The sequence below is a fragment of the Agromyces sp. Y182 genome (assembly GCF_059445385.1).
On the sequence record NZ_JCAIUF010000002.1, the window covers coordinates 339,716 to 454,499 of the forward strand.

The 114,784-nt window shown below is 66.9% G+C and carries 101 protein-coding genes, 1 tRNA gene and 3 pseudogenes (2 of these 105 cut by a window edge); 46 read left to right on the forward strand and 59 right to left on the reverse strand.

The annotated features are described in order from the left end of the window. Positions 1–159, reverse strand: partial view of a type I methionyl aminopeptidase gene (gene map, locus AC1C2R_RS16155; RefSeq protein ID WP_495380623.1) — the beginning only. 705 nt of this gene lie to the left of the window's left edge; 159 of the gene's 864 nt are visible here — the first part of the coding sequence; its start codon is at positions 157–159; its stop codon lies off the left edge, out of view. Between the two features lie 11 nt (positions 160–170). Here map and AC1C2R_RS16160 point away from each other — a divergent pair, with 11 nt between their 5' ends. Then, on the forward strand, positions 171–356 hold the full coding sequence (locus AC1C2R_RS16160; RefSeq protein ID WP_022894454.1) for an SPOR domain-containing protein: 186 nt from the start codon (positions 171–173) through the stop codon (positions 354–356). Positions 357–359: 3 nt separating this feature from the next. On the opposite strand, the gene panB is transcribed toward AC1C2R_RS16160, so the two are convergent. After that, complete coding sequence (panB, locus tag AC1C2R_RS16165) at positions 360–1,244, reverse strand: 3-methyl-2-oxobutanoate hydroxymethyltransferase (protein WP_495354084.1); 885 nt, start codon at positions 1,242–1,244, stop codon at positions 360–362. Between the two features lie 87 nt (positions 1,245–1,331). Here panB and AC1C2R_RS16170 point away from each other — a divergent pair, with 87 nt between their 5' ends. Further along, on the forward strand, positions 1,332–2,669 hold the full coding sequence (locus tag AC1C2R_RS16170; RefSeq protein WP_495354083.1) for a glutamine synthetase family protein: 1,338 nt from the start codon (positions 1,332–1,334) through the stop codon (positions 2,667–2,669). Positions 2,670–2,680: 11 nt separating this feature from the next. Further along, positions 2,681–5,695, forward strand: a complete 3,015-nt coding sequence (locus AC1C2R_RS16175) for a bifunctional [glutamine synthetase] adenylyltransferase/[glutamine synthetase]-adenylyl-L-tyrosine phosphorylase (RefSeq protein ID WP_495380624.1) — start codon at positions 2,681–2,683, stop codon at positions 5,693–5,695. Between the two features lie 128 nt (positions 5,696–5,823). On the opposite strand, the gene glnA is transcribed toward AC1C2R_RS16175, so the two are convergent. Continuing rightward, a complete protein-coding gene (gene glnA, locus AC1C2R_RS16180; protein WP_495354076.1) occupies positions 5,824–7,248 on the reverse strand; it encodes a type I glutamate--ammonia ligase in 1,425 nt (474 codons plus the stop codon). A 149-nt stretch (positions 7,249–7,397) separates the two neighbouring features. Here glnA and AC1C2R_RS16185 point away from each other — a divergent pair, with 149 nt between their 5' ends. Further along, the gene (locus AC1C2R_RS16185) at positions 7,398–7,832 is read left to right on the forward strand and encodes an RDD family protein (protein ID WP_495380625.1); all 435 of its coding nucleotides are present in this window, start codon (positions 7,398–7,400) and stop codon (positions 7,830–7,832) included. Positions 7,833–7,892: 60 nt separating this feature from the next. Here AC1C2R_RS16185 and AC1C2R_RS16190 read toward each other — a convergent pair whose 3' ends face one another. The 3 genes from AC1C2R_RS16190 to lipB form a co-directional block, all read right to left on the reverse strand. Next, a complete protein-coding gene (locus AC1C2R_RS16190) occupies positions 7,893–8,606 on the reverse strand; it encodes a DUF4191 domain-containing protein (RefSeq protein WP_495354074.1) in 714 nt (237 codons plus the stop codon). 72 nt (positions 8,607–8,678) lie between these two features. Beyond that, positions 8,679–9,668, reverse strand: a complete 990-nt coding sequence (lipA, locus tag AC1C2R_RS16195; protein ID WP_495380626.1) for a lipoyl synthase — start codon at positions 9,666–9,668, stop codon at positions 8,679–8,681. Further along, positions 9,665–10,300: a lipoyl(octanoyl) transferase LipB gene (gene lipB / locus AC1C2R_RS16200; RefSeq protein ID WP_495380627.1), complete on the reverse strand. Its 636-nt coding sequence runs from the start codon at positions 10,298–10,300 to the stop codon at positions 9,665–9,667. The genes lipA and lipB overlap by 4 nt, the downstream gene beginning before the upstream one ends. A gap of 108 nt (positions 10,301–10,408) precedes the next feature. Between lipB and AC1C2R_RS16205 the strand changes: the two genes are divergently transcribed. Continuing rightward, the gene (locus AC1C2R_RS16205; protein WP_495380628.1) at positions 10,409–11,974 is read left to right on the forward strand and encodes a serine/threonine-protein kinase; all 1,566 of its coding nucleotides are present in this window, start codon (positions 10,409–10,411) and stop codon (positions 11,972–11,974) included. Here the strand turns inward: AC1C2R_RS16205 and AC1C2R_RS16210 are convergent. From AC1C2R_RS16210 to AC1C2R_RS16220, 3 genes are all read right to left on the reverse strand, one after another. Continuing rightward, a complete protein-coding gene (locus tag AC1C2R_RS16210; RefSeq protein ID WP_495380629.1) occupies positions 11,971–13,488 on the reverse strand; it encodes a 2-oxo acid dehydrogenase subunit E2 in 1,518 nt (505 codons plus the stop codon). The genes AC1C2R_RS16205 and AC1C2R_RS16210 overlap by 4 nt on opposite strands. A gap of 69 nt (positions 13,489–13,557) precedes the next feature. Beyond that, positions 13,558–14,931, reverse strand: a complete 1,374-nt coding sequence (gene lpdA, locus AC1C2R_RS16215; protein ID WP_495380630.1) for a dihydrolipoyl dehydrogenase — start codon at positions 14,929–14,931, stop codon at positions 13,558–13,560. Positions 14,932–15,029: 98 nt separating this feature from the next. Then, complete coding sequence (locus AC1C2R_RS16220; RefSeq protein ID WP_495380631.1) at positions 15,030–16,502, reverse strand: leucyl aminopeptidase; 1,473 nt, start codon at positions 16,500–16,502, stop codon at positions 15,030–15,032. An 87-nt stretch (positions 16,503–16,589) separates the two neighbouring features. On the opposite strand from AC1C2R_RS16220, the gene AC1C2R_RS16225 reads away from it, so the two are divergent. From AC1C2R_RS16225 to AC1C2R_RS16240, 4 genes are all read left to right on the forward strand, one after another. Beyond that, positions 16,590–17,516 carry a proteasome assembly chaperone family protein gene (locus AC1C2R_RS16225; protein WP_495354067.1) on the forward strand — a complete coding sequence of 309 codons (927 nt, stop codon included), beginning with the start codon at positions 16,590–16,592 and terminating at the stop codon, positions 17,514–17,516. A gap of 187 nt (positions 17,517–17,703) precedes the next feature. Next, the gene (locus AC1C2R_RS16230; protein ID WP_495381106.1) at positions 17,704–19,056 is read left to right on the forward strand and encodes an RNA polymerase sigma factor; all 1,353 of its coding nucleotides are present in this window, start codon (positions 17,704–17,706) and stop codon (positions 19,054–19,056) included. A 7-nt stretch (positions 19,057–19,063) separates the two neighbouring features. Then, positions 19,064–20,320 (forward strand): Mur ligase family protein, encoded by a 1,257-nt coding sequence (locus AC1C2R_RS16235; protein ID WP_495380632.1) that lies wholly within the window; start codon positions 19,064–19,066, stop codon positions 20,318–20,320. Beyond that, a complete protein-coding gene (locus AC1C2R_RS16240; RefSeq protein WP_495380633.1) occupies positions 20,317–21,054 on the forward strand; it encodes a type 1 glutamine amidotransferase in 738 nt (245 codons plus the stop codon). Before AC1C2R_RS16235 ends, AC1C2R_RS16240 begins: the two co-directional genes overlap by 4 nt. A 115-nt stretch (positions 21,055–21,169) precedes the next feature. On the opposite strand, the gene AC1C2R_RS16245 is transcribed toward AC1C2R_RS16240, so the two are convergent. Continuing rightward, the gene (locus tag AC1C2R_RS16245; protein WP_495354063.1) at positions 21,170–21,406 is read right to left on the reverse strand and encodes a DUF7455 domain-containing protein; all 237 of its coding nucleotides are present in this window, start codon (positions 21,404–21,406) and stop codon (positions 21,170–21,172) included. 113 nt (positions 21,407–21,519) lie between these two features. Between AC1C2R_RS16245 and AC1C2R_RS16250 the strand changes: the two genes are divergently transcribed. After that, positions 21,520–23,631, forward strand: a complete 2,112-nt coding sequence (locus AC1C2R_RS16250) for a DNA gyrase/topoisomerase IV subunit B (protein WP_495380634.1) — start codon at positions 21,520–21,522, stop codon at positions 23,629–23,631. 66 nt (positions 23,632–23,697) lie between these two features. Here the strand turns inward: AC1C2R_RS16250 and AC1C2R_RS16255 are convergent. Together AC1C2R_RS16255 and AC1C2R_RS16260 are read right to left on the reverse strand one after the other, a co-directional pair. After that, positions 23,698–23,898 (reverse strand): annotated as a pseudogene (locus tag AC1C2R_RS16255) (NAD(P)H-binding protein); the annotation flags it as partial. A 35-nt stretch (positions 23,899–23,933) separates the two neighbouring features. Continuing rightward, positions 23,934–26,408 carry a DNA gyrase/topoisomerase IV subunit A gene (locus tag AC1C2R_RS16260; RefSeq protein ID WP_495380635.1) on the reverse strand — a complete coding sequence of 825 codons (2,475 nt, stop codon included), beginning with the start codon at positions 26,406–26,408 and terminating at the stop codon, positions 23,934–23,936. A 72-nt stretch (positions 26,409–26,480) separates the two neighbouring features. On the opposite strand from AC1C2R_RS16260, the gene AC1C2R_RS16265 reads away from it, so the two are divergent. Then, entirely contained in the window at positions 26,481–27,629 is a 1,149-nt protein-coding gene (locus AC1C2R_RS16265) for an alkaline phosphatase family protein (protein ID WP_495354060.1), read from the forward strand. Between the two features lie 75 nt (positions 27,630–27,704). On the opposite strand, the gene AC1C2R_RS16270 is transcribed toward AC1C2R_RS16265, so the two are convergent. Further along, the gene (locus tag AC1C2R_RS16270) at positions 27,705–28,286 is read right to left on the reverse strand and encodes a DUF3043 domain-containing protein (RefSeq protein ID WP_495354059.1); all 582 of its coding nucleotides are present in this window, start codon (positions 28,284–28,286) and stop codon (positions 27,705–27,707) included. 37 nt (positions 28,287–28,323) lie between these two features. On the opposite strand from AC1C2R_RS16270, the gene AC1C2R_RS16275 reads away from it, so the two are divergent. The 5 genes from AC1C2R_RS16275 (at position 28,324) to AC1C2R_RS16295 (ending at position 33,457) form a co-directional block, all read left to right on the forward strand. Next, positions 28,324–29,766, forward strand: coding sequence for a dipeptidase (locus AC1C2R_RS16275; protein ID WP_495380636.1), 1,443 nt, complete (start codon positions 28,324–28,326; stop codon positions 29,764–29,766). A gap of 74 nt (positions 29,767–29,840) precedes the next feature. Further along, positions 29,841–30,191 (forward strand): iron-sulfur cluster insertion protein ErpA, encoded by a 351-nt coding sequence (gene erpA / locus AC1C2R_RS16280; RefSeq protein ID WP_495354057.1) that lies wholly within the window; start codon positions 29,841–29,843, stop codon positions 30,189–30,191. A gap of 198 nt (positions 30,192–30,389) precedes the next feature. Then, positions 30,390–31,283: an aa3-type cytochrome oxidase subunit II gene (gene ctaC / locus AC1C2R_RS16285; RefSeq protein ID WP_495354056.1), complete on the forward strand. Its 894-nt coding sequence runs from the start codon at positions 30,390–30,392 to the stop codon at positions 31,281–31,283. A 6-nt stretch (positions 31,284–31,289) separates the two neighbouring features. Further along, positions 31,290–33,026 (forward strand): aa3-type cytochrome oxidase subunit I, encoded by a 1,737-nt coding sequence (ctaD, locus tag AC1C2R_RS16290; protein ID WP_495354055.1) that lies wholly within the window; start codon positions 31,290–31,292, stop codon positions 33,024–33,026. After that, positions 33,026–33,457, forward strand: a complete 432-nt coding sequence (locus AC1C2R_RS16295) for a cytochrome c oxidase subunit 4 (RefSeq protein ID WP_495354054.1) — start codon at positions 33,026–33,028, stop codon at positions 33,455–33,457. Before ctaD ends, AC1C2R_RS16295 begins: the two co-directional genes overlap by 1 nt. A 72-nt stretch (positions 33,458–33,529) precedes the next feature. On the opposite strand, the gene AC1C2R_RS16300 is transcribed toward AC1C2R_RS16295, so the two are convergent. From AC1C2R_RS16300 to ctaE, 5 genes are all read right to left on the reverse strand, one after another. Further along, positions 33,530–34,402, reverse strand: a complete 873-nt coding sequence (locus tag AC1C2R_RS16300; protein ID WP_495380637.1) for a methyltransferase domain-containing protein — start codon at positions 34,400–34,402, stop codon at positions 33,530–33,532. Between the two features lie 71 nt (positions 34,403–34,473). Continuing rightward, positions 34,474–36,090, reverse strand: a complete 1,617-nt coding sequence (qcrB, locus tag AC1C2R_RS16305; protein WP_495354053.1) for a cytochrome bc1 complex cytochrome b subunit — start codon at positions 36,088–36,090, stop codon at positions 34,474–34,476. Further along, the gene (gene qcrA, locus AC1C2R_RS16310; protein ID WP_495380638.1) at positions 36,087–37,163 is read right to left on the reverse strand and encodes a cytochrome bc1 complex Rieske iron-sulfur subunit; all 1,077 of its coding nucleotides are present in this window, start codon (positions 37,161–37,163) and stop codon (positions 36,087–36,089) included. The genes qcrB and qcrA overlap by 4 nt, the downstream gene beginning before the upstream one ends. Positions 37,164–37,201: 38 nt before the next feature. Next, positions 37,202–37,996 (reverse strand): cytochrome bc1 complex diheme cytochrome c subunit, encoded by a 795-nt coding sequence (gene qcrC, locus AC1C2R_RS16315; protein ID WP_495380639.1) that lies wholly within the window; start codon positions 37,994–37,996, stop codon positions 37,202–37,204. A gap of 49 nt (positions 37,997–38,045) precedes the next feature. After that, a complete protein-coding gene (gene ctaE / locus AC1C2R_RS16320) occupies positions 38,046–38,678 on the reverse strand; it encodes an aa3-type cytochrome oxidase subunit III (protein ID WP_495380640.1) in 633 nt (210 codons plus the stop codon). Between the two features lie 133 nt (positions 38,679–38,811). On the opposite strand from ctaE, the gene trpD reads away from it, so the two are divergent. Next, the gene (gene trpD, locus AC1C2R_RS16325; RefSeq protein ID WP_495354049.1) at positions 38,812–39,864 is read left to right on the forward strand and encodes an anthranilate phosphoribosyltransferase; all 1,053 of its coding nucleotides are present in this window, start codon (positions 38,812–38,814) and stop codon (positions 39,862–39,864) included. A 25-nt stretch (positions 39,865–39,889) separates the two neighbouring features. On the opposite strand, the gene glpK is transcribed toward trpD, so the two are convergent. Further along, positions 39,890–41,404 carry a glycerol kinase GlpK gene (glpK, locus tag AC1C2R_RS16330; RefSeq protein WP_495380641.1) on the reverse strand — a complete coding sequence of 505 codons (1,515 nt, stop codon included), beginning with the start codon at positions 41,402–41,404 and terminating at the stop codon, positions 39,890–39,892. Positions 41,405–41,497: 93 nt separating this feature from the next. After that, entirely contained in the window at positions 41,498–42,274 is a 777-nt protein-coding gene (locus AC1C2R_RS16335; RefSeq protein WP_495354047.1) for an MIP/aquaporin family protein, read from the reverse strand. Between the two features lie 217 nt (positions 42,275–42,491). Here AC1C2R_RS16335 and dhaK point away from each other — a divergent pair, with 217 nt between their 5' ends. From dhaK to dhaM, 3 genes are read left to right on the forward strand one after another with little or no spacing between them, the layout of a single operon-like run. After that, positions 42,492–43,493 (forward strand): dihydroxyacetone kinase subunit DhaK, encoded by a 1,002-nt coding sequence (dhaK, locus tag AC1C2R_RS16340; protein ID WP_495380642.1) that lies wholly within the window; start codon positions 42,492–42,494, stop codon positions 43,491–43,493. Positions 43,494–43,517: 24 nt separating this feature from the next. After that, a complete protein-coding gene (gene dhaL / locus AC1C2R_RS16345; RefSeq protein ID WP_495354045.1) occupies positions 43,518–44,165 on the forward strand; it encodes a dihydroxyacetone kinase subunit DhaL in 648 nt (215 codons plus the stop codon). A gap of 1 nt (position 44,166) precedes the next feature. Beyond that, positions 44,167–44,901: a dihydroxyacetone kinase phosphoryl donor subunit DhaM gene (gene dhaM, locus AC1C2R_RS16350; RefSeq protein ID WP_495380643.1), complete on the forward strand. Its 735-nt coding sequence runs from the start codon at positions 44,167–44,169 to the stop codon at positions 44,899–44,901. An 18-nt stretch (positions 44,902–44,919) separates the two neighbouring features. Here dhaM and AC1C2R_RS16355 read toward each other — a convergent pair whose 3' ends face one another. Beyond that, positions 44,920–45,684, reverse strand: coding sequence for an SDR family NAD(P)-dependent oxidoreductase (locus AC1C2R_RS16355; protein ID WP_495354043.1), 765 nt, complete (start codon positions 45,682–45,684; stop codon positions 44,920–44,922). 89 nt (positions 45,685–45,773) lie between these two features. Between AC1C2R_RS16355 and AC1C2R_RS16360 the strand changes: the two genes are divergently transcribed. Further along, positions 45,774–46,106: a hypothetical protein gene (locus tag AC1C2R_RS16360; RefSeq protein ID WP_495354042.1), complete on the forward strand. Its 333-nt coding sequence runs from the start codon at positions 45,774–45,776 to the stop codon at positions 46,104–46,106. 13 nt (positions 46,107–46,119) lie between these two features. Here the strand turns inward: AC1C2R_RS16360 and AC1C2R_RS16365 are convergent, their stop codons facing one another. Next, positions 46,120–46,329, reverse strand: coding sequence for a hypothetical protein (locus tag AC1C2R_RS16365; RefSeq protein WP_495354041.1), 210 nt, complete (start codon positions 46,327–46,329; stop codon positions 46,120–46,122). 3 nt (positions 46,330–46,332) lie between these two features. After that, entirely contained in the window at positions 46,333–46,764 is a 432-nt protein-coding gene (locus AC1C2R_RS16370) for a winged helix-turn-helix transcriptional regulator (protein WP_495354040.1), read from the reverse strand. 85 nt (positions 46,765–46,849) lie between these two features. Here AC1C2R_RS16370 and AC1C2R_RS16375 point away from each other — a divergent pair, with 85 nt between their 5' ends. Both AC1C2R_RS16375 and helR read left to right on the forward strand, forming a co-directional pair. Beyond that, positions 46,850–47,638, forward strand: a complete 789-nt coding sequence (locus AC1C2R_RS16375; protein ID WP_495380644.1) for an SDR family NAD(P)-dependent oxidoreductase — start codon at positions 46,850–46,852, stop codon at positions 47,636–47,638. Between the two features lie 324 nt (positions 47,639–47,962). Next, on the forward strand, positions 47,963–50,128 hold the full coding sequence (gene helR / locus AC1C2R_RS16380; RefSeq protein WP_495380645.1) for an RNA polymerase recycling motor ATPase HelR: 2,166 nt from the start codon (positions 47,963–47,965) through the stop codon (positions 50,126–50,128). Between the two features lie 140 nt (positions 50,129–50,268). Here the strand turns inward: helR and AC1C2R_RS16385 are convergent, their stop codons facing one another. Beyond that, positions 50,269–50,790: a DUF1269 domain-containing protein gene (locus AC1C2R_RS16385; RefSeq protein ID WP_495354037.1), complete on the reverse strand. Its 522-nt coding sequence runs from the start codon at positions 50,788–50,790 to the stop codon at positions 50,269–50,271. 205 nt (positions 50,791–50,995) lie between these two features. Beyond that, positions 50,996–51,340, reverse strand: coding sequence for a VOC family protein (locus AC1C2R_RS16390; protein WP_495354036.1), 345 nt, complete (start codon positions 51,338–51,340; stop codon positions 50,996–50,998). Positions 51,341–51,399: 59 nt separating this feature from the next. Between AC1C2R_RS16390 and AC1C2R_RS16395 the strand changes: the two genes are divergently transcribed. Further along, positions 51,400–51,963, forward strand: a complete 564-nt coding sequence (locus tag AC1C2R_RS16395; RefSeq protein WP_495354035.1) for a TetR/AcrR family transcriptional regulator — start codon at positions 51,400–51,402, stop codon at positions 51,961–51,963. 18 nt (positions 51,964–51,981) lie between these two features. Here AC1C2R_RS16395 and AC1C2R_RS16400 read toward each other — a convergent pair whose 3' ends face one another. After that, positions 51,982–52,860, reverse strand: a complete 879-nt coding sequence (locus tag AC1C2R_RS16400; RefSeq protein WP_495354034.1) for an alpha/beta fold hydrolase — start codon at positions 52,858–52,860, stop codon at positions 51,982–51,984. A 124-nt stretch (positions 52,861–52,984) separates the two neighbouring features. Further along, on the reverse strand, positions 52,985–53,380 hold the full coding sequence (locus tag AC1C2R_RS16405; RefSeq protein ID WP_495380646.1) for a winged helix-turn-helix transcriptional regulator: 396 nt from the start codon (positions 53,378–53,380) through the stop codon (positions 52,985–52,987). A 130-nt stretch (positions 53,381–53,510) separates the two neighbouring features. Between AC1C2R_RS16405 and AC1C2R_RS16410 the strand changes: the two genes are divergently transcribed. Continuing rightward, positions 53,511–54,050 carry an SRPBCC domain-containing protein gene (locus tag AC1C2R_RS16410; RefSeq protein ID WP_495380647.1) on the forward strand — a complete coding sequence of 180 codons (540 nt, stop codon included), beginning with the start codon at positions 53,511–53,513 and terminating at the stop codon, positions 54,048–54,050. A gap of 96 nt (positions 54,051–54,146) precedes the next feature. Here the strand turns inward: AC1C2R_RS16410 and AC1C2R_RS16415 are convergent, their stop codons facing one another. Next, positions 54,147–54,716 carry a dihydrofolate reductase family protein gene (locus AC1C2R_RS16415; RefSeq protein WP_495380648.1) on the reverse strand — a complete coding sequence of 190 codons (570 nt, stop codon included), beginning with the start codon at positions 54,714–54,716 and terminating at the stop codon, positions 54,147–54,149. A 217-nt stretch (positions 54,717–54,933) separates the two neighbouring features. On the opposite strand from AC1C2R_RS16415, the gene AC1C2R_RS16420 reads away from it, so the two are divergent. Together AC1C2R_RS16420 and AC1C2R_RS16425 are read left to right on the forward strand one after the other, a co-directional pair. Next, on the forward strand, positions 54,934–55,077 hold the full coding sequence (locus AC1C2R_RS16420; protein WP_495380649.1) for a hypothetical protein: 144 nt from the start codon (positions 54,934–54,936) through the stop codon (positions 55,075–55,077). Between the two features lie 97 nt (positions 55,078–55,174). Then, on the forward strand, positions 55,175–55,891 hold the full coding sequence (locus AC1C2R_RS16425) for an NADPH-dependent F420 reductase (protein ID WP_495380650.1): 717 nt from the start codon (positions 55,175–55,177) through the stop codon (positions 55,889–55,891). 219 nt (positions 55,892–56,110) lie between these two features. Here AC1C2R_RS16425 and AC1C2R_RS16430 read toward each other — a convergent pair whose 3' ends face one another. Further along, complete coding sequence (locus AC1C2R_RS16430) at positions 56,111–56,506, reverse strand: hypothetical protein (protein WP_495360021.1); 396 nt, start codon at positions 56,504–56,506, stop codon at positions 56,111–56,113. Between the two features lie 669 nt (positions 56,507–57,175). Here AC1C2R_RS16430 and AC1C2R_RS16435 point away from each other — a divergent pair. Continuing rightward, positions 57,176–58,624: a threonine/serine exporter family protein gene (locus AC1C2R_RS16435; protein ID WP_495380651.1), complete on the forward strand. Its 1,449-nt coding sequence runs from the start codon at positions 57,176–57,178 to the stop codon at positions 58,622–58,624. A gap of 89 nt (positions 58,625–58,713) precedes the next feature. Then, entirely contained in the window at positions 58,714–58,860 is a 147-nt protein-coding gene (locus AC1C2R_RS16440; protein ID WP_495380652.1) for a hypothetical protein, read from the forward strand. Positions 58,861–59,944: 1,084 nt separating this feature from the next. On the opposite strand, the gene AC1C2R_RS16445 is transcribed toward AC1C2R_RS16440, so the two are convergent. From AC1C2R_RS16445 to AC1C2R_RS16480, 8 genes and pseudogenes are all read right to left on the reverse strand, one after another. After that, positions 59,945–60,886, reverse strand: coding sequence for a hypothetical protein (locus tag AC1C2R_RS16445; RefSeq protein WP_495380653.1), 942 nt, complete (start codon positions 60,884–60,886; stop codon positions 59,945–59,947). Between the two features lie 13 nt (positions 60,887–60,899). Continuing rightward, a complete protein-coding gene (locus AC1C2R_RS16450) occupies positions 60,900–61,370 on the reverse strand; it encodes a hypothetical protein (RefSeq protein WP_495380654.1) in 471 nt (156 codons plus the stop codon). Between the two features lie 304 nt (positions 61,371–61,674). Continuing rightward, positions 61,675–61,884, reverse strand: coding sequence for a hypothetical protein (locus tag AC1C2R_RS16455; RefSeq protein WP_495380655.1), 210 nt, complete (start codon positions 61,882–61,884; stop codon positions 61,675–61,677). Positions 61,885–61,999: 115 nt separating this feature from the next. Then, positions 62,000–62,536 (reverse strand): 2'-5' RNA ligase family protein, encoded by a 537-nt coding sequence (locus tag AC1C2R_RS16460; RefSeq protein ID WP_495380656.1) that lies wholly within the window; start codon positions 62,534–62,536, stop codon positions 62,000–62,002. Between the two features lie 93 nt (positions 62,537–62,629). Beyond that, the gene (locus tag AC1C2R_RS16465; RefSeq protein ID WP_495381115.1) at positions 62,630–63,073 is read right to left on the reverse strand and encodes a hypothetical protein; all 444 of its coding nucleotides are present in this window, start codon (positions 63,071–63,073) and stop codon (positions 62,630–62,632) included. 15 nt (positions 63,074–63,088) lie between these two features. Beyond that, positions 63,089–63,373: pseudogene (locus AC1C2R_RS16470) on the reverse strand (nucleotidyltransferase domain-containing protein); the annotation flags it as partial. Positions 63,374–63,382: 9 nt separating this feature from the next. Further along, complete coding sequence (locus AC1C2R_RS16475; RefSeq protein WP_495380657.1) at positions 63,383–64,876, reverse strand: hypothetical protein; 1,494 nt, start codon at positions 64,874–64,876, stop codon at positions 63,383–63,385. Next, positions 64,873–65,454 (reverse strand): annotated as a pseudogene (locus tag AC1C2R_RS16480) (ABC transporter ATP-binding protein); the annotation flags it as partial. The gene AC1C2R_RS16475 and the pseudogene AC1C2R_RS16480, both read right to left, overlap by 4 nt. Before the next feature lie 221 nt (positions 65,455–65,675). Here AC1C2R_RS16480 and AC1C2R_RS16485 point away from each other — a divergent pair. Then, positions 65,676–66,830: an epoxide hydrolase family protein gene (locus tag AC1C2R_RS16485; RefSeq protein ID WP_495380658.1), complete on the forward strand. Its 1,155-nt coding sequence runs from the start codon at positions 65,676–65,678 to the stop codon at positions 66,828–66,830. Between the two features lie 30 nt (positions 66,831–66,860). Here the strand turns inward: AC1C2R_RS16485 and AC1C2R_RS16490 are convergent, their stop codons facing one another. Both AC1C2R_RS16490 and AC1C2R_RS16495 read right to left on the reverse strand, forming a co-directional pair. Next, positions 66,861–67,271 carry a VOC family protein gene (locus AC1C2R_RS16490; protein ID WP_495354014.1) on the reverse strand — a complete coding sequence of 137 codons (411 nt, stop codon included), beginning with the start codon at positions 67,269–67,271 and terminating at the stop codon, positions 66,861–66,863. 4 nt (positions 67,272–67,275) lie between these two features. Beyond that, the gene (locus tag AC1C2R_RS16495; protein ID WP_495380659.1) at positions 67,276–67,911 is read right to left on the reverse strand and encodes a M23 family metallopeptidase; all 636 of its coding nucleotides are present in this window, start codon (positions 67,909–67,911) and stop codon (positions 67,276–67,278) included. A 242-nt stretch (positions 67,912–68,153) separates the two neighbouring features. Between AC1C2R_RS16495 and AC1C2R_RS16500 the strand changes: the two genes are divergently transcribed. The 3 genes from AC1C2R_RS16500 (at position 68,154) to AC1C2R_RS16510 (ending at position 71,319) form a co-directional block, all read left to right on the forward strand. Further along, entirely contained in the window at positions 68,154–69,404 is a 1,251-nt protein-coding gene (locus AC1C2R_RS16500; protein ID WP_495354012.1) for an amidohydrolase, read from the forward strand. A gap of 426 nt (positions 69,405–69,830) precedes the next feature. Further along, entirely contained in the window at positions 69,831–70,349 is a 519-nt protein-coding gene (locus AC1C2R_RS16505) for an FBP domain-containing protein (protein WP_495354011.1), read from the forward strand. A 361-nt stretch (positions 70,350–70,710) separates the two neighbouring features. Then, positions 70,711–71,319, forward strand: coding sequence for an HdeD family acid-resistance protein (locus tag AC1C2R_RS16510; protein ID WP_495354008.1), 609 nt, complete (start codon positions 70,711–70,713; stop codon positions 71,317–71,319). Between the two features lie 83 nt (positions 71,320–71,402). On the opposite strand, the gene AC1C2R_RS16515 is transcribed toward AC1C2R_RS16510, so the two are convergent. Then, on the reverse strand, positions 71,403–72,176 hold the full coding sequence (locus tag AC1C2R_RS16515; protein ID WP_495354007.1) for an SDR family oxidoreductase: 774 nt from the start codon (positions 72,174–72,176) through the stop codon (positions 71,403–71,405). A 137-nt stretch (positions 72,177–72,313) separates the two neighbouring features. Here AC1C2R_RS16515 and AC1C2R_RS16520 point away from each other — a divergent pair, with 137 nt between their 5' ends. The 4 genes from AC1C2R_RS16520 (at position 72,314) to AC1C2R_RS16535 (ending at position 74,944) form a co-directional block, all read left to right on the forward strand. Beyond that, on the forward strand, positions 72,314–72,787 hold the full coding sequence (locus AC1C2R_RS16520) for an NfeD family protein (RefSeq protein WP_495354006.1): 474 nt from the start codon (positions 72,314–72,316) through the stop codon (positions 72,785–72,787). Beyond that, on the forward strand, positions 72,788–73,729 hold the full coding sequence (locus AC1C2R_RS16525) for an SPFH domain-containing protein (RefSeq protein WP_495380660.1): 942 nt from the start codon (positions 72,788–72,790) through the stop codon (positions 73,727–73,729). Positions 73,730–73,774: 45 nt separating this feature from the next. Continuing rightward, entirely contained in the window at positions 73,775–74,494 is a 720-nt protein-coding gene (locus AC1C2R_RS16530; RefSeq protein WP_495380661.1) for a glycerophosphodiester phosphodiesterase family protein, read from the forward strand. A gap of 84 nt (positions 74,495–74,578) precedes the next feature. Next, positions 74,579–74,944, forward strand: coding sequence for an RNA polymerase-binding protein RbpA (locus tag AC1C2R_RS16535; RefSeq protein WP_495354003.1), 366 nt, complete (start codon positions 74,579–74,581; stop codon positions 74,942–74,944). On the opposite strand, the gene lnt is transcribed toward AC1C2R_RS16535, so the two are convergent. The 9 genes from lnt to AC1C2R_RS16580 are packed head-to-tail and all read right to left on the reverse strand — an operon-like array spanning position 74,941 to position 84,873. Next, positions 74,941–76,503, reverse strand: a complete 1,563-nt coding sequence (gene lnt / locus AC1C2R_RS16540) for an apolipoprotein N-acyltransferase (RefSeq protein ID WP_495380662.1) — start codon at positions 76,501–76,503, stop codon at positions 74,941–74,943. The two genes, AC1C2R_RS16535 and lnt, sit on opposite strands and share 4 nt — an antisense overlap. A gap of 30 nt (positions 76,504–76,533) precedes the next feature. Then, positions 76,534–78,963: a DEAD/DEAH box helicase gene (locus tag AC1C2R_RS16545; protein ID WP_495354001.1), complete on the reverse strand. Its 2,430-nt coding sequence runs from the start codon at positions 78,961–78,963 to the stop codon at positions 76,534–76,536. Between the two features lie 12 nt (positions 78,964–78,975). After that, positions 78,976–79,773, reverse strand: coding sequence for a twin-arginine translocase subunit TatC (gene tatC / locus AC1C2R_RS16550; protein WP_495354000.1), 798 nt, complete (start codon positions 79,771–79,773; stop codon positions 78,976–78,978). Between the two features lie 5 nt (positions 79,774–79,778). Next, the gene (gene tatA, locus AC1C2R_RS16555) at positions 79,779–79,991 is read right to left on the reverse strand and encodes a twin-arginine translocase TatA/TatE family subunit (protein WP_495353999.1); all 213 of its coding nucleotides are present in this window, start codon (positions 79,989–79,991) and stop codon (positions 79,779–79,781) included. 37 nt (positions 79,992–80,028) lie between these two features. Then, the gene (locus AC1C2R_RS16560; protein WP_495353998.1) at positions 80,029–81,048 is read right to left on the reverse strand and encodes a helix-turn-helix transcriptional regulator; all 1,020 of its coding nucleotides are present in this window, start codon (positions 81,046–81,048) and stop codon (positions 80,029–80,031) included. After that, positions 81,048–82,109, reverse strand: coding sequence for a helix-turn-helix transcriptional regulator (locus AC1C2R_RS16565; protein WP_495380663.1), 1,062 nt, complete (start codon positions 82,107–82,109; stop codon positions 81,048–81,050). Before AC1C2R_RS16565 ends, AC1C2R_RS16560 begins: the two co-directional genes overlap by 1 nt. Before the next feature lie 50 nt (positions 82,110–82,159). Then, complete coding sequence (locus AC1C2R_RS16570; RefSeq protein ID WP_495380664.1) at positions 82,160–83,107, reverse strand: FKBP-type peptidyl-prolyl cis-trans isomerase; 948 nt, start codon at positions 83,105–83,107, stop codon at positions 82,160–82,162. A gap of 42 nt (positions 83,108–83,149) precedes the next feature. Continuing rightward, positions 83,150–84,202, reverse strand: coding sequence for a tRNA (adenine-N1)-methyltransferase (locus tag AC1C2R_RS16575; protein WP_495380665.1), 1,053 nt, complete (start codon positions 84,200–84,202; stop codon positions 83,150–83,152). Then, positions 84,199–84,873 (reverse strand): HAD family hydrolase, encoded by a 675-nt coding sequence (locus tag AC1C2R_RS16580; RefSeq protein ID WP_495353994.1) that lies wholly within the window; start codon positions 84,871–84,873, stop codon positions 84,199–84,201. The genes AC1C2R_RS16575 and AC1C2R_RS16580 overlap by 4 nt, the downstream gene beginning before the upstream one ends. A 74-nt stretch (positions 84,874–84,947) precedes the next feature. On the opposite strand from AC1C2R_RS16580, the gene AC1C2R_RS16585 reads away from it, so the two are divergent. Beyond that, positions 84,948–85,868, forward strand: a complete 921-nt coding sequence (locus AC1C2R_RS16585) for a PAC2 family protein (RefSeq protein ID WP_495353993.1) — start codon at positions 84,948–84,950, stop codon at positions 85,866–85,868. Positions 85,869–85,894: 26 nt separating this feature from the next. Here AC1C2R_RS16585 and AC1C2R_RS16590 read toward each other — a convergent pair whose 3' ends face one another. Together AC1C2R_RS16590 and AC1C2R_RS16595 are read right to left on the reverse strand one after the other, a co-directional pair. Beyond that, positions 85,895–86,722: an undecaprenyl-diphosphate phosphatase gene (locus tag AC1C2R_RS16590; protein WP_495353992.1), complete on the reverse strand. Its 828-nt coding sequence runs from the start codon at positions 86,720–86,722 to the stop codon at positions 85,895–85,897. A gap of 168 nt (positions 86,723–86,890) precedes the next feature. Beyond that, positions 86,891–88,216, reverse strand: a complete 1,326-nt coding sequence (locus AC1C2R_RS16595) for a M20/M25/M40 family metallo-hydrolase (RefSeq protein WP_495380666.1) — start codon at positions 88,214–88,216, stop codon at positions 86,891–86,893. Between the two features lie 111 nt (positions 88,217–88,327). Between AC1C2R_RS16595 and AC1C2R_RS16600 the strand changes: the two genes are divergently transcribed. Beyond that, positions 88,328–88,411: transfer RNA gene (locus AC1C2R_RS16600), tRNA-Leu, on the forward strand. Between the two features lie 165 nt (positions 88,412–88,576). Here the strand turns inward: AC1C2R_RS16600 and AC1C2R_RS16605 are convergent. Further along, positions 88,577–89,020, reverse strand: coding sequence for a MarR family winged helix-turn-helix transcriptional regulator (locus AC1C2R_RS16605; RefSeq protein ID WP_495380667.1), 444 nt, complete (start codon positions 89,018–89,020; stop codon positions 88,577–88,579). A gap of 102 nt (positions 89,021–89,122) precedes the next feature. Between AC1C2R_RS16605 and AC1C2R_RS16610 the strand changes: the two genes are divergently transcribed. Then, positions 89,123–89,950, forward strand: a complete 828-nt coding sequence (locus AC1C2R_RS16610) for an SDR family NAD(P)-dependent oxidoreductase (protein WP_495353989.1) — start codon at positions 89,123–89,125, stop codon at positions 89,948–89,950. Positions 89,951–90,002: 52 nt separating this feature from the next. On the opposite strand, the gene AC1C2R_RS16615 is transcribed toward AC1C2R_RS16610, so the two are convergent. Further along, on the reverse strand, positions 90,003–94,247 hold the full coding sequence (locus AC1C2R_RS16615) for a family 78 glycoside hydrolase catalytic domain (protein ID WP_495380668.1): 4,245 nt from the start codon (positions 94,245–94,247) through the stop codon (positions 90,003–90,005). A 1-nt stretch (position 94,248) separates the two neighbouring features. Next, positions 94,249–100,299 (reverse strand): family 78 glycoside hydrolase catalytic domain, encoded by a 6,051-nt coding sequence (locus tag AC1C2R_RS16620; protein WP_495380669.1) that lies wholly within the window; start codon positions 100,297–100,299, stop codon positions 94,249–94,251. A gap of 467 nt (positions 100,300–100,766) precedes the next feature. Between AC1C2R_RS16620 and imuA' the strand changes: the two genes are divergently transcribed. The 4 genes from imuA' to AC1C2R_RS16640 are packed head-to-tail and all read left to right on the forward strand — an operon-like array spanning position 100,767 to position 107,405. Further along, positions 100,767–101,498 (forward strand): DnaE2-dependent mutagenesis accessory factor ImuA', encoded by a 732-nt coding sequence (gene imuA' / locus AC1C2R_RS16625; protein ID WP_495380670.1) that lies wholly within the window; start codon positions 100,767–100,769, stop codon positions 101,496–101,498. Next, positions 101,498–103,051, forward strand: a complete 1,554-nt coding sequence (locus tag AC1C2R_RS16630) for a DNA polymerase Y family protein (RefSeq protein WP_495380671.1) — start codon at positions 101,498–101,500, stop codon at positions 103,049–103,051. Before imuA' ends, AC1C2R_RS16630 begins: the two co-directional genes overlap by 1 nt. 16 nt (positions 103,052–103,067) lie before the next feature. After that, positions 103,068–106,517, forward strand: coding sequence for an error-prone DNA polymerase (locus tag AC1C2R_RS16635; RefSeq protein ID WP_495380672.1), 3,450 nt, complete (start codon positions 103,068–103,070; stop codon positions 106,515–106,517). Between the two features lie 9 nt (positions 106,518–106,526). After that, positions 106,527–107,405, forward strand: coding sequence for a DUF3097 domain-containing protein (locus AC1C2R_RS16640; protein ID WP_495353983.1), 879 nt, complete (start codon positions 106,527–106,529; stop codon positions 107,403–107,405). A 32-nt stretch (positions 107,406–107,437) separates the two neighbouring features. Here the strand turns inward: AC1C2R_RS16640 and AC1C2R_RS16645 are convergent, their stop codons facing one another. The 3 genes from AC1C2R_RS16645 to AC1C2R_RS16655 form a co-directional block, all read right to left on the reverse strand. After that, the gene (locus AC1C2R_RS16645; RefSeq protein WP_495380673.1) at positions 107,438–108,193 is read right to left on the reverse strand and encodes an SDR family oxidoreductase; all 756 of its coding nucleotides are present in this window, start codon (positions 108,191–108,193) and stop codon (positions 107,438–107,440) included. Positions 108,194–108,200: 7 nt separating this feature from the next. Then, the gene (locus AC1C2R_RS16650; protein WP_495380674.1) at positions 108,201–109,295 is read right to left on the reverse strand and encodes a VIT1/CCC1 transporter family protein; all 1,095 of its coding nucleotides are present in this window, start codon (positions 109,293–109,295) and stop codon (positions 108,201–108,203) included. Between the two features lie 221 nt (positions 109,296–109,516). Next, on the reverse strand, positions 109,517–109,993 hold the full coding sequence (locus AC1C2R_RS16655; RefSeq protein ID WP_495353980.1) for an Lrp/AsnC family transcriptional regulator: 477 nt from the start codon (positions 109,991–109,993) through the stop codon (positions 109,517–109,519). A gap of 108 nt (positions 109,994–110,101) precedes the next feature. Here AC1C2R_RS16655 and AC1C2R_RS16660 point away from each other — a divergent pair, with 108 nt between their 5' ends. Next, positions 110,102–111,349 (forward strand): trans-sulfuration enzyme family protein, encoded by a 1,248-nt coding sequence (locus AC1C2R_RS16660; RefSeq protein ID WP_495380675.1) that lies wholly within the window; start codon positions 110,102–110,104, stop codon positions 111,347–111,349. Positions 111,350–111,369: 20 nt separating this feature from the next. On the opposite strand, the gene AC1C2R_RS16665 is transcribed toward AC1C2R_RS16660, so the two are convergent. Together AC1C2R_RS16665 and AC1C2R_RS16670 are read right to left on the reverse strand one after the other, a co-directional pair. Further along, positions 111,370–112,749, reverse strand: coding sequence for an MFS transporter (locus tag AC1C2R_RS16665; protein ID WP_495380676.1), 1,380 nt, complete (start codon positions 112,747–112,749; stop codon positions 111,370–111,372). A gap of 45 nt (positions 112,750–112,794) precedes the next feature. Next, positions 112,795–114,591, reverse strand: coding sequence for a DEAD/DEAH box helicase (locus tag AC1C2R_RS16670; RefSeq protein ID WP_495380677.1), 1,797 nt, complete (start codon positions 114,589–114,591; stop codon positions 112,795–112,797). Positions 114,592–114,662: 71 nt separating this feature from the next. Here AC1C2R_RS16670 and AC1C2R_RS16675 point away from each other — a divergent pair, with 71 nt between their 5' ends. Then, positions 114,663–114,784 carry the 5' end (the start) of an SGNH/GDSL hydrolase family protein gene (locus tag AC1C2R_RS16675; protein ID WP_495353976.1) on the forward strand. 664 nt of this gene lie beyond the right edge of the window, so the window shows 122 of its 786 coding nt (coding positions 1–122); its start codon is at positions 114,663–114,665; the stop codon falls past the right edge of the window.

Here is a 114,784-nt window from a genome sequence, read left to right on the forward strand (position 1 = left end):
ACGAACGCGGTCGACTTCCTCGGGGGAGTAGCGGTCGCCGCCAGTGTAGGGCGCCGGCGCCCGCTTGCCGACGTACTCGGGGCGTGCGATCGAGGCGGGCACGGTTCGCGTCGGCGACAAGCGGCCGGGAATCAGGTGGCCGGAGGCGTCCTTGGGCATAGGATCAGCCTATGGCCGAGGATGTCGAACACATGTTCTGGTACAACCTGCGCACCGGTGAGGTGGAGCAGGGATTCGAGTCGCCCTCGACCGATCGGGTTGGCCCGTTCGAGACACGCGCCGAGGCGGAGCGGGCACTGGACATCCTGCGTGCGAACAGCGCGAAGTGGGCCGAAGAAGAAGCCGCCGAAGACTGAGCCTTACTCGTAGGAGTGCTCGGCGTTCGGGTAGACGCCTGACTCCACGTCGGCTCGCCACTCCTTCGCGGCCGCGCTGAGGATTCCGGACAGGTCGGCGTACTGCTTCACGAACTTCGGCACGCGTCCGATGGTGAGCCCGGCCCAGTCGGTCCAGACGAGCAGTTGGCCGTCGGTGTGCGGCCCGCCGCCCACGCTGATGGTCGGGATCTCGAGGAGTTCGGTGACTTGTCGCGCGGCATCCGCGGGCACCATTTCGAGCACGACGGCGAACGCGCCGGCCTCTTGCACGGCCTTCGCATCGGCGAGCAGTTGCTTGACGCCCTCACCGCGACCCTGGATGACGTGGCCGCCGAGGCCGTGCTCGCTCTGCGGTGTGTAGCCGATGTGCGCCATGACCGGGATGCCGGCACCGACGATGCGACGGATCTGCTTGTGACTGCGCTCACCGCCCTCGAGCTTCACGGCGTGCGCGCCCGCCTCTTTCATGAACCGCACCGCGGTGTGCAGCGCGTCTTCAGGGCCGTTCTCGTAGGAGCCGAACGGCATGTCGGCCACGACGAAGGCTCGCTTGACGGCGCCCGCGACGGCGCGAGTGAGGGGGATGAGTTCGTCGACCGTGACGGGCAGCGTCGTCTCGTAACCGAACACGTTGTTGCCGGCCGAGTCGCCGACGAGCAGGAAGTCGATGCCCGCCTCGTCGAAGATGCGCGCCGTGAGCTGGTCGTAACTCGTCAGGCCCGTGATCTTGATGCCGTCGCGCTTCGCGTTCTGGAAATGTCGCGTGCGAACGCGCTTCGGCCCACCGGTTGCGGCGGCGCCGCCGTAGGGGTTCTGCTCGGCGCCGGCCGAGGAGTCGGATGCTGCGGTCTGGGGCTCGCCTGACATGGGGCAAGTCTGGCACACGCGGCATCCGCTCTCGGCCTTGCGGGCGCGTGCGAGCCAGTACGCTGAGAGGTGCGAGAGAGGGTGTGGATGGATAAGCAGCGCGACTTCGTACTTCGCACGATCGAGGAGCGAGGGGTCAAGTTCGTCAGGCTCTGGTTCACCGACGTCGTCGGCACCCTGAAGTCGGTGGCGATCGCCCCTGCCGAGGTCGAGGGGGCGTTCACCGAGGGCATCGGGTTCGACGGTTCGGCCATCGAAGGGCTCAGCCGCACGTTCGAGTCCGACCTGCTCGCTTACCCCGATCCCACGACGTTCCAGACGCTGCCGTGGCGCGGTGACATCGACCCGACCGCGCGCATGTTCTGCGACATCACCACGCCCGACGGCGAACCGGCCGTGTCTGACCCGCGCAATGTGCTGAAGCGCACGCTCGCGCGTGCTGCCGACCGCGGGTTCACGTTCTACACGCATCCCGAGATCGAGTTCTACCTGCTGAAGTCGTCCAAGTACGGCGGGGCGGGCCCCAAGCCGGTCGACTCGGCCGGCTACTTCGACAACGTGCCAGGCGGCACGGCCCACGACTTCCGTCGCCGTTCGGTGCGCATGCTCGAAGACCTCGGCATCTCGGTCGAATTCAGCCACCACGAGGCCGGGCCCGGTCAGAACGAGATCGACCTGCGCTACGCCGACGCGCTCACCACCGCCGACAACATCATGACGTTCCGCACCGTGATCAAAGAGGTTGCGATCGAGCAGGGCGTCTACGCGACGTTCATGCCGAAGCCCTTCTCGCAGTACCCCGGCTCCGGCATGCACACGCACCTCTCGCTCTTCGAGGGCGACGCGAACGCCTTCTACGAAGCCGGCTCGCAGTACCAGTTGTCGAAGATCGGCCGGCAGTTCATCGCGGGCCTCCTTCGCCACTCCGGCGAGATCTCCGCCGTCACCAACCAGTTCGTGAACTCCTACAAGCGGCTCTGGGGCGGCGACGAGGCGCCGAGCTTCGTGTGCTGGGGGCACAACAACCGATCCGCGCTCGTGCGGGTTCCTCTCTACAAGCCGAACAAGGGCCAGAGCGCAAGGGTCGAGTACCGTGCGATCGACTCGGCGGCCAACCCCTACCTCGCGTTCTCGCTGCTGCTCGCTGCGGGCATGAAGGGCATCGAAGAGGGGTACGAGCTTCCTCCCGAGGCCGAAGACGACGTATGGGCTCTCACCGACCGCGAGCGCAGGGCGCTCGGCTACGATTCCCTTCCGGCGAGCCTCGATCACGCGATCCAGCGCATGGAGGAGTCCGAACTCGTCGCCGAGACGCTGGGGGAGCAGGTCTTCAACTACGTGCTGGCGAACAAGCGCGCCGAGTGGCGCGACTACCGTTCTCAGGTCACGCCGTTCGAGTTGCAGCGCAACCTCGAGATCCTCTGACCTCGCCGCGGATGTCTCGGCAGACTCCCACGCTCGGAAGAGTCGCCCGTGCGGGCTTCGCCGACCTCGAGGGCGCTGCGACCGCTCTCGCGGGGCTCTCGCTCGAGACCGGGTTCGACGTCGAGCGACTGCTCGACGTCTTCGCGCAGGCTGCCGATCCCGACGAGGCGCTCGCGGTCGTACAACGGCTCCATGAACAGGCGCCGGCCGAGCTGGCGCCAGTGCTCGCGCATGAGAGCGCTGCCGCGCGCCTGACCAGGCTCGTCGGCGCGTCGCGCGGGTTCGCCGAGTTCATGTTGCGACACCCGTTGGAGCTCACCGTCTTCGAACAGGTGCCCAGCGCACCGCCGAGCGTCGGCGAGGCACGCGGGTCGTTGCTCGCCGCGCTCGACGAGGTCTCGATCGCACCCGGCGACTCCGAGGCCGCCGCCAGGGCCATCCGCATCCGGTATCGCCGATTGCTCGCCCACATCGCCGTGTTCGACCTCACACGGAGCGACCCGGTCGACGTCGTCGACGTCGTTGCGGCGGGGCTCGCCGATCTCGCCGGAGCGACTCTCGACGCCGCGCTCGAAGCCGCTCGGCGCGTGGTCACCCGCGATCCCGGTGCGGCTGCGGCGCCCGGCCGATATCCAGCCGCCGAAGTGGAGGCGACACGGCTCGCGATCATCGGCATGGGTAAAGCTGGGGCCCGCGAGCTCAACTATGTCAGCGATGTCGACGTGATCTTCGTCGCCGAATCCACCGACGAGACCGTCGTCTCCACGCCGCGAGCCCTCGAGATCGCGACGCGTCTCGCGATGCTCACGATGCGCATCATCGGTGAGCCCGGCGTCGAACCGCCGCTGTGGGAGGTCGACCCGAACCTCCGGCCCGAAGGCAAGGACGGTGCGCTCGTGCGCACGCTCGAGTCGCATCTGCAGTACTACGAGCGCTGGGCGAAGAGCTGGGAGTTCCAAGCCCTCTTGAAGGCCCGCCCGCTCGCCGGCGACCGCGAGCTCGGACGCCGCTACACCGATGGCGTTTCGCCGAAGGTGTGGACGAGTTCCAGCCGCGAGGGCTTCGTCGAGTCGGTGCAGGCCATGCGCGAGCGGGTCACCCAGCACATCCCGGCCGATGAGGTCGACGTGCAGATCAAGCTCGGGCCCGGTGGCATCCGCGACATCGAGTTCACCGTGCAGTTGCTGCAACTCGTGCACGGCGCGAGCGACGACGGCATCCGTCAGGGCGGGACCCTGCCCGCCCTCGCTGCACTCGCGGAGCGCGGCTACGTGGGTCGTGAAGAGGCTGCCGAGTTCGCCCGCGACTATCGGGTGCTGCGGGTGCTCGAGCACCGAATGCAGCTCGAGCGGCTTCGTCGCACGCACCTGATGCCACGCGACGAGCATCGCCTGCGGGTGCTCGCGCGCGCCTCCGGCCTGGGGCGCACCGCCGAACAGATCACGGCGGTGTGGCAGAGCACACGCCAACGGGTGCGCGGCCTGCACGAACGCCTTTTCTACCGCCCGCTGCTCTCTGCGGTCGCGGCGTTGCCCGCATCCGGCCTCGGGCTCACGAGCGACCAGGCCGAGGCACGCCTGGCGGCGATCGGCTTCCGCGACCCGAGGGGAGCGCTCGCGCACATCGCCGCACTGACCACCGGTGTGTCGAGGCGCGCGCAGATCCAGCGGCACTTGATGCCGGTGCTGATCTCGTGGTTCGCCGATGGTACGGACCCCGACTTCGGGCTGTTGTCGTTCCGTCGCCTGAGCGACACCCTCGGCACCACGCACTGGTATCTGCGGCTGCTCCGCGACTCGTCAGACGCCGCACTCCGATTGACGAGGGTGCTGACCGGTTCCCGTTTCGCGGCAGAACTGCTCGAACGCAGCCCCGAGGCGGTCGCCTGGCTCGAAGACCTCGACGAGTTGCGCCCTCGATCGCTCTCAGCGCTCGAAGACGAGACTCGCGCAGTGCTCCGACGGCACGAGCAGCCCGATGCCGCTGCGAAGATCTTCCGCGCCATCCGCCGCCGTGAGGTGCTGCGGTTGGCGCTGTCGGCCATCCTCGACGTCTGCACCGTCGAGGAGCTCGGGCATGGGTTGAGCGACGTGACCGAGAACCACATCGCCGCGCTCGTCGCGGCGATCAGGGCGCCCGAGCCCGACGGCATCGAGTTCGCCGTCATCGGCATGGGGCGATTCGGCGGTCGCGAACTGGGCATCGGCTCGGACGCCGACATCATCTACGTCTATCGGGCGACGGATGCCGCGGCCGACGCCGCGCATTCGCGGGCGCTGCGCATCGTCGCCGAGCTCGTGCGTCTCAGCGAAGACGCTCGCCTGCCGTTCGAACTCGACGCCGACCTCCGCCCTGAAGGACGAAACGGGGTCGTCGCTCGCTCACTCGACGCGTACCGCGCGTACTACGCGAGGTGGTCGCTGACGTGGGAGGCGCAAGCGCTGCTGCGGGCCAGAGGCGTCGCTGGCGACCGTGCGCTGGTCGCTGCGTTCACGCAACTCGCCGACACCGTGCGATACCCGATTTCGATCAGCGAGCGCGATGTGCGAGAGGTGAAGCGCATCAAGGCGCGCGTCGAGAACGAGCGCTTGCCGCAGGGCGCCGACCCGACCCGGCACCTCAAGCTCGGGCGAGGCTCGCTCTCCGATGTGGAGTGGTTCGTGCAGCTTGTGCAGTTGCAGCACGCTGCTGATGTGCCCGCGCTTCGCACGACCTCGACGCTTGACGCATTGGCGGCCGCCGTCGAGTACGACCTCGTCGAGGCATCCGACGCTGAAACGCTTCGCGCAGCCTGGGTGTTCGCCTCGCGAGCGCGCTCGGCGCTCACGTTGTGGCTCGATCGCACCACCGATGTGCTCCCGGTCGAGCGGTCGCAGCTCGAGGGCGTCGCCCGCATCATGGGCTACCCGCCCGGTTCGGCCACGCAACTCGAGCAGGATTACCTGCACGTCACCCGTCGCGCGCGCGCCGTGTTCGATCGTGGCTTCTATGGCATCGAGGTACGGCGCGAGCCCACTTCCGGTTGAGGTGTTCGGCGGATGCATCAACCGTGGCTGTGAACGGCGAATGGGCCCGCCCCGCCGAAGCGGTGCGGGCCCATTCACGTCTGATCCGTCCCCTGATGCGGGGGAGGGATCCTGGGGACTGCGGTAATTCAGACGCCGTAGTAGAGCTCGAACTCGAACGGGTGCGGACGCTGGGCCAGCGGCTTCAGCTCCTTCTCGCGCTTGTAGTCGATCCACGTCTCGATGAGCTCCTTGGTGAACACGCCGCCCTCGAGGAGGAAGTCGTGGTCGGCCTCGAGCGCCGCGAGAGCTTCGCCGAGCGAACCCGGCACCTGCGGGATCGACTTGGCCTCCTCGGGCGGGAGTTCGTAGAGGTCCTTGTCGACGGGCTCGTGCGGCTCGATGCGGTTCTTGATTCCGTCGAGACCGGCCATGAGCTGCGCGGCGAATGCGAGATACGGGTTGCCCGAGGCATCCGGAGCGCGGAACTCGATGCGCTTGGCCTTCGGGTTCGTGCCCGTGATCGGAATGCGGATCGACGCCGAGCGGTTACCGGCCGAGTAGACCAAGTTGACGGGAGCCTCGAAGCCGGGCACCAGGCGGTGGTACGAGTTCACCGTGGGGTTCGTGAACGCGAGCACTGCCGGCGCGTGCTTGAGCAGACCGCCGATGTACCAGCGTGCGAGGTCGGAGAGCCCGCCATAACCGGCTTCATCGTAGAAGAGCGGCTTGCCCTCGCTCCAGAGCGACTGGTGGGTGTGCATACCCGAGCCGTTGTCACCGAAGAGCGGCTTCGGCATGAACGTCGCCGTTTTGCCCCACTGCTCGGCGGTGTTCTTGACGATGTACTTGAACTTCAGGATGTCGTCGGCCGCGTGCACCATCGTGTCGAAGCGGTAGTTGATCTCGGCCTGGCCGCCTGAACCGACCTCGTGGTGGCTGCGCTCGAGGATCAGGCCGGCGTCGATGAGCTTCAAGCAGATGTCGTCGCGCAGGTCGGCCTGCTTGTCGACGGGGGAGACCGGGAAGTAGCCGCCCTTGTAGGGGGTCTTGTTGGCGAGGTTGCCGCCCTCTTCGGTGCGGCCCGAGTTCCAGGCACCCTCTTCGGAGTCGACCGAGTAGAAGCTCGAGTGCTGGTTCACTTCGTAGCGCACGTCGTCGAAGACGTAGAACTCGGCCTCCGGGGCGAAGAACGCGGTGTCGGCGATGCCCGTCGAGGCGAGGTACTTCTCGGCCTTCTTGGCGACCTGGCGAGGGTCTTTCGCATAGATCTCACCGTTGCGGGGGTTGTAGATGTCGAACACCATGATGAGGGTGCGCTCGGCGCGGAAGGCGTCGACGTATGCGGTCGTCACGTCGGGGATGAGCTGCATGTCCGACTCGTGGATGTTCGCGAAGCCGCGGATCGAGGAGCCGTCGAAGAGCTGGCCGACGGTGAAGAACTCCTCATCGACGGTGGATGCCGGGATGTTGAAGTGCTGCTGCACGCCCGGAAGATCGGTGAAGCGGATGTCGAGGAACTTGACATCCGTCTCTTTGATGAACTTGAGCACTTCGGACGAATCACTGAACATGTGACGGAATCTCCAAGGGGGCGGGTGGACCGGAGTGGACCGGACGGACTTTTCACAGCCGGTAGTGACGCTAGCCGGGTGCCGTTTCCCTGCCGTGACCGGAATGTTTCGGCCATGTTACGCCGAGACCGGCTCGGTAGACTCATCGGGTGCCTGACGCGAAACCCCCGACTTCCAGAGATCTCGAGCCGAATCGGTGGCCCGGAGAACGACTCGGACTTCCGGCCGAAGGCCGAGGCTCAGTCGCCCGCGCAGGCCGGCGCATCGCTGCACTCGCGATCGATTGGGCGACCGCGATGCTCACCGCCCTGCTCTTCACGCCGTACGAATCTTCCGTTTACACGTGGGTGACGACACTGGCGTTCGCAGTGCTGCAGATCGTCTTCATCCCGACACTCGGCGGAAGCATCGGCCACCGTCTGCTCGGCATCTACGTCGTGCCGCTCTCTGGCGGTTGGGTCGGTCTCTGGCGCCCGCTCGTGCGCACCGCGCTGCTCCTACTGGTCGTGCCCGCGCTCATCTGGGACGCCGATCAACGCGGCTTCCACGACAAGCTCGCCGGAACGGTGCTCATCCGGTCTTGACAGTGCGCACCCGGTCTGAGTGATCCCGACTTGAGTCGATGAACATGGCCGACGGTCGGATCAGCGCATCTTGCCGCGCTGCGGGCGGGCCTTCATCGGGTCGATGCCCTTGGGGATCGGAAGCGACGTCTGCAGCGAGTTCAGCCGGTTCGAGACGGCGAGCACTTCGGGCTTGGTGAGCGAACGCTTCGTCTTGCGCAGCGCGGCGGGAAGCTTGTGGAGCTCGATCGAGCCTTCGTCGTTCCCCACCGAGATGAGGGTGATCGGCACGTTGGGCAGAATTCGAGTCACCTTGCGTTGCTCGTCGTCGAGCATGCGCTTCGTGCGCGACGTCGGACCCTCGCTGATGAGCGCGACACCGCCTCGGCCGACCGCGCGATAGACCGCATCCTGCGTCTTGCCGTTCACGGCGACGGGCATCTCGTTGCCCAGCCAGCCTCCGCGGAGCCCGCTGCGAAGCACAGCTCCGACGGCACCGGGCTGGCCCTCGATCTGGGAGTACGCGGCACGCTCCGCGCGGCGGCCGAGGATGACGAGGGCGATGAGCAGGCCGGCGAGCACGCCCGCGACGACCCAGAGGGCGATCGTGAGACCGTTGCCTTCGCCGAGCCAGAGGGCCAGACCGAGGCTGACGAGCACGGGAGCGAGGAAGCCGAGGAGCATGAGCCACTGCGCGGTGGGGTCGTAGCGGCGGGTCATCTGGAAGACCTGCCACATCTGCTTCATGCGGCCGGGCTCCTTCTGAGCCTTCGATGCGTCCTTGGTGCGTGCCATGTTCTCAAGGATACCGGCGCAACGAGCCGTCTCGGACCGCGATATTCGAGCGGCCCGAGACGGCGGATGTCGCTAGCCGACCGCCTGCGCGAATCCGAGCGACGTGTCCGCGAGGTGCGCGAGCGTTGGCGGCAGTTCTCTGCCCTTGGCGTTCATGGACTGCGCCCAGAGTCGGCCCGCCCGGTACGACGAGCGCACCAGCGGTCCGGCGAGCACGCCGAGGAATCCGATCTCCTCGGCCTCCTCCTTGATCTCGACGAACTCTTCGGGTCGCACCCATCGTGCAACCGGCAGATGTCGGGGACTCGGGCGCAGGTACTGGGTCAAGGTGATGATTTCTGTGCCGGCGTCGTGCAGGTCGCGGAGCGCCTGCGAGACCTCCGCTCGTTCTTCTCCCATGCCGAGGATGAGGTTGGACTTCGTGATCAGACCCGCCTCGCGGCCCGCGGTGAGCACGCCGAGCGAGCGGTCGTAGCGGAACGCCGGTCGAATGCGCTTGAAGATGCGCGGCACCGTCTCGACGTTGTGGGCGAACACCTCGGGCCTCGCCGAGAACACCTCGGCGAGGTGCACCGGGTTGCCCGAGAAGTCGGGGACGAGGATCTCGACCCCGGTGCCGGGTGTGCGGTCGTGGATCTGACGGATCGTCTCCGCGTAGAGCCAGGCGCCCTCGTCGGATAGATCGTCGCGCGCCACGCCGGTCACCGTCGCGTACCGCAGGCGCATCCGCTCGACCGACTCGGCGACTCGACGCGGCTCGTCGATGTCGTAGTCGGCCGGCTTGCCCGTGTCGATCTGACAGAAGTCGCATCGACGCGTGCACTGCGAGCCTCCGATGAGGAACGTCGCCTCGCGGTCCTCCCAGCACTCGTAGATGTTCGGGCAGCCGGCCTCTTGGCACACGGTGTGCAGGTCTTCGCTCTTGACCAGCGCCTGCAGTTCCCGATACTCGGGTCCCATCTTCGCGCGCGTCTTGATCCACTCGGGCTTGCGCTCGATCGGCGTCTGGGCGTTGCGGACTTCGAGGCGCAGCATGCGGCGCCCATCTGGTGCTGTGCTCATGCGGCGACCGCCGCCTCGACGCGGAACCGTTCGGTGATCGGGTCCACGAGATCGGCCGGGGTCACGGTGCGACCCAGTTCACGGCTGATCGTCGTCACCCCGGCGTCACGGATGCCGCAGGCCACGATCCTGCCGTACGGTTCGAGGGAGTTGTTCGCATTCAGGGCGAAGCCGTGCATCGTCACGCCTCCCTCGACCCGGATGCCGATGGCGGCGATCTTGTTCTCTGCTCCCGGGGGTCCGACCCAGACACCCGATCGGCCGTCGACACGACGACCGTCGACGTCGAATGCGCGGAGCACGTCGATGAGGATGCCCTCGAGTCGGCGCACGTAGCCGACCACGTCGGTGGGCTCGGGCAATCGAAGGATCGGGTATCCGACGAGTTGGCCCGGGCCGTGCCACGTGATCTTGCCGCCTCGATCGACGTCGATGACGGGAGTACCGTCGGTCGGTCGTTCGTCGGGCGCTGTGCGCTTGCCGGCGGTGTAGACGGACGGGTGCTCCAGGAGGAGTACGGTGTCGGGGCGTTCGCCCCTGACGACCGCGCGATGGACGGCGCGCTGAAGGTCGAGACCCTCGATGTACGGTACGGAGTTGGCGCTTAGCCCCGCGACGACGAAGTCGAGCATGGTGTTCAGCCTAGGTCACTCGTCCTCAACACCCGGCGCTCCGCGCCCGGGGCCACAATCGACGGGCGATCGCGATTCGCAGGGTCTCTGCAGATGCAGGCTGTCTCCATGGTTCGACATGGCAGAGAAGTTCCCGCCGAGACGGTGCCCGAAGGGCCGCCGCCAACGTCTTCGACGCTCGCGGGCTATCGTCTGCTGCGCCGCATCGCCTCCGGTGACCGAGCCGACGTGTTCCTCGCCACCGTCGATCGGCCCGCCGATACCGACGACGCCGAGCCTGCGCCCTTGGTTGCCGTACGGGTCTACGGCCCGGAGGTGCCCGGCGTCTCGATCGCGACCGAGATCGAGGCGATGTCGACGGATGCCTCGGGTTCACTGCCCGAGCTCTTCGATATCGCCTCCCTCGACGACGGCCGCTGCGCGGTCGCAGTCGAGCGGCTGAGCGGGCCTTCGGTGGCTCGGATCATCGGCGAACGAACCCTCACGCCCGGCGAAGCGGTCACGATTCTCGCGCCGATCGTGGTCACCGTCGCCGAGCTCGCGCGACTCGGCTTCGTGCATACACGGCTCTCACCCGGTGACGTGGTGCTCGACGACCTGGGGCGGCCCCGCCTGATCGGTCTCGGGAGTCTCGAGCGTCTGCCCGCCGCGGCGCACGTGCGCACTCCCGTCGTTCGAGCCGGGCACGTCGCCCTGTCGGCGTTCGTCGACGAGGTGGTCGATGCGACTCGGCCGTCCGACGAACTCGCTGCGGCGGCCGAGCTCCTGCGCAGCCGGCTGGCCGCACGGCCGTTCACACCGTGCGAAGCCGAGCTCGAGCGCGCGCTGTTCGCCGCCGCCGCACCGGCTCCGATCGGCGGTCACGTCATCCGTGCTCGCCGTCAGAGTCTGCCGGCGCGGATGACTGCGCCGCTCGAGGCGCCGCCGACTGCGACAGACCTCGACGACGGCACCCCGGTCGATCCTGCCGGGCCCCAACGTCGGAGGGGCATCCAGACGCTGCTCGAGCTGGCCCAGTTGCCGGGCTTCCTCGCCCGCAACGCAGAAGGTGCTCAGCGTGGCGCCGACCGCGATGGCCGGTCCGGCGGTCGGGGTCGCGTCCGTGACGCCGTGCGTCGTCGTCGGCCCGCGTTCCTCGTCGGCGGGCTCGTCGGTGGGGGAGTGCTCGTGCTGTTACTGACTCTCGTTCCACCCGCGACGGCCGGCTCGGCCGAAGCTCCAGTCGCCGGAAGCGGCGCCAGCACTGCCCCCGCTCCACCAGCGGCGGGTGGCGACACCGGTGCCGCGAACATCAACGTCGCGCCCAGTGCAGACCCCTCGACCGATCCCGAGTCACCACCATCCGACGCACTCACCGGCGACGACGTCGTCGCGGCCGCCGTCTCCCTGCTCGATCGTCGTGCTGAATGCTTTGCCGCCCTCGACCTGGCGTGCCTGTCGGAGGTGCTGCAACCGGCGTCAGCGATCGAGGCGGAAGATGTCGCCGACATGGCCGTCGCCCGAGACGGAGGCGGCACCCCGCCGGCATTCGACTCGAGTCGCATCACGGTCGCTGCGGAGATGGGCTCAGCGGTACTGCTGACGGTTCCTTATGCGGTCGACGAACGAGAACCGGCCTCGCTCCTCGTGATGAGGGGCGAGGCCGGCTGGCGACTGCGTGAGATCTTCGACTAGATACCGAGATCGGCTTCGAAGGCTCCCTCTTCGAGGCGATTCTTGACCGCCGTGAGGAAGCGGGCAGCGTCGGCGCCGTCGATGATGCGGTGATCGTACGAGAGGGCCAGGTAGACCATCGAGCGCACGGAAATCGCGTCGGCGCCATCGGTCGAGACGACAACCGGCCGCTTGACCACGATGCCGGTGCCGAGAATCGCCGACTGCGGCAGGAACACGACAGGTGTGTCGAAGAGCGCCCCGCGCGATCCCGTGTTCGTCAGGGTGAACGTGCCACCCGAGAGCTCATCGGGCTTCAGCTGGTTGTTGCGCGTCCGGTCGGCGAGGTCTGCGATCTGCGCGGCGAGCCCCGCGAGGTCGAGTTCGGCGGAGTCTCGGATGACCGGAGTCAGGAGGCCACGCTCGGTGTCGACCGCGATGCTCATGTTCTCTTGCGCCGGGTAGACGATGGTGTCGCCATCGACGGTGGAGTTGATGATCGGGTAGGCCCGGAGCGCCTCGGCGGCGGCCATGGCGAAGAACGGCAGGAAAGAGAGCTTGTTGCCGGTCTTGGCGAGGAAGTCGCCTTTCACCTTGTCGCGCAAGCGCGCGACGCGAGTCACGTCGACCTCGACCACCGTCGTCAGCTGCGCGGTCGACGTCATCGACACGACGGCGCGTTCGGCCACGACCTTGCGCAGTCGCGTCATCGGCACCGTGGTGCCGCGCAACGGCGAGATCTCGAGCGACTGATGGGTCGCGACCGGTGCAGCGGATGCCGGGGGTGCGGTGTTCGCCGAGATGACATCCTGCTTGCGGATGCGCCCGCCGACACCGGTTCCGGTGACGCTCGCGAGGTCGACGCCCTGCTCGTTCGCCAGCTTGCGCACGATCGGCGTCACGTATCCGGCGGAGCCGGCGTGGGCACCGCCCGACGGAGCAGTCTCGGGCACAGGTGCGGCAGATGGGGCAGCGGGTGCAGCCACGGCTGCCGGAGCTACGGGCGCCGCCGCGGGTGCGGGCGCTTCGACCGGCGCGGCGGGAGTGGGTACGGGCTGCTGGGCAACCGGTGCAACCGGCTCAGCGACAGGGGTCGGTGCAGGAGCAGCCTGCTCGGCCACAGGGGCAGGTGCCGGCGCAACAGGCTGGGCCGGGGGCGCGGGGGCCAACGGCTCTGCAGCCGGTGCCGGCGCAACGGGTTCGGCCGGCGCTATTGGCGCAGCCGCGGGCTCCGGCGCAACCGCGGGTGCGGCGGGTGCCTCTGCCTCAGGAGCAGCGGGCGCTGCACCCGACCCGGAACCATCGCCGATGGTCACGAGTGCGGTGCCGACCTCGACGGTCTCGTCCTCTTGGACGAGGATCGCCTCGATGACACCCGCGACGGGTGACGGGATCTCGGTATCGACCTTGTCGGTCGAGACCTCGAGCAGCGGCTCGTCGACCTCGACACGGTCGCCGACATTCTTCAGCCAGCGGGTGACCGTGCCCTCAGTGACACTCTCTCCGAGTGCCGGGAGGCTGACGGATTCGCTCATGCGCTTGTCTCCTTCACAGCGTGGGAACGCTTTCTAGCTTATTGCAGTCGTTGATTCGTACGACGTGGTTCAGATGGCGTGAAGCGGCTTGCCGGCCAGCTTCAGCACTGCCTCGCCGAACGCTTCACCCTGGGTCGGGTGGGCGTGGATGAACGGGGCGATGTCTTCAGGGTAGGCCTCCCAGTTCACGGCGAGCTGGGCCTCGGCGATCAGCTCGCCGACTCGGCCGCCGATCATGTGCACGCCGACGATCGGACCGTCGTTGACGCGCACGACCTTGACGGAACCGGTGGTGCCGAGGATGCTGCTCTTACCGTTGCCTGCGAGGTTGTACTCGTAGGCCGACACCTGGTCGGCGCCGAACTTCTCGGCCGCCCTCGCTTCGGTGTAGCCGACGGAGGCCACCTCGGGTTCGCAGTAGGTGATCTTCGGAATGTTGACATCCTCGACGATGATCGGGGCGAGGCCTGCGATCTCTTCGGCGATGAAGATGCCCTGCTGGTAGCTGCGGTGCGCGAGTTGGAGGCCGGGCACGATGTCGCCGGCAGCGTAGACGCCGGGCACACTCGTCTCGAGACGATCGTTCGTGATCACGAAGCCGCGATCGATCGTGACGCCCGCCTCTTCATAGCCGAGGTTCTGGGTGACAGGACCGCGCCCGACGGCGACGAGCAGCAGCTCGGCCTCGTACGTGGTGCCGTTCTCGAGCGTCACGACGACGCCGTCGTCGTTCTGGGTCACGCCCTGGAAGCGCACCCCGAGCGAGTATTCGATGCCGCGCTTGCGGAAGGCGCGCTCGAGCTGCTTCGAGATCGACTCCTCTTCGTTGGGCACGAGGTGGGGGAGCGCTTCGATGATGGTGACCTCGGCGCCGAAGGAGTTCCACACGCTCGCGAACTCGACGCCAATGACGCCGCCGCCGAGCACTGCGACCTTCTTCGGGATGAAGTCGAGCTCGAGCGCCTGTTCGCTCGTGATGACCCGGCCGCCGATCTCGAGGCCGGGCAGCGAGCGCGAGTACGAGCCGGTCGCGAGCACGACGTTCTTGCCGACGTAGCGGTCGTCGCCGACGGCCACGGTGTTGGCGCCGACGAGTCGGCCCTCACCGGCGACGACGGGGATGCCGCGGGCCTTCAGCAGACCCTGCAGGCCCTTGAACTTGCTCGCGACGATGCCCTCGCGGTACGCGGAGACCCCGGCGATGTCGATGCCCTCGAACGCGGTCTTCACTCCGTACTTCGCGGACTCTCGCGAAACCTCGGCGACCTCGGCCGAGTGCAGCAGTGCCTTCGTGGGGATGCAGCCGCGGTGCAGACATGTGCCGCCGAGTTTGTCCTTCTCGATCACCACGGCCGTGAGGCCGAGTTCAACGGCGCGGATAGCAGCCGCGTAGCCCGCGCTGCCTCCGCCCAGGACGACAATGTCAAAGTTCTGCTCGGACAACCGCAATCTCCCTTGCGCACCAGATCTGCGACACGGACTGTCTCCGGTTGGTTGCCGGGACAGGCTGTATGGGCGACGTTCTCGCCCATATGACCTTACTACTTGGCGGCGAGCCGCTCGCCCAGCCGAACGAGGGTGCGAACCGCGACGCCGGTGGCGCCCGTGCCGGTGAATCCGTAGCCGCCACCGGTGTTGTTCGACGGCCCCGCGATGTCGATGTGCGCCCACGGAATGCGTTCGTCGGTGCCCTCACGCATACCCACGAACTCGCGCAGGAACACGCCGGCGAGGAGCATCCCGGGCACCGTCATGCCCAGCTTGGTGTTCGTCAGGTCGGCGACATCCGACTTCAAGTACTGCATGAGATCACGGGGAAGGGGCATCGGCCAGGTGCGTTCGTCGACCTGTTCCGCTGCGTCGCGCACCTGCTCGACGAGGTCGTCGTCGCCCATGAGGCCGGCGATGCGATGTCCGAGCGCGACGACCTGCGCGCCGGTGAGCGTCGCGACGTCGACGATCGCGTCAGGCTGTTCTTCGCTCGCCGCGACCAGGCCGTCGGCGAGCACGAGACGGCCCTCGGCGTCGGTGTTGATCACCTCGACCGTCTTGCCGCCACGGATGCGCAGCACGTCGTTCGGCCGCAGCGCGGTCGAGGACGGCAGGTTCTCGGCGAGGCAGAGCCATCCGGTGATGCGGATCGGCGCCTCGAGTTCGGCCAGTGCCACCATGGCCGCCAGGATCGCCGCGGCCCCGGCCATGTCGGTCTTCATGCCGACCAGCGAGCCCATGGGCTTGAGCGAGATGCCGCCCGAATCGTAGGTGATGCCCTTGCCGACGAGTGCCAGGTGAACGGATGCCCCGACCGGCGCATACTCGAGGCGTACGAGCCGTGGGCCACGGCTCGACCCCCGGCCCACCGCGAGGATTCCGGAGAAGCCGTCGGCGGCGAGCGCCTCTTCGTCCCACACCTTGGAGGTGATGCCGACGGTGGCCGCCGCCTCCACGGCGAGCTCGGCGAGACGCGCCGGGAACAGGTCGGCAGGCGGCATGTTGACGAGGTCCTTGGTGCGGGCGACCGCAGTGACGACCGCGCGCACCCGGTCGATGCCGACTGCGCGCTCATCGAAGGCGGTGTGAAGCGTGATCTGCGTCGGACGCGGCTTCGGGTCGGAGCGGTATTCGCCGTAGCCGTAGGCGCCGAGCGCCGCGCCTTCGAGCAGAGCTGCAGCCGCATCGGCGTCGTCGGTCGGGATGGCGATCGCCACGGAGAGCGGGCCGTTGAGCTGGCGCAGCGCGCTGCCGGCGGCGAGACGGAGGCTCGCGGCATCCGCTCGGTCGCCGATGCCTGCCACGACCACGATCCGCGGTCCGCCCTCGGGAGCGGGCAGCCGCACGAACTCGTCGGGTGCACCGCCGATGTCGAACACGCCGAGCAGCGGTGTCACCCACTCGAATCCGGGCGCAGCGAGGAGCTCTGGGCCCTCCGCGCCCTTGCGTGCGGCGAGCACGACGACGTCGGCGTCGGAAGATGCTGCGGGGGAGTCGGTCACGGAAAGGGTCGGAACGGGCATGCAGCCGATCGTACGTGTTCGCTCTCGGCATCACGCCGACGGAGCCGATCCGGAGGAGGTCTCCGTCGACCTCAGTAGGCTGAAGACATGCGCGAACCTCGTTCCCTCTACGAGCTGAACCCCGATGTTGTGGTGCCCTCGGGTCTGCCGCTCGTCGCGGGCCTCACGGGCTTCGCCGACGCCGGGGCGGCCGTCGCGCAGACGGCCGAGTACCTGCTCGCAACCCTCGACAGCACCGTGGTCGCGACGTTCGACGCCGACGAGCTGCTCGACTATCGCGCGCGCCGCCCGATCATCCTCTTCGAGGGCGACCACCTGTCCGACTACACACCGCCGCGACTCAGTATCGACCTCGCGACCGACGAGCTCGGGCAGCCGTTCCTGCTCCTCACCGGCTACGAGCCCGACTTCCAGTGGAAGCGGTTCAGTGCCGCTCTGCTCGGCCTGATCGAGCAGTTCGAGGTGTCGTCGACGACCTGGATCAACTCGATCCCCATGCCGGTGCCGCACACGCGCGCGATCGGTGTCACCGTCAGCGGCAATCGTGCAGAGCTCATCGAGGCGATGTCGATCTGGCGGCCCACGACGCAAGTGCCCGCGAACGCGCTGCACCTCGTGGAATACCGACTGCAGGAGCTCGAGCACCCGACGACCGGATTCGTCCTGCTCATCCCGCACTACCTTTCCGACGCCGAATACCCATCGGCTGCGATCGCCGCCCTCGAGGCGATCAGCGCGGCGACCGGCCGCATCTTCCCGACCGATGCGCTCCGCGAACAAGGGCGTGACTTCGTCGCGCGCATCGATGAACAGGTCTCCGAGAACCCTGAACTCGCCAAGCTCGTGGGCACCCTCGAGCAGCGGCATGATTCCTACATGGAGGGCACGACGCTGCGCTCACCGCTCACCGACGAAGACGGCGAACTGCCCTCCGCCGATGAGATCGCGGCAGAGCTCGAGAAGTTCCTCGCGTTCCGGCGCACGAACGACGGCGACACGCCGCGCGGGGTCTGAGCGACCAGGGAATTCCCGTCACGTCGCCGATGTTGACATTGATGAGGGCGCGGGCTGCCTGCATCGGGCGCGATGCGGTGTGTCGGTCTGTATAATGGTGATCAGGACCCGTTCTGGTCCGCCGGCGTGACATCCTCGCACCGAACAAGCGGACTTGACATGGGTCCTCATAGTGTCCGAAAACGACATGATGTCCGAAAACGACCGGCCGAGTGCACGAGCCGCGCCTCCAAAGGGCACACGCCGCACGACGGTAGGAGAGGTTCAACGAATGGCAACGACGAAAGCCCCGACGAAGGCTGAGAGCGAGGCGGACAAGCCTGCTGTGAAGCGCGCGCCGGCCGCGAAGTCGACCGCCGCGAAGACGACGGCGAAGGCGGCGGCAACGCCCGTGGCGAAGACGCCGCGCACGGCCACCGCGAAGGCACCGGCCAAGCCGAGAGGCAAGGCCAAGGCCGGCGAAGAAGAGACTGAAGAACTCGAGGCGGTCGACGTCGAGGCCGAAGCGGCCGACGACGACGACACGAAGCCCGTTGCGGTCGAGCCGCACCCCACGGGTGCGCTCGTGCTGCGAGCGGTCGACGACGAAGACGAGGTCCCGGTCTACTCGAGCGCCATCACCGGTGCGACGGCCGACCCCGTCAAGGACTACCTGAAGCAGATCGGCAAGGTCGCGCTCCTGAATGCGGCCGAAGAGGTCGAGCTCGCGATGCGCATCGAGGCGGGCCTGTTCGCCGAAGAGAAGCTCTCGCACATGTCCGACGCCGAGAAGCGCTCGCAACTCGGTCGTGAGCTGCAGTGGGTCGCGAAAGACGGCCAGCGCGCGAAGAGTCACCTGCTGGGTGCGAACCTGCGCCTCGTCGTCTCGCTCGCGAAGCGCTACACCGGCCGCGGCATGCAGTTCCTCGACCTCATCCAAGAGGGCAACCTGGGTCTCATTCGTGCGGTCGAGAAGTTCGACTACACCAAGGGCTTCAAGTTCTCGACCTACGCGACGTGGTGGATCCGCCAGGCGATCACGCGCGCCATGGCCGACCAGGCGCGCACCATCCGCATCCCGGTGCACATGGTCGAGGTGATCAACAAGCTCGCCCGCGTGCAGCGCCAGATGCTGCAAGACCTGGGTCGCGAGCCCACGCCCGAAGAGCTGAGCCGCGAGCTCGACATGACCCCCGAGAAGGTCATCGAGGTGCAGAAGTACGGCCGCGAGCCGATCTCGCTGCACACACCGCTCGGTGAAGACGGCGACAGCGAGTTCGGTGACCTCATCGAAGACACCGAGGCGGTCGTCCCGGCCGACGCGGTCGGCTTCACGATGCTGCAGAAGCAGCTCGAGTCGCTCCTCGACTCGTTGAGCGAGCGCGAGGCCGGCGTCATCCGTATGCGCTTCGGCCTGGGTGACGGCATGCCGAAGACCCTCGACCAGATCGGCGACACGTTCGGGGTCACCCGCGAGCGCATCCGCCAGATCGAGTCGAAGACGATGGCCAAACTCCGCCACCCTTCGCGCTCGCAGTCGCTCCGCGACTACCTGGAGTAGGCCGCCAGTGCGCTACGCCCCGGCGATCCTCGTCGGCAGGCTCACCCGATTCGCCGCTCGGCTGCGCAAGCCGGGCGGCGGATCGGCTGTTCCGGGCCTCGTCGTCAACCGCATCGCACCCGGCTACCTGAAACGCACCCTCTCGGGGTTTCCCCAAGGACTCGTCGTCGTTTCGGGATCGAGTGGCAAGTCGACGACGACGAAGATGCTCGTTGCGATCCTTCGCGCCCATGGCGTCGACGTGTTCACGAATCCGTCGACCGCCAATATCAGCCAGGGGCTGACGTCGGCACTGCTCGAGCGGGCCGACTGGCGTGGGCGGGTACCCGGCGACGTCGCGGTACTCGAGATGGACGAGGGCCATGGCGCCCTCGTCATGCAGGGTGTCGATGCGCGCGTCGTCACGCTCATGAACGTCATGGTCGACCAGATCGACCGATTCCACGACTCGGAGATGGTCGCGGCGATGCTCGAGCGCATCGCCGCACGGGCCGGTGAGGCGGTCATCGTGAACGCCGACGACGCCTACCTCGAGCGCATCGCGAACCGTGTGCCGCCGAATGTCGCCGTCCATCGATTCGGGGTCGCACCCGAAGTGCTGGCTGCCGCACCTCGTGGGCTCGGTTACACCGAGACGAGTGCCGCGCGACTGCCGACTGGCTCCGGCGTGCGCGTCGACGCGGTCGACGCCGCGGCCGCGGTGCTCGACGATGCCGGGTCATCCGTGGCGATCGGGCTTCCAGCGCGTGGCATCCACTACGCCGTCGATGCTGCCGCCGCGTACGCGACGGCCAAGGCGGTCCTCACCGACCGGTTCGCGCCCGAGACGGCGTCGGCCGCGCTCAGCGCGATTCCTGCGGTGTTCGGGCGAGGCGAGCGCACACGTGTGCGTGGCCACGAGGTCGAGTTCGTGCTCGTGCAGAACCCCGCAAGCTACCAACTCAACGTCGACAGCATCGCGCCGGGCACCGAGCAGGTACTGTTCGCGATCGGCTCCGACGTGCGCGACCCGTCGTACTTCTGGCCGACGGATGCCTCGTCGCTCGGCCGCGTCTCGATCGTGAGCGGGTCGAAGGCGGCCGAGGCTGCGCTGATGCTCGCCTACGACGGCGTCGACATCGACCGCGTCGAGCCCGACCTTTCACGTGCACTCGACGACTTCCTCGCGATGCCGGAGCCCGACGTCGGGGTGAAGACCATCGTCTTCACGGCTGATGCGATGCGCCGCACACGCGCCCATCTCGGACTCGCGGGAGCAGAATGACCCTCACCATCGTCTCGCTCCTGCCCGGGCTGGCGAACACCAACGGCGACGCGGAGAACGCGCGAGTGCTCGCATCCCGTGCGAACTGGGCCGGCGTGGCTGCTCAGGTCGTCGACGTCGAGGGGCCCGACGACCTGCCCGAGCGAGTCGATGCGGTCGTACTCGGTTCCGGCAGCGACGCCGCGCTCGATCGGAGCCGAGCCGCGCTCATCACGATGCACGACGAGCTGCGCCGTTGGGGCACCGAAGGTCTGCCCATCCTCTCGATCGGCACCGGATGGGAGCTCTTGAGCTGGGGCATCGAGCTGGCTGACGGCCGCACTGTCGAGGGGCTCGGCATCCTCCCCGGCAGGGCCGTGCCTCGCGCGGGCCGAGTCACCGGCGACCTCGTGGTGAAGATGCCTCGCTTGGGAACCCTCGTCGGCTTCGAGAACCACGCCCGCGACTACCTCGGCGCGGAGGGCTCTCCGCTCGGCCGTGTGCAAGCCGGCCACGGCAACGGACGCGAGTCGGGTCAAGAGGGTGTGTCCATGGGCAGTGTCTACGGCACGCACCTGCACGGACCGGTGCTCGCGAAGAATCCGGCGTTCGCCGATCATCTGCTCGGCATCATGGCCTCTCGTGCCGGGCTCGAGTACGCCCCCGGAGAGCGGACCCGAACCGTCGACGGGTACGCTTCGGCGGCTCGGGCGGCGCAGCTCGCCGCGGCTGGAGTACCCGTCCCCGCGTCCTGACGGCGGTCGGCCGGGTCAGTGTGGTCGGACGCGAGCGAGGTCGGACGCTCAGCGCCGATCAGTGCCGGGAAACGACGAACGCCCCGGGTGAGCCCGGGGCGTTCGCGAGTTCGTATCAGTTGCGGTCGTCGGCCTGCAGCTTGCTCGACTCGTCGTGCCAGCTGTGGGCGATCTGCGAGAGCTTCTCCTGGTGCTTGCGGCCGTGGTGGGCGCAGAACAGCAGTTCGCCGCTCGCGACGACGACGCGGATGTACGCCTGCGCGCCGCACGCGTCACATCGATCAAGCGCGGTGAGCTCGTAAGGGGTCTCGAGTTCATCGACCGCACCGGTGGTCTCGGTGTATTGGGTCATGGCTCCTCCTTCGTCGCTCATGCTCGGTGTTCCGTTCATCAATGAAAACACGTGAGAGGCCTCGTTCCTTCCGTTGGGCCGGGCATTTCGCTCAGCGCGTAGCGCCTGACCGGATGTGTCGGTGCGGCTCAGTAGGCTTGACCGACGTGAGCTCCGACTATTCCGCCCGCCATCTCTCCGTGCTCGAAGGCCTCGAGGCTGTGCGCAAGCGACCCGGCATGTACATCGGTTCGACCGACTCGCGCGGCCTCATGCACTGTCTCTGGGAGATCATCGACAACTCCGTCGACGAGGCGCTCGCAGGCCATGGCACCGACATCGGCGTGACGCTGCACCCCGATGGCAGCGTCGAGGTGCGTGACCGTGCACGCGGCATCCCGGTCGACATCGAACCCAAGACCGGACTCTCGGGTGTCGAGGTCGTCTTCACCAAGCTGCACGCGGGCGGCAAGTTCGGCTCGGGCTCCTATGCGGCCTCCGGAGGTCTGCACGGTGTCGGCGCCTCAGTCGTCAACGCGCTCTCCGAGCGGCTCGATGTCGAGGTCGATCGCGACGGCAAGACCTGGGCGATGTCGTTCCACCGCGGCGAACCCGGCAACTTCGCCGATACGGGGGCCCCGTCACCCGACGCGCCGTTCACGCCGTTCGAACAGCGCAGCGAGCTTCGGGTGGCAGGCAAGGTCGCAAAGGGCGTCACCGGCACGCGCATCCGCTACTGGGCCGACCGGCAGATCTTCACCAAAGGCGCAGAGTTTCAGACCGAGGAACTGCTCGGACGCGCGCGACAGACGGCATTTCTCGTGCCCGGTCTCGCGCTCGACGTCACCGACGAACGAGGCGAGGCACCGCAGACCACCTCGTTCCAGTTCGACGGCGGCATCTCCGAGTTCGTCGAGCACCTGGCATCCGATGCTCCGCTCACCGATGTCTGGCGTCTGACCGGCACCGGCCACTTCACCGAGACCGTTCCCGTGCTCACCGACGGTGGCGCCATGGTGCCTACCGAGCTGAAGCGCGAGTGTGCGGTCGACATCGCACTGCGATGGGGCACCGGTTACGACACCGTCATCCGCTCGTTCGTGAACATCATCGCGACGCCGAAGGGCGGCACCCATCAGGCGGGCTTCGACCAGGGTCTCCTGAAGTTCCTGCGTCAGCAGGTCGAGCAGAACGCACGACGTCTGAAGGCCGGTAACGACAAGCTCGAGAAAGACGACGTGCTCGCGGGGCTCACTGCGGTCGTCACCGTGCGCCTGCCCGAGCCGCAGTTCGAAGGCCAGACGAAAGAGGTGCTCGGCACCCCGGCCGCGCGTGCCATCGTCTCCGGTGTGCTCACGAAAGAGCTCGGCGCGCGCTTCACCTCCACGAAGCGCGACGACAAGGCGCAGTCGGCGCTGCTGCTCGACAAGGTCGTGGCCGAAATGAAGTCGCGCATCTCCGCGCGAGCCCACAAAGAAACGCAGCGCCGAAAGAACGCACTCGAGAGCTCGTCGTTGCCGGCGAAGCTCGTCGATTGCCGATCGAACGACGTTGCCCACAGTGAGCTGTTCATCGTCGAGGGCGACTCCGCGCTCGGCACGGCGAAGCTCGCTCGGGACAGCGAGCACCAGGCGCTGCTGCCGATTCGCGGCAAGATCTTGAACGTGCAGAAGGCCAGCGTCGCCGACATGCTCGGCAACGCCGAGTGCGCCTCGATCATCCAGGTGATCGGTGCCGGGTCCGGTCGCAGCTTCGATCTCTCAACGGCGCGATACGGCAAGGTCATCCTGATGGCCGACGCCGACGTCGACGGTGCGCACATCCGCACATTGCTCCTGACTCTCTTCTTCCGCTACATGCGACCGATGATCGAGAACGGCCGTGTTTTCGCCGCGGTGCCGCCGTTGCATCGCGTCGTGGTCATGAATCCGGGCTCGAAGCCCAATGAGACCATCTACACGTACTCCGAGGCCGAGTTGCAGGGGGTGCTCAAGACGCTCGACAAGCAGAAGAAGCGATACCAAGACCCGATCCAGCGCTACAAGGGCCTCGGCGAGATGGACGCCGATCAGCTGGCCACGACCACGATGGATCGTCGGCACCGGACCCTCCGCCGTGTCGGTATCGGAGATGCCGAGAATGCAGGACGCGTGTTCGAGCTGCTCATGGGCAATGAGGTCGCCCCTCGCAAGGAGTTCATCATCGAGAGTTCCGACACGCTCGAGCGTGACCGCATCGACGTCTAAGAACCCGCCGCGACTCGCGCGACCGGCGACTCCAGCATCGCAGCGCCCGGAGCCCATGCCTGCGATGAGGGCCCGGGTCGCATCACCGTAGAAGTCAGTCGCCGGAACGTCGAGGCGCGCCATGGCATTGACCACCGCGTCCGCATCGGCGGTCAACCGCCGCACGTCGGCGACATCGGTGATGTCGCCCTCGACCGCATCCAATCCAGGGCGTGCGCCCGGATCTCGCACGACCGCTCGCACATCATGTCGTCGTCTGCGCGCCACCTCGAGTGTCGGCTGAGCGCACGGCGAACCGGGCCTCAACCGATGCGCACGCCGATCGTGCTGACGACGGCGTCGAGCGGCTGGCCCGACGCATCGCGTTTGGCACCGACATCTGGCAAGGTGCGCGTCGAACCATCGGGCCCGACGGCGAGCGCAGGGGAGCGGCCGACCCACGCGAGATGCAGCGCGTCTTCACCTTTCAAGAAGCGTTGAGCTCGCACACCTCCCGTCGCACGGCCCTTCGCCGGGAACTCTGCGAACTCGCTCACCTTCGCGCTGCCGGGGTCTGCGCCGAGCAGCGTGTCGGTACTGGCCGCGATCGTCACGACAACCGATTCAGCTGCAGTATCCGCTGCGAGGCTCGTGAAGTGAATGACGTGCGCACCGCCGCCGAGGTTGATGCCGGCCATGCCGCCCGCGGCGCAGCCCTGGGGGCGAACCGTGGAGGCCGCGAACCGCAGCAACTGCGCATCGGATGCCACGAACACGAGCTCATCGCTCTCATCGCCCTGCACTGCGCCGATGACCTCGTCGCCCGCCTTGAGCCCGATCACCTCGAACTCGGGCTTGCTGGGGTACGCGCCCGTCGCCACGCGCTTGACCACCCCTTGCCTGGTACCGAGCGCGATCGAGCGGTCGGAGTCGAGTGAGACGATCGCGAGCACCTTCTCGTCGCGGTTGGGGAGCGTGAGGTAATCGCCGATCTTCACGCCGGCTCCCAGCTGCACCGACGTCGGCGGCAGCATCGGCAGGTCGACGGGCGTGAAGCGGATGAGCCTGCCGAGACTCGTCACGGCGCCGATCTCGGCACGGCTCGTCGTGTCGAGCGTCGACCGAATGGCATCGTGCTTGCTGCGGCGCGCCGGCGCAGTGATCACCGGCGGGCCGTCGTCGCCGACGGGGAGGTCGACCCGCGCGATGCGCCCGGTCGCGGAGAGGAAGACCCGGCACGGGACATCCGCGACTTCGAGAACTGCGGCGGCGCGCTTCGCCGCCGCGCCCGCGATGCTGGGCCGCGCATCGGTGAGCAAGGTGCGTCGCGGCGTGCCGAAGCGCTCGGCGATCTCGGCTAATTCGTCGGAGACGAGGGCCTCGATGCGATGCCGGCTCGAGAGCAGGGCCTCCAGCTCGGCGATCTCGGCGCGGAGCTTGTCGCGTTCGGTTTCGAGGTCGATGCGCGAGAACTTCGTGAGTCGCCGCAACTGCAGTTCGAGGATGTAGTCGGCCTGCACCACGCTGAGGTCGAAGACCTCGATCAGGCGCGCTCGGGCGGCGGCGGTGTCGTCGCTCGAACGGATCAGTTGGATGACCTCGTCGATGTCGAGGATCGCGATGAGCAGGCCGTCGACCAGGTGGAGGCGCTCGCGCTTGCGGGCGAGCCGGTATTCGGAGCGGCGAGTCACCACCGAGATGCGGTGCGCAACGTAGACCTGCAGGAGTTCGCGGAGCCCGAGGGTCTGCGGGCCGCCGTTGACGAGCGCGACGTTGTTGATGTTGAAGGAGTCTTCGAGCGGTGTGAGTCGGTAGAGCTGTTCGAGCACGGCGTCAGGACTGAACCCGGTCTTGATGCCGATGACGAGTCGCAGGCCGTTGGTGCGGTCGGTCAGGTCGGTGACATCCGAGATGCCGCTGATCTTCTTCGCGTTGACGCCGTCTTTGATCTTCTCGATGACCTTCTCGGGGCCGACGAGGTAGGGCAGCTCGGTGACGACGAGCCCGGTCTTGCGGGCCGTGATGGATTCGACGCTGACCTTCGCGCGGGTCTTGAAGCTGCCGCGGCCTGTGGCATAGGCATCTGCGATGCCGGCGAGCCCCACAATCGTGCCGCCCGTGGGCAGGTCGGGGCCGGGAACGAACTCCATGAGCTCTTCGAGCGTCGCGTTGGGATGGGCGATGAGGTGCCGGGCCGCCCCGACCACCTCGATGAGGTTGTGCGGCGCCATGTTCGTGGCCATGCCGACGGCGATGCCGCTCGCACCGTTGACCAGCAGGTTGGGGTACGCGGCGGGCAGCACCTCGGGCTGCGTGAGCTGGTTGTCGTAATTCGGCACGAAGTCGACGACATCCTCGTCGAGGCCGTCGGTCATCGCGAGGGCGGGGGATGCGAGCCGCGCCTCGGTGTACCGCGGCGCGGCGGGGCCGTCGTCGAGTGAGCCGAAATTGCCGTGGCCGTCGATCAGCGGCACCCGCAGCGTGAAGGCCTGTGCCATGCGCACGAGTGCGTCGTAGATCGCCGTGTCGCCATGGGGGTGCAGCTTGCCCATGACCTCGCCCACGACGCGGGCCGATTTCACGTGCCCGCGGTCGGGCCGCAGGCCCATCTCGGTCATCTGGTAGAGGATGCGCCGCTGCACGGGCTTCAGCCCGTCACGTGCGTCTGGGAGCGCTCGTGAGTAGATGACCGAGTACGCGTATTCGAGGAACGAACCCTGCATCTCGGTGGCGACGTCGACGTCTTCGATGCGTTCGACGATCGTCTCTTCAGCGGGCTGATTCTTGGCTCGGCTCATCCGTCGTCTCTATGGCAAGCGTGCGAACACGCAGGAACAGGGGCGCGCCCGGCCTGTGCCAGACTGGGCGCGATGTCTGCCATGCTACCCGTGCCCGCCGACACCGTTCCGCGCCTTGCCGGGGTGCTCGGCAGTTCGATCTCGAGCCTCCGAGCTGCTCCGAACGACTTGGGGCTGCCCGTGGCGTCGAGCGTCGTCGTCGTGGTCGTCGACGGACTGGGCGCATCGAACCTGCAGGCGCGCGCCGGCCATGCGAGATTCCTCGCCTCCCGCATGGGCAAGCGCGACGTCATCCGCACGGTGTTCCCCTCGACGACGGCTGCGGCCCTTGCGACATTTGCCACAGGGAAGGCGCCGGGCGAGCACGGACTCGTCGGCTACCGAGTGCTCGACGCCGCGCACGACCGCGTCGTCAACCAGTTGAGCGGCTGGGATGACGACATGCGGCCCGAGAGCTGGCAACGCGTTCCCACCGTCTTCGAGACCGCACGTGCGGCCGGAACCGCCAGCTACGCGATCGGCGCTGCACGCTACGCCGACTCGGGCTTCACGCGCGCGGTGCTCCGCGGGGCGGAATATCGCCCCGCAGCATCCGTCGTCGACCGCTTCGCCGAGGCCGCGCGTCTCATCTCGTCCGGCGAGCCGGCCCTGGTCTACCTGTATGTGCCCGAACTCGACCAGGCGGCGCACTCGCACGGCTGGCAGTCCGACCGGTGGCTCGGCCTACTGGAAGAACTCGACGCCGAACTCGCTGCATTCGAGGGTCGGATGCCTCGTGGGGCGGGGCTCCTCGTCACCGCCGACCACGGGGTCATCGACGTTCCATCGCACCGGCACGTGTACATCGACGCCGATCTCGCCCTGCTCGACGGTATCCGGCACGTCGGCGGTGAGCCGCGCTGTCTCTCGCTCTATTTCGAGCCCGAGTTCGATGCGAGCTCCCGGGCGGCGCTCCTCGAGTCCTGGCGCGCCGCCGAGGCGTCTCGGGCCTGGGTGCTGGGTCGCGACGAGGCGATCGACGCCGGACTCTACGGAACGGTCGACCCTGCGGTGCGCGAGCGGATCGGCGACATCGTCATCGCAGCTCGTGCAGGCATCGCCTACTATGACCGGCGCGAAGCCAACCGGCAGGCCGAATCGATGATCGGCCAGCACGGCTCGCTGAGCGACGAGGAGACGCGAGTGCCGCTCATCCGCGGGGGAGTGTTCGCACGCGCGTGATTCCGCGGCGCGGCGAGCGCGGCCGAGGGGTCATGGGTGTCGTCACCGGACAACGCCCGCGCCGCGACATCCGTCTCAGGAGGGGTACTGTCCGCGCTTGACCTGCGGCTTCGGAAGGCGCAGCGGGCGAAGCTGCAGCGCCCGCATCGCGGCGTACCAGCGCACCCGCTCCACCTTGTCGGCTCCGAACTTCGCACCGAGCTTCTTCGTCAGGATGAAGCCGAGCACGACCGAGTCGATGACCGCGACGAGGAAGAACGCCCAGAGCGAGAGGATGCCGATCGATTGCACCTCGGGGCTCGGCACGAACGTCAGCAGGATGACGGCGAACATCACCGGGATGAGGATCTCACCGATGCTGAACCGCGCGTCGACATAGTCGCGCACGTACCGCTTCTGCGGGCCGCGATCGCGGGCGGGCAGGTAGCGCTCGTCGCCGACGGCCATGCCGACCCGAGCGCGCTCTCGCGACTCGGCGGCCTTCGCGCGCGCCTGCTTCGCTGCTTCTTTGCGGTCGTTCGGCACGAGCGGCCGCTTGCGGGCCGCCTCCTGCTGCGCACGACTCGGCGTGGGCGCGCCCTTGCCCTTCAGGCGAGCCTGGGTCTCTTCGAGCGTCTCGGCGCTCGGTTCATCGGTGTTGTTCGGCTGCTTGGCCACGGGAGTCCTCGAATCGGTTCCCCTTAAGATTACCGGCATGACCGAGACTTCTCCCGCTTCCCGCGGAACCTCCGACACTCCGACGACGAGCGACGCCCTGCGCGGTGCCGTCGAAGCCGCCTTCCCGACCACCATCGCAGACCTCACACGTCTCGTGAAGATCCCGTCAGTCTCATGGGCCGCGTTCGATCCGGCCCACGTCGACACGAGTGCAGAGGCGGTGGCGGAGCTCGTGCGCGGGCTCGGCGTCTTCGACCTCGTCGAGATCCGTCGCGCGGCGATCGGAGAAGGCGACGCCCCGGATACCCCGCTGGGCAAGCCGGCCGTCGTGGCACGCCGGGCGGCGCGCAACGGGCGACCCGCCGTGCTGCTCTACGCCCACCACGACGTGCAGCCGCCCGGCCAAGACGAGGACTGGGAGACCGCCCCGTTCGAACCGACGCTTCGCGGAGATCGCCTCTACGGGCGCGGCGCCGCCGACGACAAGGCCGGGGTGATGGCGCACATCGGTGCCATCCGTGCGCTGACCGAAGTGCTCGGCACGGAGTTCGATCTCGGCATCGCACTGTTCATCGAAGGGGAGGAGGAGTCCGGATCGCTCTCGTTCGCCAACTTCCTCCGCGAGAACCGCGACGTGCTCGCCGCCGACGCGATCGTGGTCGCGGACTCCGGCAACTGGGATCTCGAGACGCCGGCGCTCACGGTCGCGCTCCGGGGTGCCGTCGCCTTCCGTCTGCGCGTGTCGACGCTGGCACACGCATCGCACTCGGGCATGTTCGGCGGCGCGGTGCCCGACGCGATGCTCGCGGCCATCCAGCTGCTCGCGACGCTGCACGACGCCGACGGGGCCGTCGCCGTCGAGGGCCTCACCTCGGCCGATCTCGAGACGCCCGCCTACGACGAGGCGCAGTTGCGTTCCGAGACGGGACTCCTCGACGGTGTGACGCCGATCGGACGCGGAGAGATCCTCTCGCGCATCTGGGCGCAGCCATCGATCACGATCACGGGCATCGACGCCCCGACGGTCGCGAACGCCTCCAACACCCTGGTGCCGAGTGTCGCGGTGCGGATCAGTGCACGCGTGGCGCCGGGGCAGAGCGATGTCGACGCACTCGCGGTGATCCGCGGCCACCTCGAGCGTCATGCGCCGTTCGGTGCGCACCTCGAGTTCGATGCGTTCGAGCTCGGCAACCCCTTCCTCGTCGACACCTCGGGCTGGGCGGTCGCCGAGTCCAATGCGGCGATGGCCGAAGGATGGGGCAAGGAGCCCGTCGAGATCGGCGTCGGCGGCTCCATTCCGTTCATCGCGGAACTCGTCGCCGAGTTCCCGTCGGCGCAGATCCTCGTCACCGGCGTCGAGGACCCGGAGTCTCGAGCTCACAGCCCGAACGAGTCGCTGCACCTCGGCGTCTTCCAGCGTGCGCTGCTGAGCGAGGCGCTGTTCCTCGCCCGCCTCGACGCCCGCGCTGAAGATTCCTGAGAGCGCGCCGGACGCACTCTCCGTTTCGGGAGTTACCATGGAGACAGGTTCCGTTTGACGCACCGAGGAGAGACATGAGCGACACGATCATCGAGACCACGCACGGCGTGAAGCTGAGCGACCCCGCCGCCGACAAGGTGCGCAATCTCCTCGCACAAGAGGGGCGAGACGATCTCCGCCTCCGGGTGGCCGTGCAGCCCGGTGGCTGTTCGGGACTCATTTACCAGCTCTACTTCGACGAGCGCCTCCTCGACGGCGATGCCGTCGTCGATTTCGAGGGTGTCGAGGTCGTCGTCGACAAGATGAGCGTGCCCTACCTCGATGGCGCCGCGATCGACTTCGAAGACACCATCCAGAAGCAGGGTTTCACGATCGACAACCCCAACGCAGAGGGCAGCTGTGCATGCGGTGACTCGTTCCACTGAGTCACTGACGTCTACTCCGAAGGGAGGCCGCGAGAGCGGCCTCCCTTCGTCATTTGCGCCGGTCGAGCGGGAATTCCGTGGAACGGCACACCCGACACCGCCGTCGGGTGCACACCCCGGGGGTCGAGTCGGAGTAGGCTAGGCAACGATCAACGCGCTTCGCTGTGAAGCGCCTTCGAGTCTCCCGAAAGGTCACCGGTGCGCCACAATCGCCGACTCCGATGGGCTGCAATTCCGATCGCAGCGTCACTCAGCCTCGTCCTCGCAGGGTGCACCCAGGCTCAGTTGAACGGATTCCTCCCCGGATTCGTTGAGGGGGAGGCGCCGGTCACGAACCATACCGATCTCGTCTCCGGACTCTGGGTCACCTCGTGGATCGTGCTGCTGATCGTCGGTGTCATCACTTGGGGTCTCACGATCTGGGCAGTCATCGCATACCGTCGCCGCAAGGGCCAGACCGGCCTGCCGGTGCAGTTGCGCTACAACATGCCGATCGAGGTGTTCTACACGATCGTCCCGCTCATCCTGGTGCTCGGATTCTTCGCCTTCACGGCGCGCGATCAGGCCGAGATCGAGCAGCGCTTCGCCGAAGACCAGATCGACGTCCAGGTCGAGGTCATCGCGAAGCAGTGGGCCTGGGACTTCAACTACGTCAAAGAAGACGTGTACTCGCCGGGCATCCAGGGCCAACTCTCCGACGAGGGTCCGAGGGGCTCACTCGTGCAGTCCGAGCTGCCGACCCTCTACCTGCCGGTCGGGGCGAACGTCGAGATCGAACTTGAATCCCGTGACGTCATCCACTCGTTCTGGGTTGTCGACTTCCTCTACAAGAAAGACATGTATCCGGGCAAGACGAACTACATGTCGTTCGTGCCCGAACGTGAGGGCACCTACGCCGGCAAATGCGCCGAGCTCTGCGGCGAGTACCACTCGCTCATGCTCTTCAACGTCGAGGTCGTCTCTCAGAGCGAGTACGACGACTACATCGAGTCGCTTCGCGACGCCGGCCAAGAGGGCCAGTTGTCCAGCGAGTACGACCGTAATCAGAACCTGCCCGGAACGGGCGCGCCCGAACTGAAAGAGGAGCACTAAGCCGCGATGAGCACCACGACCGCACCGGCTCGCCCCTCAGCGAGCGCGCTTCCGTTCGGCTCTTCCAAGGTCGAACACAAGGGCAACATCCTCGTCAAGTGGATCACGTCCACCGACCACAAGGTCATCGGGTACATGTACCTGATCACCGCGTTCATCTACTTCTGCATCGCCGGCGTGATGGCGCTGATCATCAGGGCGCAGCTCTTCGAGCCGGGCCTCGAGATCATCCAGACCCGTGAGCAGTACAACCAGCTGTTCACGATGCACGGCACGATCATGCTGCTGATGTTCGCCACCCCGCTGTTTGCGGGCTTCGCGAACGTGATCATGCCACTCCAGATCGGTGCTCCCGATGTGGCGTTCCCGCGACTGAACGCATTCGCGTACTGGCTCTTCAACTTCGGTTCGCTGATGGCCGTCGCGGGCTTCTTCACTCCGCAGGGCGCTGCGTCGTTCGGATGGTTCGCCTACCAACCACTCGCCTCGACGACGTTCTCACCAGGCGTCGGCGGCAACCTCTGGATGCTCGGCCTCGGCCTCTCCGGATTCGGCACGATTCTCGGTGCGGTCAACTTCATCACCACGATCATCACGATGCGCGCGCCCGGCATGACCATGTTCCGCATGCCGATCTTCACGTGGAACACGCTCGTCACGTCGATCCTCGTGCTGATGGCCTTCCCGGTGCTCGCCGCGGCGATCCTGGCCGCCGGCGCCGACCGTATCTTCGGTGCTCACGTGTTCGATCCAGCCAACGGTGGCGTCATCCTCTGGCAACACCTCTTCTGGTTCTTCGGCCATCCAGAGGTGTACATCATCGCCCTGCCGTTCTTCGGCATCGTCTCCGAAATCTTCCCGGTGTTCAGCCGAAAGCCGATCTTCGGGTACAAGACGCTCATCTATGCGACGATCGCGATCGCTGCGCTCTCGGTCACGGTGTGGGCGCACCACATGTACGTCACGGGCTCGGTGCTGCTGCCGTTCTTCGCCTTGATGACGATGCTCATCGCAGTGCCGACCGGCGTGAAGATCTTCAACTGGATCGGCACGATGTGGCGAGGCTCGATCACGTTCGAGACGCCGCTCATCTGGTCGCTCGGCTTCCTGATCACGTTCGTCTTCGGCGGTCTCACGGGCGTGATCCTCGCGTCGCCACCGCTGGACTTCCACGTCTCCGACACGTACTTCGTCGTCGCCCACTTCCACTACGTCGTCTTCGGCACCGTCGTGTTCGCGATGTTCGCCGGCTTCTACTTCTGGTGGCCGAAGTGGACCGGCAAGATGCTGAACGAGACGCTCGGCAAGTGGCACTTCTGGCTGCTGTTCATCGGCTTCCACACGACGTTCCTCATCCAGCACTGGCTGGGTGTCGTCGCGATGCCACGACGGTACTACTCGTATCTGCCGGAAGACAACATCACGTGGATGAACCAGCTGTCGACGATCGGTGCCGGCATCCTGGCGGTCTCGATGATCCCGTTCCTCCTGAACGTCTACATCACGGCTCGACGCGCACCGAAGGTGACCGTCAACGATCCATGGGGGTACGGTGGTTCGCTCGAATGGGCAACCAGCTGCCCGCCGCCGCGGCACAACTTCACGTCGATCCCACGCATCCGTTCGGAGCGACCCGCGTTCGACCTGAACCACCCCGAGGCCGGCATCCCGGTCGGCATCGGGCCCGCGAAGGATGCCCCGCAGGCGCCCACGTATGATGCCGCGTCGGAGGAGATCAAGTAATGCGCGCGAACGCCAATCTCTTCTGGATCCTCACGGTCTTCCTCCTGCTGGTGGCGGGAACATACATCGGGTGGAGCTGGGCTGACAACGCTTCGCATGGACGCGACCACCCAGAATGGGCCGGTTCCGTCGCCCTCACGCTGACTGCCGTGCTGAGCGCGTTCATCGCCTTCTACCTCGGCCGAGTGCACAAGGCGCAGGGAGCAGAACTGCCCGAAGACCGCCTCGACGCGAACATCGACGACGGCGACGCGGAGCTCGGCTTCTTCAGCCCCTGGAGCTGGTGGCCGATCATGTTGGCCGGCGCTGCCGCCCTGATGTTCCTCGGCCTCGCCATCGGGGTCTGGATCTCGTTCATCGCCGTCGGGCTCGGTGTCATCAGCCTGGTCGGTTGGGTCTACGAGTACTACCGCGGGAACTTCGCCCGCTGATATCGTCCGACGCTCTGAGACAGCCCCCGTGCCCTTGCGGCCACGGGGGCTGTTTCCTTCGCTCGGGTTCGATCAGTCGGCGATGGCGCCGCGCGTCGCGGCATCTGCTGCCGCGCGGAGGAATGCGACGATGTCGACCGAGACCGTCACGGTCATGGCCTCGGGCGCCTCGACATCGCCTGGGGCCGCACGATGGTGCGCCGCGGGTCCCATGTCGACCAGCAGGTTCCGCATCGCAGGGTCCGTGGCGAGCTCGTACTCGACGCGTGTCGTGGTGACCAGGTCGAATCCGACGCCGCTGAATTGACCGATCACCAACTCCGCCTTGCCGTCGGGTACGTCGAGTGCGGCCCCGAGTCGACGGAGCTCGACGAAATGCGACGCCGTCGGCACGACGACGACGAGCGCGCCGTTCACACGCACGATGCGAGCGAACTCGGCGGGGTTTCGGGGTGCGAACACGTTGATGGCGGCATCGGCGGATGCATCACGGATCGGGAGTGGGCGCCAGAGATCGACCACGACGCCTGTCGCGTCTGGCACGTGACGCATGGCCATACGCACCGCCGTCGGCGATCTATCGGCCAGCAGCACCGAGGTGGTGCCGATGGACTCAGCGAGTCGCCGTGCATAATATCCGGTACCGCAGCCGAGATCGGCGATCCGAATCGCCTGCCCTGAGCCACCCACGGCCGTGTTGGGTTCTGGATGGCCCGGTCGATCACCAAGAGCCAACCGGGTCGCGTCGACGATGGCAGACGCGATCGGGTCGTACGCCCCGGACTCCAGCAGCGACGATCGAGCCTCGAGCATGCCGCGATCGTCGCCCATCGTGCGCGGCGCTCGAGGGGGGAGGAGTGTGACGCCGCCGCGCTTGGAGAGGTCGAACCGGTGTCCGCTCACGCAACCGAGCACACCATCGGCGACGGTGCCGAGGTTTTGCATGCAGTTCGGGCACCGCAGCCAAGTCGAGTCGATCGACATGGCGCGGTGCCCGAATCCGTCTACTGGTTTTCTCAGTGGTGGGTGTCGTGCCCGGCCTCGAGCTCGCCCTTCGTGACCGGCGCGATGCGGTCTTCGAAGAACCAGCGCGAGAGTGCCGCGCGCGTGCGCTGACCGAAGGTGATCTTGCCACGAGCGTTCGGGCGCAGCATGAGCGGCTCGTACGTCTCTTGGCTCACGAGCCTCCAGCGGTCGTACTCGTCGAGCGGCTGGTGCACCTCGATGAACTCGCCGCCGGGCAGCTTCACGATGCGACCCGACTCATAGCCGTGCAGCACGATCTCGCGATCCTTCTTTTGCAGGGCGATGCACACGCGCTTCGTGATGAAGAACGCGATGAACGGCCCGATGATCACCGCGGCTTGGAGGGCGTGGATCACACCCTCCATGGTGAGAGAGAAGTGCGTGGCCAGGATGTCGGAGCTTGCTGCGGCCCACAGGCCGGCGTAGAACGTCACGCCTGCCGCACCGATGGCGGTACGCGTGGGGGCGTTCCGCGGACGATCGGCGATGTGGTGCTCTCGCTTGTCGCCCTTCACCCAGGCCTCGATGAATGGGTAGATCAGCGCCAGCACGATGAAGATGCCGATGGCGATGAGCGGGACGAGGATGTTGAACGACCACGTGCGGTCGAGCCAGACGAACTCCCAACCCGGCGGGATGAGACGGAGGGCGCCGTCGGCGAAGCCGATGTACCAGTCGGGCTGTGTACCGGCCGAGACGGGCGACGGGTCGTAGGGGCCGTAGTTCCAGATCGGGTTGATCGTGAACAGCGCCGCGATGAGGGCGACCACGCCCCAGATGATGAACATGAAGCCGCCGGCCTTCGCCGCGTAGATCGGCAGGATGGGCGGGCCGACGGAGTTGGTCGGTTCTCGACCGGGACCGGCGAACTGCGTGTGCTTGTGGATGAACACGTACACGACGTGAACCGCGATGAGCGCGACGACGAGTGCCGGCAGCAACAGGATGTGCAGCGTATAGAGGCGTCCGACGATGGCATCGCCGGGGAACTCGCCGCCGAAGAAGAGGAACGAAGCCCACGTGCCCACGAGCGGCATGCCCTTGAGAATGCCGTCGATGATGCGGAGTCCGTTGCCGGAGAGCAGATCGTCGGGGAGGGAGTAGCCCGTGAATCCTTCGGCCATCGCGAGGATGAAGAGGATGAAGCCGAACACCCAGTTGATCTCACGGGGCTTGCGGAACGCGCCGGTGAAGAACACGCGCAGCATGTGCAAGCCGATGGCGGCCACGAACAGCAGAGCCGCCCAGTGGTGCATCTGACGAACGAAGAGTCCGCCTCGGATGTCGAACGAGATGTCGAGCGTCGATGCCATCGCCACCGACATCTCGACGCCCTTCAGCGGAACGTACGAGCCGTTGTAGTGCACCTCGGCCATCGACGCCTGGAAGAAGAACGTCAAGAAGGTACCGGAGATGAGAATGACGATGAAGCTGAAGAGCGCGACCTCGCCGAGGAGGAAGGACCAATGGTCGGGGAAGGCCTTGCGCCCGAGACCCTTGATCGCGACGGCGATGCCCGTGCGGTCGTTGACGTACTCGGATGCCTCTGCCGTGAATGAGCGCTTGACAGGCGCAGGCGAGGGCGTTCGCGTCGATACGGTGCTCAATGGCGCTCCCAGAAGCTCGGGCCGACGGGTTCGGTGAAGTCGCTCCGCGCGATGAGATAACCCTCGTCATCGACCGCGATCGGAAGCTGAGGAAGGGGCCGGGCCGCGGGGCCGAAGATGACCTCGCAGTTGTTCGCCACATCGAACTGCGACTGGTGGCACGGGCAAAGCAGGTGATGCGTGTGCTGCTCATACAGTGCGACGGGGCATCCGACGTGCGTGCAGATCTTCGAGTACGCGACGATGCCGTCGTACGCCCAGGACTCACGGCCCGGGGCCGGATGCAGCTCACTCGGCTCGAGCCGCATGAGCAGTACCGCGGCTTTCGCCTTCTCATCGAGTCTGCCGTGCTCGAGATCGTTGAGTCCTTCGGGGATCACATGGAACGCGCTGCCGATCGTGACGTCGCCGGCCTTGATCGGCACGCCGGAAGGGTCGAGTGCGAGGCGAGTACCCTTCGCCCACATCGTGTGGCTGAGGAGCTCGACCGGGAGTTGATCCTGTGGCGCCAGCCCGCGGAACAGCACGATCGCCGGCAACGGGAACACGAGGAGTGCACCGATGAGGCTGTTCCGAATGACGGAGCGGCGAGAGAAGCCCGACTCCTCGTCGGCCTCGCGGAACACCTCGATGGCGCCCTGCTTCGTGGCCTCGCTCCCACCGATCGGGTGACGGGTGTCGACCGACTCGGGGGAGGTCATGAGCGACTTGCCCCAGTGCACCGCACCGAAACCGATTGCGAGAAGTGCGAGGGTGGCGCCCAAGCCGAAGAACAGGTTGTTGAGACGTACTGCACCGACGTCGTTCGACTCGATGGGGAAGAGCATGTACGCGGCGATGGCCCACACGCTGCCGATCACCGAGAGGTAGAAGAGCGTATAGACCGTTCGCTGGGCTCGGTTCTCGCGCTTCGGGTTCTCATCGGTGACGCGAGCGCGGTGCGGCTCGAATCCGGGATTCTCGAACCCGTCGTGCGGGATGACCGCTGTGCCGGGCGATCCGGCGTATTCGTGCGCGGCGTGCGACGAGTCGGCAGCGACGAGCTCTTCGCCGCTGTGGTCGTCCTGTGCCATGGTTCTCCTTCTTCAGCTACTTCAGTGCTGGGCGTGCGCTAGTTGGATTTCGCCGTGATCCACACGGTGATCGCGACGATCGCGCCGAGACCGAAGATCCAGATGAACAGGCCCTCTGCGACCGGTCCGAGCGAGCCGAGCTCGATTCCGCCGGGCGAGCGATTGTCTTGCACGTACTTGAGGTACGTGATCACGTCGCGCTTGTCTTCCGGCGAGATGTTCAGGTCGTTGAAGACCGGCATGTTCTGGGGGCCGGTGACCATGGCCTCGTAGATGTGCACGCCCGAGACATTCGTCAGCGGGGGAGCGAACTTTCCCTCGGTGAGGGCGCCACCCGCGCCGGCCACGTTGTGGCACATCGCGCAGTTGATGCGGAAGAGCTCCGCGCCGTTGGCTGCGTCGCCGCCGCCATTGGTGAGGTGATCATCGGGGATGTCGGGACCGGGGCCGAGCGAAGCGACGTAGTAGGCGAGCTGCTTGACCTGATCGTCGGTGAACTGCACCGGCTTCTGCTGCGCCTGCGGACCCTGCATCTGCATCGGCATGCGGCCGGTGCCGACCTGGAAGTCGACGGCGGCGGCACCGACGCCGACGAGGCTCGGTCCGGTGTCGCTGCCCTGCGCCTCGAGTCCATGGCAGGTGGCGCAGTTGGCCTGGAAGAGCTTCTTGCCCTGTTCGATGGTCTGCTGCGAGTCGGGGTCGATCTCGGCCTGCGCGATGGTGCCGCTGCTGAGGGCCGCGTACGCGCCACCGGTGAAGACGAGGCCGAGCGCGAGGAGCGCGACGGTGGCGAGCGGGTGCCGGCGTCCGGTGCGTCGCTTCTGGCGAGTCATGGGTAACTTCCTGTTCACGGGCATGCTGTGCTGACGCTCCTGATGCGGCTTACTTGAGGACGTAGATGACGAGGAACAGTCCGATCCAGACGACGTCGACGAAGTGCCAGTAGTACGAGACGACGATCGCACTCGTCGCCTCGCGGTGACCGAAGTTCTTGACCGCGAAGACGCGGCCGATCACGAAGAGGAAGGCGAGCAAGCCACCGGTGACGTGCAGGGCATGGAAGCCGGTGGTGATGTAGAACGCCGAGCCGTAGGCGTTGGAGTCGATCGCAATTCCCTCGGAGACGAGGGTGGCGTACTCCCAGACCTGGCCGGCGACGAAGACGGCACCCATCGCGTACGTGAGGAAGAACCACTCGACCATGCCCCACTGCTTGGGCTTCCACCCGGTGGCGTATGGCTGCATGCGCTCCGCGGCGAAAACGCCGAACTGGCACGTGACTGATGACAACACCAGGATCAGCGTGTTCACCAACGCGTACGGCACGTTCAGCCGGCCTGCCTCGAACTCCCAGAGTTCGGGAGATGTCGACCGCAGCGTGAAGTAGATCGCGAAGAGTCCCGCGAAGAACATGACCTCGCTGCCGAGCCAGACGATCGTGCCCACCGCAACGGTGTTCGGTCGTTTGATCAGGGGCGCGCTCGCCTGATGAGTGATTGAGGTGCTCGTCACCATCCCATTATGGCTGAAACGAGGCCTGAGTTTTCGTCATCCGGGGGAGTCGTGTCGGGTCGACACGGTAAGGCGACCCTAAATCGAGCTGGGTGAAGGCCGCGAATCCGCCGTGAATCACGCATAGGATCGACGCATGCCCGCACGACAGCACTGGCCAGACATCCTGAATTCCCTCCTCGAGGGCACCGATCTCAGCGTTTCGGATGCCGCGTGGTGCATGGAGCAGGTCATGACGGGCGCGGTCAGCGAAGCGCAACTCGCTGCGTTTCTCGTCGCACTCCGAGTGAAGGGGGAGACGGTCGACGAGATCGTCGGGTTCCGCGACGCGATTCTCGAACACGCCGTGCCGCTGCCGGTGGATCCGATGGCGCTCGACATCGTCGGCACCGGTGGCGACCGCTTCGGTACCGTCAACGTCTCGACGATGGCGTCGATCGTCGCCGCGGCATCCGGAGTGCCGGTCATCAAGCACGGCAACCGGGCGGCGAGTTCCTCATCCGGATCCTCCGACGTGCTCGCGGCCCTCGGGCTCGACCTCGCGCTGCCCGCCGAGCGTGTCGCCGCCGTGCTCGGCGAGGCGGGCATCACCTTCGCCTACGCCGCCGCGTTCCACCCGGGCTTCCGCCACGCCGGGCGGGTTCGCGCCGAGCTCGGCGTGCCGACGGTCTTCAACTTCCTGGGGCCGCTCGCGAACCCGGCGCGCCCCGAAGCATCCGCCGTCGGCGTCGCTCACCTCGATCGCGTACCGCTCATCGTCGGCGTCTTCCAGACCCGCGGCGCGACCGCGCTCGTATTCCGGGGCGATGACGGTCTCGACGAGCTGACGACTACCGGGCACAGTCACCTCTGGGAGGTCTCCCTCGGCACGGTCAAGGAACACGATCTCGACCCGCGCGACCTGGGGATTCCGCGGGCGACGATCGATCAGCTCGAGGGCGGCGACGCCGAACACAACGCGGGAGTCGTCAACGAGCTTCTCTCGGGCGTTCGCGGACCCGTGCGCGACATCGTCGTGCTGAATGCCGCTGCAGGGCTCGTCGCCTTCGATCTCGCGAAGGATCCGGCCCAGGTGCAGCGTGCGATCCTCGATCGTTTCCGCGACAAGATGGCGGTCGCCGAAGAAGCGATCGACAGCGGCGCGGGTGCCCGCAAGCTCGAACAGTGGATCGCGGCGACGAAGGCCTGAGCGAGGCATCCGTCGCCGCGACTGCTCAATTCACGTCGTCGTCGACCCAATCGAAGGTCTTCGTGACGGCCTTCTTCCAGAGCCGGATTTGACGGTCCCGCTCGGCGGGATCCATCTTCGGCTCCCAACGGGAGTCCTCTTGCCAGTTCGCGCGCAGTTCGTCGAGGCTCGACCAGAAGCCGACTGCGAGCCCTGCTGCGTAGGCGGCACCGAGCGCCGTTGTCTCGGCGACCACCGGGCGAACGACCGGAACGCCGAGGATGTCGGCCTGGAACTGCATGAGCGTGTTGTTGGCGATCATGCCGCCGTCGACCTTGAGTTCTGTCAGGTCGACGCCCGAATCGGCATTCACCGCTTCAAGCACCTCGCGGGTCTGGAAGGCCGTCGCCTCGAGTGCCGCGCGGGCGATGTGACCCTTGTTCACGAAGCGGGTGAGGCCGACGAGCGCGCCACGGGCGTCGGGGCGCCAGTACGGCGCGAACAGGCCCGAGAATGCCGGCACGAAGTACGCACCGCCGTTGTCGTCGACCGACTTCGCAAGTCGCTCCACGTCGGGCGCGCTCGAAATCAGTCCGAGATTGTCGCGAAGCCACTGAATCAGCGAACCCGTCACCGCGATCGAGCCCTCGAGCGCGTAGTGCGGGGCCGCGTCTCCGAGCTTGTAGCCGAGCGTCGTCAGCAAGCCGTTCTTCGAGTGGACGATCTCTTCGCCGGTGTTGAAGATCAGGAAGTTGCCGGTGCCGTAGGTGTTCTTGGACTCGCCGGTGTCGAACGCGGCCTGACCGAACGTCGCAGCCTGCTGGTCGCCGAGGATGCCGGCGACGGGAACCTCGCGGAGCAGGCTCGACGGCTCTGCGACGCCGTAGACCTCGGAGGACGACTTGATCTCGGGCAGCATCGAGCGGGGCACTCCGAAGGCGGCGAGGATCTCGTCATCCCACGCGAGGGTCTCGAGATCCATGAACATCGTGCGGCTCGCGTTCGTGACATCCGTTGCGTGCACACCACCGTCAGGGCCACCCGTGAGATTCCAGAGCACCCAGGAGTCGGTCGTGCCGAAGAGCAGGTCACCGGCTTCGGCCTTCTCACGCGCACCCGGCACGTTTTCGAGAATCCACACGATCTTCGTACCCGAGAAGTACGTCGCCAGCGGCAATCCCACCTGCTGCTTGAAGCGCTCGACCCCGCCGTCGGCCGCGAGCCGGTCGACGATCGACTGCGTGCGCGTGTCTTGCCAGACGATCGCGTTGTAAACCGGCTCGCCGGTGTTCTTGTCCCACACGACGGCGGTCTCGCGCTGGTTCGTGATGCCCACCGCCGCGATGTCGTGCCGGGTCAGATCGGCCTTGCCGAGGGCCTGCCCGATGACCTCCCGGGTGTTGCGCCAGATCTCGACCGGGTCGTGCTCGACCCATCCCGCCTTCGGGAAGATCTGCTCGTGCTCGAGCTGGCCGGTCGAGACGATCGATCCGGCCTTGTCGAAGATGATCGCGCGCGACGAGGTCGTGCCCTGATCGATCGCGAGGATGTAGTCGGCCATTCGGTTCTCTCATTCTGCTCAGCCGGCGGGCGCCGGCGGTCGTTCTGATGGATGACCTCGGGGGCCGGTCCGATGGACCGGCCCCCGAAGCGCTCAGCTGATGAGGGGGAGCAGCGGGATCGCCGCCCATCCGGCGATCAGGCCGCCGATGATCGGCCCGAACACCGGCACCCACGAGTACGACCAATCGCTGGCGCCCTTGCCCTTGATCGGAAGGATCGCGTGCGCGATCCGGGGACCGAGGTCACGGGCCGGGTTGATCGCGTACCCCGTCGGACCACCGAGCGAGACGCCGATGCCGATCACGAGGAGCGCCACTGGGAGTGCGCCGAGTGCGGCCAGACCGCCGTCGCCCTGGCGACCGCCGCCGAAACCGATCACGACGAAGACCAGAACGAAGGTGCCGATGATCTCGGTGATCAGGTTCCACGCGTAGTTGCGGATGCCCGGGCCGGTCGAGAAGACACCCAGCTTCGACGCCGGTTGCGGCTCCTCGTCGAAGTGCTGCTTGTACGCGAGCCAGACGAACACGGCACCGATGATGGCACCGATCAGTTGCGCACCGATGTAGGCGATCACCGAGAGGAAGTCCACCGGCACGGTGATACCGAGGCCGGCATTGCCGAACTCCGTGGCACCGTTCGCGACGAGCCCGAGGGTGACCGCAGGGTTGATGTGCGCGCCCGACGCATACGACACGATGACGCCGGCGAAGACCGCGAGGCCCCAGCCGAACGTCACCATGAGGAATCCGCCGTTGAAACCCTTCGTCTTGGCGAGGGCGACGTTGGCCACCACCCCGCAGCCGAGGAGCACGAGCATCGCCGTTCCGACGAGCTCGCTGAGGAACAGCACTCCGAGATTGTCCACGTTGACCATCCATCCTTTTCGCCGAGCCCGGTGGGCTTCGCCCAGGGGCGGAACACTGCCCACGATACTCAGACCGGCCGCACCGCGGAATGGGGGTGTGAGATTTCACACGGCCTCTTACGGTCGACGGCGCGACGGGCGTAGGTTTGCGAGGAGTGCTGCGTCGACGTTGATGCACGTCTGCACGGCGTCCGTCAGCTGAGTGGAAGGGATGTCCGTGAAAAAGATCATCAACGATCCGAAGCGGGTCGTCGAAGAGTCGGTCGCGGGGTTCGGACTCGCCCATGCCGATCTCGTGCGAGTCCAGTTCGATCCGATATTCGTCGTACGGGCCGACGCCCCGATCGCAGGCAAGGTCGGCATCGTGAGCGGCGGCGGCAGTGGGCATGAACCCCTTCACGCGGGCTTCGTCGGCTTCGGCATGCTCGATGCCGCCGTGCCCGGTGCGGTGTTCACGTCTCCGACTCCAGACCCGATCCTCGCCGCGACCAAAGCCGTCGACGGGGGAGCGGGTGTACTCCACATCGTGAAGAACTACACGGGTGACGTGCTGAACTTCGAGACCGCCGCAGACCTGGCATCCGCCGACGGCATCGACGTGCGCGCCGTCATCACCAACGACGACGTCGCCGTCAAGGACTCGCTGTACACGGCGGGCCGGCGAGGGGTCGCCGGCACCGTGCTCGTCGAGAAGATCGCGGGAGCGGCGGCCGAACGGGGCGACTCCCTCGATGAAGTCGCCGTCATCGCCGAGCGGGTGAACGCCGGTGCACGGTCGATGGGGCTCGCGTTGACACCCTGCATCGTGCCGCACGCCGGTGAACCGAGCTTCACGCTCGCTGAAGACGAGATCGAAATCGGCATCGGAATCCATGGCGAGCCGGGGCGAGCGCGCATCAAACTCGAACCCGCCGACCGACTCGTCGACCGGTTGCTCGAGCCGATCCTCGAAGACCTGCCGTACGAGCGAGGCGAACGCGCACTGCTGTTCGTCAACGGCATGGGCGGCACGCCGCAGATCGAGTTGTACCTCGCGTACCGACGTGCGGCAGAGGTGCTCGAAGAACGCGGCATCGAGGTCGCCCGATCGCTCGTGGGCAACTTCATCACGGCGCTCGAGATGCAGGGCATGTCGATCACGCTGCTGAAGCTCGACGACGAGATGGTCGAATTGTGGGATGCTCCGGTGCAGACTGCCGCACTGCGGTGGGGACGATGAAGACGGATCGAAGGGGGAATTTCGGTGGGATTGGACATCACCTGGGCTGTGGACTGGGTCAGACGAAGCGCGCAGGTCATCTCGGAGCATCGAGTCGAGCTGATCACGCTCGATCGTGAGATCGGTGACGGCGATCATGGCGAGAACATGGATCGCGGATTCCAGGCGGTGCTGCCGAAACTCGACGACCTGGCTGCCGGATCCACACCCGGTGACGTGCTGAAGCTCGTGGCGACGACCCTGATCTCGACGGTCGGCGGCGCCGCCGGTCCGCTCTACGGCACCGCCTACCTGAAGGCGGCGGCAGCCGCGGGCGGTGCGGTCTCACTGGATGGCCCGGCCATCGCCGCGATCCTCGCAGCGGCGCGCGACGGGGTGGTGTCACGCGGCAAGGCCGAGTCCGGCGACAAGACGATGGTCGACGCATGGACGCCGGCCGTCGATGCAGCGGCGGCCGCCGCGGCCGCCGGTACGGACGCCGCCGGTGTGTTCGCCGCCGCGGCCGACGCGGCCGAGGCCGGTGCGGCGGCGACCGAGCCGCTCATCGCCCGAAAAGGCAGGGCGAGCTATCTCGGCGAACGCTCTGCCGGCCACCGCGACCCGGGCGCCGAATCGAGCGCACTGCTGCTCCGAGCCGCCGCGGATGCGGCTGCGGCCTCAGCGGGGGCGTGAGGTGGGCACCACCGGCAAAGTCGGCGTCGTCTTCGTCTCGCATTCGTCCGCCATCGCCGATGGGCTCGTCGAACTCGCCCGGCAGATGGCGCCGACGGCCACACTCGTCGCGGCGGGCGGCACCGAAGACGGTCGCATCGGCACGAGCTTCGATCGAGTGACTGCGGGCATCGCGGAGGCCGATGCGGGCATCGGAGTCGTGGTGTTGTGCGACCTCGGCTCAGCGATCCTCACGGCCGAAACCGCCCTCGATTTTCTCGACGACGAACAGCGGGCGCGCGTGCGCATCGCCGACGCGCCGCTCGTCGAGGGCGGGGTGGCCGCGGCGGTTGCAGCGGAGTCGGGGGACGCGATCGACGTCGTCGTCGCGGCTGCCGAGTCCGCGCGGGCGACCGCGGGTGGGGTCGCCGGCGAGTCGGCCGGCGGCGCGCGCTCGGCCGAACGAGCGGGTGCTGCGGGCGGCGGCCAGCACGCGGCATCCGGCTATGCCCGAACCATCAGTCTCGTGAACTCCGACGGACTGCACGCCCGGCCCGCGGCGGAACTCGTGAAGCTCGCGAGCACGTTCGCACAGAAGGTCACCGTCAACGGCACCGACGCGAAGAGTCTGCTCGGCATCATGTCGCTCGGGCTCACGAAAGGTGCCCAGGTCGAGATCGCGAGTGAAGACCCCGACGCACGAGCAGCCGTCGATGCGATCGCCGAGCTCGCCGAATCGGGCTTCGGCGAAGCGTGATGCGGCCCGTCGTGCGGCTCAATTGCCGCCGGCGACCCTGATGTCGGCACCCGAGGTGTACGCCGCATCGGCGGAGAACAGGTAGGCGACGGCGCCAGCGATTTCATGCGGCTCTCCCGGGCGGCGCATGGGGATGTTGCCGGCCCGCTCGTCGGGCGCATTGGGCCTCCCGGCTGCAGCATGGATCTCGGTGCGTGTGGTACCGGGGGAGACCGTGTTGACCCGCACTCCCACCGGTCCGAACTCCTTCGATGCGCCCGTCGTCAGCGCGTTCAACGCGGCTTTGCTCATGGAGTACGGGATGTAGGTGTTCGGTGCACCAGACGTCGCAGCGCCCGAGGAGATGTTCACGACGCATCCGCCCGCCCCGCCGCGGTCGGTCGCCATGTGGGCGATCGCCGCTCTCGTGAGCACGATCGGCGCGAGCAAATTGACCCGGAAGAGCAGCTCGCTCTCTTCGATCGTCGCATCGAGGAACCCGCCGATGAGCCCGGTGATCCCCGCGTTGTTGACGAGCCCCGTCACTCGACCGAACTCGGTGATCGCCGCAGGCACCACGGTCGCCGCGGCATCGAGGTCGGCAAGATCGACCCGCAACAGGAGCACGCGAGCACCGGAAGCCGCGCATCGGCGAGCGATCGCGTCGGCCGCGTCTCGGCGCTCACGGTACGTGAGCACCAGATCGTGACCGTCGGCGGCGAGGCGCTCGGCGATCGCGGCACCGATGCCGCGGCTCGCACCGGTGATGATCGTGACCGGGCGTGTAGTTGCGGCATCCGTCATGCATTCAGCCTATGCGCGCTCGACGGCGCGTTTTCGACGGCGCGCTTTCGACGGTGGCGGTGGTCGACGAGCAGGCGTACCATCTGGCCATGGCACGTGACGACGCGAGCCGCCCCGACGGCAACGCATTCACTCACTTCTTCGACCGTATCGACCGGGCGTTGCTGCCAGCGTTCGGCCCACCGCCGGTGGTGGAAGAGGGGTCGGATCCTCAAATACCCGCCGGCGAGCGGGCATGTCCGATCTGCGGGCATCCGATGTTCGAGCACGTCATCGACCACTCGACCGCGAACACGGTGCTGGTCTGCCCGACCGACCAGCGCCTGCCCGAACCCGAGGTCGAGGGCCCCTACAACGAACTCGGCATGCCGGCATCCGGAAAGCGACTCGAGAAGTTCGCCGAGCGCAATACGTCGCTCTGAGCACCCGAGTCGGCTAGGTACCTGCTGGGTCGATCGCGTCGTACCCCGGGTGCACCCCCGGTGCGAGCCCGGCACCGTCGGCGATGCGTTGCAGCATTGCGACGAGTGATTTCCGCTCCGTCGGAGCGAGTACGCCCACGCGTTCGTCGAGGCTTTCGTACGACTTGGAGAACGCTGTCGATCTGTGGGAGTCGAGTGCCGCCATGGTCGATCTGCCGCGCATCGGCTACCGCCGCCGGGCGACGACGTCGACAACGCCGATCTGAACGTCATCGACGGCGCGTCGCAGTTGAAGCTCCACGATCTGTCCGTCGGATTCGTCTCGGAACTCGACCGGGCCGGGTTGGAGCCACGTGTCGCCCCACACGGTCAACGCGATGATGACCGACTTCAGCTCGAGCCCCTTGCGGGTCAGCTGATACTCCGCCTGGGCAGACGTCTTCGGCTGCAGACGCTCCATGAGGCCGTCGGCCACGAACGTGTCGAGGCGCTTCGACAGGATGTTCGTCGCGATGCCGAGGCTCTTCTGGAATTGAGAGAAGCGCGTGAAACCGCGGAACATCGCATCTCGCAGGATCAGGAGGCTCCAGCGTTCGCCGACGAGCTCAAGCGCTCGAGCGGCGGAACAATCCTGATTCTCGTAGAGATGTCCAAGCATGTAGTCAACGTAGGCCCTTGACTTGCATCACGCAAGCAGATAGCTTGCTCGGTGCAAGCTGCCGATGCAGAGCGGGGGAGCGATGATGCTGGAGAACAAGGTCGCCGTGATCTACGGAGCGGGCGGCGGCATCGGGAGCGCTGTCGCGCGTGCATTCGCGCGTGAAGGGGCGACGCTCTTCCTCGCCGGCCGCCACCGCGGGCCAGTCGAGACCGTCGCCGCCGAAATCGTCTCCGCAGGTGGCTCCGCCGAGGCGATGGAAGTCGACGCTCTCGATGAGCAGGCCGTGGACGGGCACCTCGAGTCGGTGATCGCGGCGGCAGGCCGCGTTGACATCTCGTTCAACGCCGTCGGAATTTCGAATGCGAAGATTCTGGGCGTCCCGCTCGCCGAGCTGGATGCCGCGCAGTTCTCTTTGCCGATCACGAGCTACTCGTTGTCGTACTTCCTGACCGCACGCCTGGCAGCTCGGCGGATGGTCACGAACAAATCAGGCGTGATCATGACGGTCACCGCGACTCACTCCCGAATGGGTATCCCCTTGGTCGGCGGGTACGGCCCGGCGATGGCGGCTAAGGAGGCACTCACACGGGACCTCTCGGCAGAACTCGCGCCGCACGGCATTCGCGTGATCGGCCTGCGACCACAGGCGATGCCTGAGACACCCACGATCAGGGAAGCCTATGAGCCGCGCGCCGAGGCATCGGGATTGAGCTGGACGCAGTGGCAGGGGCTGCTCGCGAGCAGGACCCACCCGCGGCGGCTCATGACGCTCACGGAGATGGCGAACGTAGCGGCCTTCATGGCTTCCGATCTCGCGAGCGGGATGACGGGGACAACCGTCAACCTGACCATGGGGAGCCTGGACGACTAGCGAGCGATCGTCGCACGGCTGGCCACAGGTCTCAGAAGAGGGCGTGGGACTACTCACCCCGCCACTTTAAATCTATAGCGGAGAGGGGGGCTTGCGGCAAGACCCCGGGTATCCCGCAGACTGGTCGGCCGAGGCCGGAGTCTGCGGGATAGGGGAGTCAAGGGATGCGTGTGCGGTTGTCGAAGAGTGGTTTGTCCGGGGGCCGTCGAACCGCGAGTGGGACTCGCTGGGCTGCGGCGGTGTGCACCGTGGGGCGAGGGCACGGGCGGCACGCGCGGTGTCTCGATCTGCTCGACGCGCACACCGGTGAAGGGAACCGATGACATGAGCCTGACGACAAGCGCGTTCAACCTTCCCGACCGCCTCACGGCCAAGGCCGTCCCACCGTTGATCGTCGACGACGAGCAACACTTCGCGACGATCGCGGAGAGCCTCGAGCACTCGATCGCCGACATCTCCGACCGTCTCGACGCCGTGCGCAGGCAACCCGGTCGGGCGGGGCAGGAGGCGTTGGATCGGGACCTGGAGATACACCGCCTGACCGCTCGTCTGCGCACACTGCGCCGTTTCGGTCTGGACGTATGCCTCGGGCGCATGGTGAGCGCGGACAACCCCGCACCCGTGTACGTCGGACGACTCGGTCTCTCGGACAGCGCAGGCCGCCAACTGCTGATCGACTGGCGTTCCCCTGCCGCCGAGCCGTTCTTCGGAGCGACGCACGCCAACCCGATGGGTTTGGTGAGTCGCCGCAGGTATCGCTGGGCTCGCGGCCGGGTCAGTGACTATTGGGATGAGGTGTTCACCTCTGACGGATTCGAAGGGAACGCTGCGCTCGACGATCAGTCCGCCTTCATCGCCAGCCTCGGCAGCAGCCGGTCCGCTCGGATGCGGGACGTGCTCGCCACCATTCAAGCCGATCAGGACGCCCTCATCCGCGCGGGATCCCGTGGGGCACTCGTCGTCGACGGTGGCCCGGGCACGGGGAAGACCGTCGTCGCCCTGCATCGCACCGCCTACCTTCTCTTCTCAGACCCTCGGCTCGGGCACCGTCGAGGTGGCGTTTTGTTCGTCGGTCCCCATCAGGCGTACCTGGCATACGTCGCCGACGTCCTTCCCAGCCTCGGAGAGGAGGGCGTACAGATCTGCACCTTGCGGGATCTCGTTGTCGAGGGGCCTGAGTCGACGATCGAGATCGACCAGCATGTCGCCCGCCTGAAGTCGTCAGCCGACCTGGTGAAGGCGGTCGAGGCCGCCGTCAGGCACTACGAGCGGCCGCCCACCACGGGAATGGTGATCGAAACCCACTGGTCGGACATCTGGCTGGACGCCGGCGATTGGGCCGAGGCATTCGAGGCGCCGGAACCAGGCACTCCACACAACGAGGCGCGCGATCAGGTGTGGGACGAGCTGCTCACGATCCTGATGGACAACGACGAGGACGTTTCGGCTGACCTGCTCCGTCGGTCACTCGAGCAGAACAGCGAGCTGCGCTCGACTTTCAACCGAGCGTGGCCGCTGCTCGATGCGGCCGGCGTCGTCGGTGACCTGTGGTCTGTCCCTGCGTACCTGAGGAAGTGCGCCCCATGGCTCGACGACGACGAGATCCAGGCACTGCAGCGCGCAGATGCCCGCGCTTGGACGGTGGCCGATCTGCCGCTGCTGGACGCGGCGCGGCAGCGGATCGGCGACCCGAAGGCGTCGCAGCGCAAGCGTCGTGATGCTGCCATCCTCGCCGCCGAGCGTGATGAGATGGCCCGGGTCGTCGATCACCTGATCGCGACCGACGACTCCGAGATGCAGTTGATGTCGATGCTACGTGGACAGGACGCGCAGAACGCGCTGGTCGACGAGGCCGTGCTGCCGGCGACCGATCCGGACGTGCTCGCCGGTCCGTTCGCGCACATCGTCGTCGATGAGGCTCAGGAATTGACGGATGCCGAGTGGCAGATGCTGCTGCTCCGCTGCCCGTCGCGCAGCTTCACCATCGTCGGCGACCGCGCCCAGGCACGACACGGATTCACGGAGTCCTGGCAGGAGCGGCTCGAAGGGATCGGACTCCACCGGATCACCCAGTCGGCCCTGACCATCAACTACCGCACGCCGTCCGAGGTGATGGAGGAAGCCGAGCCCATCATCCGAGCCGTCTTGCCAGACGCCAATGTGCCGACCTCGATTCGCAGCAGCGGCGTCGCAGTCGAACACGAATCCACGTCGAACCTGAGCGCGATCCTCAGCAACTGGCTTGCCACGCATGCCGACGGGATCGCGTGCGTCATCGGTACGGGCGAGGTCGATGTCGACGCGTTCGGGGCGACGTCCCGAGTCCGGTCACTGACCCCTGAACTTTCGAAGGGACTCGAATTCGACCTGGTCATTCTCATCGACCCGGAGGATTTCGGCACGGGCATCGAAGGAGCGGTCGACCGATATGTCGCTATGACCAGAGCCACCCAGCGACTCGTCATCCTCACGAGTCCCGGTCGACGCTAGCGACGGCGGCCGGGACTCACCTGGGTGCATCCATGCGCTACTCGGCGTCGATCGATTGATCCACGACGAGAACACTCTGAACAGGAAGAGGCCCGGCTCAGATTCCTCTGAGCCGGGCCCGTCGTCTCGCGGAGTGGGAGTTAGCTTCCTGCGCCCACTTCGCTTGCAGCGGCCTTGACTGCTGCGTCGAGCTCGGACTTCTTCACCTTGGTCAGCTGCTTGGCAACGTGCTTCTCGGCCTTCAGCTCTACCTTGTTGAGTGCATCTTCGACGTTGCTGGCGCCGGCAACGACCAGCGCTGCCTGGCCTGAGTCGATGAGATCGCCGAGTTCCTTGACCTCGGCGCGGGACACACCGCGCCAGAGGTGGCCGCTCGCTGCGCCGATCGCGCCACCGACAATCGCAGTGCCAATGATGGCCGGCGGGAAGAGGAGACCAACCACCGCGCCGGCGACTGCGCCACCCCAACCGCCGTGCCGAGTTGCCATCTCGTCCTTGTTGACGTGCACCTTTCCTTCGGCGTCCTTCGTAATCACTGCCGCATCGTAGGTGCCGACGGTGCCTGAATGGTGCAACTCCTTGACGATGTCGTAATCGGCCCGAGCGGCAAGTTCGCTCGGGTACGTGCCGATGTAGAGGAAGATTCCGTCGTTGTCAGCCATGTTGATCTCCAATCATTTTGACCCCGATTTCAGAAATGAAGCTTCTTCGTGGACCCCGATTTCAGAATGAGGTTCCTTCATAAAATCACGTTGCAGCCATCACGTCACCCCCTTGCCCGAAGCGTTGGTATGCCGTATGGGCGCCGTTCAGGCCGCTGCCGTACCGAGAATCGGGACGAGGTACGCGGGGAAGGGAACGAAGGCGCTACTCGGCGTCGATCGATTGATCCATGATGTAGATCGTCTGACCACCGGCATCCTTGTAGACGGCATTGAAGCCGCCGGGGATCTCGGCTGGCTCCTCGACGACCTGCAGCGCATCGGGACGCGCGTTGTGGAAGGCCTGCACGCTTTCGACTACGAACAGCGGCCCGAACGGCGCACCCGGATCGTTGGAGTCGAGCATCAGCTGAACGTCGGTGCCGGGGAGGGTGAGTGCAACCGTCGTGTCGCCCTCGCGCCACACCTCTTCGCAGCCGAAGACGTTTCGGTAGAGAGCGAGAGAACCTTCCAAGTTCGCGGTGGGGGCGAAGAGGAATTCGAGCTTCATGAGGTGTTCCTTTCGTGTCGTAACTGGCATTACTCACAGCGTAACGGCATTATGTTGTCATGCGCGAGTGGATTCCTGTTTCGACATCCCCGAAGGGGCGGCTGGCGCTGACTGCCGTCCGCGCATTCGGGGCACGGCCGTTCGATGTGGTCACCGTCGGGGAGCTCGCCGCAGATGCCGGAGTGACGACCGGCGCGATCTACCACCACTTCGAGAGCAAGCTCGGCCTATACCTGTTCGTGCGCCGCGATGTCGAGCTTCGACTGCTCGACCGAATGGAGGGCGCAGCGAGCGCCACCGGGGGAGGCCCCGAGGCAGTGAAGGCGGCACTGCTGGTCGGGTTCGACTTCGCGGTCGGCCACGACTTCGAACGACTCCTCGGCGAACCACCTGCCGGATCGGCTGACGACGCATTGGTGGAGTTGCTGACGACGCTCAGTCAACCGGCCCGGCCACCGATGGGTCGAATGATCGGTGCTGCCTGGAGGGCCGCAGTGCTGGCGGTTGCCGAGGGCATGGATGCCGATCAGGCTCGCAGCGCACTGATCGCACTGGATATTCGCGTCGCCGAGAACGTTGCCGATGGTCGAGGGATGACGGCGAACCGAGACGTGGAGCGCTGACCGCGCGCCACCGCATGGTCAAGGAGTGCTGGTGGCGAATGCCTCGATGAGGATGTCCGCGAGCGGCTGCGGCGCCTCTTGCGCGACGTAGTGGCCGACGTCGTCCAGCTGGATGGCGGTCGCTTCCTGCACCGTGACGCCGCGGAATGCTGCGTGGGTGAACCCACCGCCCCGCGAGCCGACGGTTGTCACTGGCACCCGCAGCGGTGCATCCTGTGCGAGGTTGCGCAGCTCTTGACCCTCCGTGAGCATGCCTCGGTAGAGGCCCGCAGCGCCCGAGAATCCGCCGGGCCTGCCGTAGGTGCGGGCGAACTCCGTGACGTCTTCGGGGCCGACTGCAACGGGGGAGACGCCGTAGAACGGGTACAGGTACTCTCCGACGAAAGCGCGGGCTTGCTTCTCGAACAGCAGGCCGGCGACGCCGGGGGATGCCAGCGCGCCGATGTACCAGACACCGCCGTGAGTGACATCCGCAAGCGCTTCAGCGCCGAAGCCCGCCAGGCCGGACTCGATCGCGGTGAGGCTGATGAGGTCTTCAGGATGGGTGGCGGCGAGTCGGTAGACCACACCGCCACTGACGTCTTGCCCGACGACGTGCATCGCTCCCACGGACAGATGCTCGATCAGCGCGTGCAGATCTTCAGCGGCGACCGCGCCCGAGTAGTTCTCCTCGGCGACATCCGAATCCCCGAAACCGCGGAGGTCGACAGCGTAGATGCGGTGACGGGCAGCGAGAAGTGGGATGAGTTTATGGAAGGCCCACCACGTTTCTGGAAATCCGTGGACCAGGAGGACGGGCGTGCCATGGTCTCCGGCGGTGACGTAATGCAGTCGCGTCCCGTTCAACGCCGCGGTTTCGTGCCGGACGCCGCCGATGGTTGCTTGGTCGTGATTCATGCGCGCCTCCCGGCTGGCTTCGAGGACTGAGGCAACCAGATTGTCACAAGTCGCACCGATAGGCAACCAGATTGTCGATACGACTCACTCGCGCTTCTGTTGCCGCAGCGATGCGCCGTACCGCCTAGTTGGAGGAGTCGAAGGCGGATCGGTTGTGCATGATCGTTTGCTGGTTCGTTCGTACCCAGCCAACCATTTGATCGACCGCTTGGCTCAGCGAATGCCCGAGTTCGGTCAGCTCGTACTCGACGCGGGGCGGTACTTCAGCGTATGCGGTGCGAGTGACGAGTCCGTCCCGTGCCAGCGCCTGAAGGGTGTGGCCGAGCATGCGTTGTGAAATGCCGATGACGGCCCCATGTAGCGCAGTGAATCGCATTGGCCCGTCGACCAGCGTCGTGACGATCAGCAACGTCCACTTGTCACCGACCCGCGCGAGCACGTCGCGCACCACTTCGATGGTCTCGACACAGGCAGGTGCAATTCCTTGGGTTTCGAGATCGTCACGGAGAGCGGACTTCATCCAATTCGTCCTTCCAGGTGCGTTGCTGACTTCACAGTGCGTATGAAACGAGGGAAGCAGATGCGGTGAACGGCTGTTTCCTACCGATAGTAACCACTGGGCGATTTGAGAAAAGAGAGAGTTGGCCGAGATGACAAACACGCATACTGCACCCGCTTCCGATCAGGTGACGGAAGAGCTGGCTTCGGATGTCAGACACGAGACGTTCAGCATCACGCGAAGCTTCGACGTTGATCGGGCAACGGCCTTCACGGCGTTTGCGGATGATCGGGTCCGCCGGCGGTGGATTCGACTGCCGGGCACGGGGGCCAGCTACGATCACGACTTCCGTGTCGGCGGGGGAGAGGATGCGAGGAGCACCTTTGTCCTGCCCGACGGTCAGGCCGAGGATCTGCGAAATCGATCCCGCTACCTCGACATCGTTCTCGACCACCGAATCGTGTTCGTCTATGAAGCGAGAGTCGACGACGTGACCCGGTGGGCATCGTTGGTGACGGTGGCATTCGCCGATGGCGAAACCGGAGGAAGCACGCTGACTTGGACCGAGCAGGTTGCATTTCTCGCCCGCACGGGCGACGGCAGCGCCGACCTGCCTCATCTGCGCACCGGGACGGCGCTGCGCCTCAACGGCCTTCCTGTCGCCCTCAACGAGGTTCGGCCGGAACCGTGACCAGAATCGGCATCATCCTTGGCGCAACCCGTCCCGGCCGCGTCGGCCCGCAGATCGCATCGTGTTGCGGGCGGCCAACGTGCCCGGGCAATCGCGTCACGCCGTAACTCGCGTGGGCCGGTATCGCACGGCGACCGCCCCCGACCGGAACTCATGGCGGTCCACGAGCTCGAGCTGGATGCGCTCACGCAGACCGGCGAGCAACGTCGGCCCGTGTCCGGCAAGCACCGGCTGCACAAGGAACTCGTACTCGTCGATCAGTCCCAGATCTGCCAACGCCAGGGGGAGCGTCACGCCACCGACCCACAGGCCCTCGCCTGGCTCCTGCTTGAGCCGCTGAACCGCTTGCGCCAAGTCGCCTCGCACCAGCTCGGCATGCCAATCGACCCCGCTCAGCGTGCTCGACACGACGTGCTTCTTCGCCCGGTCGATGGCCTCGGCGAACGGGATCTGCCACTCATCCATCCCGTCAGGCCACGTGCCCGCGGCCGGCTTCCGCCACGCCGACGCCATCATCTCGTAGGTCACCCGGCCGAAGAGCAGGGCATCGGCTCGCTCCATCTCAGCCGTCCAGTAGCGCATCGACTCCTCGTCCGGGGGGAGCCCCGCCTCGTGATGGCAGCAGCCGTCGAGCGTGACGTTGATCGAGTATCGAAGTGGTCTCATCTCGTTGCTCTCCTTTGATGCGCGCCCCGAGTTCACCGGACCGGTACTGAGACGACCGCCGGCGCCATTTCTCATCGGTGCCCCGATCGCACCCACTTTAGGGCGATCCGCTTGCGTGCGCGGGGGAGGCGATTGCAGCTTTCGCAAACCGGCAATGTGACTTCTGATGGTGAAGTCCCTTTACCGGATTTCCACAAAGCTCGCTCACGCTTGACACGTGAAGGTTCCCGAAGCGGTTGCCGTCAACATCAAGGTCATAGTCGATGTCTCCGGCGAGGCGTACCTCGACTACGAACTCGAGATCAACGCCATGATGAGCCGCGACGAGATCCCCTCGTCCGAGCGGACGCCCTCGTCATAGGGGATAAGGGAATCATCGCGACTGAGGTCGGGTTCAAGCCTAAGGAGTGTCGCTCGGCTGGCACCCAGACCGTTGAACATTATCGAAGGGAATGAGCATGACGACATTGGGAATCATTGGAAGTGGGAACATTGGATCGGCGGTCGCTCGACTCGCCGTTGCGTCGGGTATGAACGTGGTCCTTGCGAACTCCCGCGGACCTGAGACCCTCCGTGACCTCGTTACCGAGCTCGGACCACTCGCCAAGGCTGGCACAGTCGAAGAAGCGGCCAGCAGCGGAGAGGCGATTGTGCTCTCCATTCCACTACTCGCGATCAAGGACCTACCTGCCGGACTGCTCCGCGACAAACTTGTGCTGGACACTAGCAACTATTACCCGTTCCGCGACGGCCGGGTCACGCAACTCGATACCGAGACCGTGACTGCAAGCGAGCTGGTGCACGGATGGCTCGTGGGAGCCCGCTATGTCAAAGCATTCGGCAATATCCTCGCCCACCACATCCCCCTCCTTTCACGGCCCAGCGGTGCCGCCGACCGCTCCGCCCTCCCCATCGCGTCCGACGACGACGAAGCAAAGCGTGAAGCGGCGGCACTCATTGACCGGCTCGGCTTCGACACTGTCGACGCCGGCACGCTCTCCGACAGCTGGAAGTTCGAACCCGAGTCCGGAGGCTTCACACGCATCTACCTCGCGGATTCGAACACTCCCGATGACCAGCTTCTTTCCTCCGAACCCGGCCCGACATCAGCAGATCAGGTCAACGCCGCATTAGCATCGGCCACTCGTGTGAAGGTCGCCGACCGCGTCTTCTGAGATTCTCGCACTCTCTCTGCGCGATGAGATCGCGGTGTGGGTTGTGCCTCGACGATCATCGCAAGTGGTCAGGTCTACTTGTTTGCCGATCCCTCAACGGGCTAGCGCAGCCCCAGTTGGCGAGCTCGAGCGCGCCACAACATCCTGCGTTCTTTGCAGGTTGTAGATCTACTGATGGTGAAGTCTCTAACCGAATTTGCACAACGCTCCGCCGGCGGATCAGGGCAAGCAGTTGGTGTTGTTGATGCCGAGCTGAAACAGGTCCCCTGCCCACAGGAGCTGTGCAATGCCGATGCCGATCGCTGAGGCGATCACGAGGGCAGCGGCAGCGTAGGTGAGACCGCGCCACCGGTAGCTCCTCCATCCGAGTGCCACGAGCGCGATCAGCCCTACGAGGTGAAGGAGGATCAGTGGAATGCCGCCGAAGAGCTCGGCGAACCCTGCCTCGGTCGTGCCAGCTGCGAGCGCCTTGCATTGCTCGGTCTGCGCTTCGAACTGAGCGAAGCCGTACCAAACCCATGCGACTGTGGCTCCCAACGGCCCGAGAGTGGCTACGGTCCAGAAGCCAACCCGCGCTGAATGCGACGAGGTCGTGGGCACCAGCAGCTGAGTCATACCGCGAGGATATCCGTGTTCTGGCATACTGCGACGTCGCCCAACTGACTGTGGAGCTATCGCGTACCCGCCCGCTGCTAGAGGCAGTTTCCGTGCTCCACTGCAGCGTAGCTCCCAAACTGCATGCTGGCGAACACTTCGAAGATGGGTGATGGGCTGCTGCCCGCCGACGGAGGGGAGTGGGCGCCGGTTACTACGGGGGAGTCGGGAGCCAAGGTGCTCCATGACATTGACGGGGCGTGGTTCGCGAAACTTGTTGCTACTGAAGGGACAGACGACTTGGCGGCTGAGCGGGACCGCATCGCGTATGCAGAGGGTTACCTGCTGCCTGATCACCCATCAGAGCGAGCCATCGAAGTAGCAGAGTAACAAGAGAAGGCCAGCCCTCCAGCGGCTGGCCTTCTTCTTTCGTCGCCGCGTAGGCAGAGCCACCCGTTCTCACGTAGCCGTGCTTCAAACCGCAGGTAGACATGTGGCGAGGGAGGAAACGTGGTCAACTGTCCGGTTCAGCACCCAACTCTGGTCAAGCCGGGGGAGTGACAGCTGCGGCCGCGCCGTCCAATTGCCCTCCAGCGTGCCATACGGCCGAGCGTGCGCGTTCTCCGGCGATGCCGTCCCGACAGTCCCGCTGATCGTGCCGCACCCACCCGGCCGCTCTACAGTGTGCAGATGATCGCGAAGTTCGCACCGGATCCGATCGCCCCCGTGCTCGAGCGATTCGGCGAGTCCACCGTGCCGACGTTCGTCGCCCTCGCCGTGCTGCTCGCGGGGGCCGTCGTGCTCTTCGCATTGCGCCGCCGCGCTGAACGCGACCTGGCCACGAGCGCTCGCTCCGCGGTGGGCACGGGAGCGGTGCCGGTACCATCGGCCGGCGAACCCGACCCGGCGGCAGCGCTCGCCGCGACGGAGGCGGTCGGCGCCGCCATGACCGACGCCGGGTACTCGGTCATGACGGTGCGCAACGCCCTCGACGACATCGCGCGCGTGAACGGCCTCCCGGCGAGCCAGGTCGTGGTGTTCCCGACCGCGCTCCTCGTGTCGGCTCGTGACGAGGGCCAGGAGGGGGAGGAGGGGGAGGAGGGGGAGGAGCGTACCGGTGCCGTCCTCAGCGGCGAGGGCCGCCTGCTCCTCTGCCAGATCGACGAGGTGCAGCGAACCGTGGATGCCGCGCGCACGGGCCTGCTCGACCCCGCCTCGACGATCGCCCGCATCCGCTGGGTGCGCGAGATGAAGCCGCCGTACGGGCGGGTGCTGCGCGTGCTCGGGTACGTACTGCTCAGCGCCGGACTTTCGGCGATGCTCGGAGCGTCGTGGCTGGGCATCGGCGTCGCGGCCGCGCTGGGCGCCGTCGTCGGCACGCTCCTTCTCATCGGCGAGCGGCTGCCAAACCGATACGGCGCACTCATCACCGTGACCGTGGCGTTCAGCGTCGCGCTCGTCGTGTTCGTGCTGATGCGCGCCGGATTCGGCCCCGGACTCCTGGCCGCGCTGATCGGGCCACTGGTCGTGCTGCTGCCGGGCGTGCTGCTGACGACCGCGGCGCTCGAACTGTCGACTGGCCAGATGATCGCGGGCGCTGGCCGCCTCGCCGCAGGCGGCATGCAGCTCGTGCTCATCGCGGCGGGCATCGTCAGTGCGGGCGCGCTCGTCGGCGTGCCCGACCTCGAGTTCACCGAGAATCCCGAGGCGCTCGGCCCGGTCGCACCCTGGGTCGCCGTCGCCGTCTTCGGCGTGGGGATCGCCGTGCATCAATGCGCCCCGCCCCGCGCCATGCTCTGGATGATGTTCGTGCTCTACATCGCCTACGCCGCGCAGGTCATCGGCGGCGTTGTGCTCGGCGGCGTGCTGTCGGCCTTCGTCGGTGCGCTCGTCGTCACGCCCGTGACGGCGCTCGTCGCCCGGCAGCCCACCGGCCCGGCCGCGATGGTGAGCTTCATCCCCGCGTTCTGGCTGCTCGTGCCCGGCGCGCTGGGCCTCGTCGGCGTGGCGGAGGTGCTCGGCGGGGACGCCGGTGGCACCGCCTCGCTGGTCGCCACGCTCGCGACGATGATCGCGATCTCGCTCGGCGTGCTCGCCGGGTCGATCGTGTCGGATCGGATGCGGCGACCGCCGCTCTGACCGAAGCGGTTCTCGCATGCCGGTACCGTGGTGACGGCGTTCGCGAGGTACTTGTCGATGTGCGCTTGGCCGAAGGCGGAGACGTTAACGTGCTCCTCCTCGAGCCAGATGAGAAACTTGCCGGCTTCGGCGATGCACTGCCGGGCGCCGCGGTGCGTGATGTCCAGGTCGGTGTGTCCGACACGCTCGCGCAGGCGACTGAGGTGATGCCGAGTCGCGTACCGCTCGATCAGTGACGCGATCTCAGGGTGGTCTCGTAGTTGCTCGAGGCGCGCGGCCAGCCATCGTTCGAAGGTGGCGAGGTAGTGGTCGTCAGGGGCGACCATCAGCCGATCGTGGATAGACCGCGGTTGGATTGGGGAGGGCGTCGAACGCCTCAGGAGCAAGTCGAGTTCCCGGGTTCCGATCTTGCCCAGCAGGTCTCTGAGTCGTCACTGAAATAGCTGGGCAGGTTGGAAATGATAGGCGTCGTTGCAAACCCACCGGGCACAACGGGTGACGTTGTCGATGCGGCACTCAGGTTGGAATATGCCTGATCACGTCAGAGAAAGATGGGGGAGCGGCATCATTGGTGCGCTTTCAACAAAGTGCAGAACCTGACCTTTGCCTCTCTTAATTCGGACATAATGTGCATTATCGGCTAATGAGGTCAACCGCGCCACTCGACGCGCAAACTCCTTCGGTTAGGCTGCCACTGTGGATCGTACGAGTCATGCAATTTGGGCAGGCTGGATCGTTGGCGTCCTTGCGGTGATTGCTCTCGTACTCGCGATCGTCTTCGCTCGGCCCGCGCTCTTGCTGATCATCGTGGTCGTATCATTGCCACTCCTGATCTTCATCGTCGCCCGACGTCGAATCTCACGATCCACTGAACGAACCAATCCAGTGAATGACGAGCGCGGCTAAAATCCAGGCCGGCAGCCTCATTGCGAAGCTCGTTGCACGGGAGATGGGATTGGCGCCTATCGAGGGGATTTTTTCGCCTCGCCCTCACGCTTCGTGGTGCGGAGGCTGAAAACGCGACGGATGCTTAGTTTGCGTCGGTGAGGCGTCTGGTGTGTGCGGGTCGTAGGAGTCGGTGCCGGTTTCGATGCGCACGCGAAGCGGCCTGACAGGACCTCGTCTGCATACCCACCGGCACTCCTCGCCAGTGCCTTCGGTGTGACCGCTCAGTCAGCAGAGCCGTATTCCGACGCCGCGGGCGCTCGCTGCGCTCGATACGCTCCGCTGCGGAGTCAAGGGTAGAGGCATGCGAAGGAGGCAATTCTCGAGATCCCAACCGGGACGATTGAGCGCCCGCTTCGGAGGCGGATCTCCAGGTCACCCTTCTGGGTGGAGCGATACGAGCGTGCCGGATGTCATGTTGGTGAGGAGGCACTCGCGCACGCGCTGCTGGTCGGTGGACCCTGCCGTCGGTGCAAATGTCAGGCGTAGATACGGGAACGGTTGGTCGGATCGGGCGATTGTGGCTTGATCAATCGCCGAGTCGACAACGCATGCCTCGGGCGCCTCAGCGGGTGACCAGTCTGCGAGCTCGATAACGCTCGCGTCCCCGTAGCCCCAGAAGACCACGTTGACGGCATCGGGGGTCCCAGGCAATTCGAGGTTCGGGAGCCCGGTTGAATTCCAGTACTCGATGGATGCACTCAGCTCGATGATCTGGTTGGCGCCGGTCGCCTGTACGTCGGCGACGCTGATGTCGGCGGCGTCGCCGGACCCGCTGTTCTCGATCGACGGGGTGGGCCAGAAATCCGCGCGGAAGGGTTCGGCCTTGACTTCGAAGCGGACGGTGCCTTCGTGGCCGCCGCCGCTGATCGACCCATATGCCGCGACTTCGCGGTGCGGCGGGTACAGCGACATGAGGGTTCGCACCATGCCGCCTGGCTGGTACGGGAGTTCGAGCGCGGCCATCTCGTCGTCGACGGCGGCCGCGAGTTCCTGGGAGGATTGGGCGTCCGGAATGACGGCCACGGCGGTCCACGACATCCAACACCGGTAGCCGGGGTCGGTGTCGTCGAACCACCAGTTGTTCGCTTCGCCGCAATCGCCCTTCTGCCCGGTTCCGAGGACGATGACGCGGTCCGAGAGGTCAAGTCGGGATTGCAACTCGGCGATTTGGCTTGTCGCCTCGGCGCGCGCTTCCGGAATGCCCGGGTCGTTCGGGGACCTCTCTGGGTAGCGCGACGCACACCCAGAGAGAACCAGCGCCGACAGCACCGCGATGACGACGATAAACGGTGACCTTCGGGCCGATGTGCTCACCACCGTCGTCCTCTCAGCCACCCGTCGTAGCGAAAACGGCTATCTCAGAGAGGTTGGCCTCACACGCTTCCGCGATCGGTAGCGAAACCTCGAAGTAGCCGGCCGCTGCCGGATCGAACCTTGCCCCTGTCGCCGCGTCTGGATTGTCTTCGATGTACGCGACGACCGCTTCGAACTCATCGCGCAGGCCGCGCTGCGACTCGGGGAACGCCGTCAAGGAGAGGTAGCCCGTGAAGGCCGACTCGATCAGCGCTACATACTGTTCCGCAGTGATGGTGCCCAACGAGAGATCCTGGCGAGCATTGCCCAGCGTCGTCACGACCGAACTCACAGTGGCACACGTGGCTGCGGTCGCCGCGTCCGTCGGGATGCCTTCTGCAGCAGCAGGCTTCCCATCATTCGTCGGGGGCGTGGTGGCTGCACCTGCCGCGTCCCCAGCGGAACACCCGGCAACGAGAAGTCCGCAGACCATGATCGATGCCATGTACAACGACTTCCGCGTATGCATTCTCTGATTCAAGGTCACTCTCCTGGTCCTCATGCGCCGCGCATGCAAGAGAAGTATCTCTGGTCGAGGAAGCATCCATCTTCGGTGTCCACTCTGACGCCGCACCAGCCCGATACTCTCGCCGGCACGGACGAATTCAAGGCCATCGTATACGTGCCTCTACCGGCATGCCGAACCTGAGCCAGCGCTCATTCGCTAGCAACAGCAGGCATGCCGTTCGCTGGAGCACATCAGCCGCGATCACGGAGCTGCCGGGCGTTCAGTCATTGCGGCGTGCCCTTTACGCGGGATGAGCGAAGAAGCTCCCGAACACCGGCCAGATGTAGAGCAGCACGCCGACGGCGAGAACGGCGACGCCAGACCAAAGCACCCATCGACTGACGCTCGCCGGTGCCGAGTTGACGTAGTTGTCCAGGACCCACCCGACACAGCTCCACACCGCGCCGATCCCTAGGACAACGATCGCCGCCGGCACCAGGATGTGATTCATGGCCTAATCCTGCCCACGCGCCCTGCGCGATCATCGACTCGAACTCGAGTCATTATGCAATCGTCGTCGACGCGGCAATGGACACGTGGAGAACTCGAAGCACATTCCGGCCGCGCTATCGGTTGCTGCCGAGGGTCAACCGCTCGACGACGTGCCAAGATCCGGGCTCCGTCGACCCCGCCATAACGCTGAAGGATCTCACCCTCGACCTGAGTGGAAGCTGAGGCCGGATCGCATCGACAGCCGCGCGCAAGAGGTCCACCTCGCCTCCTTCGCCGATCGTGACATGAGGGACCACTTCGTCGACTGCGCCGGCGTACGGAGGGCACTCCGGAAACGCGTCCGTCATCTGCAGAATCAGGCGCGCGAACGGGTCCGGATTCGAGGGTGCGAGCCAGACCACCCGATCGGCGAACCAGCCGAAGCCGTCGAACTCGGCATCGAATGGATCCGCGCTCGTCGCGACCTCGACGAGCTTCGAAAGAATCGCGTGATCCACCTGTGCGGGCCGCAGGAACGGGTAGAGCAAGGTGAGATGCGCTGGCATCCCCCAGCGCCGCGACGGATCGAGCGCATACCGGGACTCGTCGAGGACCTCGTCCAACTCCCGTAGCTCAACAACGATCGCGCTCTCTCGCCTCTCGTCAGTCATAGAGCCATCATTGCCGACGTCACAGCTGGCGAACGTGCGCCCACCACCGATAGTCCAGGCGAGCCGACTGGCTCGGCAACAACGGCGCCGTCATCAGGCTCGCCGCCCGCGGACATGGCCCTCTTGGAGTCGGCCGCCGCAGCGGGCCAGCACGTCGTCGGCGATCACCTGCAGCGGGTCGGTGCTGCGCGCAGAATCGTTCGCCCAACCGACGAGGCGGCTGGCATCGGGATCGTCGAACTCGTCGAGGCGGCGGAGCTGCCATTTGGCCGCGCCTTGCCAGCGACCATTGCTGCCGAGAAGCAATTCTGCGGTCTTCAGAAACACATCCGATGCGATCAGATACGCCTCCCCCGCGCGCCGCGCGTCCTTGAGGTCATCGATCGCGGCGCTGAGTGCGTACCTGCGGTCTGCCGATTCCCCTTCGGTGAAGGGTTCTGGGCCGTAGGCGAAGCGTTCGCGAGCCTGGTGTTGCAGATCCGTGACAACGTCACCATCGGTGAGCGGAATGCCGTTCGCCCACATGTCGATCGCCACTGCCCGCCGCTGTTGCGCCTCCCGGTCGAACCACTCGCGAAGAGATTCGCCGTCGTAGACGAACGACTCGATCAGGCATCCGTCGAGGCTGGTCGTTTCGGCGTAGTTTGCGCGTCGGCCCGAGTGCAGAATGACGATGTCGAGGTCTGAAGTCTCGGTCGCCTTGCCAGAGGCAGCGCTGCCGGCGAGAGCTGCGGCTGCCGCGTCAGGGTGCGCATTGCGGATGAATCGGCGTGCCACGTCGAGCGCTGCTTCATGAGCCTCGAACTCCACAGTTCCTCCTTGAGGTTTGTTGAGCATAGCCGGATGCTACGACCGGTGGCGCCAGCGGTTGATCCCGACTCCGATGAGAGTGGCGGCCACAGCGACGAGGAGAACGGGTGCCTCGAACGCGAGCGCTACGGCGGTTCCTGCAAGCGCCGCGAGGAGCGGGCCGTCCAGGGCCCATGTCAGTTGGACGACCGCGCTGAGATCACCCATTGGCGTCGGGATCGGGGTGAGCAGGACCGGCGGGAACGGGCCCTTCAACGCGTTGCCGACGCGGGCGATCAGGCCGAGCCATCCGAGAACGAGCGAGCTGATGATCGGCGCGCCAGGGGCGATTCCCGCGACGATCGAGCACACGACGACCACCGCGAGAAGCACGATGACAGTCACGGTGAGCGGAAGGAGCGTGTGGTTTGCGAGCAGTTGTACGTCGCTGATCCCGTAGACGGGCAAGTCTGACGCGACGCTCGCGGCGTGCCGGATTCCGTCGGTGAGTGGGCCGAGCCCGGCGAAGAGGATTATGCCGGCGGCGCCCCCGAGCAGCCAGCCCGGTGCGGCCGGCGCGAACGCAAGCGTGAGAAGCACTCCAGCACTCGCGAGGGCGATTATGCCGACGACCAGTCGGCCCGGCGTGCGGGTGACCCCGATCGCATCACGGATCAGGAAGATCATCGGCAGTCGATGCATCGGTCGGACAGCGCGGATGCGCCGACCGATGTGCGGTCTTCCCTGGTAGATCGTCGCGGCTGCGCTGAAGTCCATGACCGTCGCGTGGCTCGTCGCGGAGTTCCAGCGCGCGGCTTGCTCTGCCAGCGCCGCCGACTCGAGCCGGTTCATCAGGCCAGGAACTGCGGCGACGAGAGCGACGACGAGAGCGGTCAGAGCGAAGAGGCTGTCTGACGAGCCGCTCCCGGGATAGGCGAGCCCGACCCATCCCCATGGAGTGAACGGCTGCACGACCGGGACGGCACCCGTCGTCGCCCCGAGCATCAGAAGAACCAGAGCGACGGGCACAGCAGCGCGCGGGAACGCTTGACCGGTGAGCCAGGCAACAGTGGCGATGACCCCGACGAGCATGCCGAACGCGGTGAAGATCACGACGCTGATCGGGTCGGCCAACCCGTGGCTCAATAAGCTGCCGCCGACCAGCCCGGCGACGATCGTCGTCAGCGCGGTGACGAGCGCCCCGGCACGCAGCAACGGGCCCCGAAACGTGTCAGACCGTGGCAGGTCGCTGGTGGCGAGGGCATAGGTCAGGAACGGGGCCAGCAATGCCGGGCCACGGTTCCGGCCGATCAGCAGCGCGCACGTCCACAGCGTCGCGACGACGAGCACCGTCACTCCGGATGCGGCAGGCGAGGCGAAGGCGGCGACCGCCTCGGGACTCGTCGCGCTCAGCCACACGGCACGGCCGACCGGGGCGACGGCGACCCCGGCGACCATGAGGATCGTGTAGATCACGAACGCGCGATCACCTGCTGTGCGGATGTTGCGCGCCCGCCAGATCCTGATGGCGACCCCGGCTCGCGCGCTCATGCAGCCGTATCCAGCAGTAGCGTGCGATCAGCCAGCTCGCGCGCGAGCACCGGGTTGTGCGTGGCGACCACGAGCGTCGCGCCGTCATCACGACGAGCACGCAAAGCGCGGGTCACGGAGGCGACGTGCTCCGGGTCCAGCCGCTGCTCCGGCTCGTCGAGTATCAGAACCTCGAACGGCCTGGCCAGCACCAGCGCGAGGCCTGCCAACTGGGTCTGGCCCGATGACAGCTCGTGTGGGAACCGCTCCCCCAGCGCGTCGAGCTCCAACTCCGCGAGGACGCTGTGCGCGACCTCAACGGGCGCGGACGAATCGTCAGCCCACGTCGTTGCGACCAGAGTGACGTGATCGATCACCGTGAGGTCAGGCGCCATCGGCGGTAGCCCGATCATTGCGGCGACACGTCGACGGAAGCGACGGTCGCGCTCGACCACCGTGGCACCGCCAATGCGCACACTCCCGCTCGACGGCTTCCGTGCCCCGGCCAGCACTCGCAGCAACGTCGATTTTCCGGCCCCGTTCCTGCCACGCACGACCAACGCTTCACCGCGCTGCGCCGTCGCCGAGACGGGCGCCAGGAGCGTCACGTCGCCCGCGATGACGCCGACTTCGTCCACTTCGATCATCCGACCATCCTCTCAGGGCGGAGTTGATCAGTGGGCGATACCACACCGAGCGGCGGACCAACGTCTCCAATCTGAATCGCGTCTTGCGAGCCGGTTCATCCTTCGGATCCGTGCCTGGTAGCCGTTCCTTCTTTAGGACGGAAACAGTCCACAAGGCTCGATACGTTCGTTCCATGACCTCTGAAAACACCGACATTCGTCCTTTCCGCATCGAGATCCCGCAGGCCGAACTCGATGCACTGAACGCCCGACTGGCAGGCGCCCGCTGGCCCGACGAGCTGCCGGGCGTCGGGTGGAGCTACGGCGTACCGGCCGGCTACCTGCAGGGACTGGCCGAGTACTGGCGCACCTCCTTCGACTGGCGTGCGCAGGAGGCGAAGCTCAACGAGTTCCCGCAGTTCACGACCACGATCGATGGGCAGAACATCCACTTCCTGCATGTGCGCTCCCCCGAGCCGAATGCGATGCCGCTGATCCTCACCCACGGCTGGCCCGGCTCGATCGTGGAGTTCATGCAGGTCATCGGGCCGCTCACCGACCCCCGCGCCCACGGCGGCGATCCCGCCGACGCGTTCCACATCGTCGCCCCGTCGATGCCGGGCTTCGGATTCTCCGGACCGACGCACGAGACCGGCTGGGACATGTCGCGAATCGCGCGCGCCTGGGCGGAACTGATGAGCCGGCTCGGCTACGAGCAATACGGCGCGCAGGGCACCGACACCGGCGCGGTGATCTCACCGATGCTCGGAGCCATCGACTCCGAGCACGTCGTAGGCGTCCACGTCAACGGCAGCCTCGGCTTCCCCAGCGGAGATCCGGCAGAGCTCGCCGGCATGAACGAGGCCGAGCTGGCCCGACTGGCCGACATGCAACGACAACTGCAGGAGGGCTCCGGCTACGCCGTGATCCAATCGACCCGCCCGCAGACGATCGGCTTCGGCCTCGCCGACTCCCCCGTCGGCCAACTCGCTTGGATCGTCGAGCGATTCAAGGAGTGGACCGACCCGGCGTTCGAACTTCCCGACGAAGCCGTCGATCGCGACCAGTTACTCACCAACGTCAGCGTCTACTGGTTCACCAACACCGCAACCTCCGCCGCACGACTCTACAAAGAAGGCCAGGCGAGCTGGGGCAACCAGACGCAACGCTCAGAAGTACCCTCGGGGGTCGCAGTGTTCCCCGGCGACGTCGGAATCCGTTCCATCGCCGAACGCGACCACAACGTCGTGCACTGGTCCGAGTTCGAGCACGGCGGCCACTTCCCAGCCATGGAAGTCCCCGAGCTGCTGGTCGGCGACGTGCGTACGTTCTTCCGCGCTCTCCGGTAGGCCTCATGACAGGCGGTGACCGCTGAGCGCCTATCGAAGCTCTTGAATTCGGATGAGGTTGCCCGCGGGATCCCGAACGGCGCAGTCGCGAACTCCGTAGGTCTGTTCAGTCGGCTCCTGGACGATCTCTGCGTTTCCGGTCACCAGCCGTGCGAATGCACTATCGAGATCGGGCGTGGCGAGGAGGATGCCGGCGTACGTTCCCTTGGCCATCATCTCGACGATGGTGCCGCGCTCGTCGTCGGTGACTCCCGGATCGGCGGCGGGCGGCTCCAGCACGATCGACGTGCCGGGCTGATCGGCCGGGCCGACTGTGATCCAGCGCATACCGTCGTACCGGATGTCGCTGCGGACCTCGAAACCGAGGATGTCGCGGTAGAAGACCAACGAGGCGTCGGGGTCATCGTGCGGAAGGAAGCTCGAGTGGATGGTGATGTCCATGACGTCACGATAGTTGTCGACCAAGTCCGCCGCTTCTCGGATCCTGCCCGATCCGCGCTGCTTCGACGATGGACCGTTCACCTGGTATGCCGACTTCCCGAATCAGCGGGCGATGCACCCCATGTGGCCACTCTCGATAGTTCCGAAACGACATCGGAACGCCCTGGGCGACGGAGAAGTCATCGCTGTCCATCACTTGCATGTGCAGGTGCGGCTCGGTCGAGTTTCCGGAGTTTCCGCATTCGGCGATCGGTTGTCCAGCCGTCACCGCGTCGCCGACCGCGACACGCATCGAACCGCTTCGCAGATGGGCAAGGGCCACGAACACACCGCGTTCGGGCAGCGTGATCGTCAGAGAGTTCCCCGCGATCGCGTGCACCCCTTCCCGAAGGCGGCCGGCCTGACCCAGCATGTACGGCAGCAGCGCCAACTGCGACCGCCGCCCGACGTGATCGATCTCGCCATCGTGCACGTCGACGACGACCCCGTCGGCTGGTGCCAGGATCGGCTGCCCGAAGGCGAAGAATCGTTCTGCCGGTTCGGTCGCGAGGAACGTGCGCCAGTCACGGTGCTCCCCCGTGCGTCGGCGATGATCGACCGCGACGAAGTCGATGGCGTAGCGCTCGCCGAAGAGATCCACGCCGTGACTCGGCACCCGCCGCGCAGGACTGTTCTGCGCCATCCAGGTTCCAGTGAACGGCAGTGAGAGCACGGTCTCCAGCCTCATCGAGCCCGTGCAGCCGACACATCCGTCATGTCGCAAGCCTATTCGGCACCATCGCCATTCCCCCGCGCCCGACGTCACAGGGTCTAGCGGCCGTCGAATAAACCTCATATCCTGCAGGCAGGGAAGTCGCTGAACGTTCAGGGGGAACGACGCTCATGGGTACAACCGCACACGACAACATCAACATCGATCCGGCACTGGCCGATCTCTACAAGGACATCCACAGTCATCCGGAGCTCGGTTTCCAAGAGCATCGCACCGCCGACATGGTGGCGAAGCGGTTGACGTCTCTCGGGTTCGACGTCACGACCGGTATCGGCAAGACCGGGGTGGCCGGGGTGTTGAAGAACGGTGCGGGGCCAACGGCGCTGCTGCGCGCGGACATGGACGCGCTGCCGGTCAAGGAGGACACCGGCCTCGACTATGCCAGCACGGTGACGGCGACTGACGAGAACGGCAAGGTCGTTCCCGTGGCACACGCCTGCGGGCACGACCTGCACACGACCTGCCTGCTCGGTGCAGCCGAGATCCTCTCGTCCGACACCTCCAGCTGGGCCGGCACGCTGGTGCTCGTCTTCCAGCCGGCAGAAGAACTCGGCGCCGGTGCACAGGCCATGGTCGACGACGGACTCTACGAGAAGGTCCCGAAGCCCGACATCGTGCTCGGTCAGCACGTGGCCCCACTACCGGCCGGCAAGATCGCCGGACACGCGGGCGCTTCGTATGCCAGCTCGGATTCGTTGCTCGTGCGCCTGATCGGCAAAGGGGCGCACGGATCGAGGCCAGAGAACTCGATCGACCCGGTGGTGATGGCGGCCTCGACCATACTGCGGCTCCAGACCATCGTGTCGCGAGAGGTTCCGAGCACCGATGTCGCGGTCGTCACGGTCGGCTCGATCCACTCAGGGGATGCTGCAAACGTCATCCCCGGCGAGGCCGAACTGCAGCTGAACATCCGCACCCTCGACACGAAAGTGCGCCAGCACATCCTCGATAGCGTCGACCGCATCGTCAAAGGCGAAGCCACGACCGCCGGCGCTACTGAACAGCCGACGATCACCGAGATCGAGCGGTTCCCGGTCGTGGTGAATGACGCGGCCGCGCTCGGCAAGACACTCCAGGCGTTCGCGGCGTGGCTCGGACCGGACAAGATCCTCGACCCCGGCGCAGGAGCCGGAAGCGAGGATGTCGGCGTCCTCGCGACGAGCGCGAATGCACCGTTGTCGTACTGGCTCCTCGGCGGCACCGACCCGTCGCTGTTCACCACCGGAGACATGAACGACCCCGCGCTGCTCAAAGTTCCGTCCAACCATTCACCGCACTACGCACCGGTCATCGAACCGACCCTCACGATCGGAGTAACGGCGCTCGTCACCGCCGCGAGGACGTGGCTCCCGTCCCAGTGATGCGGCCGGGGCATCCGGCACTCATCGCTCAGCTTCGCTTGTCGATTCCTGAGCAGTCAAGACGGCCCTTCGGTCATCGCATCAGCCTGACCGAGCCGTCGCGACGCCGAATGCCCCGGCACGTGGCTTGAACGCGACGCGATACCACTGGAACCTCGCGACATCCATCTGCGTCAGTTATGCTGGCGACGTGTCGTGCTCATTCGTCGAACCGCCCTCAGGGCGTCAGGAGGTCGTCGGCGTCTCTCTCGCCGGCACGAGGTAGCCGCCTCCCTTCGTCGACCACCTCGCCTCTCGCGCGAGGAATCAGCACTTCGTGAGGCCCCGACTGTACGCGCCGTCGCTCGCCGGAGAGCCACCTCACTCAACCTCGGGCATCGACCCGATGACGCACGCCGGCCAAGGCCGGAACGATTGGTCACCTTCATGCTTCCCTTGACGGAACAACACATCCGCAACTCATTCATCAACGCCTCCCGCAAAGAGATCAGCGACATGGCGCTCCCCCTCGAGTTCGCCGCGATCGAATGGGATCGTCTGGACTACTTCGGCTGGCGCGATCGCAAGTCACCGCGCCGGGCGTACATCGCTGTCAGAGTCGACGACTCCCCGGTTACTCTGATCCTCCGTCAGTCCGACGCGCTCCCCCGCACTCGAGCGCAATGCTCATGGTGTCAAGACGTGAACCTCACGAATGACGTCGCGTTCTACGGCGCGAGGCGCGCCGGGCAGGCGGGCCGCAAGGGTGACGCCGTCGGCACCCTGATCTGCGCGGACTTCGGCTGCTCGGTGAACGTGCGGAAGCGCCCGTCGCTCGCGTACGTCGGGTTCGACGTCGACGCTGCTCGAGAGAAGCGCATCGTCGGTCTCAGGGGGCGGGCCCAGGGCTTTGTCCGCGAGGTGCTCAACGGCGCCGACCTGACGTCGACCAACGGTGACGACTGACCGATCCGGTCACCGTCTGCTGTGCGACTCTGGTCGTCGCTCCCCTGAGGCTCGGGCACTTCCGTGACGCCCCGTGCCCGGATGGTGTCGAGCAGAGCGTGCACCGACGGAGTCCACGGTCCGGCCACCCGGCGCACCGTGTCGCCCACCCGCACCACCGGCTCCATGTTGCCGCCGCTCAGCACTTCTTCTCTCACGGATCAATGATCGCACCGGCCGACGCCGGGATCGCGGGCAAGCCCGCCGGCAGCACACCGTCACGCCGAGACTTCCGACGACTCGCGGTTTCACATCCAACACTCAGCCGACAGGCGGCCGTAGCCTGACCCTGCACAGGACCCGCCACCAGAAAGGACACATCATGTCTACGTCGCAGCCCAGTGGGCTATTCGCGTCATTCTCGCTCGACGCTTCGTCGCTGACGAAGTCGGCGATCAACACCATTCGCGCGACGCTCGGCATCAGCGGTGCCGTCGCGCTCATCTTCGGCCTGCTGATCACGTTCTGGCCGAAGAACTCCGCCGTGGTCATCACGGTGCTGTTCGGCATCTACTTCCTGATCGCCGGCATCGCCTATCTCGGGCTCGGCATCTTCTCGAAGGGGATCTCGGGCGGCGCACGGGCGCTCGACATCATCCTCGGTGTGCTCTTCGTGATCGGCGGCATCATCGTGCTATCGAGCCCGAGCGAGTCGGCAGTCTTCCTCGGCATCTTCCTCGGCATCCTCGTCGGCATCCTGTGGATCGTCGAAGGCGTCGTCGCACTCGCCCAGTCCAGTGACGCCGGTTCGAAGGGGTGGGCGATCTTCTTCGGCATCCTGAGCATCGTCGCCGGCATCGTGCTGTTGTTCTCGCCGTTGTGGGGCGCTGTCGTGCTCTTCATCATCGCGGGCATCAGCCTGATCGTGCTCGGCATCGTGCAGATCGTGCGCGCCTTCACCTTCGGACGCGGCGTCACCGCCGCGGCATAGCCCGAGCGAACCGAAGGCCGGCCGAAGCAACTGCTTCGGCCGGCCTTCCGCCGTCTCAGGTGAGCGAGTTCGAGCGGGTGCGGTCAGGCATCGCCTTCGCGAGCGAAGCCCGAAGTGTCGCCGACGTACCGGGTGTTCTCCGCGGGTACGGGGTCGACCGCGGCCGATGCGACCTCGGCGGCGAACTCCGCGACGTTGAAGAGCCGCCCGGCGTCTTGCTTTCGCGCTTCGATCGCGCCGGGGTTGGCTCGCTCGAGCAGCGTCGCCGTGATGGTGCCCTCGATCATGTCGCCCGAGACGACGACGAACTCGACTCCGGCGGCCTCGAGTTCGGGCAGCTTCGCCCGCAGGGCGTCTTCGCCGGCCCTCTTGGAGAGCGCGACCGCCTCGTATTCGGGCATGGTCGGCGTGGTGCGGATGAAGTGCGCCTGGTGGCTCGTGACGAAGACGACTCGGGCGCCGGCAGCGAGATGGGGCAGCGCGCCCTCGACGACGTTCACCTGTGCATCGCGGTTCAAGCGCATCGCATAGTCCTCGCCCATTCCTGTCTCCATGCCGCCGGAGGCATTGAGCACGAGGATGTCGATCGGGCCGAGCTCCGCGACCGCACGATCGAACATCGAGGCGACGGATGCCGCGTCGGTCAGGTCTGCCGCGATCGCGATCGCAGTGCCGCCTGCCGCCGAGATCTCGGCCACGACCTTCTCGGCCCGGGGTGCCTTGCTGCGGTAGTTCACGACGACGGATGCTCCGGCTGCAGCGAGGTACCGGGCGGTGTCGGCGCCGATTCCACGCGAAGAGCCGGTCACGAGGGCGACGCGGCCGTCGAGCGAACCGGGGGCGAGCGGGTTGGTCACAGTGGTACTCCTCGAGGCTGAACGGACTTGATCCGCGGCGGAACAGGCGAACCGAGACTATCAACTCCGCCGGCTGATCCCCGTGGAGTCATGCGCACTGATAGTTTCGGTACAGGCCGCGTGCGAAGGAGAACGAATTGGATGTCCTGACCCAGTACGCGTGGATCGTCTGGCTGGTGTTGATCCTGGCATTCGCGACCATCGAGGTCTTCACTCTTGAGATGACGTTCCTGATGCTCGCACTCGGCAGCGTTGCCGGGCTCCTCTCCGGGCTCTTCGGCATTCCGTGGTGGGCGCAGTTCATCATCGCGGCACTCGTCGCGATCGCGCTGATCCTGACGCTGCGGCCCTCCTTACTCCGAATGCTGCGCCGCGGCGGCGACCCTGCGCGGAGTAACATCGACGCGCTCATCGGCGCCGACGGTCAGGTCGTGCGCACGGTGACCGCAGCGGGTGGGCAGGTGCGCCTGCGGAACGGTGATGTCTGGACGGCGCGATTGTCGCCCATCACCGAGCAGTCGGATGTCGCGGTCGGCGAGCGTGTGCTCGTCACGGGTATTGACGGGGCGACGGCCGTCGTCGTCCCGATTGAGAGGAGCACTGGAGCTTAGATGGATATTTCCAGCATCGTCGTGACGGTCATCGTCATTGCGATCGTCATCTTCGTCATCGTCGTCTTGTCGAAGTCGATCCGCATCATTCCGCAGGCGTACTCCGGCGTGGTCGAGCGGCTGGGGCGGTACCACAAGACGCTCAGCCCGGGCTTGAACGTCCTCGTGCCGTTCATCGATCGGCTTCGCCCGCTCGTCGACATGCGCGAGACGGTCGTCTCCTTCCCGCCGCAGCCGGTCATCACCGAAGACAACCTCGTCGTCTCGATCGATACGGTCGTCTACTTCCAGGTGACCGATGCGCGAGCAGCGACCTACGAGATCGCCAACTACCTCGGTGCGGTCGAGCAGCTCACCACCACGACCCTTCGTAACGTCGTCGGCGGGCTGAACCTCGAAGAGGCGCTCACCTCGCGCGACAACATCAATGGCCAACTGCGCATCGTGCTCGATGAGGCGACCGGCAAATGGGGCATTCGCGTGGGCCGCGTCGAACTGAAGGCGATCGACCCGCCTCACTCCATCCAGGATTCGATGGAGAAGCAGATGCGCGCCGAGCGTGACCGCCGCGCGCTCATCCTCACCGCCGAGGGCACCAAGCAGTCCGCGATCCTCACCGCCGAGGGTGCTCGTCAGGCTGCCATCCTCTCAGCGGAGGGTGATGCGAAGGCCGCGGTGCTCCGCGCTCAGGGCGAGGCCGAAGCGATCCTCACGGTCTTCGACGCCATTCACAAGGGCGACCCCGACCCGAAGCTCCTCGCCTACCAGTACCTGCAGACACTCCCCCAGATCGCACAGGGCGAGTCGAACAAGCTCTGGATCGTGCCGAGCGAACTCACCGAAGCGTTGAAGGGCATCGGCAAGGCGTTCACGCCCGCCGCCCCGGCCGGGCCGGCCGGTTCTGCTCCGGATGCCTCTGGGACCACCGGTCAGCGTCTCTGACCCGAATCCGTGGCCTCCGCGTACTTCGAGCCGTCGAGGCCGCGTGTGCTCGCGCACCGCGGCCTCTCGCTCGATGCCCCCGAGAACACGCTGCTCGCCTTCGCGAAGGCGGTTACGATCGGCTGCGAGTACATCGAGACCGACGTGCACCTGACGCACGACGGCACCGCTGTGGTGGCGCACGACCCGACCCTCGAGCGTGTCGCGGGTCGGCGGGTCGAGGTGGTGAAGCTCACGATGCCCGAGTTGCGACGCATCGATCTCGGCAGCGCCCAGGGCTTCTGCTCGCTCGAGGAAGCGCTCGATGCGTTCCCCGAGACGCGGTTCAACATCGATGTGAAGGTCGAGGGTGCGGTCGCACCAGCCGTCGAAGCGGTTCGCCGACTGCGGGCAGCACCGCGTGTTCTGCTCACGAGCTTCTCTGAAGCGCGCCGCCGACGGCTCGCCGCTCAGGTACCCGAAGCGGTCACCTCGGCGGGCGCCGCCGGCGTCATCCGCGTTCGTCTCGCCTCGCTCTCGGGTTCGACGAAGACCCTCACCCGATCTCTCCGGGGTGCCCGAGCGCTGCAGGTGCCTGAGCGCACCGGCCCCCTGCGACTCGTGACCGAACGGTTCGTCGCGGCCGTGCACCGCGCAGGCGCCGAGGTGCACGTGTGGACCGTCAACGAGGCACCCGCCATGCAAAGATTGCTCGATCTCGGCGTCGACGGTCTGGTGACCGACCGTGCAGACATCGCATTGCCGCTCATCGTCGCTCGAAACTGAGAATTCCCCGCTAAACGTCAGGCTGCGGAAAGGGAACGCCCAGCTTGATCGTTTAGACATGTAGACGAGCGAGAGGAGTACGCCATGGCGGACAGGAGCCTACGGGGAATGCGCATCGGCGCACAGAGCCTGCAGAGTGAAGACGGTGTGGTGTTCGCTGCCCGAGCCGAATACGCTTATCGCTGCGAGACGTGCGGTCGCGAGACCGTGATGACCTTCTCCACCGAGGCCGAGCTGCCCGAGTCGTGGGAGTGCAAGCACTGCGGAGCATCCGCAACGCTGCTCGTGGACTCGAAGCCGGTCGAGATCGACCGCTCGGGCGAGAAGGTCGCACGCACCCACTGGGACATGCTGCTCGAGCGACGCACTCGTGCCGAGCTCGAGGAACTGCTCGAAGATCGCCTCAACTACCTGCGCGCCCGCCGCGGCCAGCAGAAGATCGGCGCTTAGACCGCACTCGTTGCACCGTGCTCATCGTCGCCGTCGCGAGATCGGCGGCGAGCGATGAGTCCCGCGGCGATGAGCGCCGCCAATGACCCGAGCGTGATCACGAGCGGAACACTGCCGCCGAGCACCACTGACGGGGTGAGTCCGTCGCGCAACTCGACGTCGGTGACCATGGCACCGGGCTCATCGGCCGGGAGCGAGTCGATCGTGCGCCCCGTCGGGTCGATCACCTGACTCGTGCCGACGGTCGAGATGTTCACAACCGATCGGCCCGTTTCGATCGCACGGAGTCGCGCGATCGCAAGCTGCTGCTGGTTCTCATCGGTGCCGCGGAAATCCGCGTTGTTCGTCTGGAGCATGTAGAGCTGCGCGCCGTCGCGTGCACCCTCCCAGATCACTTCGTCGTAGATGACGTCGAAGCAGATCGCGAGCCCGGTGACCGCCTCGCCGAGATCGAACACGGGCGCGTTCGTGCCGGGCGTGTAACCGCGCTGGATGAGCCCAGTGAGATCGCCGGCGATCGCATCGAAGAACCAGCGATCGGGGATGTACTCGCCGAACGGCACGGGGTTGCGCTTGTCGAATTGATCGACGGCGCCCTCGTCGGCACGCCAGAGCAGCGATGAGTTGAAGTAGAGCTCGTCGCTCGTCGTCACCGTGTTCAACACGATCGGCGCATCGAGACGTTCGGAGAGCCCATCGAAGATGCGTGCAACAGACTCACTTCGCGTCGGGTCGATATCGGAGCCGCCCTCGGGCCAGAGCAGCACGTCGATGCCCGGTTCATCGAGGATCGGCTCGGTCGCTGCGAGCTGTGCGGCCAAGACGTCGCCGGGCTCACGCTCGTCGAAGTATCCCGCAGGACCGTCGCCCTGCACGCTCGCCACCCGGATCTCGCCGGCGGGCGTCGTCGGCCAAGCCGGCACGAGCACCGCGACGGCGACGAGGGTCACGGTCGGCACCGCGAAGCTCAGGCGGCGCCAGCCTGCCAGCCGGACCCATTCGATGATGCCCGACACGAGCGCGACCATCAGGAACCCGAGCCCGGTCGAGCCCACCCATGACACGACTTGGGCGAACGGGCTCTCCGACTGGCTGAGGGCGGCGCGACCCCACGGGAATCCGCCATAGGGGAAACTCCCGGTCACTGCTTCGCGCACGCACCAGAGGCCGGCCACGAGCAACGGCAGCGCGATGAGCCTCACCCATGGCGAGGTACTCACGCGTGGCATCCATCGGTACGCGAGCGCGATCAGCACGCCGCCCCCCGCGACGAAGAGCGACTCGAGCACCGAGAGCGCGAGCCAGGGCACAGGACCGAGATAGAGCGCCGTCCACGACACCTGCAACAGGTAGAACGTGATCCCGAACGCGAAGCCGACGAGGGCGGCGCCCCAGGCGGATCGACCGATCAGGCCGATCAGGCCGAGCCCGATGCCGAGGAAGGCAGCCGGCCAGATGCTCGCCCCCGGAAATCCGAGATCGTAAGTGAACCCGCCCGCGATCGCGGCGAGCACCGCACCCCAGAGCGGAAGCAGGGGGCGTACTGCGTTCTCTGGCACCAGCTCAGCCTAGGCGACGACGAAGGTGGCTCAGGCGACGGTGCCGTACGCCACGACGCCCCGCCGCACAGCGTCGATGGCCGCTCGTGCGGTGGCGCCGAGTTCGGCATCGGCGACGATCGAGATCTGGTCGAGCAGGTCGACCACTTGCTTCGCGAGACGCACGAAGTCACCCGCGGCGAGCTCGGTGTCGCCGAGCACGGTTCCGAGCCCGGTGCCGCGCGCCCACGAGTGCATCGCCGAGGCGAGCGCGGGTGAGGGCACCTCGCTGCCGGGGAGTCGATGCTCGCGCTCCAGGTCATCGAGCACGCTCCACGTGTCGGCCGTGCGTTCGAACGCCTCACGGAACCGCCCACGCGGCAGTCGATACTCGACACCGCTGTCGTCACGCCGCGGCTCGTAGACGAGGGCGGCGGCCATCGCTGCCAGCCCTGCTTCGTCGAGACCATCCCAGAGACCGCGCCGCAGGCACTCCGCCACGAGCAGGTCGCGCTCACCGTAGATGCGCTTCAGGATGCGCCCGGAGGAAGTGGAGACGAGTGCGCCGTCGCTGTCACGTTCGAGATAGCCGAGCGACTCGAGCACTTCGGTGACCCGGTCGAAGCGCTTTGCGACCTGACCCGTGCGGGTGCGGATCTGGCGTGAGAGCTGCTCGTGCTCCTGCTTCAGCCGCCACCAGCGCTCCGCCCAACGCGCGTGCGACTCGCGCTCGGCACAGCCGTGGCACGGGTGCGCCCGCATCGCCTTGCGGGCGGATACGAGCTCACGCTGCATCCGCTCGCGTTGCCCATGCGTCGGATTGCCCTTCGATGTCTGACGTTCGATCTCGCCGATGCGACGGCGAAGTGCCGCGTACTCGCCGAAATCGCCGAGGTGGCAGGTCATCGCCTGCTCGAAGCCCGCCATCGACTCCTCTTGCTTACGCAGGGTGCGCGCGAGATCGACGACGGCGCGGTCGGCCTGGAACTGTGCGAACGAGAGCTCGAGGATCTGTCGGGTGCGTTCCCGGCCGAACTGGTCGATCAGGTTCACGGCCATGTTGTACGTCGGCCGGAAGCTCGAGTTGAGCGGGTAGCTGCGACGCGACGCCAATGAGGCGACCGCCTCGGGGTCGAGACCGTCGACCCATTGGATGACGGAGTGTCCCTCGACGTCGATGCCCCGGCGGCCGGCGCGCCCCGTCAGCTGGGTGTACTCCCCCGGTGTGATCGGCACACGCGCCTCGCCGTTGAACTTCTCGAGCTTCTCGAGCACCACCGATCGAGCGGGCATGTTGACGCCGAGGGCGAGCGTCTCGGTTGCGAAGACGATCTTCAGCAGCTTCAGCTGGAAGAGCTCTTCGACGATCTCCTTGAACGCGGGCAGCATGCCGGCATGGTGGGCTGCGACGCCGCGCTCGAGACCCTCGAGCCACTCCCAGTACCCGAGCACCGCGAGGTCTTCGTCACGCAGCACGCGCGCCCGCATTTCGACGATCTGCCTGATCTCGGCGCGCTCGGCCGAGTCGGTGAGCCGGATGCCGCTGCGCAGCACTTGCCGCACCGCCTGGTCGCACCCGGCGCGCGAGAAGATGAACGAGATCGCGGGCAACAGGTTTTTGCCCTGCAGGAGGGCGACGACCTCCGCCCGGTCGGCGCGACCGTTGCCGCGCGCTTCGCGATGGTATCGGCCACGGTCGCCGCCGCGCTGCCCACGCGTCGACCGGCCGGAGATCGACCGACCGCCGGCTCGGGCGAGCTGTTTCAGTTCAGGGTTCACCCGATGGGTCGCCGCCTGGCCCGACGAATCGAAGAGGTCGAGCAGCTTCGACTTGACGAGCACGTGCTGCTCGAGCGGCACCGGCCGCTCTTCGGAGACGATGACGTCGGTGTCCCCGCGCACCGCTTGCAACCAGTCGCCGAACTCTTCTGCGTTGGAGACGGTCGCCGAGAGCGAGACGAGGCGCACCGCCTCGGGCAAGTGGATGATGACCTCCTCCCACACCGCTCCGCGGAAGCGGTCTGCGAGGTAGTGCACCTCGTCCATCACGACGTACGCGAGTCGGTCGAGCAGCGGCGAGTCGGCGTAGAGCATGTTCCGCAGCACCTCGGTCGTCATGACGACGATGCGAGCTCCGGAGTTGATGTTCGTGTCGCCTGTGAGCAGACCCACGGACTCGGCACCCCAGGTCTCGACGAACTCCTGGTACTTCTGGTTCGAGAGCGCCTTGATGGGGGTCGTGTAGAAGACCTTCGCACCGGGCTCCTGCATCGCGAGGAACACCGAGAACTCGGCCACCACCGTCTTGCCCGCGCCGGTGGGAGCCGCGACGAGCACGCTTCGACCCTCGTCGAGCGCACCGCACGAGGCGAGCTGGAACGGATCGAGATCGAAGCGGAGACCCGAGACGAACTCGGCGAGGCGGGGCTGGCGGTGCTGCCGGCGAGACTGCGCGTAACGCTCGGCCGGCGAGGGGCTCATCACCCCTTCAGCCTAGACAGCCGCGCCGAATTCGGCCTCGTTGCGGCGCGCGACACGACGATCGTGCAGATGCGCGATGAACCATGCGGCGAAGTAGAGCACGATCATCGGGACCGCGAGCATGAACATCGACACGACATCGGCCGACGGCGTCGCGATGGCCGTGAACAGCACGATCACGAGAATCGCCACCCGCCACGACTTGATGATCGCCGCCGCACTGATCACGCCGGCGAAGTTGAGCAGTACGACGAAGACCGGCACGACGAAGGCGATGCCGATCGCAACGACGAGTTTCAGCACGAAGTCGATGTACTCCCGCGCGGTGAGTAACGACAGCGAGCCTTCGGGAACGAATCCGGTCATGAGCTTCACGATGTTCGGCAGCACGAACCAACCGGCGGCGCAACCTGCGAAGAACAGCGGAATCGCGGTCACGAAGAAGACGAGTGTGAAGCGCCGCTCCCGCGTGTTGAGTCCCGGCACGAGGAAGGCGAAGACCTGATAGAGCCAGACCGGACTCGAGAGCACGATGCCGACGGTGAATGCGATCTGCAGGTAGAGATCGAACCCACTCGAAATCGTCGGAAAGACGAGGGACGTCTCATTCGATCGCGCCTCGGCGACGCGCTCGACCGGTTCTTGGAGCGCGTTCCAGATGAACAGATCCGTAAGCCACCAACCGAGGCCGGTGCCGACGACGATCGCGATCGCCGAGACGAAGAGGCGCTTGCGCAGCTCGATCAAGTGCTGACCGAGCGACATCCGTTTTTCGCGGCTCTTCTCGCCGCGATCTTTCACCGCGGTCACCGGAATCAGGACTTCTTGCCGGAATCCGGCTCTTCGGTCTTCGTCGTCTCGTCGCTCGGTGCCTCGCCGTCAACCTTGTCGGAGCGAACCTCGGTCTTCAGGATCTTCATCGACTGGCCGAGGCTGCGAGCGAGCGCCGGAAGCTTGGGCGCGCCGAAGAGCAGCAGGATGACCACGAGGATGATCAGCGCATGCCAACCGGTGAAGCCTTGCCACATGGGTGTTCGTCCGTTCGTCGGTGAGGGTGACGACAGTCTACCTGTCGTCAGTGCCCGGCGGTTGTGATCGCGCTTCGGATGCCTCTTGCTCGGCGTATCCCGCCAGGCCCGCCGTCGCCCACTCGGCGACGACCGCGCGGGCCTCAGCCGGCTCGACGACCGTCACAAGCCCGGGCAGACCGGCGACGAGACGCTTGAGGCCGTGCACGTGTGCGAGCCGGAGCGTGACCCGCAGCCGCCCGTCGACCGCCTCGGTGCGGGAATCCGCGAGATAGTCGGCGAGGAGCGGCAACGTCTCGGGCGCCACATCGACGACGACGTCGAGATCGGACTCGGAACTCTGGAAGAGGGTGTCGGGAACGACGCGATCGGAATGATCACCGATCGGCGCATCGGAGACGAGGAGGTCGCTCATGCGGTCGACGCGGAAATTGCGCACGTCTTCGCGCGTGTGACAGTACGCCTGCAGGTACCAGTCGGCGTCTTGGGAGAGGATCCGCAGTGGATCGACGCGCCGTCGGCCGGCGACGCCGAGTGCGTTGCGGTAGTCGAACTCGAGCTGCCGTCCGCCCGTCACCGCGGCCCGGATGAGCGCCAGCGAGGCATCCGCTTCGGATTCGGCGACCGCCAGGCGGCTGGGCGCCGCTGAGGCGCCGGCCGTGAGCTTGGCCATGAGCGAGGCGAGCGATGCCCGGCCGGCGTTCTCGGGCGATGCCGACATGTATTGGAGCCCCGCGATGAGCGCGGCGGCTTCACGTGCCGAAAGCCTCGGTGCGTCATCGATCGCGACGTGGTGCACGATGACGATGACGTCTTCGTCTTCGAAGGAGTCCCAGTCGATGTCGAAGAGATCGTTCGGCTGGTAGGTGCCGGTCTCGCCGGGCAGACCCGAGGTGGCGATGAGGCGCACCGCAAGCCGGATCTCCTCTTCGGACATGCCGAAATGCGTCGCGGCCTCGGCGACGTCGACGACCCGCTGCTCGAGCAGGTACGGCACGAACGAGAGCAGGAAGATGAGCTTGTCGGGTGCCTTCAACGGCTTGGATCGCTTCGCCATCAACGCGCCTCCCGCTCTGCTGCGCCGTGCTCGATCGGATCGTGAAGCGCGGTGGCACGATGAGCGGCGACAACCGCCGCGAGGCGGTCGCGCACCGCCGCGCGCAACGACTCGGGCGAGAGCACTCGAACTTCGGGGCCGTAGGCTGCGAGCTCGTCGGCGAAGACCGCCGCATCGGTGTAGTGCAGTCTGATGACCCCGGCGTCTTCGTCGCCTTCGATCGCCCGCTTGCCGAGCCGTACTTCGGCATCGCTGCCAGCTGAGACGGCGAGGTCGGCCACATTTGACAGGTGCAGTTCTTGCAGCTCGGCGATGATGCGGTCTTGGATGCCGAGCGGCGGGGCCTCGAAGCTCGAACCGGGCACGGGCGTCACCTCGCCGATGATGCGCGAGAGCAGGAAGGTGCGCACGTCGCCGGCCGAGCGATCATGCGCGTGCAGGTGCCACCGGCCGTCGTGCAGCACGACGGCGTACGGATCGACCGTGCGCAGTCGCGGCTCGGCCTCACCGGGCTTGAAGTAGCGGAACTGCACCGCATGTCGACGGTCGAGGGCTTGCCGCAGCGGCTCGAATGCGGTGTCGCGCACTCGGAGCCGGGGTGCGTAGCCGATCACCGGCTCGCGCGGCTCGATGCCGAGAGAGCGCAGCTTCGTGAGCGCGCGCTGCGAATCGGCCGACAAGGATGCCTCACGCCAGACCTCGGCCGCAAGGCCGAGCAGCGCGAGTTCGTCAGGAGTGAACCTGACCTCATCTGGCAGGTTGTACTGCCCCTTCGGTATGCGGTAGCGCAGCGCCTGATTGTCGCCCGGACGATCGGGCGACTCGACGGTCTCGAGTGGAATGCCGAGTTCGCGGATGTCGTCTTTGTCGCGCTCGAACTGGCGCTCGAGGTTCGCGTTCTGACCACCGGAATCGAAGCGATCGGCATAGCCGCGAACGGTCGAGAGGATCTCCGCTTTCAGGAGGCCCGTCTCGGTCGCGAGCAGCGCGAGAACAAGACTGAAGAGGCGATCCTCGACGGGAATCCTCGACTCGCCCCTTGCCTCTCCGCCGCTTGCCACAGGTGCGATCTTACTGAACCGCGGCGACCGCGACGGCCGCTCGGACCGGGTCAGACGACGCCCAGGATGTCGATCACGAAGAACAGGGTCGAGTTCGCGGGAACCTTCTCGTTCGCCTGGTCACCGTAGCCGTCAGCCGGCGGGATCACGACCGCGACCTGCGAGCCGACCTTCTGGCCGATGACCGCCTTCGAGAAGCCCGGTATGACCTGGCTGCCTTCGCCGTCGGCGACGACCATGTTCACCGGGGCACCATTCTCCCAAGTCGAGTCGAACACCTCGCCGTCAGCCCAGATCACGCCCGTGTAGTGCACGACGACCGTGTCGCCGGATTCGACGACCTCGCCCGAACCGGCCTTCAGCACCTCGACCTCGGTCGTCTCGAACGGGTCCGCCTTCGGCACGGTGATGCCGGGCCGCCCATCGGGTGCGAGCACGACGGCGGGGAACCCGTCGCGACTCAGCTGCACCGCGCCATCGGCGCGCGGCAGGAAGGCCCGCTGGATGTCGAGCACGAACACGAGGCTGTCACCGGGCGCGATGCCGAGCGACTGATTGCCGTTGGGGCCGAAGCCGTCTTTCTCGGGCACGACGACGGCAACCCGCGATCCGACCGAACCACATGAGAGCCCCTGGCTGAGCCCCGGCAGCGTGGAATCGGAGATCGTCAGCGGCACGGGGTCACCCGTCTCGCCGCCGAAGCCGGAGACCTGCAGCTCTTCGCCCGTGGCGCCGTTGAACACGGCGAGACCGACGAGCGCCTGCTGACCGTCGACGAGACGATCGCCGTCGCCGGCGATGACCTCGGTGCACTGCGTCTCTTCGGGCGCGAGCGGCGACGGGAACTCGACGCGTGGCTTCTCGCCGAAGTCGCCCTTCACCGTGACAGCACTGGAGGAATCACCGGATCCCGCCTCTGGCGCAGGCGCCGAAGCGCACCCCGACAGGGTCAGGGCGATGAGGCCGGCCGTGGCGATGAGCGCGAATGACGAGCGCACTGATCCTCGATTCCTAGGTGATCGGTGAGGGGCGTAGAAAGCCTACCCGGCAGAACCTGTGGGTTCCGTGCCGGGCGACTCGACAGCGGCAGCGTCCGCTGACGGAGGCGTATCGATCTCGCGCGAACGAGATGCCGCGGCATCCGCTTGCCTGACTCGCTTGCGCAGGCTCTTGTCGCTCACGTTGCGTTCCCCGAGCGCGCCGGGCGTCCATGCCTCGAAGTCTTCGTCGCTGAACTCGGTCTTCGACGGGCGTCGCTTGAGCTCGGGAAGGATCGTGTCCGGCGCGAGTCGGCGCGCGGTGATGAGAAAGCCCGTGTGCGCGATCATGCGGTGATCGGGGCGCACGGCGAGGCCCTGCACGTGCCAGCCCCGAACCATCGTCTCGCTCGACTGCGGCTCCGTGTACTCCCCCGTCGCGCGAATCGCTTCAGCGACCCGTGAAAGCTGCGTGGCGGTGGCGATGTAGCAGAGCAGCACGCCGCCGGGCTTGAGCGCAACCGAGACCGACTCGAGGCACTCCCATGGCGCGAGCATGTCGAGCACGACCCGGTCGACGGATGCCTCGGCAACGGTCTCGGGCAATGCCTCTGCAAGGCCCCCGAGCGTGATCGACCAGTTCTCAGGGTCGGCGCCGTGGAACGTCGCCACGTTGGCTCGGGCGACGCTCGCGAAGTCGTCACGGCGCTCGAAGGAGAAGAGGTGCCCGTCGGCGCCGATCGCCCGGAGCAGCCAGAGCGAGAGCGCTCCGGAGCCGACACCTGCCTCGACGACCTGCGCGCCCGGGAAGATGTCGGCCTGCGCGAGGATCTGGGCTGCGTCTTTCGGGTAGACGATCGCCGCACCACGGGGCATCGACATGACGAAGTCGGTGAGCAGCGGGCGCAGGGCGAGGTACTCGATGCCCGCCTGATTGGCGACGACCGAACCGTCGGGCCGGCCGATGAGGTCGTCGTGCGCGAGCAGGCCCTTGTGCGAGTGGAAGTGCGCGCCCGGTTGGAGAGTGATCGTGTGCAGTCGACCCTTCGGGCCCGTCAGTTGCACCCGGTCGCCGACGCGGAACGGGCCGCTCTGCTCTCCCCTGCTCTCGGTCATGCTGTGGCCTGCCGTGCGGCGATGAGCCCCGCGATATCCGCGACCGTCGTGCCGTCGAGAGTCGGCCACAGTGCGCTCGACGGTTCGTCGTCGAGCGCGATGATGTTCGGAACGGCGACCGCGATCGCGCCGGAGGCGAAGGCGGAGGCGAGGCCCGCAGGCGAATCCTCGATCGCGACGCACTCGGCGATGTCCACGCCCAGCAGTGCCGCGGCCAGCAGGTACGGTTCGGGGTGCGGCTTCGCATTCTCGACGATGTCGCCGGTGACGATCACGTCGAATGCCTCGAACGGAATCGTCGAAATGATGTCGTCGGCCATCGAACGAATCGACATGGTCACGAGCGCGGTGGGCACGGATGCTTCGCGCAGTGCCCGCAGCAACTCGCGCGCTCCGGGCCGCCACGGCACGCCGTGCTCTTTCAACTGTTCGCGCACTCGCGTCGTGAGCCGATGCACGATGGCATCGGCATCGAGCGTGACGCCCTTCGCCTGGAAGTACGCCGCCGCCTCCCACAGGCCGCTGCCGACGAGTTCGAGCGCGTCGTCGTGGCCCCAGGAGCCACCGAAGGACTCCACGAGCTCTTCTTCTGCGGCCATCCAGTAGCGTTCGGTGTCGACGAGGGTACCGTCCATGTCCCAGAGGACTGCGGCGGGGAGGCGAGTGGTCACAACCGTCAAGTCTACGGGCACGGCCTATTGTGGAGGTGTACCCGGAATCCGGGGCGGAAAGCGGGGCACCAGGAGTGAATCAGCCGACCGGTTTCGAGGGCGGAAGGCTGCTCGTCGTCGCATTCGAAGGATGGAACGACGCCGGAGAGGCGGCGACCGGGGCGGCGAAGCTTCTCGTCGAGCGACTCGACCTCGTCGAGATCGCCGCCGTCGACCCCGAACTCTACTTCGACTACCAGTTCACGCGCCCGACCATCGTCGTCGATGATGACGGCGTGCGTCGTCTCGAATGGCCTGGGGCGGCGATCATGGGCCCGGGCGATCTTCCCGTCGCTGACGATGCGGATGCCGACGACCGCGTCACGGGGCCGGGAGCCGACACCCTGCACGTGCTCATCGGTGCGGAACCGGCTCGCAGCTGGAAGGGCTTCGCCGCCGAACTCATCGATGCCGCGCTCGCGGCCGACATCGAGGGCATCGTGCTGCTCGGTGCGATGCTCGCCGACGCGCCGCACACCCGGCCGCTCTCGATCTTCGCCTCGAGTGAGAACCCCGAAGTGCGGTCAGCGCTCGGCGTCGAGCGTTCGAACTACGAGGGCCCGGTCGGCATCCTCAGCGTCATCGCCGATCAGGCCGAGCGTGCGGGCATTCCCACGGTGTCGCTCTGGGCGTCGGTGCCGCACTACGTGCACAACGCGCCGTCGCCGAAGGCGGTGCTCGCCCTGCTCGGCAAGTTGGAGGAGCTCACGGGCCTCTCCATCCCCCGCGGCAGTCTCGAGATCGATGCCGCAGCGTGGGAGGCCGGGGTCGACGCGCTCGCCGCCGACGACGACGAGATGGCCGGCTACATCACCCAGCTCGAGCAGGCGCGCGACGCCGTCGATGCCCCCGAAGCGAGCGGCGAGGCGATCGCCCAAGAGTTCGAGCGGTATCTGCGCCGTCGCGGCGATGGCCCTGAGGGGCGCGCCGACGGTCGTGGCGACGGCCCCCGCTGAGGGCTTCTGCCCGACCTGACTCCAGCTCAGGCGGTGAGCGCGCCCGTGCCGAGCAGCACGAAGAGGGTGATGCCGAGCAGCACCCGGTAGATCACGAACGGCAGGAAGCTGCGCTTCGAGATGTAGCTCATGAAGAACGCGATCACGAGGATGCCGACGACGAACGCGACGAGCGTCGCCGCTGCGGTCTCGATCGGCCCGTACACCGTGGGCTCGCCGAGGCTCTTCACCAGCTGGAAGACGCCGCTGCCGAACACCGCGGGGATCGCGAGGAGGAACGCGTAGCGGGCGGCGGCCGCGCGCTCGTAGCCGAGGAAGAGCCCCATGGTGATGGTGCCGCCGGAGCGTGAGACTCCGGGGATGAGCGCCAGCGCCTGCGCGAGACCGAAGTAGATGCCGTGCGGCACCGTCAGATCGTCGAGCCCCCGCCGTTTCGCCCCCGCCCAGTCGGCGAGGCCGAGGATGAGCCCGAAGACGACGAGCATCGTGGCGACGATCCAGAGGGAGCGCAGGCTCGTCTCGATCTCGTCTTGGAAGAGGATGCCGAGCACGACGATCGGCACGGAACCGACGATGATGAGCCAGCCCATGCGCGCATCCGGATCATTGCGCGGGACCCTGCCCGTGAACGAACCGAACCAGTGCGAGACGATTCGCACGATGTCACGCCAGAAGAAGACCACGACCGCGGTCTCGGTGCCGAGCTGCGTGATGGCGGTGAACGCCGCACCCGGGTCTTGGGCTCCTGGCAGGAACTCCCCCAGGATGCGCAGGTGCGCGCTCGAAGAGATGGGAAGAAACTCCGTGAGTCCCTGCACGAGGCCGAGGATGAGCGCTTCGATCACGTGGTGCATCCGCCTTCCGCCTCCGCGGAAGTCGGAGGGCTGTGCTGATCAGGGGCTGGTTCGGTCAGTAGTCGAGGAGAGGTCTCGCAGGACCTGCCTCCCGAAGACTGACTGGTTCGGTCAGTAGTCGAGGAGGAGGTCTCGCAGGACCTGCCTCCCGAAGACTGACTGGTTCGGTCAGTAGTCGAGGAGGAGGTCTCGCAGGACCTGCCTCCCGAAGACTAATGCGTCGAGCGGCACCCGCTCGTCAACACCGTGGAACATCGCCGGGAAGTCCATGCCTTCTGGCAGCTTCAGCGGCGCGAAGCCGTATCCGGCGATTCCCAGCCGGCTGAGCGCCTTGTTGTCGGTGCCGCCCGAGAGCAAGTAGGGGAAGACCGGCACGCCGGGGTCGTGCACGCCGAGCGAGCGCTTCACGGCATCGACCAGGGCGCCGGATGTCGCGGCTTCGAGCCCGACGTCGCGGTGCACGATCTCGACGTCGACGTCGTCGCCGATGAGCGCCTGCACTTCGGCCAGCACCGCGTCTTCTTCGCCGGGCAGCGTGCGGATGTCGATGAGCGCCTCGGCCCGGTCGGGGATGACGTTGTGCTTGTATCCCGCGGTCAGGAGCGTGGGATTGCTCGTGGTGCGCAGGGTCGCGGTGATGAACCCCGACGCAGAACCCGTGGCGAGGGCGAGTTCGTCGGGTGACACCTGCGCGGGGTCGACACCCAGCACGCCCGCGATCTCGGCGAGCAGCTCGCGAGTGGTGTCGGTGAGCCGGACCGGCCATTCGGTGCGGCCGAGGGTCGCCACCGCCTCGGCGAGCTTCGTGACGGCGTTGTCGCGGATGAGCCTCGAGCCGTGAGCGGCGGTCCCACGCGCGACGAGTCGGATCCAGAGCAGCGACTTCTCCCCGGTCTGCAGGAGGTACGCACGCTGCCCGCCGACGGCGATCGAATACCCGCCGACCTCGCTGATCGCCTCGGTGGCACCAGCGAAGAGTTCGGGATGGTGGTCGACGAGCCATCCGGAGCCGAGGCCGCCACCCGCCTCCTCATCGGCGAAGAACGCCACGACGAGGTCACGTGCCGGCCGAGAGCCCGAGCCGATGATGTCGCCGAGGGCGGTCAACATCATCGCGTCCATGTCTTTCATGTCGACCGCACCGCGACCCCAGAGCATGCCGTCGCGCACCTCACCGGCGAACGGGTCGACGCTCCAGTTGCGGGCATCTGCCGGCACCACATCGAGGTGCCCGTGCACGACGAGCGCCGGCTTCTCGGAGTCTCGCCCCGGAACCCGGACGACCACGCTCGTGCGTCTCGGTTCGGACTCGAAGAGCTGCGGTGCGAGCCCGAGCGCGGCCAGCCGCGCCTCGACGTACTCGGCGGCCTCGCGCTCGCCGTTCGCCTTGCCCTCGCCGTAGTTGGAGGTGTCGAAGCGGATCAGGTCCCGTGCGACGATCGCCGTCTCATCGAGTTCTGGAACGAGGTCGGAATCGGTGGATGACGGGGCCATGCCATCACGCTAGCCGGGGCATCCGGCAATGGCGAACGTGTCGGAAGCGCCCCGGAAATCGTGCTAATGTCTTCTCTCGGGCCACCGAGGAATCGGAAGGGCCTGACACGAGCGCGGGTGGCGGAAATGGCAGACGCGCTAGCTTGAGGTGCTAGTGCCCTAACGGGCGTGGGGGTTCAAGTCCCCCCTCGCGCACGCTTGTGTCGAGAAGGCCGGATCATTGCGATCCGGCCTTCTTGCGTTTCCAGGACGTCTCCCCCGGCACGAGGTACGTGACAGCACATGCTTGTTCGGGTGTGCCGAGCGGCACGGTCTCGTGGACGGGCGACGACATGAAGAGAGCGTGTGCCGAGCCCGAGGTCAGGGGGTGGCAGGCCCCGCTCCGAGGCTCCGCGACAGGATCCTGACGATCAGGTCGGAGAGCTCTCGCAGTTCGGTGGGCGAGGCGTGGACGAGCGGGCTTCGCTCGAGCGTCCCTGCGATGAGCCCCACTCGCACTTCACGACCCCGTCGGGTGAGGGTCAGTACTTTCGATCTGCGGTCGTGCGAGTCGACCTGCCGCTCGACGAGGCCCTTCGACGCGAGGTGATTCGCGATGAAGCTGAGGTTCGGTGCATTGCAGTGGAGCCGTTCGCTGAGTGCCTTCATCGAAGGTGCCGGCTCAGCGGGGTCTATCGCCCAGAGGGCCTGAGCAGTCGCGGCGGTCAATCCCAGGCCTGCGAGGAGGTCTTCCACGGCGTCGGTGGTGAGCATGAAGAGTTCATGGTTCGCCCGGACAGCCGTCTCCAGTTCAGCGGTGCTCATACCTCCACCCTACTTGCTTCGAGTCTCGAAGTGATACGGTGAAATCGTTCGACACTCGAAGCAATTACCGACGTCGGCGACACACAACGAACGGACCCACCCATGCACGATTTCACCGGCACGACCACCCTCGTCACCGGCGCCTCGCACGGCCTTGGCGCCGCCTACGCCGCGGAGCTCGCCCGACGAGGATCCAACCTCGTCGTCGTCGCCCGCTCCCGGGCAGTGCTCGATGCTCTCGCAACCCGTCTCGAGAACGACACGCACGTCACCGTTCACCCCATCGCAGCGGATCTGACCCAGTCGGGTGACCTCTCATCATTGATCGAAGAGGTGCACCGGCTGGACAGCCCCATCGACCTCCTCGTCAACAATGCCGGGACGGGGGCCGTCGGGCCCTTCGCCTCCGCCCCGCTGCAGCCGACACTCCGCTCCATCGACCTCAACATCAGTGCACTCCTCACCCTCACCCACGCTCTCGTCGGCGACATGGTGGCCCGTGGCGCCGGCGGCGTGATCAACGTCGCCTCCACCGCGGCGTTCCAGCCCATGCCGTACCAAGCCGGCTATGCCGCGACGAAGGCGTTCGTCCTGTCCTTCACGGAGGCACTCGCGGAAGAACTCGAGAACACCGGCATCCGAGTGATGGGCGCACACCCCGGCGCGACGGACACCGGCTTCTTCAACGCCACGACCCACACCATGGATCCGAGAACCACCGACTCGCCGCAGAGTGTCGCGGAGCGCACACTCAACGACTTCGCCCGAGGGAGGAAAACCTCCTACCCCGGACGTGCCTCCACACGCCCGATGACCTGGGCGAGCCGGTTCCTCCCCCGCGCGACGGTCGCACGCATCACCGGAAACCTCAACAGGAAGGCGGGCATGGACAACGCGGCCATGCACGACACGCGAACAGCAGCTCCCTGAGGCATTGAACACGTGCATTCCGGCCTTCTTGCGTTTCTGGGAGACGGCGCCGCTAAACCCGCCGGGCGCGCCGTCGGCGAACGATGAGCGCCGAAGCTCCAGCGAGCAGCATCACGAGTGCGATTCCGAAGGTGACGAACAGCTCGATGCCGGTAGCTGCGATCGTGCCACCGAGGGGCGTCTCACCATCACCGTGGGGAGGCGTCGCACCGTCTCCACCGCCACCGCCGGGAAGATCGCCGACGAGGAACACGAGTGCGTGCTCTCCCCCGCTGACCTCAGCCGGGATGTCCGCGGTGAGTGAGAAGAACCCGCTGTCGTCGGCTCGTTGGGAACCGATCACGGTCGATTCGGAGTCCAGTGCGAGGCGAACGAGTTCGCCCGCGACGAAGCCCGTCCGCTGCACAAGCAGCGTCTCACCGCCGGCGACCACGACGGCCGCGGGGTCGTCCGAAGACGCCACCGCCACCGCCACCGGCGCAGTTCGGTTTCCGGCATCATCCTGGGCCCGCACCCATGCGGTCGGAGCCAGGCCGTCCACGGCTGGCGACTGGGTCCAGTTCTCGCCGTCGGCGGAGTATTCGATCGCCGCCGCTCCCGAAGTGACAGGTGGGGACATGGAGGCGGCTCGTGCGAGCGCGCCGACCGGAGCCGCGTCCACGGCCGCCGCCGTCAGACGCCCGTCGTCATCCAGCCACGCCTGAACGCCCGGCACCGCACTGTCGATCTTGACGTGCGCCTCTTCGATCGACGAGGTGTTCGCCGCATCGTCGCTCGCGCGGGCGAAGACCGTGTAGACGCCGTCTGCGAGGGCCAGCGGTGTCGTGTACGCCTGCCACTGGCCGTCACCGACCTTGACCTCGATCGACGGCGCCGCGGCGACCTCGTCGGTGGCGCTGAGCGTTGCCGTTGCCTCGCTCGTCAGCCATCCCTCCTCTCCGGCGGCTCCCGAAACGTCGATGGTCACGGTCGGTGGCGTGACATCGGCTTCGGTTTCGCCGCTCACGAAGGAATAGTCGCCGGAGCCGATCTCGAGTACGACGTTCTCGCCATCCGCTGACCGGACGGTGATTCCGTCGACGTCGCCGACACTGATGCCGCCTTCGCTGATGTTCGCCGCGGACGCGGTGGGAATCGTCACGGCGGCCGTCGTACCCACCGGCACCGAGACATCGAGGGTCAGGCCGGTCTCGGTCGTCGCCCACGCAGAGGAGATCGTGCCGAACACCGATTCGAGGGTGCCCGTGGCATGGCTGAGCCCTCCTCCCATCGCCGGGGCGACGTCGAAGGTCCGGTATCCGGGGCTCGTCGCCGAGATTCCGCCGATGTTCGCGTACATCCAATCGCCCACCGCGCCGTAGGCGTAGTGGTTGAAGGAGTTCAACCCACCGTCGACGAACGTGCCGTCGGGGTTGACGGCGTCCCAGCGCTCCCACATCGTGGTGGCTCCGAGCTTCACCTCGTACCCCCAGGACGGATACGTGTCGTTGCCGAGCAGGCGATACGCGAGGTCGGTGTGCCCGGTCGCGGTGAGCGCCGGAAGCAGCCACGGCGTGCCGAGGAACCCCGTCGAGAGGTGGTTGTCACGACTCGCGATCGCCTCGACGAACCTGTCGCCGACCTGCTGCAGACGGTCGTCGGGAATCAACTCCATGCCGATCGCGATCGCATAGGCGGTCTGACTGTCGCCGAGCACCGTGCCGTCGTCCGAGACGAAGTTGTCGACGAACGCCGTCTTGATGCGGTCCGCCAGATCCGCATAGTGCGCCTCATCGTCAGTGTCGCCGATGGCCGCGGCCATCTCGCTCATCTGACCGGCGGTGTATGCGTAGTACGCCGTGCCGAGCAGACCGGCCTCGGTGGGATCGTCGAGGTTCAGCCAGTCGCCCAGATTGCCGTGAACACGGATCAGGTCCGGCCCCGTGGTGTTCGCTACGAACTCCATGAAGCGGCTCATCATGTCGTAGTTGTCACGGATGACGTCCGTGTCGCCGTAGCTCTTCCAGAGCGTGTAGGGCACGGTGATGCCGGCATCCGACCACCCAGTGCCGCCACCGCAGCAGCGGCCCACGATGTTCGGTGCCACCCCGGGCAGGTCGCCGTTGTCACCCTGAGAATCCTGCAGCGTGCGCAGCCAGTCGCCCAGGAAGTTGAGGGTGCTCTGGTTGTAGCTCGCGGTCGGCGCGAAGACGTTGATATCGCCGGTCCAGGCCAGTCGCTCGTCACGCGCCGGCGTATCGGTCGGGATGGAGAGGAAGTTTCCGCGTTGTCCCCACACGATGTTGCTCTGCAACTGGTTGAGCATCGGGTCCGACGTCTCGAGCGTGCCGGTGTTCGGCAGATCGCTGCCGATGACGAGCCCGGTGACCTGCTCGGTCGTCGGTGGTTCGCTCACGCCGGTGATCTCGACGTATCGGAATCCGTGGAACGTGAACGTGGGCGTGTACGTCGCCGCGCCGGTCTCGGCGAAGGTGTAACGGTCGGTCGCCTTCGCCCCGCGCAGGTTCTCGGTATACAGCGTGCCGTCCTGATAGATGGTCTCGCCATGACGGATGACTGCGGTGGAGCCTTCGACCCCCGTGAGCGTCACGCGCGCGACTCCGACCATGTTCTGGCCCATGTCGTAGATCCAGGTGCCGGGACTGATCTCGGTTCGGCTGAGCGCAGGGCGTTCCTCGGTCACGCGTACGGGTTCGTTCGCCTGGGGAGAGAGCTTGGCAATGGCACCGTCATCGGCGACCACGCCGACCTGCTCCCACGAGGCATCCGCGAAGCCGGGCGAGTCCCAGCCGTCGGGGAATCGACGAGCGTCGTACGTCTCGCCCATGATGATGTCCGATTCCACGAGCGGGCCGGCTGTCGTCTTCCATGACGAATCGGTCGACACCCACTCGTGCGAGCCATCCGTATAGTCGATGCGGAGCTGCCCGATGAACGACGTGCGATCACCCCAGATGCCCGTGCCGTAGCTGCCGACATTGCCGGCGTACCACCCGGTGCCGAGCTTCACGCCGATGGCGTTCTCGCCCTGCACCAGCAGCTCGGTGACATCGAAGCTCTGGTAGTCGATCCGCTTCTTGTACTCGGTCATGCCGGGGGCGAGCAGTTCGTCGCCGACGCGCTCGCCGTTGATGGCGACTTCGTACACGCCTCGAGCGGAAGAGTAGAGACGCGCCGAGCTGATCTCGCGATCAACGCCGAAGTCCTTTCGCAGCAGCGGTTGCGCGAGCTCCGAGCGCAGGATCGCCTCGATCGGGGCCACGACGTGCAGGTCACCGTCGACGACGGAACCGCCGGTGAATGGGTTCTGCCCATCGCTGAAATCGGTCTTGAGGAGGGTTCCGTGGGTTGGGGATTCAACGTCGATCGATCGCACGATCGAACTCTCGGGCCCCCCGCCGACCATCGACTGGCGGAAGCCCACGTATCCCCGGCTGAACGTCGTGTCGGTACGTCGGTCGATCTCGACGCCGTCGAGCGACGAGATCATCGTCGACCCCTCGAACGTCACCGAAAGGGTGTGCACACCGGTGCTGAGCTCTTCGATCGAGATGAACTCGGAGATGTCCTTGTTCGCGAGCACGGTGTAGTTGCCGTCGACCTTCACGTGCGGTCGGAACTGCGGAACCCCATCGGCGACCGTGAGCTGGATCATGTACCCGTTCTGGGTGCTCTCGGCCCGGGCGTAGAGCCCGAGCACGAGGTTCGTCATGGTGAAGTCGACCGAAACGGTGTAGTCCGACCACACCGCCAGCTTGTCGGCCGGGTCCGGAGCACCGATCCAGTCGGCATCCCATTGTTCGTCAGCCCACAGACCGGTTTCGAACCAGGCCGGCGCGCTCCACGCGGACTCGGAATCGTGATCGTCCCAGACCCGAACCTGCCAGGCGTAGCGCGTCTGCGATTCCAGCGGCCTGCCGTCGTAGACGACATTGAGCTGGTCGTCGGACGACACCTTGCCTGAAGACCACACGTTCTCAGGGGCAACCGTCGACTCGCTGCCGGTGACGCGCACCTCGTAGGCCGTCTGCGTGACACCGCGTCCAGGGGACGTGCTCTTCCAGCTGAACACCGGGGGCGCTTCGTCGATGCCCAGGGGGTCAGTCAAGCCGTTCACGCGCAGCCCGTCGACGCTGTGCGACTCCGGCGCTGCGGCGGCTGGCGTGGCCGAGGGCGGCATCGCGGCGGTCGCGGAGCCGAGCAGGAGTCCGAGCGCCGCCCCCACTGCGACCAGCAACCGCAGCGGGCTGCGAATCTTCGAAGGCTTGGGACTGGTTGGAATGGTGAAGATACCCACGTCAGATCATGCTCCTGTGCTGCGTCTGCTCCGCACGACGGCGTCGGCGGAGGATGAAGAAGAGGCCGCCCACGAACAGCAGGGTCATCCCGGCCCAGAACCAGGGCGCGGGCTCGGACCCCGTGGACGGCAGAACCCCGACCGGAATAGTGCCCGGCCCGCCTGAGCCGCCCCCTGCCAGGAGGAACACGATCGTGTGCTCGCCCGCAGCAACCGAAGTGGGAACCGTTGCCCGCAGCGCGATGACCCCGGAGGTATCCGCTACGGCAGTGCCGAGCACCACCGGATCGGAGTGCAGCTCGACTCGAACCGACTCGCCCGCGGTGAAGCCGCTCGCCTCGATCACGAGACGGTCGCTCGGCCTCACGGTGAGGCCATCGGGTGCGTCCGCGATCCGGCTCAGCTCCAGCGCTGCACCGGTGTTACCGGCCACGTCGACCGCGCGCAGCTGCACGCGCTCGGGGCTGCTCTCCGCAGCGAGGAGCGGGCTGAGGCCGCTCAACCAGCTCGTGCCGTCGAGCGAGTACTCGATGCGGTCCGCACCTGATCCTGCATCGCTCGCAACAGCGGTCATGGGCCCGGCCGTCGACAGCCAGCCCCAGACCATCGGATCGACGCGGTCGACCTTGACCTCCTGAACACCGGTCGCACTGGTGTTGCCCGCGACGTCGGTGGCGCGGAACTGCACGGTGTACTGGCCGTCGGGCAGATAGACCGGCTCGGAGTATTCGGTCCAGTCGTCCTCGCCGAGACGGTACTCGATCGAGTCGATCTCCGACCCGGCATCCGTCGCGGTCAGCGTCGCCGACGCATCTGCGCGCAGCCAGGCGTTAGCTCCCGCCCCCGACAGCTCGAGTGTCACGCTGGGTGCGATGCCGTCGGCGATCGAGATCGCGAGGCTGTTCGTGCCCTCGACGTTGCCCGCCACATCCGTCGAGGCATAGCTGACGGTGTGGTCGCCGAGCCCCTCGACGACGACGGCAGTGCCATCGAAGTCGGCCCAGTCGCCACCGTCGACCTGGTATCGCGTGGCTGCGACGCCCGAGCCTTCGTCGGTGGCCGAGAGCGTCACCGAGGCACGTTCGGCCGCTTCGTCGGCTTCGCTCGACGTGTCGCTCGCGTGCGTCACGGGGGCGACTGCGTCGACCTTGAACGACACGGCAGCGACCGCACTCTCGTTGCCCGAGGCATCCACCGCCCGATACTCGATCGTGTGTTCACCCGTTTCCGTCACCGTGATCGGGTCGGAATACGTCGTCCACTCGGCCCCGCCCGCCTTTCTGTACTGTGAGGTCACGTCGCCGGCTCGGTCATCCTGGGTCGCGATCGTCACGGTCGCATCGCCCTGAAGCCACCAGCTGCTCTCAGCTGCGGGTGCCGGCGTCACCGTTGCCATGACCACAGGGGCGATGGTGTCGGCGTCGACGGGTGAGGTCCAGAGGTCGGCGATCGAGGCGTCGAAATCGGAGTCGGCAGTGCGGTCCATCCGAATCCGCACGGTGCCGTCATTGCTGAGCGCCTTGGGATCGTCGACGAGGATCTGGTAGTTGCCGAGGCCGGCGGAATTCATTGTTCTGGTGAACACTCGCTTCTGCACGACCAGCCCGTCGACCAGCACGTCATAGCGCTTGAGCCGCGGTCCGTCGAAAGTCTCGATGGCCTGGATGACGAACGGTTCGTTCTTCGGAACCTGCATGTCGAACTCGAAGAACGAGCCACGCATGCTGCTGGTGTAGCGGCGACTGAGGCCGCCCTCGACGCTGGTTCCAGACGACGCGGACGCCGTCAGGTTGTGCGCCGACTCCGATGCGCCGTCTCCGAGGTCGATGTGATCGAAGCTCCCGTGCGACGGCAGCGGCACGGTCGCGTGGATAGCGACGGCCCCCGTGGCCAGGCCTGCTCCGTCTCGCTCGAATGCGACCGGGAGTGAGAGGTCCTCCTCGCTCAGCGTGGTCGGCACGAAGACCGTGACGGGAACGGTTATGGCGCCTCCGGCAGGCACTTCGATGATGCTCGTCGGCAGCGGGGTCGCCCAGCCGTTCGGCACGACCACGCACGCCTGCCCAGACACCGCGACGGTTCCTGTGTTCTGCAGCGTCACGTCCACAGTCGTCGCCGTTGACGGTGCGACCGTCCCCGGCGTCGCAACGGCCTCGCTGACGGCGATGCCGGAGGCGACAGACGCGGTGATGGATGCCGAAGCCGACAGTTCGGTGTCGGCGTACGTGTAGTCGACCCGGGCGCCGAGCGTGAGGTCAGCCGGCAGTTGACTGCCGGGCACGGTGACCGTGAACTCGTCGACGTGGCTCTCGCCGGGGGCGAGGGCATCGAGCGTGCCGCCGATGGCCGGTTCGACGGTCCATCCCTCTGGCAGTGAGGGGGTCGCAGTGACGGCGGTCAGTGACTCGGTACCGGAGTTGCCGATCGTCGAGGTGAGGGTGAACCGGTCGCCGGGCAGGAGCGTGCTGGACTCGCCGATCGAGAGGTCGACCGAGATGCCGGTGAGGCCGGAGAGGACCTCGGTGAGCGCATCGTCGATGTGCTCGAGGCCGCCGGCCAGCACCGCCAGCGTCGCTTCGCCGATGCCAGAGGATGGGAGCCAGGCCTCCGCGGCCCTCACGGTGGCGAGCGCCGCCCGGAGCTGCATGATGGCACCGGCACCGTCGGCTTCGACGATCTCGATCGCATCGCTGATGTTCGAGATGGCGTCGGTCAGGTCGTCGGTCAGTCTCGCGGCCAGCTCGGCGGTGAGGTCTCCCCCACTCCGCAGGTCTTCGACCTGGTCGACCAGTGCTTCGGCCGCCTCGACGATCTCACCGAGGGCTCCTCGCTGCTCGCTGACGGCGAAGTCGTAGCTTCCTGAACCGACGACGACCACGACGTGCGCGGCGTCACCCGGGAGCATTTCGATGCCCTCGGCGTCACCGAGCGGTACGCCGCTCTCGGTCACGGCAGCGAGGTTCGCGGCTGGAATGCGCACCGTCGCAGTGGTGTTCACCGGCACCGTCGCCTTCAACGAGAAGCCGGCAGCATCGCGCGACCAGTCGCTCGAAATCTCCCCGTACACCGACTGGAAGGCGGCCTTGCCGGTGGTGAGACTGCCACCGGGGGTCGGCGCGATGATCGACGACTTGTACCCGGGCTCGTCTGCGCTGATGCCGCCGATGTTGCGATACATCCAGTCGCCGACCGCACCGAACGCGTAGTGGTTGAACGAGTTCATCGAAGGGTCGCCGAAGTTTCCGTTGGCGTCGATGGAGTCCCAGCGCTCCCACATCGTGGTCGCCCCGGACTCGACCTCGTATCCCCACGAGGGAATGGTTTTCTGCTCCATCAGCCGGTATGCGGTGTCCCAGTTCCCGGTCTCGCTCAAGGCGTTCATGAGCCAGGGAGTACCGAGAAATCCGGTGGAGAGGTGATAGCCGCGAGACGCGATGTTGGCGACCAGTTTCTCGCCGGCCGCTGCGCGGAGCTCTGCCGGCACCAGGTCCATGCCCAGCGCCAACGCGTACGCCGTCTGGCTGCCGCTCGTGACGGTGCCGTCCGGCGCGACAAATTTCTCGACGAAGACGGCCGTCGCCTCCTCGGCGATGGCGCCGAAGCGTTCGGCATCCGCGGTCTCGCCGATCGCCGCCGCCATCTTGCTCATGAGTCGCGCGTCGTACGCGTAGTAGGCGGTGCCGAGCACCTCAGCGGGAGTGGCATCGGCCAGGTTGAGCCAGTCGCCGTACGGCCCGTCCACCCGGATGTAGTCGGGGAAGTTGGTCTCGAGGAACCCGAAGAATCCGAGCATCGACTCGTAGTTCTCCGAGATGACCTCGGTGTCGCCGTAACTTCTCCACGCCGTCCACGGAATGGTCACGGCGCCGTCCGACCAGCCGGTGCCGCTGTCGAACGCGTCGTCGGGCATCGGCGTCCACTGCGGGATCTCGCCGTCGTCCTTCTGCTTGTCGCGCACATCCTTCATGAACTTCTTGATGAACTTGAGCGAGTCCATGTTGAAGGTCGCCGTGCTCACGAACGCATTGAGATCACCCGTGTAGCCGAGCCGCTCGTCGCGCGCAGGCGTGTCGGTGGGCACCGAGATGAAGTTGCCTCGCTGCCCCCAGACGATATTCCTCTGCAACTGATTCAACATCGGGTCGGATGTCTCGAAGGCACCGGTCTGCTCGAGATCCGAGGAGAAGACCTGGCCGACGACGTCGACGAGCGCGGGGGGCGAGGACACGCCGCTGATCTCGACGTACCGGAAGCCGTGCTGCGTGAAGCGCGGCATGTAGGTGATGGTGCCGTCGGCGCCGAAGGTGTAGTGATCGGTCGCCTTCGCCGCACGCAGGTTGGCGGTGTAGAGACTCCCGTCGGCGCTGAGCACCTCACCGTGACGGATGGTCGCGTGCTGGCCGGCCACGCCGGTCAGGGTCACCTTCGCCACACCCGCCATATTCTGGCCGAGGTCGTAGATGTAGCTGCCTGCTGGAGCCTCGGTCTGCGCGACGGCCGGCAATTCGTGTGTGATGCGAACGGGTTCGTCGGTCTGCGGCCGCAGGTACTGGATCGCGGCGGAGTCGAGCACCGAGGCATCCGACCATGAAGAATCGTCGAAACCGGGCTGGTTCCAGCCGTCCTGGAGCCGGTTGGCGTCGTAGCTCTCGCCCATGAGCAGGTCGGCGCTGACGAACGGTCCGGGAGCCGTTGTCCAGCTGGAGTCGGTGCCGATGACCTGTTCCGTGCCGTCGGTGTAGTGGATGACGAGTTTGGCGATGACCCCGGGCTGCGAGCCGTAGCGGTTGGCGCCGAGCCAGGCGATGTGGCCGGAGTACCAGCCGGGAGCGACCATGGCCCCGATGGCGTTGTCGCCGCTCGCGATCAGCTCGGTGACGTCATAGCTCTGATACTGGATGCGTTGCGCGTAGTCGGTCCATCCGGGAGCCTCCTGCTGATCGCCGACCTTCTGCCCGTTGAGTGAGAGTTCGTAGAGCCCCAGAGCGGATGCATAGACGCGCGCGCTGGCGATCGCCCTGCCGTCTCGGGTGGGGAAGCTCTTGCGCAGGATCGGCAGGCTCGGCTTCCAGAGGGCCTCGACCGTGCCCGAGACGTGAAGACCGCCGTTCTCTCCGTGGAGGAGCTCGCCGACGCCGAACGGGTTGTCGCCGGAGTCGAAGCGCGATTCGTACATGGTCTCGGTCGGCGAATTGACGGTGATCGAGTGGAAGACGACGTCGTCGTGCGAAGAGTCGTGCAGGCGCACTCCGACGTATCCGCCGGAGTGCGAGGTGTCGGTGCGCACGTCGACGACGACGCCGTTGATCGTCGTCGTGATGGTGGAGCCGCTGAACTGGATCGACATCGTCGCGCGGTGGGCGAGCACATCGGCGGCGAGGCCGACCTCGGTGAGATCGATCTCGTCAAGGACGGAATAGCTGCCGTCCACCCGGTTGTGCGGGCGCAGTTTCGGGTGGCCCGGCTCCGTGTCGTTCAGCTGCCACATGTAGGCGTTGCCCGTGTCCGTGGAGCTTCGCAGGTAGAGGCCGAAGCCGGTTCCGGGTTGGGCCGTGAAGTCGACGTTGACGGTGTAGTCGCGCCACGCCGCGGCCTGAGCGGTCGCGTCCGCACCGATCCAATCGCTCTGCCACTCGTCGTTGCTCAGCATCGCGGTCTCGAACGAGCCCGGCTCAGACCAGTCGGACTCATTGGAGCGGTTATCCCAGACCTTCACCTGCCAGACGTAGCGGGTCTCAGACACCAGGTCCGGACCGCCGTACTGCACACCCAGCTGCTGGTCGGAGTCGACTCGGCCGGCGTTCCAGACATCCGCTGATTCGAGCTGATTCTCAGAGCTCGCCACCCTGATCTGGTACGCCGTCTGGGTGACGCCTCGCTCGGTCGAGTGGAGCTGCCAACTCAGCAGCGGCGCCGTGCCCTCGATGCCGAGCGGATCGACCAGGCTGTTGGCTTTCAAGTCAGATGCCGTGAGCGCCGGAGCATCAGCTGCGCTCGCTCCCGCAACCGGCACGAGAATGCCGGCCACAGTGAAACCGATCGCGATCAGCAACACGCCGATCCCACGAACACGAGCGCGTGGCTGAGTGGATTCATGCATCGTTGCTGGAGCTCCAATCGTCATTGATCGGCCGTAAACAGCTGAAGGATCATTGAATCGATTCAGCGCGCCGCCGTCGAAACACTTTCATAGGGATTGGACCCACGTCAAGTGTTCGCACAACCGGTCCAAACATTCGGAGCCTCAGCCGTCAATGAGGCGTGAGTCGTAGATTCCTACGAATTCCCGCGCATCGCCCCCGCTTTCGCACATCGAAGATGCGGGTGTGGCTGCGCTCATTCGTACCCTGAATGGAGGCATTCGCGGAAGAATTCGAGAACACCCTGCCCATGGGAGAATGCGGCCTACCCCGGGGCGTGAACAATGCGGCACGCATGAGAGCGAACACCAGCACCCCAGGACAGTCGCACTGCCGACTTGCTAGTTTCGAACATGTGTTCGAAACTAGGTGAGTGACCATGACCGCTCCCCTCGCCCCGGCTGAAGTGCCCTCGCGCGTCGAGGAGCTGCAGGCCCGCATCCGCGGGATGCAGGCCACGCGGCTCGACTCCAAGACGGTGCCCACGCATCCGGCTCTCGAGCAGGTGCTGCCGGGTGGCAGCCTGCGCGAAGGCACGGTCGTCTCCGTCGAGGGCTCGACCACCCTGCTCATGGCCCTCCTCGCCGGCCCCTCGGCGAGCGGGCGCTGGGTTGCCGTCGCCGGCATGCCGGAGTTCGGCGTCGAGGCGGCCGCACGGTTCGGCATCGACCTCGACCGACTCGTGCTCGTGCCCGACCCGGGGCGGCAGTGGCTCGCCGTGGTCGGCGCGCTCGCCGACGTGATTCCCGTGGTCGCCGTGCGACCGGCCGGTCGGGTCGCCCCCGCCGAGTCGTCACGGCTGACGGCGCGGCTCAGGCAGCGCGGCACCGTGCTGCTCGTCGCGGGCGAGTGGCCCGGCAGCGACGCGAGCCTCGGGGTCGAGACGAGCGAGTGGCACGGGCTCGAGCTGGGGCACGGGCATCTCAGCGACCGCGACGTCATCGTCACGGCCGGCGGGCGCGGGGAGTTCGGCCGGCGTGCACGCTCGCGGCTCCGACTGCCGGGGCGTTCCCTCGAGTTCCAGGCGGCCGCCGACGATGAGACGCCCCGGGCACCGGTGCGCCTCGACGTGCCGGTGCGCCTCGATGAATACGTGCGGCGGGCCGTTTGATGATCATCGATCCCGGCCGAACGATCGTGCTCTGGTGTGCCGACTGGCCCGTGTTCGCGGCCTGTCGCGAACACGGGATCGACCCGGCCTCCCCCATCGCCCTCACCGAAGGAGGGCAGGTCTTCGCCTGCTCGGCTGCCGCCCGCAGCGACGGTGTCGTTCGCGGATTGAAGATTCGCGAAGCCCAGTACCGCTCCCCCGCGCTCACGCTGCTCGACTACGACGCCTCGCTCGATGTGCGGGTCTTCGAACCGGTCGTGCGACGTGTCGAAGAGACGGTGCCTGGCGTGCAGCTCATCCGCCCGGGCACGCTCGCGATGCGGGCACGCGGCCCCGCCCGCTACTACGGCGGCGAGGATGCCGCGGCGCAGGCGCTCCTCGACACCGTCGCCGCACTCGGAGTGCCGGGGGCCAGGGTGGGCGTCGCCGACGGCCCCTTCGCGGCCGAGCAGGCCGCGCGGGCGACCGGCGAGTCTCCCGTGGGCATCGTCGCGCCCGGGACATCCGCTGCGTTCATCTCTCCGCTGCCCGTGAGCCTCGTCGTCGATGCGCGCACGTCGACCCTGCTCAACCGGCTCGGCGTTCGCACCCTCGGCGAGTTCGCAGCGCTACCCGAGGCCGATGTGCGGCGTCGCTTCGGCGCGGCGGGCGCGTTCGCACACGACCGGGCGTCGGGGCGCGAGCAGGCCAGGGTGCTCGCACGCACACCGCCGCCCGAGTTCGAGGTAGCGCAGGAGTTCGAGCCGCCGCTCGATCGCATCGACCAGCTCGCCTTCGCCTTCCGGGTGCATGCCTCCGAGTTCATCGAACGCATGCGGGCGAAGCGACTCGTGTGCACCGGCATCCGCGTCGAGATCGACGACGAAGGCGGCGGGCACTCGAGCCGAAGCTGGCTGCACCCACGCTGGTTCACACCCGCCGACGTCGTCGACCGGGTGCGCTGGCAGCTGCAGGGCGCGGGCACCGCCGACAGCGGACTCGCCTCGCCCATCGTGCGGCTACGCGTCGTGCCCGAACGCATCGACTCGACCGGCAACCACGAAGAGGGGCTCTGGGGCGGCGGACCCGACGAGCGCGTGCACCATGGACTCACCCGGGTGCAGAGCATGCTCGGCCACGATGCGGTCGTGACCGCGTCGGTCGGTGGTGGCCGCATGCTCGCCGACCGGCAGGTGCTCGTGCCATGGGGCGACCGGGTTCCCGAGCGCACGGGCGAGCAGACGGCGGCGCCGTGGCCCGGCAGCCTGCCCGCTCTCGCGCCCGCGAGCGTCTTCCGTGAGCGGCTGCCGATCGGGCTGCTCGACGCCAGCGGCTCCCCGGTCACGATCGACGCCCGGGGGGCGATCTCGGCGAACCCCGAACGCTTCGCGCTCGCCGGCGGTGACGCCGCCCCTGTGCGGGCCTGGGCGGGGCCCTGGCCGGTCGTCGAGCGCTGGTGGGACGCAGAGCACGCCAAGCGAGTGCACCGCTTCCAGATCGTCGACGACGACGGCTGCGCGTGGCTGCTCGTACGCGACGAAGCAGGCTGGTGGGCCGAAGCGAGGTACGACTGATGGGTGGTGGTCCCTGATGGGGTGGAACAACCCGGGCATCCCGTGGTCGGAGCTCGAGCGCAAGCTCTCCGATGCGCGTCGGCCGGGTGCGCCCAAGCTCATCGTCGACGGCGGCGACAGTCCGGCGTGGAGCCGCAAGCGGCATCCGTATCGCCCTGCAACCGACCTCGAGGCGCCGACCGGGCCGGTCGTGCCCTACGCCGAGCTGCACGCGCACTCGAACTTCAGCTTCCTCGACGGCGCCTCATCACCCGAGCAGTTGGTCGAAGAGGCGCAACGGCTGGGCCTCACGGGGCTCGCCATCACCGACCACGACGGCTTCTACGGCATCGTGCACTTCGCCGAGGCCGCCGAGAGCTTCCCCGAGCTGCAGACGGTCTTCGGCGCCGAGCTCTCGCTCGGCCTGCAGGGCCCGCAGAACGGCTTCGCCGACCCCGAAGGCGAACATCTGCTCGTGCTCGCCAGACGCGAAGCCGGCTATCACCGCCTCGCCGGCGCGATCACCGCCGGTCAGCTCGCCGGCGGCGAGAAGGGGCGACCGGTGTACTCCCTCGAAGAGCTCGCCGAACGGGCGGCCGGTGAGTGGATCGTGCCGACCGGATGCCGCAAGGGCGCGGTGCGTCGTGCACTCGCCGAGGGCGGGGCGGATGCCGCGGCGCGCGAGCTCGATCGCCTCACCGCGCTCTTCGGCCGTGAGAACGTCGTGGTCGAGCTCTTCGACCACGGGCATCCGTTCGATCAGCAGTCCAACGACGCCCTCGCCGGACTCGCCGAGCGGGCAGGCCTGCCGCTCCTCGCGACGAACGCCGTGCACTACGCGACTCCGCCCGAGCATCGCCTCGCTGCGGCCCTCGCGGCGGTGCGGGCGCGCCGTAGCCTCGACGAACTCGACGGGTGGTTGCCTGCATCCGACCAGCTGCACCTGCGCAGCGGCGCCGAGATGGCCGAGCGGTTCGCCCGATACCCCGGCGCGGTCGCCCGTTCGGTGACGCTCGCCGAAGAGCTCGGATTCACCCTGCGCAGCGCCCGCCCGAAGCTGCCGAAGCAAGAGGTGCCGGCAGGACACACGCCGATGAGCTGGTTGCGGGTGCTCGTCTGGCAGGGTGCAGAGCAGCTCTATCCCGGTGTGCCGGCTCACGTACGCGATCGGCTCGAGCGCGAGCTCGACGTCATCGAGCTGAAAGACTTCTCCGGCTACTTCCTCATCGTGCACGACATCGTCGCCGAGGCGCGGCGACGCGGCATCCTCTGCCAGGGGCGCGGTTCGGCGGCGAACTCGGCGGTCTGCTACGCGCTGCGCATCACCGCGGTCGACTCGATCGGCTACGACCTGCCGTTCGAGCGCTTCCTCTCCGCGCTCCGCGATGAGGAGCCCGACATCGACGTCGACTTCGACTCCGACCGGCGCGAAGAGATCATCCAGTACGTCTACGACAAGTACGGCAGGCAGAATGCCGCGCAGGTCGCGAACGTCATCAGCTATCGGCCGAAGGTCGCGGTGCGCGACATGGCGAAGGCGCTCGGCTACTCCACCGGCCAGCAAGATGCGTGGTCGCGACAGGTCGAACGCTGGGGCGCGGTGGTCGAGACCGACGACCACGACATCCCAGACGCCGTCGTCGAGCTCGCAGGCCAGGTGCTCACCTTTCCGCGCCACCTCGGCATCCACTCGGGCGGCATGGTGCTGACCGACCGCCCAGTCGGCGAGGTGGTGCCGATCGAGCACGCCCGCAAAGAGAACCGCACCGTGGTGCAGTGGGACAAAGACGACTGCGCATGGATGGGCCTCGTGAAGTTCGACCTGCTCGGCCTCGGCATGCTCGCCGCCCTGCAGTACACCTTCGACCTCGTGCGGGAGTCGACGGGTGAGGTGTGGGAACTCTCGACCCTGCCGAAAGAAGAGGAGGCGGTCTACGACATGCTCTGCCGCGCCGACTCGATCGGGGTGTTCCAGGTCGAGAGCCGGGCGCAGATGGGCACGCTCCCCCGGCTCAAGCCACGCTGCTTCTACGACCTCGTCGTCGAGATCGCGCTCATCCGTCCGGGGCCCGTGCAGGGCGGCGCGGTGCATCCGTACATCCGACGCCGCACGGGTGAAGAGGCGGTGAGCTACCTGCATCCGAAACTCGAGCCGGTGCTCGAGCGCACGCTGGGGGTTCCCCTCTTCCAGGAGCAGCTCATGCAGATGGCGGTCGCGGTCGGCAACTGCGACGCCGCCGACGCCGACCAGTTGCGGCGTGCCATGGGCTCGAAGCGCGGGGTCGAGAAGATCGAGCGGTTGAAAGCGAAGCTCTACGCGGGCATGGCTGAGAACGGCATCGAAGACGAGGTCGCCGACTCGATCTACGCGAAGATCGAGGCTTTTGCGAACTTCGGCTTCGCCGAGAGCCACGCCCTGAGCTTCGGACTGCTCGTCTATGCGAGCTCGTGGCTGAAGCTGCACTATCCGGCCGCGTTCCTCGCCGCGCTCCTGCGCGCGCAGCCCATGGGCTTCTACTCGCCGCAGACGCTCACCGCCGATGCGCGGCGCCACGGCGTCGAGATGCTGCGCCCCGATATCCTGCGGTCGGGGGTGCACGCGGGGCTCGAGACGAGCGAACCGCTCGCTGAGCCTGTCGAAACGGGTTCCCTTCGACCGGCTCAGGGAACGCAGCATCCGACCGGCCTCGATGCGTGCGCGAACCCGGTGCAGCCGCCCATCGGCAAGGATTTCGACCGCACCGCACCCGACCGCGGGGCTGAGCACCGTCGTGACGGGTCGTTCGCCGTGCGTCTCGGTCTCGCCGACGTCTCCTCCATCGGCAAGGCCGTCGCCGAGCGCATCATCGCCGAACGCGAGGCCCGCGGCCCGTACCGCGACATGGCCGACGTCTCCCGTCGCGCAGCGCTCGACGCCACCCAACTCGAGGCGCTCGCCGCTGCCGGCGCTTTCGACGGGTTCGGGCTCGAGCGACGCGAAGCCCTCTGGCTTGCGGGCGAGGCCGCCGCCGACCGCGAGGAGTACCTCGCGGGCTCCGTCGTCGTCGTGCAACCACCGCTGCTGCCGATGCTGAGCCCGGCCGAGCAGGTCGTCTACGACCTCTGGGCCACGGGCATCTCCCCTGACGACCATCCGATCCGGTACGTGCGCGAACGGCTCGACGAGCGCGGGGCCATCCGCATCGACCGCTTGCAGCAGGCTGAAACGGGCCGCCGCATCGAGGTGGGCGGGGTGGTCACGCATCGGCAGCGACCGGCGACGGCGAGCGGCATCACCTTCCTCAACCTCGAAGACGAGTCCGGCACGCTGAATGTGATCGCCGGCGTCGGGGTGTGGAACCGCTACCGGCGCATCGCCCGCGAGGCCCCCGCGATGATCGTGCGGGGCATGCTCGAACGATCACGCGAGGGAGTCACCAATCTCATCGCCGATCGATTCGAGCCGCTCACCGTGTCGGCGCCGCACCGATCGCGCGACTTCCGTTAGCCTCGACCGGTGCCCGCGACACCCTCTGATGCCTCCAGCCATGATCCGCTCGACCGTTACGGAGCCGACGTGCTCGCCGGCGATTGGAAGGCTCGCGGCCGTCGCACCATCCCCGAGGTCGAGGCCGAACGCGATCTTGTCGTCGAGCTCGCCGAGAACGGCTTCTGCGGTGCGGTGACCGGTGTTGCGAAGGGTGTCGTGACACTCGAGGATCGTTTCGGCGGCAAGCGGATGTTCCCGCTCGGTCACGGCTTCCTCGTCGACGGCGAGGCCGTGCAACTCGTCGCACCGAAGGCGAAGGCTCCCGCAGGGCGGCTTCGGACGGCGTCGGGGTCGTTCGCGGCACCGTCGGCGCCCGCCCGGGTCGCACTGCCGAGTCGCATATTCGTCGAGGGCCGCCACGACGCCGAGCTCGTCGAGAAGGTCTGGGGCGCTGACCTGCGCATCGAGGGCGTCGTCGTCGAATACCTCCAAGGCGTCGATGTGCTCGGCGACGTGCTCGCCGAGTTCACGCCGGGCCCCGGCCGCAAGGCGGGCGTGCTCGTCGACCACCTCGTGCCCGGCTCCAAGGAGCAGCGCATCGCCGACGCCGTCATGCGCGGCCCGCACGCGGCGAACGTGCTCGTCGTCGGGCACCCGTTCATCGACATCTGGCAGGGCGTGAAGCCCGCGCGCCTCGGCAAGACGGCCTGGCCGGTGATTCCGCGAGGCACAGAGTGGAAGCACGGCGTGTGCGATGCGTTCGGCTGGCCGCACGCCGAACAGGCCGACATCGCCCGCGCCTGGCAGCACATCCTCGGTCGCGTGCGCGGCTACGGCGACCTCGAACCCGCCCTGCTCGGCCGCGTCGAGGAACTCATCGACTTCGTGACCGCGCCGGCCGGATGATGCTGCCGTAAGAACGCATCAATCACGGCGCATCAGATCGAGAAGCCGCCGTCGCTCTTGATCAGCTGACCCGAGACCCATCGCCCCTCGTCTGAGATGAGGAAGCGCACCAGTCGTGCGGCATCATCGGGCGTGCCGAGACGCCCGCTCGGCTGCGCTGCGATCAGCGCCGTGCGGGTCGCGTCGTCCATCCAACCCGTGTCGACGGGCCCCGGATTCACGAGGTTCGCCGTGATGCCGAGCGGCGCCAGTTCACGGGCGGCCGCGATGACGATGCGGTCGAGGGCCCCCTTGCTCGCGCCATACGGCAGATTGCCGACGACGTGATCACTGGTGAGGGCGACGACCCGGCCGCCGCCATCGACCGGCACCTGCGCGGCGAAGGCCTGGAGCAGCAGCCACGATGCCCGGGTGTTCACGGCGAAGTGACGGTCGAAGCTCTCGAGCGAGGTGTCGAGGAGGCCGGAATCCACGCCTTCTGCGTGCGAGAGCACGAGCGCACCGATCGGTCCGAGCTCGGCAGACGCTTGGGACACGAGTCGGCCGGGCACCTCAGGATCGGCGAGGTCGGCGTCGATGCCGAGCGCACGCACGCCGATCGCGCGAAGCTCGGCCTCGAGCGCCGCAGGGTCCCGGTCGGGATCGCCGCCCAGCGACATCCGCCGGTCGTAGTCGCCCAAGTAGCTGAATACGATGTCCCAGCCGTCGGCGGCGAGTGAGGTGGCGATCGCCCAGGCGATGCCGTTGCTGCGGCCGGCACCGGTGATCAGGGCAGTACGTCGTGACATGGAGCTCCTAGGCGATGGTGGTCCCGAACGCGAGTCCGAGCACGTAGGTGATGGCCGCCGCGCCGAGTCCGATGGCGAGCTGGCGAAGCGCCCGCTTCAGCGGCGACGCCCCGGAGAGGAGGCCGACGATGGCCCCGGTCGCGAGCAGCGCGATGCTCACGAGCACCGTCGCCGTGATGATCGCCGGAAGCCCGCTCAGACCGAAGAGGTAGGGCAGCACCGGAATCAGTGCGCCGGATGCGAAGAAGCAGAAACTCGAGATCGCGGCAGAGAGCCCGGTGCCGACGGCCTCGTCGTCGTGCTCGACGACGCTCAATGCATCGGTCGGGGTCTGCGCCTGCTCGGCCGCGTGCACGCGGGCAACGACGAGCGCGGCGTGCTCGACCGCGGCCCGCTCCTCCATGCCGCGCGCCCGGTAGACGAGCGCGAGCTCGTTGGCGTCGATATCGAGGTCGGGCAGGGCGTCCCGCGCAGAGGGGTCGGGGGCGGATGCCTCGAGCAGTTCGCGCTGCGACCGCACCGAGACGTACTCTCCTGCGCCCATCGACAGTGCACCTGCGAGCAGCCCGGCGACGCCAGTGAAGAGCACCACCGACACGGGCACTCCCGTGGCGCCGATTCCGAGCACGAGTGCGAGGTTCGAGACGAGGCCGTCGTTGGCGCCGAAGACGGCGGCACGGAAAGTGCCGGCGAGGCGGCGGCGCCCTCGGGCGGCGAGCCCGCGCACGACCTCGCCGTGGATGCGTTCGTCGGCGGCCATAGCGGCGGTGGCATCGGGGTCGCTCGCATACGGCGACCGCGCTTCGGCACGCTGAGCGAGCGCGAGCACGAAGATCGACCCGAATCGTCTCGCGAGCGCGCCGAGCAGGCGCGTGCGCACGTCGGCGCGAGGCGCGCCGTGGTCGTCGCCGCCGAGCAGCTCGAGCCAATGCGCCTCGTGGCGCCCCTCCGCGGCGGCCAGCGCGAGCAGGATCTCACGTTCTTCACCGTCACGTCGTGCCGCGAGCTCCCGGTAGACGGCGGCCTCTGCGCGCTCGTCGGCGAGGTATCGCCGCCATCGGGTGCGGTCGGTCGAGGCTCCGCTCGACTGGTCGTTGCTCATCATGCTCCCATTTCACGGCGGGGCTTTCACGGCGGGGCTTTCACGGCGGGGCGCCGGCAGCCGTGGCCGTGCTCGCTCCGCGCCATCGCTTGCCGGCCGCTCGCACGGCCAAAGTCACGATATCGGCCGGTGCCCGCGGGAACGCGCGGTTCGCTCGGATTGGCAGGATTTCGGAACGCCGAACCGGCGGGCGGGAGGGCACCCGGCAACGACGGCGGGCCTCAGCTGACGAGCCGGTTCCAGCCGTCGCCGTCGACGTGTTCGAAGATCAGGTTCGTCTCGGTGTGGGCGACGGCCGGATGCCCCGTGAGGTACGCGAGCACGAATTCGCGCAGTTCTTCGGCGTCGCGCGCGGCGACGTGGAGCAAATAGTCTTCCGCACCCGCCATATGGAAGACGCCGAGCACACCGGGCAAGTGGGGCACGGCCTGACGGAAGGCATCGATCTCACTGCGATCGTGCTTCACGAGACGAATGGCGATGAGCGCCTGAAGCGAGACGCCGAGCGAGGCGAGATCGACGTCGACACGGTAGCCGCGCACGGTGCCGAGACTCTGCAGGCGCCGCAACCGGAGCGATACCGTGGACTCGGCGACCCCGACCTCGGCGGCGAGGGCGGCACCCGAGGCACGAGCGTTCGTCGAGAGCGCCTGCAGCAGTGCGCGATCGACCCGGTCGAGTTCTGGTTTCTGCGCCATGAGTCGGCTCCTTGAGTCTGGAATGCAGAAGATTCGAGATTTCGAGCATATCGCATCGATGCTTCATGCCGGGTTGCCGAATGTCACAGATTCTGCTTGGTTCGACCCATGCAGACATCGTCGTCGCATCTCGAGACCCGCGCCGTCCACGGCGGCATGGCGGGCGTTCGAGAGAGCGGATCCCATGTGCCCGTGATCGACTTCTCGACCACCAACCCGCTCGATTCCGTCGAGACCGGCGGTGCATCGTACGAAGAGCTCGCGACCGGCCACGACCTCGGCGAAGGCCGTTCCGCGGTCTACCAACGTCTCTGGCAGCCGGGCGTCGCGCGCTTCGAGGAGTCGCTCGCCGGGCTCGAGGGCACCGAAGGCGCCGTCGCCTTCGCGAGTGGCATGGCCGCGCTCGCAGCGACGCTGATCGCCACGGCTTCGGCCGGCCGGCCGCACGTCGTCGCGGTCCGGCCGCTCTACGGCGGCACCGACCATGTGCTCGCGAGCGGCCTGCTCGGCACCGAGGTCACATGGGCGGATGCCGCGGGCATCAGCGCAGCCGTCCGGCATGAGACCGGGCTCGTGGTCGTCGAGACACCTGCGAACCCCACGCTCGAACTCGTCGACATCCGCGCCGTCTCGGATGCCGCGGGGGACGTGCCGGTGCTCGTCGACAACACCTTCGCAACCCCCGTGCTGCAGCGCCCGGTCGAACACGGTGCGACGCTCGTGCTGCACAGCGCCACGAAGTACCTCGGCGGACACGGCGACGTGATGGGCGGCGTCGTGGCGGGCGACCGCGCCTGGGTCGAGCGCCTGCGGCAGGTGCGGGCACTCACCGGTGGCCTGCTGCATCCGATGGCCGCATACCTCTTGCACCGCGGACTCCGCACGCTCCCCCTGCGCGTGCGCGCGCAACAGGAGACGGCCGCCGTGCTCGCCGAGCGGTTGCTCGCGCATCCGGCGGTCGCCGGGGTGCACTACCCGGGCCTGCCCGGCCAGGACGCTGCCGGGCTCCTCGGCACGCAGCTCCGAGGGCCTGGGTCGATCATCGCCGTCGAACTCGTCGGCGGCTACGACGCTGCAGCACGGTTCACGGAATCGTGCGAGCTCATCACGCACGCCGTGTCGCTCGGCGGCGTCGACTCGCTCGTACAGCACCCGGCTTCGCTCACGCACCGACCGGTCGCCGGTGAGGCGAAGCCCGGCGCGGGCATCGTGCGCCTGTCGATCGGGCTCGAGCACGTCGACGACCTCACGAGCGACCTCATGGCCGCGCTCGACCGCGCGGCCGAACTGGGCGGTCTCCATGGAGTCGTCGGCGCGCGCGGCGCTTCCGAGCGAGCGGATGTCCCGATACGCTGACGCCGTCGCCGGCGACGAGCTCAGTCGTGGACGCCCTCGGACGCTGACGCGACCGACGCCGGTTCCGAGTTGCGGATCCCGATCCACGACACGATGCCACCGACGACGAGAAACACGGCCGTCGCGATCGCGACGCGGTGATAGCCGTCGACGTCGAGCTGCGTGCCGACGATGACACCGATCGAGGCGATCGCGACGAGCCCCGCGATGCGTGCCACTGCGTTGTTCACCGCCGAGCCGATGCCGGCCCTCGCCGGGTCGACCGCGCCGAGGATCGCCGCGGTCAACGGCGCGACGGTCATCGCCATACCGAGACCCGTGACCACGATGCCGGGCAGGAACTGCGTCCAGTACTCGACATCCGGCGCCACCATGAGCGTCAACAGGTACCCGACTGCGACCGTGATCGGGCCGAGCGTCATGAAGATCCGCGGCCCGAAGCGCGACGAGAGTCCGCCGAACCACGATCCGAGGAAGACGATCATGATCGTCGGCGGCAGGGTCGCGAGCCCGGCCAGCGTCGCGGAGAAGCCGGCGTACTCCTGCAGGAAGATCGTGATCGCGAACGGTCCGAGCGAGAACGCGGCGTAGATGAAGAGCGTGGCGAGGTTGCCCGCCGCGAAGTTGCGCGCGCGGAAGAGGCTGAGTGGCAGCATCGGCTGCGGCGCCCGATGTTCCCACCACACGAACACCACGAGCGCGACGAGGCCGACGACGAGCGGAATGTAGACCACCGGCGACGACCAACCGAACCGGCCCTGCTCGATGAGCGCGAAGACCGTACCGCCGAGGCCGACGACGCCGAGCGCCGCCCCGAGCCAGTCGATGCGCTCCTTCGCGGGGTTCGGCGCATCTCGACCGAGCGCGTGCATGAACACGAGGGAGAAGGCGATCGGCAGCAGGTTGATCCAGAACACGAGCCGCCACGAGACGAGGTCGACGAGCACTCCGCCCAAGAGCGGCCCGATGAGGAAGGCGACGGTGGTCCACGCGGTCCAGCGCCCGATCGCCTTGCCCTGCGCCGCAGCCGGGAAGGTCGCGATGATGAGCGCGAGCGAACTCGGCACGAGAAGCGCCCCGGCTGCGCCCTGCAGAGCCCTGGCGATGACGAAGACGAGACCGTCGGGCGAGACCGCGCAGAGCACCGAGGTGGCGGCGAAGCCGTAGAGGCCGATGCGGATGATGCGCAATCGCCCGAAGGAGTCCGACAGTGAACCGGCGAGCAGGATCAGCGAACCGAGGGTCAGGAGGTATGCATCGACCGCCCACTGCTGCAGCGCGAGACCGCCGCCGAGCTCCGCTTCGATCGCCGGCAAGGCGACGTTGATGACTGCGCCGTCGAGGAACGCGATGAATGAGACGACGATGGCGACGACAAGTACTCGCGAGCGACGTTCCATAGGGGTCATGCTAGACCCGCCACGGATGCCGCGAGCCCGCGAGGCTCAGCGGCTGCCGAGCCGTTTGCGGAGGAACTCGATGCGCGCCTGCAGCTGCGTGACCGTCGCCTGCGCGACCGCGGGGCCACCGCAGACACGGCGCAGCTCGGCGTGCACCTGGGAGTGCGCTTCGCCCGTGTGACGGGCCCAGAGCCCGACGAGGCTGTTGAGCAGAGAACGTTGCTCTTTCAGCGTGCGGTAGAGGGCGACCGGCTCGGGATTCTCGTCGGCGACCACCTGCTTGCGCCGCTCCCCCACGCGCCGCGCCTGCCGTGCCTGACGATGCCGGAGCAACTCGGAGACCTGCTCGGGCTCGAGGATGCCGGGGAGCCCGATGAAGTCGAATTCCTCGTCGCTGCCGGGCTCGGCGAGGGTGCCGAACTCGGTGCCGTCGTAGAGCACCCGGTCGAACGAGGCATCCGACCCGATTGCCTCCCACGTGCCGAGGCCGGCCTCTTCGGAGGCGCGCTCTTCGCGGTTGGCCGACTCGAGCAGGCTGTCGTCGAGGCCGTCATCGTCGTTCTCGCCGCTGCGCCGGTCGAGCGCGTGGTCGCGCTCGAGTTCGAGCTGCGCGGCCAGCGCCATGAGACCGGGCACGTTCGGCAGGAAGACCGATGCCGTCTCGCCGCGCCGCCGGGCTCGCACGAAGCGCCCGATCGCCTGGGCGAAGAAGAGCGGCGTCGAGGCGCTCGTGGCGTAGACGCCGACCGCCAGACGCGGCACGTCGACGCCCTCGGAGACCATGCGCACCGCGACCATCCAGCGGCTCGTGCTCTCAGAGAACTCTTCGATGCGCGCGCTCGCCTCCTTCTCGTCGGAGAGCACGACCGTGACCTTCTCGCCGCTGATCTGCTCGAGGATCTGCGCGTACGCCCGCGCGACCGTCTGGTCGGTGGCGATGACGAGCCCGCCGGCGTCGGGGATGCCGTGTCGTACCTCGGTCAGGCGCCGATCGGCCGCCGCGAGCACCGCGGGGATCCACTCGCCGCTCGGCTCGAGCGCGGTGCGCCACGCCGAAGAGGTGATGTCTTTCGTGTTGTCTTCGCCGAGCTTCGCCTCCATCTCGTCGCCGGCCTTCGTGCGCCAGCGCATATGGCCCGCGTAGACCATGAAGAGCACCGGGCGCACGACGCCGTCGGCGAGGGCGCGGCCGTAGCCGTAGTTGTAGTCGGACTTCGAGAGCCGCACGCCCTGCGCGTCGGGCTCGTACTGCACGAACGGAATGGGCGCCGTATCCGATCGGAAGGGCGTGCCCGTGAGCGAGAGTCGCTTCGTCGCCTGCTCGAACGCCTCGCGGATCGCGTCGCCCCACGAGAGGGCGTCGCCGCCGTGATGCACCTCGTCGAGGATCACGAGCGACTTGCCCGAGAGGGTCAGCTCACGGTGCAGTGCCGGCCGCATCGCGACCTGCGCATACGTGACGGCGACGCCGTGATAGTGCCGGGCGCTGCGGCCGTGGGCGTTGCGAAAGCCGGGGTCGAGCCGGATGCCGGCGCGCGCCGCGGCATCCGCCCACTGGCGTTTCAGGTGGTCGGTCGGCGCGACCACCGTGATGCGGTCAATGATGCGGCGCGAGCGCAACTCGGCCGCGATTCGGAGTGCGAACGTCGTCTTGCCGGCACCGGGAGTGGCAGCCGCGAGGAAGTCGCGGGGCAACTCGGCGAGGTACTGCTCGAGTGCTTCGGCCTGCCATGCACGAAGCTTCGAGGCCGTGCCCCACGCTGCACGTTCGGGGAATGAGGGTGAGAGGTGCTCGGCGGCTGACGTGCCCGGTTGGGGGCCGAAAGGGATCGCGGTGCTCACTGAATCCGAGCGTAGCGGAGGGGGCCGACATCCTCGAACCGAGCACGTGCAGGGACGTGCAGAATGGAGGCATGGTCACCCAGCAGCATCCATGGTCGCGCTACGTCGCCCTCGGCGACTCCTTCACCGAGGGCATCGGTGATCCCGAGCCGACTGTGCCCGGCGGCCACCGCGGCTGGGCCGATCGCGTTGC

Coding starts and splice junctions, on each gene's coding strand:
- AC1C2R_RS16160 (WP_022894454.1), top strand. CDS start 171: ATGGCCGAGGATGTCGAACACATGTTCTGGTACAACCTGCGCACCGGT.
- panB (WP_495354084.1), bottom strand. CDS start 1,244: ATGTCAGGCGAGCCCCAGACCGCAGCATCCGACTCCTCGGCCGGCGCC.
- AC1C2R_RS16170 (WP_495354083.1), top strand. CDS start 1,332: ATGGATAAGCAGCGCGACTTCGTACTTCGCACGATCGAGGAGCGAGGG.
- AC1C2R_RS16175 (WP_495380624.1), top strand. CDS start 2,681: ATGTCTCGGCAGACTCCCACGCTCGGAAGAGTCGCCCGTGCGGGCTTC.
- glnA (WP_495354076.1), bottom strand. CDS start 7,248: ATGTTCAGTGATTCGTCCGAAGTGCTCAAGTTCATCAAAGAGACGGAT.
- AC1C2R_RS16190 (WP_495354074.1), bottom strand. CDS start 8,606: ATGGCACGCACCAAGGACGCATCGAAGGCTCAGAAGGAGCCCGGCCGC.
- lipA (WP_495380626.1), bottom strand. CDS start 9,668: ATGAGCACAGCACCAGATGGGCGCCGCATGCTGCGCCTCGAAGTCCGC.
- lipB (WP_495380627.1), bottom strand. CDS start 10,300: ATGCTCGACTTCGTCGTCGCGGGGCTAAGCGCCAACTCCGTACCGTAC.
- AC1C2R_RS16205 (WP_495380628.1), top strand. CDS start 10,409: ATGGTTCGACATGGCAGAGAAGTTCCCGCCGAGACGGTGCCCGAAGGG.
- AC1C2R_RS16210 (WP_495380629.1), bottom strand. CDS start 13,488: ATGAGCGAATCCGTCAGCCTCCCGGCACTCGGAGAGAGTGTCACTGAG.
- AC1C2R_RS16220 (WP_495380631.1), bottom strand. CDS start 16,502: ATGCCCGTTCCGACCCTTTCCGTGACCGACTCCCCCGCAGCATCTTCC.
- AC1C2R_RS16225 (WP_495354067.1), top strand. CDS start 16,590: ATGCGCGAACCTCGTTCCCTCTACGAGCTGAACCCCGATGTTGTGGTG.
- AC1C2R_RS16230 (WP_495381106.1), top strand. CDS start 17,704: ATGATGTCCGAAAACGACCGGCCGAGTGCACGAGCCGCGCCTCCAAAG.
- AC1C2R_RS16240 (WP_495380633.1), top strand. CDS start 20,317: ATGACCCTCACCATCGTCTCGCTCCTGCCCGGGCTGGCGAACACCAAC.
- AC1C2R_RS16245 (WP_495354063.1), bottom strand. CDS start 21,406: ATGACCCAATACACCGAGACCACCGGTGCGGTCGATGAACTCGAGACC.
- AC1C2R_RS16250 (WP_495380634.1), top strand. CDS start 21,520: ATGTGTCGGTGCGGCTCAGTAGGCTTGACCGACGTGAGCTCCGACTAT.
- AC1C2R_RS16260 (WP_495380635.1), bottom strand. CDS start 26,408: ATGAGCCGAGCCAAGAATCAGCCCGCTGAAGAGACGATCGTCGAACGC.
- AC1C2R_RS16265 (WP_495354060.1), top strand. CDS start 26,481: ATGTCTGCCATGCTACCCGTGCCCGCCGACACCGTTCCGCGCCTTGCC.
- AC1C2R_RS16275 (WP_495380636.1), top strand. CDS start 28,324: ATGACCGAGACTTCTCCCGCTTCCCGCGGAACCTCCGACACTCCGACG.
- erpA (WP_495354057.1), top strand. CDS start 29,841: ATGAGCGACACGATCATCGAGACCACGCACGGCGTGAAGCTGAGCGAC.
- ctaD (WP_495354055.1), top strand. CDS start 31,290: ATGAGCACCACGACCGCACCGGCTCGCCCCTCAGCGAGCGCGCTTCCG.
- AC1C2R_RS16295 (WP_495354054.1), top strand. CDS start 33,026: ATGCGCGCGAACGCCAATCTCTTCTGGATCCTCACGGTCTTCCTCCTG.
- AC1C2R_RS16300 (WP_495380637.1), bottom strand. CDS start 34,402: ATGCAAAACCTCGGCACCGTCGCCGATGGTGTGCTCGGTTGCGTGAGC.
- qcrA (WP_495380638.1), bottom strand. CDS start 37,163: ATGGCACAGGACGACCACAGCGGCGAAGAGCTCGTCGCTGCCGACTCG.
- qcrC (WP_495380639.1), bottom strand. CDS start 37,996: ATGACTCGCCAGAAGCGACGCACCGGACGCCGGCACCCGCTCGCCACC.
- ctaE (WP_495380640.1), bottom strand. CDS start 38,678: ATGGTGACGAGCACCTCAATCACTCATCAGGCGAGCGCGCCCCTGATC.
- trpD (WP_495354049.1), top strand. CDS start 38,812: ATGCCCGCACGACAGCACTGGCCAGACATCCTGAATTCCCTCCTCGAG.
- glpK (WP_495380641.1), bottom strand. CDS start 41,404: ATGGCCGACTACATCCTCGCGATCGATCAGGGCACGACCTCGTCGCGC.
- AC1C2R_RS16355 (WP_495354043.1), bottom strand. CDS start 45,684: ATGACGGATGCCGCAACTACACGCCCGGTCACGATCATCACCGGTGCG.
- AC1C2R_RS16360 (WP_495354042.1), top strand. CDS start 45,774: ATGGCACGTGACGACGCGAGCCGCCCCGACGGCAACGCATTCACTCAC.
- AC1C2R_RS16365 (WP_495354041.1), bottom strand. CDS start 46,329: ATGCGCGGCAGATCGACCATGGCGGCACTCGACTCCCACAGATCGACA.
- AC1C2R_RS16370 (WP_495354040.1), bottom strand. CDS start 46,764: ATGCTTGGACATCTCTACGAGAATCAGGATTGTTCCGCCGCTCGAGCG.
- AC1C2R_RS16375 (WP_495380644.1), top strand. CDS start 46,850: ATGCTGGAGAACAAGGTCGCCGTGATCTACGGAGCGGGCGGCGGCATC.
- helR (WP_495380645.1), top strand. CDS start 47,963: ATGAGCCTGACGACAAGCGCGTTCAACCTTCCCGACCGCCTCACGGCC.
- AC1C2R_RS16385 (WP_495354037.1), bottom strand. CDS start 50,790: ATGGCTGACAACGACGGAATCTTCCTCTACATCGGCACGTACCCGAGC.
- AC1C2R_RS16390 (WP_495354036.1), bottom strand. CDS start 51,340: ATGAAGCTCGAATTCCTCTTCGCCCCCACCGCGAACTTGGAAGGTTCT.
- AC1C2R_RS16395 (WP_495354035.1), top strand. CDS start 51,400: ATGCGCGAGTGGATTCCTGTTTCGACATCCCCGAAGGGGCGGCTGGCG.
- AC1C2R_RS16400 (WP_495354034.1), bottom strand. CDS start 52,860: ATGAATCACGACCAAGCAACCATCGGCGGCGTCCGGCACGAAACCGCG.
- AC1C2R_RS16405 (WP_495380646.1), bottom strand. CDS start 53,380: ATGAAGTCCGCTCTCCGTGACGATCTCGAAACCCAAGGAATTGCACCT.
- AC1C2R_RS16410 (WP_495380647.1), top strand. CDS start 53,511: ATGACAAACACGCATACTGCACCCGCTTCCGATCAGGTGACGGAAGAG.
- AC1C2R_RS16415 (WP_495380648.1), bottom strand. CDS start 54,716: ATGAGACCACTTCGATACTCGATCAACGTCACGCTCGACGGCTGCTGC.
- AC1C2R_RS16425 (WP_495380650.1), top strand. CDS start 55,175: ATGACGACATTGGGAATCATTGGAAGTGGGAACATTGGATCGGCGGTC.
- AC1C2R_RS16430 (WP_495360021.1), bottom strand. CDS start 56,506: ATGACTCAGCTGCTGGTGCCCACGACCTCGTCGCATTCAGCGCGGGTT.
- AC1C2R_RS16435 (WP_495380651.1), top strand. CDS start 57,176: ATGATCGCGAAGTTCGCACCGGATCCGATCGCCCCCGTGCTCGAGCGA.
- AC1C2R_RS16450 (WP_495380654.1), bottom strand. CDS start 61,370: ATGGCATCGATCATGGTCTGCGGACTTCTCGTTGCCGGGTGTTCCGCT.
- AC1C2R_RS16455 (WP_495380655.1), bottom strand. CDS start 61,884: ATGAATCACATCCTGGTGCCGGCGGCGATCGTTGTCCTAGGGATCGGC.
- AC1C2R_RS16460 (WP_495380656.1), bottom strand. CDS start 62,536: ATGACTGACGAGAGGCGAGAGAGCGCGATCGTTGTTGAGCTACGGGAG.
- AC1C2R_RS16475 (WP_495380657.1), bottom strand. CDS start 64,876: ATGAGCGCGCGAGCCGGGGTCGCCATCAGGATCTGGCGGGCGCGCAAC.
- AC1C2R_RS16485 (WP_495380658.1), top strand. CDS start 65,676: ATGACCTCTGAAAACACCGACATTCGTCCTTTCCGCATCGAGATCCCG.
- AC1C2R_RS16490 (WP_495354014.1), bottom strand. CDS start 67,271: ATGGACATCACCATCCACTCGAGCTTCCTTCCGCACGATGACCCCGAC.
- AC1C2R_RS16500 (WP_495354012.1), top strand. CDS start 68,154: ATGGGTACAACCGCACACGACAACATCAACATCGATCCGGCACTGGCC.
- AC1C2R_RS16505 (WP_495354011.1), top strand. CDS start 69,831: ATGCTTCCCTTGACGGAACAACACATCCGCAACTCATTCATCAACGCC.
- AC1C2R_RS16510 (WP_495354008.1), top strand. CDS start 70,711: ATGTCTACGTCGCAGCCCAGTGGGCTATTCGCGTCATTCTCGCTCGAC.
- AC1C2R_RS16525 (WP_495380660.1), top strand. CDS start 72,788: ATGGATATTTCCAGCATCGTCGTGACGGTCATCGTCATTGCGATCGTC.
- AC1C2R_RS16535 (WP_495354003.1), top strand. CDS start 74,579: ATGGCGGACAGGAGCCTACGGGGAATGCGCATCGGCGCACAGAGCCTG.
- AC1C2R_RS16545 (WP_495354001.1), bottom strand. CDS start 78,963: ATGAGCCCCTCGCCGGCCGAGCGTTACGCGCAGTCTCGCCGGCAGCAC.
- tatA (WP_495353999.1), bottom strand. CDS start 79,991: ATGTGGCAAGGCTTCACCGGTTGGCATGCGCTGATCATCCTCGTGGTC.
- AC1C2R_RS16560 (WP_495353998.1), bottom strand. CDS start 81,048: ATGGCGAAGCGATCCAAGCCGTTGAAGGCACCCGACAAGCTCATCTTC.
- AC1C2R_RS16575 (WP_495380665.1), bottom strand. CDS start 84,202: ATGACCGAGAGCAGGGGAGAGCAGAGCGGCCCGTTCCGCGTCGGCGAC.
- AC1C2R_RS16590 (WP_495353992.1), bottom strand. CDS start 86,722: ATGCACCACGTGATCGAAGCGCTCATCCTCGGCCTCGTGCAGGGACTC.
- AC1C2R_RS16595 (WP_495380666.1), bottom strand. CDS start 88,216: ATGGCCCCGTCATCCACCGATTCCGACCTCGTTCCAGAACTCGATGAG.
- AC1C2R_RS16605 (WP_495380667.1), bottom strand. CDS start 89,020: ATGAGCACCGCTGAACTGGAGACGGCTGTCCGGGCGAACCATGAACTC.
- AC1C2R_RS16610 (WP_495353989.1), top strand. CDS start 89,123: ATGCACGATTTCACCGGCACGACCACCCTCGTCACCGGCGCCTCGCAC.
- imuA' (WP_495380670.1), top strand. CDS start 100,767: ATGACCGCTCCCCTCGCCCCGGCTGAAGTGCCCTCGCGCGTCGAGGAG.
- AC1C2R_RS16630 (WP_495380671.1), top strand. CDS start 101,498: ATGATCATCGATCCCGGCCGAACGATCGTGCTCTGGTGTGCCGACTGG.
- AC1C2R_RS16635 (WP_495380672.1), top strand. CDS start 103,068: ATGGGGTGGAACAACCCGGGCATCCCGTGGTCGGAGCTCGAGCGCAAG.
- AC1C2R_RS16645 (WP_495380673.1), bottom strand. CDS start 108,193: ATGTCACGACGTACTGCCCTGATCACCGGTGCCGGCCGCAGCAACGGC.
- AC1C2R_RS16650 (WP_495380674.1), bottom strand. CDS start 109,295: ATGAGCAACGACCAGTCGAGCGGAGCCTCGACCGACCGCACCCGATGG.
- AC1C2R_RS16655 (WP_495353980.1), bottom strand. CDS start 109,993: ATGGCGCAGAAACCAGAACTCGACCGGGTCGATCGCGCACTGCTGCAG.
- AC1C2R_RS16660 (WP_495380675.1), top strand. CDS start 110,102: ATGCAGACATCGTCGTCGCATCTCGAGACCCGCGCCGTCCACGGCGGC.
- AC1C2R_RS16665 (WP_495380676.1), bottom strand. CDS start 112,749: ATGGAACGTCGCTCGCGAGTACTTGTCGTCGCCATCGTCGTCTCATTC.